Genomic DNA, 114,052 nt, shown 5'->3' on the forward strand with positions numbered 1-114,052 from the left:
AGTTATTTTGCCATCACCGTTAATGTCACGGTATTTGATATCACCGCCCATTGTTTTCAATGCTCCACCAAAATTTTGCAATGGCGAATTATCGGCTTCAATATCATCTACAAATAAGCGTTCGGCGATCAAACCATATTGTTGTTTAATCGGATAACCTAAATGTGTCAGGTAAGATAAATTTGCCGGATAGTTTGGCTCTTCGTTGGTCAACAAGCGATTGGTCGCATAGGTCATATTACCGCGCAACTGCGTCCACCAGGTATTTGCAAAGGATTTGTTGTAATCCAGCGCCAGGTCAAATCCCTTGCTTTCCGCTTTGCCCATATTGGATTGAATATCGGCCTGAAAACCTGCAGTCGTCGGAATCGTTGAGCGTACCATTAAGATATCACTTCGCTTGGAGTTGTAGTAGTCAAAGACAACACCCAATCCATTTTTAAGATTCAGATCAAAACCTGCATCAAATGTTTTGGCACGCTCCCAGGTAATATTGGGATTGGCGTAACGCGAGATGGAATAACCCGGTCGGGTATAATCCCAAAGATTTCCCCAGGAAAAGCCTTTTCCATTATCATTTGGATTAACCTGCGATAAATAGAAAAAGCGGTCGCGGTCGTTACCGATCTGGTCGTTACCCACCAAACCGTAGGTTGCCCGTAGTTTTAAACGAGATACCACCGGTGTCATAAATTCAAACATCGGCTCTTCCTGGAGGTTCCAGCCTACCCCAAAAGAGGGGAAAAAGCCAAATCGTTTATCTTTAGAAAAGCGCTCGGAACCGTTGTAACCAAAGTTTGCTTCGAAAAGGTATTTATTTTTATAAGCATACGTTGCGCGTCCAGACACACCAATGTTACGTGCTGGCAGAGAAGCCTGTAAATTGCCCCCGTTTGCTGTCTGATAATTGCGCATGATACCGATGAGCATACCCGTGATGTCGTGATCCTTTCCAATGGTTCGGTTATAATTGACCGCAAATTCGCCATAGGTCGTTGTATTCTGTATCCTATCGCCTTGACTGTAGTCCAGGTATTCCGTTCCCTGGTTTTCATTCAGCAAGCTCAATACCGTATTGTTTGTACCCGGTATTTTCAGCAGATTATAGTAGAAGGGCTCAAAGCTTCTGCGTACTGAAAAATACGAGTACCGTTGTGTATAAGCCATCAAACGGGCCGACAAGCCTTTTGTGATAAAATCAAAGTTCTGTTTCAGCTCCAATTGTACATTGACGGTTGAACTATTGTATTCCTGAAAACCGTTGACCATCTTGGCATAAGGATTATTGTACAAAGTCTTTGTCGTCGGTATAAAGCTATTTCCGAAGAGCGGATGGGTTGTAAACGGTGCGTAAGAAGCTGGATAGACTGCCGGGAACATCACCGGATTGGACCAGATGGCCTCTTTGAATACCCGTTGCCCCCCATTGATCAAATTACCCCAATCATCATAACCACCGATGGGTCCCTTATAATCGTCAAACTGTGCCGATGTACGGATAATTCCTATGGTCGTCGGGGTTACATTTAAAGTGATATTGGAACGTATCGAATAATTTTTGAGGTTAATGTTATTGTCAAAATTATTGCCGCTTTCTGATTTCAAAATTCCCCTGTCATTGTTGAAAGTACCCGCGACATAATATTGCGCCAGGTTTCCCCCGCCAGTTACGTTGAAATTGAAACGCTGGTTGTTTGTATAATCTTTAATCAATTGATCGATCCAGTTATTATTTGGATAAAGTAGCGGATCGTCGCCCCTTGCGGTATGATCGATTTTATTTTGGTCATAAGGCAAAGCCCCTTTGGGATTACGCGTCAATACCGCTTCATTTGCCAGGTTCATGTAGGTAATGTTATCGGCAAATTGGAAATTTCGTGTATTGGTAGAAATTGAGTTTTCGAAACGCGCATTAAATTTTGCTTTTCCCACGATACCACTTTTGGTATTCACCAGAACCACACCATTTGCACCTCTGGCACCATACAATGCAGAGGCGGCCGCATCTTTCAGTACCGAAAAACCAGCAATATCATCGGGCTGTAGCCGCGCTAAAGCTGTTGTATTCGATTCCATCCCATCGATCAGAATCAAGGGATCTTTTTTTCCGGCACCAAAGGTCCCGACACCACGAATAAAGAACGAGGCATTATCATTTCCGGGTTCACCACTGCGCTGATACGCAATTAAACCCGCTACCCGACCTGCCAGCATGGTGGTCAGATTGGAGGTAGGGCCTTTAATTTCTTTTGGATTGATCGAGGTGATCGAAGCGACCATACTCGTTTTCTTTTGTGTGCCATAAGCGACGACAGTCACTTCATCCAGGTTTGAACTTGATGAAGACAGAAAGATGGTCATCCGGTTGGTACTGGTGACCTGAACAGTTTTTCGGTCGAATCCGACTGAAGTCAGGACAAGCTGATCATTGAGGTGTACATCTTTGATCAGGAACTGCCCCTGTGCATCCGTTGATACAGCAGCGCTTTTTCCCACAAAAGCGATTGTAACATTGGAAATGGGTAAATGTCCGACACTATCTAATACAACTCCTCTTAATTCAAATGATTTGGACTGTGCGTTTACAAAGCCCGTTAGCAGAAGAAAAAGGAAGACAAGACTACATCGCTGCCATTTACAGATTCGGTAATACATGTGGTAGATCATAAATTGGTCTTCTTATAGATTGGTTATTAGTTTATAGTATAGCGGCCAGTAATCTATACTATTCTATACTACTTTACAATAGTAAAAACATTTTCTGACATGGGCAAATATTTTTTTCAATAATAGGTTCAGGCTGTGTGTCATAACTAGGCTAGCGAGCCACTATTTACCACGAGGAAATAAGGGAAAAATAAAGCGGGATGTACAATCATGGCTGATTATACATCCCGCTTAGTAAATAATTTAAAAAATTTTGATCACAAAAAAAGGTAGGCCTAGCCTACCCTTTTGTCAATGAGTGATGATATTTTAACGTATGATTGAGTGAATGTGCGGTCTGCCGGGCATCGTCCTGATAGGACGATAAATCTTGGCAGGCTCGGATATCTGCTACATCCACCTTGTTTCTTACTTTGCTGATGACCTGATTTAATTCCGATTTCCAGTTGCCTGGATCGCCAAAATCGTCCACCCAATTTTTGTTGATAAACCTTTTATAGTTCAAAAGCAAAATATACAATTCCTCACCACTACCGGCGCGATTGATTGACGTGCGCCAGTTCTCTAATTTTTCTTTAAAACTCATAACCAGCAATATACAAAAAAAATATTACTTTTTCAAATTAAGGAGCTTATACAGCCTTTCATTGACCTGGATATGACATGACTCGTGTTTTTTTGACCGGTAGCCCTTGCATTTCACGGATAGGACCTCAATTCCCTGTCAAGTAATATTCAGAAAAACTATTATATTTACTGAGCGAGGGTTTAGCACCTATGCGTTTCCTACAGGGGTAAAGACATTATTATGCGTTATTTTGATTTTGACGACAGCAAATACGGCTTCCCTTAGCGATGGATGCCCATCGGTTCGAGGATAATACCGATCTGATTTTTGAGGCCGGTCCGCACACCATCAACTTTTTTGAGATCATGTTTTTTGAACAGGGAAGCGGTGTGGCCTATACCAATGAAAAACGCATCGAATTATGCCCAGGTACGATCTTATTCACTTCGCCCAATCAGATTAAGCAATGTGACTTTGATAAAAACGGTGTCAAAGGATTTCATTTAATCTTTAAGCCCGAGTTTTTGGAATCTTTTTTTCAGGATAAAACACTGGTATACAAACTCCCCTATTTTTACAACTATTCGTTTGCACCTTATATTGTCGCGATGGGCGTCGATTTTGAGTTGTTCAAATCCATGCTCTCCGAAATTGTTTTTGAAATCGGCGCGTTCCGATCTGACAGTCCCAATATGATTCGCGCATTACTTGCCGGTATTTTACTTCGACTGGACCGGCTATTTCGTGCATTTCACTATATAGCCAACGAAAGCGCGAACAACAATTTGCTCACTCGATTTAAAATGCTCCTGGAAGAGCATGTCAATTCCAACCTGAACTGCAACCAATATGCTAGTTTACTAAAAATACACCGCAATGAGCTGAATCACAAAATCAAAGCCTACACTGGACATAGTCCGATCACCCTCCTCCAACACCGAAAAATACAAGAAATCAAACAGCGGCTTGTATTGGACGAACAGTCTATCGCCCAAATTGCCTTTGAACTTCATTTCAGCGATCCTAATAATCTTTCCAGATTTTTCAAAAAACTGACGGGTTTATCTCCTTCCGCATACAAGCAGAAAATGCAAAATGATAGTTTTTCATAAACTTGTGATATTTATTCAATGACGCAGCAGGCTACCTTTGCATAGATCGTCATTCCAATTGCGAGGTGAGGATCTCCGTTTTAAGATTCATCAGCTGGATACCTGTATATTATCGAGCTACACAATGGAAAAATATGCTGAAACTACTGCTACTCTCTTGTTCACTGTATGGGCTATTTACTACTCCACCTTACCGTATTACCGGCCGGTTGGTTGACCATCAGTATAACCCCGTTGGGTATTTTATTATTGAAACCTATGCGTCCAATAAGGAAAGGGAACCCTTGGCTTTATTAGGTCGGGATACCGTTAGAAATAGCAATGGCGAATTTAAAATACAGGTGATAAAAAAGGGCAGCTATCTCCTGAGAATAGCCGTTCCCGATTACACCGATTATTCCCTGTTTACCACGATCCAGGATTCCAGTTACTCCTTTCCCGAAATACACTTACAGCCGACCAAATAAGTGCCATCTATGCAACCTTGTGTTCAGCCTTTCGCTGTTAGGCAGGTTAACTTACCAATCGCCCCTGTTTTTGCGATCGCATTAGCCTTCTCTAGGGTGATTGGTCGTAATCGCGTAAGGTATGGCTAGGGGCTTACTAGCCCCCTTGCTTGCTTATTCTTTGCCTATTCTTTGCCGATTGGTTGCTATTTAATTACCATTTTAGCAGAGAAACAGCGAAGAAACACCAAAGAAACGGCAAACGAATAGCAAACCATTCTCGAAGCAGATACGAAGAAGACCCGAAGAATAAGCAAAGAAACGGCAAACAAACAGCAGAGAAACAGCAAAGCATCGGCAAATAAATAGCAAACAGATCTCGGAAAAAGTGCAAGATAGCGTACAAAAAAATTTAATTAATGACTAAACTTTACTAGTATTACCGGGTCTCATTAACAAGAGTACACCATGATTATTTGCTTTCAAATTTAACCCGATGCCCTATATGATGACAAAAGTCCCATTTAAAACCATGCTCGTTCTTCTTTTGTTGACTACTGCCACACAGGCTATTTGTGCAAATATTGCGCAATATAACCGTACTGCCCTTTTCCTTCAGGACCATCTGGGCGATGGTTACAGCAAAATCGGATCACGCGTTTATTATCGCGGTAAAGAAATTCCGAACGCCAATGCCGGTTCATTTCAATTTTTAGGTTCGGGTTATGCAAAAGATACCTGGAAGGTTTATTTTCGAGGAGCAATAATAACTGATGCAAGCCCGTCTACTTTTCAATTCCTGGGAGACGGTTATGCCAGCGATGCCTGGAAGGTTTATTTTTATGGTAAACCATTATCAAATGCAACAGCGTCTTCCTTCAAGATACTGGGAAATGGTTACAGCAAAGACCCCTGGAAAGCTTATTATTTAGGCAAGGAAATTAATGGAGCCAATGCTTCAAGCTTTGAAAATCTCGGCCGGGGTTATGCAAAAGATAATTGGTCGAGCTATTATAGGGGCGAAAAGAATGATAAATTTGCTGGTCCTAACACACAGCCCCTTGGCGGTCAATACACCAAGGACAATTGGTCTGTTTTTTATAAAAATCAGAAAGTGGAAGAGGCTTCTGCTTCAACCTTTGAATACCTTGATGATGGCTATGCCAAAGATGCGTGGAATCTTTTTTATCGCGGAGTCAAAGTCGAGGGTGGCAGCCCCAACTCGTTCAAATTAATCGGAAACGGCTATGCAGCAGATCCCTGGGTAGTTTATTATCAGGGGGTAAAAGTTAAGGGTGCCTCGCCATCTACATTTAAAGCGCTTGGAGGAGGTTATGCAAAAGACTCCTGGGCAGTTTTCTATCGCGGCCAGGAGTTAAAGGGAGCTGGTGCTAGCACTTTTGAGTACTTAGACAACGGCTATGCACAGGATACATATACGAAGTTTTATCGCGGCGAAAAATTGGATTAATTCATTCTATAATAATGTTAATACCGACCATTTTGGCCTTGTATTTAATCTTTTCGATAAGGCCATAGTAGCTCCAGTTACGCAACAGGAATTCATTGAACAATAGCCAATCCACGGAAAGATAGCATAGCTGCAGCAAACGAAGATCAGAGGGTGACCAAGTTCGGTCTTTTTACAGTGCTTGTTCAGTGCTCGTTCAGTGCTTGTTCAGTGCTTGCTCAGTGATGACTGAATAAACACTGACTGATTACTGTCTAAATACTGATTGAAAATTGTTTTTAGGTATAACTTGGTAGCAGTATGTTTCCGTTGATCTCAAAATTATATGCGGTAAATAGAAGCATTGTTTACCGAAAAAAAGCGGGGAACAAATCGTTTATTCCCCGCATAAAATAATGTTTAGTGTCTTTTAAGGATTAATGACCAAACTATTTCCCAGGCCGGTCATAAATACAGGACCTATATTTTGGGCTTTCAGCAGATCGCGGTGTTTTGTATCCAGTTTAGGCGCCCCTGCATCTGCTGCTGTAGCAAAAGGATAATTTCCCACAAAGGCACCCAATACCGGGCTACTACTCGTAGGCTCATAGATGCCATCTGTTGTTAGCGTATACTGTGGATTAACTCGGGTAAATCCAGCCGGCAGCTGTTGACTTGTCGGTACATCGAAAACAATGTTTCCCTGATACACAAAATTGACCGGTTGATCGGTAAAGGTCAACATGGTAGATTGGGCAGATTGAGAAACCACGTTATTTGCGATATTCCCATCCGTTGGCGGCAATGTCCGGCTATTGCCACCTTTACCTGAACCTATATCAAATGACTGCTTACACTTGATCATTGTATTGGCAACAACTTTCACGCGTTTTACCTGAAAGTAACCGCTTAAAGGTGAATTTGGTACACCGTCCATAATGGCCAACGCAGCTTTTTGTCCCGTGCCGGCCATATTTTGGAAGTAATTGTTGTAGACAAGATGATCTTCACCTATGATACGAATACCGCCAGCGGCGCTATTGCCATTACCTACAAAATAGTTGCCATAAACGGCTGATCCATTGCCATGCCGCAGACATAAAGTTCCTTGGCTTTCATAGAAATAGTTGTTGCGGATCGTATCGGCCCCCATCTTATTGGATATAATTTCCGTTTCACCGTTACAGCGCTGAAAAATATTATCTTCAATGGTTGTCAGTGCATTTGTCATCGACCAGTCGCTGGTTCCGACACGGATGGTTTCCCCACCATTATCCGGTACCGCAGCACGCTCGCCAAAGAAGTTGTGATCAATTCGGTGTTTCATTGGTTTACTGGTCCCCCATACGACCATGGTCGGTCCCTGATGGGTCTTTCCTTTTAAATAGCAGTGGTCAATGCGATGATAGGAACCGTTAATGGAAACCCAACGATAATCTGTCGTTGCTGCCGGCGGATTATAGTCCACAATTGACGTATTGGTAAGGCGACAGTTTGAAGAGGAAGAAGTGAAATCCACCACATTTTTGCCTGTCGTATACCCTTCCTGGAATACAAGTCCATCCACAACTAACCATTGTCCCGTGATACTAACAGAAGAAGTACCTTTCATGATAACTGCCCCCCGCTGCTCTGCTATCAATACAATAGGCTGCTGTTTTGTCCCCTGAGCACTGAAGGTTAGTTCCTGATTGGTCCATTGGCCGGACTTCATAATGACCGTGTCTCCGGGCTGTAAGCTCAGTGCCTGAAGATCCGCTGCCGACTGAATGCTGTGGCATTGCACACAAGCAATACTGTTTAAAGTGAGTTTTTCGGCTGGCGATTTCTCACAGCTAGTTCCTACCGCCAATAGCAGCAGAAGTGAAGCAATAACTGAATTCTTTTTGATCATATTTAAATTTGTTTAAAAGGTTCTTTCGTTAAAGTGCTCCCGAAAAAGGATAAACTGTTGTATTGCCCTTGCTTCCAAAGACATGAACCACGCCATTGGTCACAATATACCCCCCGGATCGATTGGTTGTTTTATTGTTAATCTGAATCGGCGCCAAATCACTGTTATTGACCAGACGTAACACCATCAGCCCTTCCTGATCAAAACCTTTGCCTTCATTCATGTATCCCAATAAAGAACTTTTGCTGGCAACAGTGTTCGCTGGAAGCATCGTTTTGGCTTTTATATTTTCAATGGTCAGCTTATCGAAGTTGTAATTCCCTTGCAGCATAAGATAAAGGAAATAGTTACGGACATCATCTTTATTGTATTCTTCCCATTTTGTTGCCGGTCTCGTAATCGGTTTGCCTGTTCCGTCCACTCCGGTCACAATTGGAAAGTCAAAAAACAGACCTGCTGTCACCTTCTTCGTTTTAGTATCCCAGGTCTTTATGGCTTCATTATGTAAGAAAATAAAGGTTCGATCGGCTTTTTCAAATTCTTCCAATGGAATTCCTGCATATTCTAAGCCCTTCCGCATCCATTTGAAAACTGTATCCGTTGGATTTTCTACCGTCTCATACGATCGGTTCTCCAAAAATTTCCGTGCGCTTATCCCGATATTGGGATCTAAAGTTTTATGTTCGTAGTCGTAATCTTTTTGCAGTTCCAAATCGAAAAGTGAACAACTTGTCATTAATAGACTTGCTACGATGATAGCGCTATATGTCCATTTGGTCTTAAACATTCTTTTCATGACTCTCTGATTTAAATTCTTCTATTAATCTGTATATCCGGGATTTTGAACCAATGATTTATTGGAGTTTAAAACATTCCGATGAATAGGCCAATACACTCTGTTTGTTGGATCTAGGAATCCAGGTTTATCTAAATTACCCGCTTCTTCCTGTCTACGTTTCAAGATTGGGTCCATCACGTCCTTCACACGTCCAGTGCGCACCAGATCAAACCACCTTTTACCTTCACCAAAAAGTTCCAGACGACGTTCATCCAAAATCGCCGTTTCCAATTGGTAGCTTGTAGCAATAGATGCATCATTCGCATCATATTGTGGCAGGCGTGCACGCTTGCGGACAAAGTTTAAATATTTGAGGGCATTGGTTCGGTCACCGAGGCCATTCAACGCTTCGGCGTATAAGAGATACATGTCACTCAGTCGGTACATGGTCAAATAAACCGGGAGGGCCTGATTTGTCACCGGCCATGGATCCGCTTTGGTTGGATTTGCATCGGTTGGATACCACTTGATAAAGCGATCTCTCTTGTTGCTTGGCAATCCAAAATAGACATCCAATGTTTGTTGTGGTCTAATATCAGGACTTGGCGAGGTTGTCGTTTGTGGCTGAAACCAGGTTGCCCACACTCCTTCATCGACTATGATCTGCTTATTATTCGGAGACCACGACGTTTGCATACAGGCACAGCCATTTTTTATGTAGTCCCAGTGGATACTCCAAATCGTTTCTTTACTCGAAGTTGGATTGACAAAAATAGTCTTCCAGCTTGCGCCATCCTGCAAATTGGTTTCATTGGTTCCGGCATAGCTCACTCCTGTAGGAGACTTTGTCAAAAACAGGCGTGTGATCCATTTTGTTGCATTTTGATAGTCCTTTTTCCACATATACACATCGGACATGATCGCACATATTCCTGCCCCGCCGATTGTCCATAGGGCGTTTTTCGCATCTTTATCGACCAGAGAATAGGCTTTTTCCAGATCTGGAATAATGACCTCGTTCAATATCTTATCTTTCGGTTCACGTGCGCTGGCAGCGGGCTGCTGTACATCCTCATAAGGTTCAAGCCATATCGGAGCATCACCCCATACACGGACGAGATAGAAATAACACATCGCTCGAAGCGCATAACACTGCGCGAGATAATCCTTAAGCATCTCCGGGGTAATACGGCTATCCAACTCGGCTGCCTTTGGAATATACTTGATATTGTTATTGATACGCCCAATGGCGGTATAGAGCCCGCTCCAGTCTGAAAACTGGTTGGTTGGCGTAAGGCTATTTAATACGATCTCGTCCACATAGTCTTTGGTGTAACTAATTGCACGGTCAAAATTATCGGCACGATACTCGCCCCAATACAGGTATTTTTCGAGATAATTGTCTTTGTTGTCCTGATAATTTCCCTTACCTACCATTTCGAGCTGAAAGGCGCTATACATTCCGGCTATTGCGGCCTGCACATCGTATAAGTTTTTATAATGCTGGTCTAGCGCAACTTCGGCCAGCGGTTTCTCTTCCAAGAATTTGTTACAGCCTCCCAATGTAGCTGACAGCAGTAACAGTGCTAAGATCTTTGTTTTCATGTCAAAAATATTTTATCTGTCCCATCCTTCAGACGGAACTTACCCTAATCGATAAATGCTAAAAATTGATATTTACGCCAAATCCAAACTCCCGTCTCCTCGGATAACGGCCATCATCCTCTCCCGGTGTCAGCGGATTGTTTGTACTGAATTCGGGATCGTAGCCCCTATAATTGGTCCATGTCAACAGGTTGCTTCCATAAACAAAGGCTGTAAGCCCTTTCATTTTTAATCTGTTGATCAACTGCGGATCGAAGGTATAGGCCAACCGTGCACTTGACAAACGAACAAATGTTGCATCTTCGATATAAAGGCTATTCTGGTTAGTTTTTAGGTTTCCACGGTTGTTTCTCTCCACATAATTTGGATATTTGGCCACATCGCCGGGTTTGCGCCATACATTATAGACCATATCCGGAGAGCCTGCTCCTGTGTTGGTCGGATAATTTTGACGTTGCAGCAGCGCATTGTAAACTTCACCACCAAATGAACCATTAAAGAGTACATTTAGGGTAAATCGTTTGTATCTAAAGGTCTGCATAAAACCAAAGTAGAAATTTGGTGTCGCATTGCCGAGGATCATACGGTCTTCGTCATTGATCAAACTATCTTTCTTATTGTTAAGCCATTCAGCATCTCCACCTTTCAGTTTACCATCGGGCGCATATAGCTGATGTACTGTACCCTGGTAATCGCTACCATTGAAGGTATAGACTGCTTTTCCATCACGATACATTGGTTTGCCCTGATCGTCAAGTACGAGTGTCAATTTCTCCCAATTATCATTGTAGGCATTGGACTCGTCCCAGGCATACACCCCTAAATTGCGCCAGCCGTAGAAATTTCCGATACGGCCGCCTTCTTCCGCGTACCATTTATTGCCCGGGAAAAATGGAATTCCATCGGCCAGCTTCACAATCTTACCGCGTTCAAAAGAAATATTACCATTCACTTCCCAGCTGAAATCACGTGTTATGATTGGTTTTCCACTAATTACAAACTCCATTCCGCGGTTGCGAATTGTTCCCAGGTTGACATTCACTTTTGCATAACCGGTTTCCTTGGCAAGCTCCCGTGGATACAGTAGATCTGTGGTGGTCTTGACATAGTAATCTGCCGTAAATCCTAATCGGCCATTTAAGAAAGTCAGGTCTAAGCCCACATTGTTCTGGGTGGTTGTTTCCCACTTGATCCGATTATTTCCAAATGTACTTGTCAATGCAGCTCCGCCGACACCATTATAAGACCCGCCGAAAGCTACTTTTGTATACGATTCATAATCGCCTACTTTATCGTTTCCAAGCTGTCCAATGCTGTATCTTAATTTAGCATCTACCAATGCCGGTTTCGCCCATTTCATGAAATTCTCGTCCGAAAAACGCCAGGCAGCAGATGCTGAGAGAAAGTTTCCCCATTTATTTGCCGCGCCGAACCGCGATGAACCATCCCTTCTGTAGGATCCCTGAACAAGATAACGTCCTTTGTAATTGTAGCCAATCCGGCTAAAAACAGAGGCAGATGCGTTGGCCGTTGCTGTGGTATAGGTTTTTGACGGCGTGAGGTAATCTGGAAAAGTCACCAGAACTTCCTCATTGACGCTATTCATATATTCAGAATGAAAACGGTCATAGCGTCTGCGATCCGAACTGAATCCCAATAAGGCCGTGACGTTATGGTCCTGTGCAAAAGTCTTGTTATAATTTAGATAGGATTGAAACTCCCAGGTGAACGTTTTATTAAACTCGTTTGTTCCGCTATTCTGATCCTTGTTTGCCGATAAAAAACGTGGTGAGAATTGGGTATTCTGTAAATTGTCCAACCGCACATTAAACAAGGTCGTAAATTTCAGGTCGTCCCGAATTTGATAATCCAACTGATTGTTCAATTGCCCGGAATAGGTTTCATCGATATTTTTTTCAAACAAGGCGTTGGCGACTGGATTTCGCTTCGAACCGATGTAGCTTGTTAAAGATCCATCAGGATAGTAAATCAAGGAATAAGCCGGACGGTCCATCACGACGCGGATCGTATTGCCGATTGGAATGGTATTGCCTTTTTGCCATGAAAAAGAAATATTGTTGGAATACCTCAATTTGGATGAAAACTGATATTCAACATTGATACGTGACTGTAAACGCTTGGCGTAACTATTCAAAATAATCGATTTATCATCCAGGTAATTCAAACTGCTGTAGTAACGGAGATTTTTCTGACCGCCTGATACACTCATTTTGATTTCCTTCTTTTGAGCAAGATTTCCCAATAAGAGTCTTTGTAAATCGTTATCCGAATTGAAACTTGGGTTGATGGAATCCGTATTGGTATTGAGGCCTTGAATATATCGGAAAGCCCTTACTTCAGCAGAATTACTCACAGGGATATAATGAGCTAGACGGCCGAAAAGATGATTGTAATTGACATTAACCATGGGTCTTCCCTCTGATCCACGCTTGGTTGTGATGAGGATTACGCCATTGGCTGCACGCGATCCATAAATAGATGCAGAAGCAGCATCTTTGAGGACCTCGATATTCTCGATATCTGTTGGATTTATGGTGGCACCATCGGGGTTAATTACTCCATCGACCAAGTATAAAGGACCATTTCCCCCATTCAATGTGGAGGTACCACGCACCTGAATAGATCCTGTCGCCCCAGGTGCCCCACCACCGTCATTGACAATAAGAACTCCGGCAGCCTGCCCCTGTAAGGCATCAAAAAGGTTAATGGGCTGACGCTCTTCGATTTTCTTTGCATTGACGGAAGATATAGCGCCCGTAAGGTCACGTTTCTTTGCAACACCACCATAACCCGTAACAACAATCTCATCCAGCGCATTGTCACTATCTTCCAAGGTGACATCAAGTTGCCGCTGGCTACCGACAGTACGCTCCTGCTCTTTCATGCCTACTTGACTAAAGACAACGGTACTGGATGATGCAACCTCCAGCTGATACTTCCCCGTGGCATCTGTACTTGTCCCCTGACTTTTCCCTTTGATACGAACAGTGACTCCCTGCAATGCCTCTCCTTTTTTGTTGGTCACCTTTCCTGAAAGCCGAATGTTTTGTTGGGCAAAGACCGGTAAGGCTATACTCCCCAAGGCTAGAAATAGGAAGAGTACAAAGCACCCCATTTTTGTGATACTTTTTATCATAATAAATCAGTTTTTATGGCGATTGTCTATCATGAGAAGATGATCGATAACCCGGCCATGCATTTAATAAATTGGTTATTTTTTATAATCAGTTACCTCAAATATCAGTCAATCCGCGAGGTTAAACAGTGTATTTTTTGGTCTTTTTAGCAGTAAAAAATGGTTTTTAGGCGCTTAAAACATAGATTATTGTTCAAAACAATATCATTGCCCCATAAATTCAAACTTTACTGTACCTATCGTATTCGGTTTATTTTTGTCTGGTGCCGAGATATCGCCTTCCAGTTTCCCGGACGCATTTCTTTTCAGGACTATCCTACGCCAAGAATAGGCCCCTTTTTCATAATCGAAACTCAGACCATCATCGTCATACAGGTTATACATCCCCTCCTTCTCCCCATAATGTCGGATAATCAGGTTCACTTTTTCTCCTGCTGCAGGCGCATGAAGCCGTGCTGTCGTCATTGGAATAATGCCACCATCTTTTACATAGACGGGTATCCGATCGTCTTCGGGTTTGGCAACGATTTCCTCGCCATTACCGACATAACGGCCCGAATAGAAATCATACCAGTTACCCTTAGGCAAAAGCACCTTTCTAGTCGACTCGCCTGTAAATAAAGGCGCCACCAACAGATATTCGCCACACATGTACTGATCTTTTACCTCCTTGTTTACCGCTTCCAGATAAGGATTTGTTTCCAGATCCTGATTGCTCAGGCTTGCGTTTGTTTGCCCCTGAAATCCCTCTTCCAGCACCATGGCCCGAAAGGGAGGAGTTCCTTCAAAATGATATTTTGCAAATTCAGAATAGAGATAAGGCATCAATTCCATCCGCAATTGCGCATAGTACTTCACTTTTTCGGCCACTTCAGGAAAAGACCAGGGTTTTGTTCCACTCGACCAAGCATTGATCATGGCCATTGGTGAGAATACAACAGTCTGGAAACGGCGCAACCATTCCTCGCCTGTCTTGGAGCCCCTCACCTCTGGTGTCCACAGTACGCCGCAAAACCCGCTATTGACCAGTGCAGTGATGAAGTCCTGATGGCTATAATAGTCGTTATAGATCACATAGGGCATGTTGTTGGCTCCGGCGTTGGATGCACGCACCAGTCCAAACGTCCGTTTGTTGTGCTGGCGGTATAGACTGTCGGTCAATTTTTGTGCAAGTACACCATAGGTTTGCCGCATTTGTATCCCACTGATACCCGAGGGAAATTTAGCCATATCGGGCCAAAGGTAATAGTCGTAACCATCGACTTCATCAATCTTATATCCGCTGATGCCAATATCGATCTGCGAACGGCTCAGTTGGCCTGCAAGGATGCGTTTTGCGTCTGGATGATTCAGATCAGGGACAGTCCCATTCCACACCGTATGCGAGCCGGTAAAAGGTTCAATCGCTTTACTGACAGGAGATTCTGGAGAGACATAAGGGTTTGTCCATAGGTTCAGACGCACACCTTTATCGGCCAGTTTCTTTACCAAGGCTGCCGGGTTTGGAAAACGTCCCTTATCCCACTCAAAAGAACAAGGGTAAGCCTTGGACTGCCAGCCGGGTTCGAGCCCAATAAAATCAAGCGGGAAGCCATGTTCCTCAAATTCCGCCACCTCCTTGATCACCTCATCTGCCGTATAAAGCTTTTGTACACGTTGTGTAAAACCAAGCCCCCATTTCGGCGGCAGGGCACCACCGCCACAAAAGAGGTTATAGCGTTTTATGGCATCGAGCGGATTGATGCCTGCAAATACATAAACTTCCGCCCCTTCTGTAGGGACGTATACTTCCACCGCATCGGAGTAAGGCCGGGAGTTCCAACTTTTATCGGTATTGCGATCTTTTACTTCTGCAGGAACTTTAGCATCTTTCCGTACGCCTGTTCCCACATAATACGTTAAATATTGTGCTGAGTTGACCAATACACCATATCCTCTGGAAGAGACGTAGAACGGAACAGGTGCATGGGTGCGCCCATTATCTTTGCCACCGTAATGGTCGACATGCAGATTAAGAATCTTCCCCCGCTGATGTACCGTCTGAAAATTAAGTCCCAATCCGTAGATCTGTTCATTTTTTTGCAGCGGGAACCGCAGGTATGTTTTACCATCGATCAGTTCGGCATGCACCTCCATCTTGGGTAATGGAAAATCGACAGACTGCAACCGTTCGAGGGTCGCAGCCTGAGGTGTCGTACCTGCCGCAGACAGCAGCATATAATTATCGGGTTTGCCAAATGTTCCTTTCCATACACCGGGGTATTGTTCCTGCCAACGAATATGTTGTGCCGATGCTGCTGTCGCAAACAAAAGCAGCAAAATTGTCCATAATCTCATCATAGCTGGTTATTTTTTTAATAAAGCATACACACACCAAAGTATGGGCGCCTGGCCGTGCATATCCCCTGTTTTCTGTTTTCGATCGAGATAGTACTGGTAATCATTTTTTCGGTTGGTACCCTCGCAGACGTTGCTGATATCACCATCTTTGTTGATGTAGCCCGTCAGAGCAATCCATGCCTTGCGTGCGATCGGCGTATATTCCTCCGCATCGAGCCATCCCTGTCTTATGCCCATAATAATGGCATAAGTGAACATGGCAGAACCCGAAGTTTCTACCCAGGATTCAGGTTTATCAATCAATTGCCCCCAAAGGCCGTCCGGACGCTGATACTTCTTTAGGCTTGTGATCATTTTGCGGTAAGCAGCCAATATTTTGGGTCTATTGGGGTTATCCTTCTTTAATGAAGAGAGCAATTCGCTCATTCCCGCGGCCATCCAGCCATTCCCGCGGCCCCAAAAGAAAGGTGCATCCGGTGCGTGATAAAAAAGACCATTTTCCTTTTGAATAGTATCGAGGTAGACAACCATTTCATGGGCTGCGCGATCAATATAGTGCTGATCTCCCGTTACCTGAAAGGCTTTTGATTGAATCATGGTAATCATATACATATCGTCAATCCAGTAGCGGGTCTGCCAGGTAAGTCCTTTATCGAGAAATTTCTGATAACCGTCTTTTACAACCTGAGGGGAGTCAATCGGAATGGACCATTGTGCATTTGCAAAACGCATTCCCATGGTATAGCATTTCTTGTTTTTTGTTTGCAGATAGATTTCCAGCGGAACCGTTCCAAAGACGGAAAAGTCCACATGCCAAGGTCGCGGAACAAGGTGCTTTTCCATGTCAAACAAAGGCATAAAGCGTTGTGTCAATTGCGTCAATAAGGTCTTATTGTTGCTCACTTCGGCATACTTCAATGCCCCATACCAGGCACATACTTCGGGATAAGTAATGTTTTTTGGTGGAGCTGGCGGTTTAAAACTGTTATGCGGACTTGCCACAAAACGTTGAGCCACGAGCTCACCTATTAATCTGGGGTCAGCCTGCGCCGGCCAATTAACCAGGCCTGTGCTTTGTGGAAATGCACAAAGAGACATGCAGACGCCAATACCCAGGAGTATGGACATACAGAACTGCTTCATCATCAGTTGGGTTTATAATTAAGTTATAAGCCAAATATCAGCAAGCCAGTCTGTATTAAGGGGGTAGTTTTTGTTCGTTTAGGTGGAAAGATTGATTATTATAATAGAAAAGATCAAGATATAATCTTGACCTTTTCTATTATCTCTTATACTATCTTGATATATACTACCTCATTAAATAAAGGTCATAACTTGGATAAACTATTACTTGATGTTCATCCTGAGATACAGTCGTTCCCCATTCTAATACAGATGAATTAGTATATGTTCCCAAATCATAGGATTGAACTCCTGTGGGAATGTTTATATTTAATTGCTGAACAAACGAATTATTGTGAAAAAGTGCTCCACGAAGAACAAATGGAGAAGTAGGGTAATATGGAGTTGTACCAGCCTGATCTTTATAGAATTTTGCTTCATATTTAACATCATAATCATTATAATCACAACAAGAACTATAAGATGATCTATCCTCTAGAATAATAGTGCTCAAAGCAACATAAAAAGACGGGGCTTTTAACGGATAAAGTGTTTTGAGAGCCAAAATATCATTTTGAGTAAACGGCCTATCTACGCCATCAGTACAAGCTAACATAAAGGAATTATACTCGGGAATCGTAGGAGTTCCTGGTATATGTACAGCTCCATCAGTTCCAGATCCTTCATTTGGATTTACATCAGTTTCAGCGCCACAACTAAACACACGATTCATATAATCGGTATGTCTTAAGCCTATACAATGACCAATTTCATGCGCCAATGTTGAAGCAATATCATACCTTATTGTATTATTATTATAGTAGTTGGTATTGACTAAAATACTATTATACGGGGCTCCTGATGATTGTGGAAATCCAGCTTTCATAAGGTACTTTTTCGGTGTGCTATTGTCCGCCGGGGTAATTCTTATTGAGGCAACATTTGCATTTTGAACCCGAATAAATTTTAGCGCAATGTCTAGATTGTTATAACGAGTGATAGCCTGATCTAATCCATTTCCAAGAACGTTATTTAATGAGGGATCTAAATAGAGAGAAATTGTTTTTGTGTAAGAACTGTGATCAATGAAACTAACAATATTTGTAGTACGATATTGTGATTTTTTACCTCCACCTGCTTTTGCAGAATTCAGTGAAGCATAAGTACTCAAATCATGTAACTTCACGACTTCAAGTAATTTTCTATTTGAATGATAATCGATATCCTCTTTAGAGAGAAAAATATCATTTTCAACTATAAAACCACCATCATCCTCATAAAAACCCTGCGATAAATCGAAACCCAGTGCTTTAAGTTTTTCAATATAAACATCATTTTGTGATATTTCAATCGAAGTAACATCAGCCTTATTACATGAATGTAATAGCAGAAAGATCCATACTAATGGAATGCATAAAATTCTTTTCATAAAATATAGTCAATTAATTATACACTAATATAATAAAACCAAGAAAACCATCAGTAAACAAATCGTTAATTAATCAAAAACACCTTTCTATTTATGAAAAAAAAAGAAAAAAACTAAACTTAGGTATAACTGAATGGTCTACGGAATTTTTTATTCAAGTAAAATGGATTGCGATACTCTCTAAAATACTGTCTATTATTAAATAAAAAAGCCGATCAAATCGATCGGCTTTTCGAGTTTTTAATGTAGTTAGCCTATCATTAATTAAAGATATAGTGAATACCTAACTGCATTGAGTATCTGGAATCAATACCTGTATTATTTCTGAAAGTCTGCTCTTTAAGATTTTGGTTAATAGTATAAGTAGGCTTATTGTTAGCCACACCCTGATATTGCATTAGGTTGGTAATATTAGGTATTTTCGTACCCCCTATTTGCTATTCAACACGTTACCAGCATTGATAATATCTAGAGAAACTTGTAACCTGTGATTATCTTTTATTTTTATCAAGCGAATTATTCGAGATACTTAATACCTATTTTGATTTTGCGTAATCAATTTACAATTAGAAGATAAAATATAAATTCAAAAGAGAAGAGAACTAAATGGATATAAAAAAAGAGGTCGCCATATTAGTTACAGCGACCTCTTTCTCTTAAATGGGTTATTCAGACTAGTTGAAGATATAACGAATTCCCACTTGTGCAGACCATCTTGAATATATGTCTTGCACATAATAAGGTACATTATTATTTATATTAGACAACCTGTAAGTAGGTTTCTTTGTAGTTCCTTCATATCCCGCAAATGTAACAGGTATAAAACTATTGTCCCAGAAACTTCCTGCCCCAGTATATTGTTTACCCCAATTGCCATTTAACAAGTTACCAACGTTCATGATATCAACCGAAAGCTGAAGTTTGTTTTTAGTGTTTCCGATGTTGGTAAACAAATCTTGCACAATTTTCAAATCAAACTTATGAGAAAATGGTGATCTAGCGCCATTTCTTTCTGCATATTGACCTCTTCTGGATTTTAAATAATCATTTGATTCGATAAATCCATTCAAAGCTTCCCATTGTTGCTGTGGAGTCTGATCTCCATTTTGAACAAAAGTAATTTCAGACTGATCCCTAGGAATGTACATTAAGTTGTACTGATTGCTAGATGAAGTTGCATAGCCAGTTAAGTTACCTCCAGCTAAATAAGAAAATCTTGCACCAGATTGGCCTGTATAAACAAGAGATATTGATGTACCTAAATGTTTAAGGTATTCTTTCGAGAAAGATAAAAATCCGATAACTCGACTTCCTGTACTAAATGGGTTATTCGCAAGGGTTACGTTGTTTGAACCATTTACAGAAGCTACTCTATACCAATTTGACTGATTTTGGGACGATGTACCAGAGATTAAATCTTTTGCAGCAGTATAAGTATATGCTACTGATGCATCCAAGCCAAATAAGAAACTTTTTGCCAAAGAAGCCGTTGTGGACCATGAATAACCTTTATTTACATTATTTACATAAATAACTTCCGTATAATTATCCAATACACGGCGGTTATTATTATTCGCATCATAAACTAAACGATTATCAGCTCCTTCTAAGGTTCCGATCGGACGTTCTAAGTTTAAATCTCTAAAGTTAAATGCACTCAAATTTTTCGAGTAAATGAACTCTAAAGTACCCTTAATTCCATACGGTAATACTTGATCAACTCCTCCTGAGAAACGCGCGATTTGAGGCAATTTCAAATTCTTATCAAGTACTGTAATATTTCCGGATGGTGTTACAGCTCCACTATATTTAGGCAACTTGTTAACGTCACTGATAAATGGAACATTTGCATCTGTACCATTACCGAGACTATTACCACCCAATAATGCACCACTTTGGGTAAATGCACCTGCCGCCCAAACAAAAGGAACCCTAGAAGTAAATATTCCCATTCCCCCACGTACAATGGTTGAACGATCTCTATTCACATCCCAGTTGAATCCAATTCGAGGTGAGAACATCAACGCTGGGCTTGGCATACGATTGGTTTGTACATTATACTGCTTTGCCAAAATCGAATTGTTAAAGTCAGTATTTTCCATTGGTTTATCCAAATATATTGGAATATCCACACGAACCCCTGCAGTAATTTTCAAATTATCCTGCATTTGAAATTCATCTTGAGCATAAAAACCTAACTGTACAGCATTAAACTTGGCGCCTTGACGTGGATCATCCGTGTTGCTATAACCATATTGCATACTATTAGCCATTCCACGCTCAAAGTTTTCGATCGCTGTATATGCTTTTCCGGTAGCCGGATTTATATCAGCTGCTTTGGAATCACTAAATACAAATGCGCCATTTGAATTCCCTGTATATGCATTGTACATTTTATAGAACTCATTGTGCGTACCGAAGGTTAATGTATGTAATCCCTTATACCAAGTTAAGTTATTGGACAAAGTATAAACATCTTGATCCAATTGATTAATATTAGTGAATGGGTCAACACCTAAGTAGTAGGTTCCCGTCACAGTCGTTAATTTTCCATTGACCTCCACTTGTCTAGGAACATTTATACGAACATTTGGAAATAACTGACCTTTATAGTTTCGTGCATCTCTTACGCGACTATATCCTGCAATAAAGCTATTAGCCAATGAATTATTTATACGGCTGCTTAATTCTAAAGTAAGAGTATTTGACTTAAAATCCTTTAATATAGCACCATTACCAAAAGTCAAAGAAGATTGTGTTCTAGTATTGCTTACATCAACGCCATCCACATAATTGTATCTCAAAGAAAGTTTATTTTTTTCATTGATATTCCAATCCAAACGCGTCATTACTTTATTAGATGTATTTTCATCTGCTAAGTCTGTATATGAACCAGCATCGTAATTATATTTACTTAATGCAATATCATAAATACGTTTAGCATCAGCATCTAATAGATTAGAACTTGAGGATCCTACAGGATAATTTTCTGGCGTATTATTTTTCGTATGTTCGTAATTTACAAAGAAAAATAACTTATCCTTAACAATAGGTCCTCCTAAACGCACACCGTATGTTTTTTCAGAAAAGTTTGCCAATTTAGTTCTCTCTTCACCATCTTTAACCAAAGATTTTGGGGTTTTTCCAGTAAAATCTTGATTTCTGAAATAATGATAAACCGAGCCCTGAAATTGATTTGTACCTGATTTTGTTACTGCGGAAATACCACCTCCAGCAAATCCACTAGAGCGAACATCGAACGGTGCAACTTGAACGGACATCTGTTCGATAGCATCTAACGATATTGGATTTGTACCACTACCACCACCGTTCAAACCATTTGCGTTAAGACCAAACACATCATTAGTAACAGCTCCATCAATAGTGAACTGATTGAATCTATTATTCATACCGCCAATTGAAACAGACTGTCCTTTCACATCTGCTTGCGGAGTCAATCTAGTAAAATCTTCAATTGAACGAGAAACAGTTGGTAAATTTTCCATCTGTTTTCTTGAAATAGAGGTTTCAGCACCAGTCTTCAAGTTTTTAGAACCGCCTGTTCTAGTTACTGTGACCTCATCTAAAACTGTCTCATTACTTCCAAAAGTACTATTTAAGACATAAGGCTGACCTAATTGTATATAAACATCATTATAAACAATAGGATTTTGTCCAACATAGGTTACTTCAATTTTGTAAGGTCCACCGACACGCATCGCTGGTAGGTTAAAACGACCTGCAGCATTCGAGGATCCAGAATAAACCGTTCCTGATGGCACATGCGTTGCCTTAATTGTTGCTCCCGAAGTTACACTGCCGTTTGCTTCTTTTACAATACCTGTAACGCTACTTGTCGTAACCTGAGCTTGTACAGCACCATAGCTGGCCATAACAAGAGCGAAAAAGAGTAAAGATCTTTTCATATAATGTGATTTGTTAAAAAATGTTAAGCAAAATTACTAAGAGATTTCAAATTACAAAGGACTTAATATAAACTTAACACACTAAACCACACATACTTCATGAAATACAGGCGATAATTACTATATTAACATACAATTTATCAGCAAAAAAAACGTTGTAACATGTTTTAAACCAGCATTCCCCTCCGCACAAACTGATCGAAAATAATTTTCCACATCAAATCCTCAAAAATCTTTTGTAACAACATTCTTCCAATCGGAATTTAACTTTTTAAAAATTTTTAACTAATTTCCTTTCAATCGAGACTTTTATTAAACAACTCAGTTTCTTGTCGAATTTGAGCCACTGTAACCTATTCTGATCGAAAAAATCAAAACGATTGTATAGACGTGATGGTTTATATAAAAACTTGTTTCAAAAGCCGAGAACTTTTCAGAAATTCGCGCACCTAATAATTTATGCTTCATGGAAGACGGTATTCAAAATTCTTCTTTTCAAGAACCTGCAGACATTAAATTGTCTCCGGCAGGACTCTCCTTCTTGGCTTCAGCGGCCAAATGGGCCAATTTTTTGGCCATTGTCTGTTTTATTTTCATCGGCATTTCTGCCATAACCATGGTCAGTCTAATCTTCGGAGCCAGTGCATTATCACTTGGGGCCGACGAATATGTAACAGCAGGGGCTTTATCCACATTCGGTGTACTTTACCTCCTGTTTCTTGCTTTCTTCTGCCTTCCCATCTATTACCTTTATAATTTTGGATCTAAAGCAAAAAAAGCAATAGAAAATCGCGACAGCATTCAACTCGAATTATGCTTAGATGCCCTCAAAAAGCATTACAAATTTATTGGCATTATGGTTATCATCACCATCGCCTTTAATTTTATGGGGCTAGTCGTTGGTGTTGTACTCGGCATTAGTGATGCTTTTGCGGGCGTATAATACTTTCATAAATAAGGCTTATAAAAAAAGCGGAGTATGCTAGGTGCATACTCCGCTTTTTCAATTGTATTGACTCTTTATTTTTTATAATATTTCATTGCATTTGGAATCAATCTCTGAATATCAGCTATACGTCGCTCATCACTCGGGTGCGTACTCAAAAACTCAGGCTGCCCTTTTTGACTACCCGATGCCATACGTTTCCAGAAGTCTACAGCCTCATTTGGATTATAACCTGCCAAAGCCATAATAATCAAACCTGCTGCATCCGCATCAGATTCATCACTTCTCGAAAATTTTAATTGCGCCAGGTTGCCACCTAAACCATACAGATTGTTAAAAACACCAAGCGTACTGTTTCCAGATACCCCTGCAGCTGAACCTAAAATCTGTCCTCCCAGCTGTAAAGCGATCTGATTCGAAGCCTGAGCTACAGAATGCTCCTCAATAGCATGTGCGATCTCATGTCCCATAACTGTTGCTAAACCCGCTTCTGTACGTGTTACCGGCAATATTCCGGTATATACCGCAACTTTACCTCCAGGCATACACCATGCATTCACATCATCGCTCTTCACCAAATTAAACTCCCAGTTGAAGTTAAATTGATTTGCGCGGCCTGTACTTTGCAAATACTGGTTAACCGCCGTTGCAAGCTTGTTACCAACGCGTTTCACCATAGCTGCATCTGCAGTTCCGGTTACTACTTTAGCGTTATTTTTCGATAAGAAATCTTTATAAGCCAATGCAGCTTGTTGGTTCACTTGATCTGCGCTGACCAATTTCAAATATTTTTTACCCGTAACAGCTGAAGTTGCGCAACCTGACAACCCCGATGCCAGTGTTACACACGCTAATACCATAGCCGAATACTTAAACACTCCGTTCATATGTATATATTTTCTTTCAATGGCCATATGGAATATCCGAGCGATGGTGATCGGCTTTCAGCTTTTCCAACATGGATATTTCACAATCAATTATTAAATACGTTTTAGAGGATGCAATTATTGTGCCTATTCTTTTTCCTTCGGCTTTTTCTTAAAGAGGTAAATTTTGGATTCATGTCCCTTTAACAGACGCTCTATATTCTTTTGATGGGTAATTAACAACAAGATACAAATGGCTATCCCATAAAGCAGCACAGAAGGTATGGTTGTTTTAAAAATAAAGGCCAAACTAAAAGGAAATGCAAAACCTGCTGAAATGGAACCCAGCGAAACATAATGGGTTGTCAGCAGAATGATGATAAACACTGAAACACAGACCAAAGCGGCAGGTGTATGTATAGCGAGGATCATACCACACAGTGTGGCCACCCCTTTTCCACCTCTAAATCCCGCAAATACAGGAAACAAGTGCCCTAATACCGCAATAACGCCAAGTGCCAACTGAAAGTTAACAAATTGGACATCGCTCGTATTTTGCCCCAGTTCTATTAAATAAGCCAGGTTTGTTGCTGTCCAGCCTTTAAATATATCTACAAACATCACGATCGACCCCGCTTTAGGGCCCAAGACGCGAAAGGTGTTAGTCGCCCCAGCATTACCGCTACCATACTCACGAACATCTACCCCATAAAATGCCTGTCCCAACCAAACTGCTGTAGGTATGGATCCAAACAAATAAGCTAGTAATACTGCAGTTACTAAATAAATTGATATCATTAATTAAATCAGTTCTTATATTAATTTGGCCTTCAGACTAAGATCCAGGCTCCTTACACTGTGTGTCAAAGCACCTACTGAAATATAATCTACCCCGGCCTCCGCATACGATCGAATCGTGTCGAAAGTTATTCCCCCAGAGGCCTCTGTCTTGAATCGATGGTCAATAATCTGAACAGCTTTGGCTACATCCTGCGGCGAAAAATTATCTAACATGATTCGGTCCACTTCGCCAAAGTTAAGAACTTCATCAAGCTCCGCAAAATTTCGGACTTCAATTTCTATTTCTATTGGTTTATTTAGGTTCTTTCTGTAATCATTTGCGCGCTTTAGAGCCGGTACAATACCGCCACTATAGTCCACATGATTGTCCTTAATTAAAATCATATCAAAAAGACCAAAACGATGATTGGTCCCACCTCCTATACGAACGGCCTCTTTCTCCAATACACGCAATAAGGGTGTGGTTTTCCGTGTATCCAAAACTTTCGTATCTGTACCTTTGAGAAGGTCGACATATTTTCGGGTAGTTGTCGCAATGCCACTCATACGCTGCATGACATTCAGCACCAAACGCTCTGCCAGCAAAATACTTTGGATATTTCCCCTCACATAAAAAGCAATGTCACCTACTTTAACCTGACTTCCATCCTGGATAAACACCTCACAGGTCAAACTATCGTCAATATAAGCAATAATCGCCTGCGCTACTTCAACCCCTGCTAAAATACCATTATCCTTAACAATCAATTTTGCTTCACCTTGTGCCCCAGTCTCAATCGTAGAAAGTGAGGTATGATCTCCATCGCCCAAATCCTCCGCGACAGCCTGTTTTACAAAATGGGCCAGATAGTCCTTGATTTCCTTCTCCATAAATACTATTTATTGGGCTAAGATGTGGAATAATTTTTTAATCGAAAAATAGATTTATAAAAAAAGCATCGCTAGCTTTAATTTTTGTCGATTCTTAGCTCTTCAATAGATTGGTTATTATTTCCTACGCCGATCTTAATAAAGACACGATAGTTTGTTTGTTCTGTAGCTAATGTAAATGTAAAATATTGATAGCCATTGTTCGCATTGCTGGCTTGCGTCAATTTAACAGTCTTGGGTTTATGCTGATTAAAAAATGCCGCCAACATGATTTCTGACTGATACTTTGTGTAGACGCCATTCTCCCCCAAAATAGATAAGGTTAAGTTTGAACCGAAATACTTGGCCATATTTTTTGCATTACCTTCTTTCAAATACGATTTCAGTTCTTCTGAAATACTTCCTAAAGAATCATCATCACCTGGCAAAGCTACCTTTACCGCTGTATTCACTTCTCTTAAATAATGCCCGAAGGCCGCAGTGTGTACAAAAAGACTATTAATAAGTATAAATGCGCAATAGCTTAAAAATTTCATATAGCTCAACATATTATAGAACAGCTTCTATCATCAATATCAATCATTAGGTAGTTCCGCTTTTTAACCAAACATAAACTATGCCACAAACCTATAAAATTATTAGGGATTAACAAGGGAACTTTTTAAGATGCGTTGATAGATTCTAAAATTAAGATTATCTTTGTTATACGATGAATAAGAAAAAAGTTGCACTCATGATCCTAGACGGACTAGGATATGGAAAACATGATAAATCAAATGCAGTTGAAGCTGCAAACACCCCATTTTTAGATCATTTATTAGAAGCTTATCCAAACTCGAGCTTAGAGGCCTCTGGTGAAGCTGTAGGCCTACCTGCTGGACAAATGGGTAACTCGGAGGTTGGTCACATGAATCTTGGCGCCGGAAGAATCGTCTACCAAGAATTGGGTCGTATTCACAAAGCTGTCAATGACGGTGTATTCAATTCGGATCCTATTATTCAAGACGCATTTAAATATGCATTAGAAAATAACAAAAAGGTACATTTAATCGGATTACTTTCCGATGGTGGTGTACACGCACATACAAAGCACTTAAAAGGCTTATGTGATGCTGCAAAACAGGCCGGCTTGACAAGCGACCAAGTTTTTATACATGCATTTTTAGATGGCCGTGATACGGATCCAAACTCCGGCATTGGTTATGTTAGGGACTTACAAGACTATTTAAAGACAACAACAGGTACTTTTGCCTCTGCAATAGGCCGATATTATGCGATGGACCGCGACAACAGATGGGAACGTGTAAAATTAGCATACGATCTTTTAGTAAAAGCAGAAGGTGAAAAATCCAATGACCTTGTTGCATCGATCCAAAAATCATACGACGAAGGTGTAACCGATGAATTTGTGAAACCAATTGCATTGGTAGATGCAAACGGTGCGCCAGTGGCAACAATCCAAGAAGGTGATGTAGTATTCTGTTACAACTTCAGAACGGATCGTGGCCGCGAGATTACAATTGCGTTGACACAAAAGGCATTTCCAGAATATGATCTACAACCATTAGATCTATATTATGTGACAATGACCTCTTATGATGAAACATTTCAAAATGTCAGAGTTGTTTTCCAAAAAGACAACTTGTCCAATACCTTAGGTGAAGTGTTGGAAGCAAACCATAAAACACAAACGCGTATTGCCGAAACAGAGAAATATCCGCACGTGACATTTTTCTTTTCAGGAGGTCGTGAACAACAGTTTGAAGGTGAAAACCGCTTGTTGGTTCCCTCCCCAAAAGTAGCGACTTACGATCTTCAACCGGAGATGTCTGCCAAAGGAATTACAGAAGCTATCGTCAACGATATGGAGACCCTTCAACCAGATTTTATCTGTCTGAATTTTGCAAACCCAGACATGGTAGGTCACACAGGTGTTTTTGACGCTGTCATAAAAGCGGTAGAAACTGTTGATCAATGTACAAAAACGGTTGTTGAAACAGGCCTTAAAAATGGTTACTCCTTTATTATTTTGGCCGATCATGGTAACTCCGAGTTTATGGTCAATGAAGATGGATCGCCAAATACGGCACACACCACCAATTTGGTTCCGTGTATCTTAATTGACGATCAGTATAAGAAAATAGCAGATGGTAAATTAGGTGATATTGCCCCAACCGTCTTACAACTTTTAGGCGTCAATATCCCCGTTGAAATGACAGGAAATGTATTGGTATCAGAATAATAATTTACTTAAAAATAGCAGCAGAGCACTTTCCCTTCTTATGGGCAGTGCTCTGCTTTTTTGGAGCTGTGGATCTCCATCCGCAACAAAAAAAACACAAAAATCTACAGCTATATTTTCTGTCGATTCGTTTTTTAATGCCGAAGTCAATCGCTTGCAGCAGCTCAATCCGGCAGTTCTGAAATCTGTCAGCAAAGACGGTGAGAAAGAACAACGCGAACTAAAAATTGGCAACTGGAAAAATGAACTCTCCGCTTTTCAAGCTGCCGATATCAGCAAAAACTTCGATCCATCACTGTATGAAGTCAAAGCTGTAGACTGTGTAACAGAATTTACAGCTAAAAAGAAAGAACTACAGATACAGAAACTACGCATCGAGTTTGACAAAAACGAAAAGGTAAAACACATCCATATCGATAAAACGATAACAAATACCTTATACGATAGTCAAGAAAAATTAGACTATTACAGCGACTCGCTGTATCGAATTGTCAAACTGCAGGATGTCCAAGGCTTGGATGCCAATCAATATGAAATTGAAGGCAAGTTTATTCCTTCCAAAAAATAGACCACCTGATCAGTACCATACACAGCGCCCTCAAGAATAGCATCCATTTTTGAGGGCTTTTTTGTAAATTCAATTTATCTTTTAAGCGAACATCTATAAAATGTCACAACAATAATAAATGCAACACAATTGCTTTATATTTTATTTTCCTTATCTTTGACCAGATTAACAAAATAACTCAACAGATAAATGGGTTTAAACGTAGTGATTTCAGCGTGAAAAATATCTCAGTGAACAAATTCGCAGCATTAATGCTCTTAATGACCTTCTTAATTGGTCAGTTCATTGTGTATACCCATGCGCATCCACAAACTGCGCTCAGTATTGTTGATAGCCCTGCAAAAAAAAATCATGCAGACCATCCGAAGTGTTCCATCTGTGACCAAAATTCACATCCACAAATTGTTTTTCATTTTACGCTACGCGAATTAATACTCCCGACACAGCAAGTTGAATTTGGCCTGTTTATCACGGGAGATCAAATTATTCGATCACTGCTTTCTGGCAATCGTGGTCCCCCCATCGCTTAATTTTTACATAAGTCCAATAATGTCACTCCTATATTCTTCTCATTATTGCGACAAACGACTTCATAAAAGTTTTTAGAACTCGACAATCTCAAGAATTCATACGATGAATTATTGGGTTGCTATTATCCTTGATGTTATATATACGTAAAAATTATTCGTACAGATGAAACTTAAAATTATAGGCTGCATTTTTATGCTTGTCTCCTATTTCTCCATATTTCCAGCTCTCGCCGCAACAATCAGCGGTAAAGTAACGGACGCCAAAACAAATCTTCCTATTGCCGGTGCTACGATATCATTGCAACAGCTTCGTTCGAGCACCGCATCAGACCAACAGGGTCAGTATAGCTTTAAATCACTTCCTTCAAGTGGACGCTACCTGGTTGAGGTCCGTTTCTTGGGCTATCAGTCCGTTGTCAAGACCGTCGATCTAACTTCGGAAAATCTTTCCCTTGATTTCGCCCTAACCGAAAGTATTATTGAAACCAATGAAGTCGTCGTTACAGGTACATTGGTCACTTCACAGAGCCGGCGCAACAGTACCTCGGTTGCTGTAATCTCCAAAGATGAACTGCAGGGAAATGCAACGAATCTTATTGATGCGCTTGCCCGACAAGTTCCCGGACTAAGCCAGATCACAACGGGACAAGGCATTTCAAAACCTGTTATACGGGGACTCGGTTATAATCGTGTCGTTACGGTGAGCGATGGTGTCAAACAGATGGGACAGCAATGGGGCGACGAACATGGTATTGAAATCGACCAAAATCAACCGGATCGTGTGGAGGTCCTGCGTGGTGCAGCCTCTTTGATGTACGGATCTGATGCTATTGGCGGTGTAATCAATGTGCTTGAACCAAATGTTCCTACAGCTGGGCAAATTAAAGGTGAAGTATTGAGCAGCTACTCCACCAACAATGGACTAACCAATAGTTCGGTTATGCTTACCGGTAATGAAGATGGCTTCGTATGGCGTGGGCGTGGTTCTTATCAAAACGCCTATTCTTATAATACGCCCGCAGGACGATATGGCAATAGTGGTTTTAACAACAGTAATTTCAGCGGTATGCTCGGGCTAAACAAGCAATGGGGCTACTCTCATCTGAATTTTTCATACCTGAAAAATAATATCGGCTTTTACGACGCCGAACCTGGTGACCCGCTTTACATAAACTCAAAAAGCCGTACTTTGGATTTCCCCAAGCAGGACATCCGCCATTACAAACTGGCCCTTAACAATAACTTTATCATCGGTTCAGGTAGTTTAAAACTTGATCTGGGCTATCAAAAAAATCAACGTCGGGAGCTTGAAGAAGCAACGCCTTCTTTATTCTTTGACCTGAATACGTATTCACTTGACGCAAAATATTCGTTAAGTGAAAAAAATGGCTGGCAACATGTATTTGGCATTAGTGCTAGCCAGGAACACAGTTTAAATAAAGGTGTTGAATTCTTAATTCCGGCCTATGATCAGTTGGAATTGGGCGCTTTTGGCTATGCGAAGAAAACCTGGGGCGAAAATACCTTTAACGTTGGATTACGCTATGACTACGTCAATAACAAAGGCAAGCAACTCTTTATTGAAGACGAAGAGCAGTTCGCTGGTTTTAAAAATAGTTTCAGCAATGTTAGCGGAGCGCTTGGATATACACATATTTTCAGCGAAGACCTCAATTTTAAAGCGAATGCCGGTTCGGCTTTTAGAGCGCCTAATCCGGCAGAATTAGGTTCCAACGGGGTACACGAAGGAACGTACCGCTATGAAGTGGGTAATGAAAACCTAAAACCTGAAAGAAGTTACCAAGCGGATGCAACCCTCGAGTTTGGACATAGCATCGTTACAGGAAGTATTGGAATCTATGAAAACTATATCCACAACTTTATCTATGCCTCAACAACAAAAGGCGACACGAAAACCGTTGTGGGTGAAGATGGCGATTCGCATACCTACGACGTATATCGCTATGGCCAGGTAAACGCCAATCTTTACGGTGTAGAAGGAAGCCTGAATTTTCATTTGTTAAACTGGATACACCTGGATAATACATTTAGCTATACCCATGCACAGAACAATACCTTTAACAGACCCTTGGCATTGATTCCAGCTGGTGTTGTACACAATACATTGCGTCTTGAGCCCAAGATTAGCGGTTTGAATGCTTTCTACGTTTCTGTGGGGCTAGACAATTATTTCAAACAGAACCGCATTGATGAGACCTTCGAAACGCCAGCAAATTCGTATACTTTATTGAACGCAGGAATCGGTACGACATTACATCTCGGATCGCAGCAACTGAAAGTATTTGCAGCAGCTTCAAACTTGACCAACAAACGTTATTACGATGCGTTGAGCAGATTGCGCCCAGGACGTCTTTCACAGGAAGACACGAGCTTTGGTGTCTACAATATGGGTAGAAATATCACCTTCGGTGTGTATCTGCCATTGAGCATCAAGTAAATTAAGCGTGGTAATAAAACGATCGTGAAGCCGATTAAGAGTAGTACACCGTAAAATAGAAAAGCGGGATCTTGAAGATCCCGCTTTTCTATTTTATACTTATTTGGGGTCATCTGCTGTTGCTTCCCTTGCCAAGGCCACTTCATCGGGCATGGATTCCAAGGAAGAATCCAACGCAAACAAGGATTCATCTGAAGCGCGGTCACCACCAGCGATTTTCAACTTATCAATCAATTCCAATGCTAACTTCTCTTCCTCGATCTGTTCCTTAACAAACCACTGTGCAAAGTTCCATGTTGCCCAGTCCTTCTCAGCCAACGCTAAATTGACAATGTTATAGATCGCTTCGGTATTATCGACTTCGTGCTTAAAAACGCGATTAAAGCATTCGGTCAGCGATTGCGGGTCCGCGGGCGGCGCTGCAATAGCCTGTATTCTGGGGCGGCCACCTCTTTCCAGAATATAACCCATAATTTTAGTCATGTGATTTCGCTCTTCCTGGGCATGTCTATACAGAAAATTGGCGATTCCGCCATACCCCTGATCATCTGCCCATACCCCCAACGCCAAATAAATCTGTGCAGCCTCAGCCTCTTTTGTCATCTGACTGATTAAAATTTGCTGCATTTCCTTTGACAATCGATTCGTTTCCATAATATTCATTTTGATTTAGGAAAAGAACAGTTTCAACGCTTATTTCGTTTGAAATTTATCGAGGAAAAACTGCCGAAAATTCGCCCCTTTAAATGAAACTGGATCTTATTTGTGACAGGCATATTCCTACTAGTACATTTCAACAGACACAAATCAACAAGCACAAATCAACAAGCATAGAAAAAGGGAATACCATTGGCATTCCCTTTTTCTATGCTTTTATAGCGATACTATTTCAAGTTATCTCTATATACTTTCGCTTTTTTGATTTCTGTTTGGATATCTTTTTTCGATGCATCAAAGCTCAACACTTTTTCGTAATCCTTGATTGCATTGTTATAAGCGTCAGTTGCCATTGCCTTATTGTAGTTAGGCGTACCCTCAGTTCCGATCAAGATACCTAAATCGCGATTAGCGATCGCTCTATTTTGATAGAATTTCGAATCAGTCGGCGTAATAGCAATTGCTTTTGAATAATCCTCAATAGCAACTTTCAACAACTGCTCTTTGTTAGCAACAGATGTCTTATTTGTGGATTGAGTAGCAAGATTGTTTGTTGCTTTCGCTTTGAAGTATAAAGCATTTGCATTTTTACCGTTCAATGCAACTACTTTTCCAAAAGTTTCAGCTGATTTTTTATAGTCACCATTTTGAAATTGAGAATATCCCAACATATATAATACGTCCGGATCTTTCCCTTCCTGAGGGAGGGCTTTAGTCAAGTATGACTCTGCATTCTTGAAATCACCATCCAAAAGAGCTTTCTGCCCCATTCTCACATTAGCGTTGCTATGCTCAGCCTGTTTAGGTTGTTGTGCATTCGCGCTAAAAGCAACTAAAGCAAAAACCCCAGTAAACAAACCCAATTTAAATGATTTTAAATTCATATCTAAATAGTTACGTTTTTATATTCACTCTTTAATGATCACTTGTGATCGTTTCTACATCTGTAAAAAAGCATCCGATTGATTTCTTTAAACTTAAAAACTGCCATCGGCGCCCTTTCACATTCCAATATTACAATTATTATGCCTATTTCTCCAACAAATGGCAGATAAATTTTATTTAACCTGCCTTTTTTTCCTATTCTAGAAAATAGATTTGTAATTTTGCTCACTTTTAGCAATTGGCACTTCCCTTGCAATATAGGGGAAACAATAATAGAAGCTTAAAATTTGAAAGTCAGCCGTCAACATGTCAGCGACTGCCAAATACACAAAATAAATACTATGAGCAAATTCGAAACTTTTGATTTCAGTCAAGCAATTCCAATCGTTGCAGAGGATACCGAATTCTTCCCCCTACTTACACAAGAGGATGAAGATAATATGGCGAATGCTGAAATTCCAGAAGCATTGTCTATTTTGCCTTTACGTAATACCGTATTATTCCCCGGTGTTGTCATTCCGATTACCGTAGGTAGAGATAAATCCATCAAACTGGTCAAAGAAGCCTATAAAGGCAGCAAGACCATTGGTGTTGTTTCTCAAAAGGACATGACTGTAGAGGACCCAGGATTTGAAGAACTAAATAAAGTGGGCACCGTAGCTCATATCATTAAAGTACTCCAAATGCCTGATGGTAATACCACCGTCATCATCCAGGGAAAACAACGGTTCAACTTGTTGGAAATTGTCGATACTGAGCCTTATTTAAAGGCACGTGTGGAGAAATTCAATGAAGCGAAGCCGAAGATGACCAAGCACTTTAAAGCGACAATTTCTACCTTAAAAGAAATGGCGCTGCAGATCATCCAGCTTTCGCCAAACTTACCTAGTGAAGCTGGTATCGCGATTAAAAATATTGAAAGCCCTTCGTTTCTGATCAACTTCATTTCGTCGAATATCAATGTCGAAATGGTCAGAAAACAGGAACTACTTCAAATACCTAAAGTAGAGAATCGTGCCAAACTTTTATTGGAGCTCCTGACGACAGAAATCCAGATGCTGGAACTAAAACACCAGATCCAGAATAAAGTACGTGTCGACCTTGACAAGCAACAACGTGATTATTTCTTGAACCAACAGCTCAAAACAATCCAGGAAGAGCTGGGTGGAAACACCCCCGATCTTGAGCTGGAAGAGCTTAAAAAACGGGGTAAGAAAAAGAAATGGAATGTTGATGTCGAAAAACATTTCACAAAAGAACTCGAAAAGCTATCGCGTATCAATCCTGCGGCTGCAGATTATTCGGTACAGCTCAATTACCTTGAGCTACTACTTGATCTACCCTGGAATGAAACAACAAAAGACAATTTTGATTTAAACAAAGCACAAAAAGTGCTCGATAAAGATCATTATGGGCTTGAGAAAGTAAAAAAACGTATCATTGAATACCTTGCGGTATTGAAATTAAAAAATGATATGAAAGCACCTATTCTTTGTTTAGTAGGCCCTCCTGGAGTCGGTAAAACCTCTTTGGGAAGATCTATTGCCAAAGCATTGGGGCGTAAATATACCCGTATGGCCTTGGGTGGTGTACGCGATGAAGCAGAAATCAGAGGACACCGCAAAACTTATATCGGCGCAATGCCGGGCCGTATCATCCAGTCCCTGAAAAAAGCAGGAGCAGCAAATCCGGTTTTTATTTTGGACGAAATCGATAAAATGAGCGCGGACTTCAAAGGAGATCCTTCGTCGGCCTTATTGGAAGTATTAGATCCGGAACAAAACACACATTTCTATGATCATTATGTCGAAATGGAGTTTGACCTTTCCAAAGTGATGTTTATTGCGACAGCCAATTCCTTGAGTTCTATTCAACCTGCGTTATTGGATCGGATGGAAATTATCGAAGTGAATGGTTATACCATCGAGGAGAAAATCGAAATCGCGAAAAAGCACCTTTTGCCAAAACAACGCGAAATGCATGGAATGGCATCCAAAGATGTCTCGTTAAAAGCTAAGATCATCGAACAGATTATCGAGGATTACACACGCGAATCTGGTGTCCGCGGATTAGAAAAAAAGATCGGCTCTGTCGTACGTGGTATCGCAACACGCATTGTCATGGAAAAGGATTACAGTCCGAGTATTAACGAACAAGATCTGCTCGATATCCTAGGTGCTCCAATATTTGATAAGGACATCTACGAAAATAACAATGTTGCCGGTGTCGTAACGGGCTTAGCCTGGACTTCCGTAGGTGGCGATATCTTATTTATAGAATCTTCGCTTAGCCCTGGAAAAGGACGTTTGAGCCTGACAGGTAATTTGGGTGATGTCATGAAAGAATCTGCGTCTATTGCACTAGCCTACCTGAAAGCCCACGCTTCGGATTTCGGCATTAACTACCGCGTTTTCGACCATTGGGATATCCATATTCACGTTCCTGCGGGTGCCATTCCAAAAGATGGTCCCTCAGCTGGTATAACAATGCTCACAGCACTGACATCGCTATTCACCCAACGTAAAGTGAAGGAGAAATTAGCTATGACAGGTGAAATTACCTTACGTGGAAAAGTATTGCCTGTTGGCGGTATTAAGGAGAAAATCCTTGCCGCAAAACGTGCGAACATCAAAGATATTATCCTTTGTAAATCCAATGAAAAAGACATCTTGGAAATCAAGGAAGATTATATCAAAGACATGCAGTTCCACTATGTGACTGAAATGTCGCAGGTGATTAAACTCGCGTTATTGGAAGAAAAAGTAATTGGCGCCATCGATCTGACACAAGATTTAGAAAATACCAAAAAAGAGAATTAATAGATCCCCGAAAGGTCTTGAATAGAAATGGGCTATCCAAAATTGGATAGCCCATTTGTTGTATAATGAATACGTATTCCCCTCACAGATTATACGTATTCCCTCATTATATGCATTCCTCTTACTAAATCTTATCAGCTATTCTTAAACGGTTTGAGCTGACTTTTCAAACATTTTCTTTGTTAAAGCAAGGCTTCTTTTATTATGAACTTTTGCTTGCGGATATCATCGCTTAGAACCTAACTTTTCATGTAGAAGCTCCTCGTCCAGACTATCTTCATATTTTGAAATAACCAGCGTTGCCGCTGAATTTCCGATCAAATTGGTTATCGCCCTTGCTTCACTCATAAAACGGTCCACGCCAAAGATCAAAGCGACAGATTCTACCGGTACATGGCCAACAACAGGCAAGGTCGCAGCAAGGGTAACGAAACCACTTCCTGTTACGCCTGCAGCTCCTTTGGAGGTCAATAGCAATACCAACAATAAGGTAATTTCCTGCTCCAGGCTGAGATGCATATTGAGGGCCTGCGAAATAAAGACCGCTGCCATAGTCAAATAGATACTTGTCCCATCCAGATTGAAAGAATAACCCGTGGGGATAACTAAGCCCACAACAGGTTTGGCACAACCCGCATCTTCCATCTTCTGCATGATACCTGGTAACGCCGACTCGGAAGAGGAAGTCCCCAAAACGATTAAAATCTCTTCTTTGATATATTTTAGAAACTTAAAAACATTCACCTTGAGATAAAAATACAATACGGCCCCAATCACGATGATCACGAAGATAAAACAGGTCAGGTAGAAGCTCAACATCAGCATACCGAGTTTAGATAAGGCCTGGATTCCAAACTTACCGATCGTAAAACCCATTGCTCCCATTGCCCCGATTGGAGCCAGGTACATGATCATTTTGATAATGGAGAAGAGAACCTTCAGAAAAGATTGCAATACATTGAGCACAGGCTCGGAAGCTTTCTGCCCTATTTTTGTCATACCAATCCCAAATAGCACTGCAAAAACGAGTACCTGCAACATGTTGTCCGAAGCTACCGCAGCAATCACATTATCTGGAATGATCCCGATGATAAAATCCATAAAACTATGTGGCTCTTTGGATTCTGAAATATAATGGGATACCGAAGACACATCAAGACTAGCGGGATCGGCGTTCATCCCGGTACCCGGCTGTATCCAATTAACAAAGACCAAACCGATAATCAGGGCAATCGTTGTCATGATCTCGAAATAGATAATGGAAGTTAAACCGATTTTCCCCACTTTTTTCGTATCCTGCATTCCCGCTATACCGATTACAATTGAGCTAAAAATCAATGGTGCAATAACCATCTTGATCAGTTTAATAAAAGCATCTCCTAATGGTTTTAGCTTAACAGCAAAATCGGGGTAATAGATACCACAGATGATCCCTACAAGTATACCCACGATGACTTGAAAATAGAGGCTCTTAAAAATGTGCTTCATGATAGATTTATTTACGGACAGTAATTCCCTTTGCTTTAATCGGTTTTTTAATTTAGGATATTGAAATTAATTGGTACGAATATAAAAAAAAAGGGATGCATAAATGCATCCCTTCCTATTATAATTTTGAACTTAGCTGCTGAAATATGCTCTTACATTCTTTCCTTCAATCCAGTTCATATACGCTTTATTGACAACCTTGTTTCCACCAGGTGTTGGGTAATCACCGGAGAAATACCAATCACCCTTATGGTCTGGACAAGCTTTGTGTAAATTATCCAAAGTTTGGTAAATTACTTCGAGCTCTGCTTTCAGGTGGTGAGGTCTTACGATACGAGCGATTTCTTCCGAAATCTCTTCATCAGTAAAAGGTGCATAGATCGCTTTGACATAATTATCGATATCATTAACGTCCTGAGTCATTGATACAACACATTTTTGATAAACTTCATCGATAATATGTGCCATACCACGTTGTTTTAGGAGATTAATTGCGGCTTCGAATGCAACAAACTCACCCATACGTGACATATCAATACCATAACAATCTGGGTAACGAATCTGAGGAGCAGATGATACAATCACGATTTTTTTCGGATTCAAACGATCCAAGATCGTTAAAATACTTTGTTTCAATGTTGTTCCCCGAACAATCGAGTCATCAATGGCAACGATCGTATCTTCGTGATCTTTTACAATACCGTAAGTTGTATCATATACGTGCTGTACCATGTCTGTACGGTCCGCATCTTGCGTAATGAACGTACGCAGTTTAGCGTCCTTCACGTTGAGTTTTTCAAAACGAGGTTTAATACTCAAGATCTCATCTAACTCTTCATCAGAAATTTTTTCTGAGCGATTCAATAAAGTATCTTTTTGAAAATCCCGAACGTAAGCATTGATACCATCCATTAGGCCATAGTACGATACTTCAGCTGTATTTGGAATAAACGAGAATACGGTATTTTTGATGTTATTTTTGACAGATTCCAATACCTGAGGTACCAGTAATCTTCCTAATTCTTTACGTTCTTGATAGATATCAGCATCTGATCCACGTGAGAAGTAAATCCGTTCGAAAGAACAAGAACGTTGTTCTACGGGCTGTCTAAACATCTCTTGGGATACTGTACCATCTTTTTTAGCGATCAGGGCATGGCCTGGTTTAATTTCCTTCACAGCACCAATAGGAATATTGAATGCAGTTTGGATGACCGGTCTTTCCGATGCTACAACCAGGATCTCCTCATCCTGATAATAAAACGCCGGACGGATACCAGCTGGGTCGCGCATAACAAAAGCATCACCATGACCAAAGATACCTGCGATGGTGTAACCGCCATCCCAAGTTTTGGCCGAACGCTTCAATATTTTGGTAACATCAATATTTTTAGCAATCAGCGAGCTGATCTCAATATTAGAATGACCTTCTTTTTTGAATTGATCGAAAAGATCTTGGTTCTCATCATCTAAGAAATGGCCAATTTTTTCCAAAACGGTTACGGTATCCGCTTTTTCCTTTGGATGTTGTCCCAACTCATATAATTGTTGCAACAATTCATCCACATTGGTCATGTTGAAGTTACCCGCTACCACCAAATTACGAGACATCCAATTGTTTTGTCTTAAAAATGGGTGACAGCTTTCGATACTGTTCTTTCCATGCGTTCCATAGCGCAAATGTCCTAAAAGTACTTCTCCCGTAAAACTTACGTTATCTTTTAACCATTGCGTATCTTTTGACTCCTCCGGAAATGCTTTCTGAACAGAAGCAAATTTTTTCTGTACATATTCGAATATGTCTGCCACAGCAGTTGAGCCCATTGCTCTGTAACGCGAAATGTAACGATTTCCAGGTTTAACATCAAATTTAATGGTTGCAATTCCAGCCCCGTCTTGTCCACGGTTGTGCTGTTTTTCCATTAATAGGTACAATTTATTAATGCCATAAAATGGCGTACCATATTTTTCCTGATAATAAGATAAGGGTTTTAACAGGCGAATTAGTGCGATTCCGCACTCGTGTTTAATAGCGTCGCTCATATCTTGATTTGATGTCGCAAAAGTACGAATTATTTAGCACTTACCGACCCCTCCCTTCACTTTTTCAGCAATAAAATTACAGTGAATAGACAGAGGCTCTTTGGATAGCTCCTTAAGACCTATTGTGCGATAAAAACAGGGACTTTCACCGCATGCCGCAGCTTGTTAACTGTCTCACCAAAAACAAAATCCTTCACACCACTGTGCCCATGGCTTCCAACGACCAATAGATCGGCACCGTATTTTTCACATACTTCTGCAATACTCTTGATCCGGTTATTGTATCCCAGTTCATATTCAGTTTGATGTCCTTGCGACAATAGAAAATCAGCATACAATTTCAGCCGTTCCAAATCCTGACGCGATTCATAATCATCCGTCGAATCCCCGGTATATTTCACCGACGCACTCTCCACAATATGTACAACGACAAAGGTCGTGTCATCATGCGACAGCTGTAAAGCATATTGAATTACTTTCTGATCTGAATTTGAGAAATCCAACGCGATCACAACTTTCTTAAAAGAGCCCTTATGTTCAAAATGCAATGCCTCGAATGGTGGGTGAACTTCCAGCTCCGTTGGTTTCGATTTGAGTAAAATGGGGTATAATACCGTCATCATTAATAAGGCAAACAAACCCACAGCGCCCAAGATCAATAATACGGTTACCACAATATTATTGGCTTCACCAATCCAGCCGACCACTTCGTCGTAGACCAATTTAAAATTCAGAACAGCGATAATGGCCGCGATCAACCAGGCCGCAATTTTTGTTAGCGGTTTAATGGCAAAAACACCCATCTTGACTTTATCGCTCACAAAATGGATCAACGGGATGACTGCAAAAGCGAGCTGCATACTCAAGATCACCTGACTAAAGATCAGCAGCTGTCCAACGCGACCCTCACCCGAAATAAGAATCACCAATACAGCCGGGATAATCGCCAAAAGTCGGGTTATAATCCTTCGCAAAGTCGGACTAATCCGCAATCGAAGGTATCCCTCCATCACAATCTGACCGGCTAGGGTTCCCGTCACCGTTGAGCTCTGTCCGGCAAGAATCAAGGCAACAGCAAATAATTTTGAGGCCCATTCCGTTCCAAGAAGGTTACCCAATAAGTGATAAGCATCTTCAAGTTCGGCAACGTCATGCATACCGTTTTTGTGAAAAACAGAGGCTGCAAGAATCAATATCGCGGCATTTACCAAAAATGCTAGGTTCAAGGCAATGGCACTATCCCAGAAGTTATACTTGAGCGATTTTCGGATCGAAACCTCATTCCGGTCAATCTTCCGTGTCTGTACAAGAGCCGAGTGCAAATATAGATTATGTGGCATGACGGTTGCACCTATAATGCCTATAGCAATATATAGTGCGGCACTATTCGGGATACTGGGTATAAATCCAGTGGCTACCTCTGCAAAATCCGGTTTCGCCAAAAACATTTCTACCATGAAACACATGCCGATAAGCGCGATCAGTCCAATGATAAAAAGTTCCATTTTCCGCATCCCCAGCTTCTGAAGATAGAGCAATAAGAAGGTATCTGCAAAACTGATCATTACTCCCCAGAGCAGATCAATACCGAAAAGGAGGTTAAGACCGATTGCCATCCCCAAAACCTCCGCCAGGTCACAGGCTGCTATTGCAATTTCAGCAAGCACATAGAGCACAAAATTCATCCGTTTAGGATAGGTCTCCCTGTTACACTGCGCAAGGTCTTTACCGCGTACAATACCTAAACGAGCACATAGATTCTGTAGCACAAGTGCCATGATATTACTCATCAACAGCACCCAAATCAGGGTATACCCAAATTGGCTTCCTCCAGCAAGATCGGTAGCCCAGTTACCTGGATCCATATAACCCACACTAATGAGATAAGCTGGACCAAAGAAACTAAGTATCTTCTTAAATTTGGATTTCCCTTGATTGACATCTACACTTTCATGGATATCAGATAGAGATTTATGATGAGATTCGTCGTAATGCATAAAGTACTGTAAGTGCAATATCGTCTATTGTCAGCCTTAAAGATAAAAAGCTTTACATTATTAGGCAATTAAACCGCGATATTATTAGAATTTAAATGCCAGCTGGCCAGAATTTTCCTTCGATTGGTTGCCAAATTGGATAAAATCGATGATCTCATACTGACCTAAATCAGGTTTAAACTGCCGCACATGAACGCCCTTGCACATAAAGCTCAGGTCGACAGACCGCAACTGTTCTTTTGCAATTTCAAGCTGTTCTGGCTCCAGGCGTCGCCCAATCGAAATATGGGGTTCGTCGCTAATCTCGATCAAATCAAATTCCGATAAAGTTTGAACAACCTTCCGCGCCCGGTCCTTGAGATAACTGCGGGCATGTACTGTCGGTGCAATATAGAAAGCACCACCGGCAAATGATGAAAAATGATCAAAATAAACATACTGACTCCGCTCATAGACCATAGTCTCCTGCAAAGCCTCAATAGCCATTGTCAGTTTACTCCCATCTGCTTCAAAAGCACATATCGTTACATGGGCTTTGGAATTGCAACTGGGATACCAGCCTTTGTTTTTGTCGGGAAACAGTTCGGCTAACGATGCACGTAATCGTCGCTTCAAGCCATCTACCAAGACAATACCAGCTTCATCAGGCTGAAAAACAAACGAATATTTATTGACACTACCCTCCATAACAAAAATCAGTTTCCGATCAGTAGGTAAGATAACAAATACCGCGGAGATAACAAAACCAAAACCTAGCAGCAGGCAAATGACAAACTACCACCCGATGCCATAGTCCTCCCCGTTGTTGCTACTGCCGCCCCAAAGTGTATGGTGCTGCTGGTCGAAATAAATAGCATTTATAGGTCCACTGGTACGATCACCGAGCTGTATGCTATACCCCATTTTCTTTAATTGTTCACTAATTGCTGGTGCTGTATTTTTATCCAATAAAAGGCTACCTGAGCGCGGTTTTCGATCGTCGGTCTTCGTTCCTCCCAGCGATAACCAAAGCTGGTTACTGTTGATATTGGCCGCTTCGCTGGCTTGTTGTGGCGTCATACCAAACTCGACCATATTCAAGAAAAACTGCAATAGGTTTTGATCCTGTGTATCTCCTCCCTGTACAGCAAAAGAAAGGTAAGGTTTTCCGTTTTTCAACGCCATCGAAGGCGTAAGCGTTACACGCGGTCTTTTGCCCGGCTCGACCACATTGAACGGGTTAATCAACGAATCTAAGACAAAACTCTGCAAACGTTGGCTCATGCCCACCCCGGTATTCCCTGCAATACAGGCAGGGAGCCAACCACCGCTCGGTGTGATCGAAACAACCCAACCTTCTTCATCCGCAGCTTCAACGCTTGTGGTTCCCCGCAATAAACGGTCGACATAAGCACTATCCACCGTTAAAGATGCCAAAAGAGCTGTTTTTGGCAATTCCGTTAACGACGAACTTGAGCGTGCGTCATGTTTAGGGACAAAATCATTTTTCAGCTCCGTATGTGGCGTAAACTCTTTCTTACGCCGCTCCAGTAACGAAAGATACGGATTCTGCTTACCTTCGTAGGGATAAGGGTCTCCGGGAAGTACATTCGGGTTATTTTGCTTAAGATCAATGGTTGCAGCCCTCGCCTTGGCATAGGACTCATGCAAAAGACCTTGAATAGGTGTCTTAGGTTTACCATAGGGATCACCATAATAAAAATCCCGATCGGCAAAGGCTAAGTTCATAACCTGATAGAGTATATGAATATAAGAAGCAGAATTATAACCCATTGCCTTTAGATCAAAGTTTTTCAGTAACTGCAAACTCTGTAGCATGGCTGGTCCCTGTGTCCATTCTTGTAATTTATACACGTCAACGCCCTTATAATTGACATGCAATGGTTCCTCCTCAATAGGTTTCCAATTGGCTAAGTCTGCTTTCGTGATTAAGCCACCTTGCTCCTTACTACCTCGGACAAATTCATCTGCAATATCGCCGGTATAAAACCGGTCATAAGCGGCCATGATTGCAGCTTTGCGGTCTTTTCCTGCTGCAAGAGCCTTCTTTTCCGCTTCTACCAATTTGGATAGGGTATTATGAAGATCCTGCTGTACAAAAACCTCTCCGGCCTCGGGAGCTTCCCAGGATTTACCATCATGTACTAAAAATACCTTTTTACTGTACGGCCATTCTTTAATGCGCTCTTTGCCACGTTCAATACTCGTTGCAGTTTGCGCGTCAATCGGGTACCCTGCAGCCATTTCGAGAGCAGGAGCTAATACTTCTGCTAGACTTTTCGTCCCATAATGAGCCAACATATAGCACAAACCGCCGGGTGTACCCGGCGTGACAGCAGCAAGGGGACCGTATTCTGGTGGAAATTCGTAGCCCTTTGATCTAAAAAAATCGACTGTCGCTCCACTGGGTGCTACCCCCAAGGCATTTATCGCAATGACCTTCTTTAGTTTCGGATGATAAATTAAGGCCTGCGTCTCTCCGCCCCAACTCAGTACATCCCACATCGTACAGGTTGCTGCGAGCATTGCACAAGCAGCGTCCACCGCATTTCCGCCTTGTTGGAATAGCTGGGCACCGGCTGTTGCCGCCAAGGGTTTGCCCGTAATAGCCATCCAATGTTTTCCATGTAAAGGTGGTTTCTGTGTGCGCTGAGCAGAGCTCAGCATTGGCACACCGGTAATAAGCAATCCAAACAGCGTCATCAGTAGCAAGGGGGATCTTCTTTTCATAGCAGCAATCTTTCGTTAAGTAATCTTTCGTTAAGCAAAGGTTTTAGTAAAACCAAGATAGGTATTTTTAAAACAAACAAAAAACTCCCATCAACCTCGGTTGATGGGAGTTTTTAAAATCTTATTTGCTATTGAATTACCAATAAATAGAATATAATGCCGTAACCAATAGCGCTACGATCAATGCAATGACCAAAAACGCCCGGTGTGGTTTAAACATCGTTGTATCAACTTCCAATCCTGCTGGCACAACACCACGCTTATTGTCAATGATACTAATGAGAATCATACCGATAATACAGATCACGAATACAAATCCCATTCTATCCAAAAATGGAATTTCGTAGACTCCTGTTGTTGGATTTGGAACGGAGAAACCTGTCGATGACAAGAATGACAAATCGACCCAATCCGGCAATTTCTTGAAGATGATGGAGAAAATAAAACCACCAATCGTTGCAAACAAAGCCGCATTTGAAGTTGCTTTCTTCCAGAAGAATCCTAAAATGAACATCGCAAAAATACCTGGAGATACAAAACCCGTATATTCTTGAATATATTGGAATCCACCTTTTTTATCAATACCCAAATGTGGAGCAATCAGCACACCCAAAATCATGGCAACCACAACAGTTAACTTGCCGATATTGACCAATTTCTTGTCCGATGCTTCTGTATTGAATACTTTTTTATAGATATCCAAGGAGAAGATTGTTGCGATACTGTTTGCTTTACCTGCCAAAGAAGCCACCACTGCAGCTGTCAATGCTGCAAACGACAAGCCTTTTAAACCTGCTGGCAATAAATTCAACAAAACTGGATAAGCGTGGTCTGGGTTTACCTCACCATGTTGCATCATTTCATTTTGGAACAAGCCATCTTTCCACATGACATAGGCTGCAATACCCGGCAACACAACAATGATAGGCATTAATAACTTCAGAAATGCGGCAAACAAGATACCGTTTCTCGCGGTTTTCAAATCTGCTCCAAGCGCGCGTTGCGTGATGTATTGATTACATCCCCAGTAATTCAAATTAACGATCCACATACCGCCAATCAATACGGTTAGCCCCGGTAAATCGAGATAGTTCTCATTTTTACGATCCAGAATCATATGAAAGTGGTCGGAAGCTTTTTCGGTCATCAAGTGATAGCCTTCCAATACTCCTGATCCACCATAGTGCTCTGAAACGAGGTTCAAGGCTAGGTAAGTGGTCGCCAAACCACCCAATACCAAAAAGAAAACCTGAATAATATCTGTATAACCGATTACTTTCATTCCCCCCAATGTAATGATCACAGCAAAAATCGCAATGGCATACATACAGGCATCCAGACTGATACCGGAAATACTACTTACCGCAATGGCTCCCAAATAGAGGATGGATGTCAAATTAACGACAACATACAACAGTAACCAGAAAACGGCCATGATCATCGCAACAGTCCCATTATATCGTTTATGGAGAAACTGTGGCATCGTAAAGATCTTGTTCTTTAAGTATACCGGGATAAAAAATACCGCAACGACAATCAGTGTAATGGCAGCCATCCACTCGTAAGTCGCAATAGCCAATCCCATCTTAAATCCGGAACCGCTCATACCGATAAATTGCTCGGCCGAAATATTGGACGCAATAAGTGAAGCTCCGATAGCCCACCAAGTCAATGACCCCTCAGCCAAAAAATAGTCTTTGGAGCCTACAGATTCAGATTTCTTGCGATAATACACCCATAATCCATAACCTGCTACAATAACAAAGTATATCAGGAAAACGATGTAATCTTTTGTGCTTAAATAATTATTCATGTATTGGTAATTGGTTTAATTTGATCGCCTAATATAGAAATATTTTTAGAACTATATATATCTATTAACCAAATTTTCTAAATACTCCTGTTTACCACTAATCGTTTTCGGCTCACCTAATTCCACTGCTAAATCCCTTAAGTTCTCCAGGGTCAATGTCCGTTCTTCAAATGATGCACCATGGCCTGTATCAAAAGAAGCATAACGATCGGCCCGTATTTTTTTGTAATCCGAGTCTTGAAGGATGCGATCTGCCGTAATAAGCGCGCGTGCAAAAAGATCCATACCACCGATATGTGCATAAAACAAATCTTCAGGATCTGTCGAGTTGCGACGGATTTTGGCATCAAAATTCACACCTCCACCTTGGAATCCACCACCTTCCAAGATAATCAACATGGCTTCGGTCAATTCATTGATATCATTCGGAAATTGATCTGTATCCCATCCATTTTGATAATCACCGCGGTTAGCATCAATGGAGCCCAATTTACCTGCATCTACAGCAACCTGTAGCTCATGCTGGAACGTATGCCCGGCCAATGTCGCATGATTTACCTCTAAATTTAATTTAAAATCTTCCAAAAGATTATACTGACGCAGGAAGCCCAGCACGGTAGCCGCATCATAATCGTATTGATGTTTTGTAGGCTCACATGGTTTCGGCTCGATAAAGAAAGTTCCTTTAAAACCATTTTTGCGGGCATAATCCTTGGCCATATGTAAAAACTGTGCAAGATGTTCCTGCTCACGCTTCATATTGGTATTTAAAAGGCTCATATACCCCTCTCTTCCACCCCAGAACACATAATTTTCACCACCAAGAGCAATCGTTGCGTCCAAGGCTGCTTTGACCTGTGCGCCACCATGTGCAAGAACATGAAAATCTGGGTTAGTTGCTGCTCCATTCATGTAGCGTTTATGGCTAAAAAGGTTGGCTGTTCCCCAAAGCAATTTTATACCGCTTTCCTGTTGTTTCTCCTTCGCATAATCAACGATAGTTGACAGACGCTTTTCATTTTCAACAACATTATCCGAATAATCTACTAAGTCCACATCATGGAAGCAATAATAGGGTATATTTATTTTACTGATAAATTCGAATGCTGCATCCATTTTATCTTTTGCCCTAGTGATTACATCGTTGCTTTCATCCCATGGAAATTGATGTGTCGGTCCGCCAAATGGATCAGACCCGTTACCATTGAAAGAATGCCAGTACGAACAGGCAAACTTAAAATACTCTTCCATCGTCTTGCCACCAACAATTTGTTTTGGATTATAATAACGGAAAGCCAATGGATTTGTACTGTCCTTTCCTTCGAATTGAATTTGGCCAACGCCTTTGAAAAATTCTTTTTTCCCTTTGATAATATTCATCTTATTTGCTATTTATTTGTTTGTTTAATAATTCCTTCCATTGCTGATAATGCTCCTCATATTGCGCTACAAATTGAGGTTCCACTGTATACACAGGTTTCAAAGAACGAAAAGCTTCTGTAGAATCTGCATAATACCCACTTCCTATACCTGCTCCGAGAGCGGCTCCAATACTGCCATCATGATTAAAGATTTCAACTGGAACGTCAGTGGCTCCCACAAATGACTCCCTGAAAACAGCGCTCAAGAATAAATTCGCATAACCTGCACGAATCATATTTGGATACAGATTGTTTTCGCGCATGATATCCAAGCCATAGCGAAAAGCATATGCAATCCCTTCCTGTATAGCGCGCAGCATATCACTTGTCTCATGCCTATTCAAATCTATCGCTGAAATTGAAGCTCCAACCGTTTGGTTGTTGAGCATCCGTTCGGCACCGTTGCCAAATGGGATAACCTGCAATCCTTTGCTACCGATAGGAGATGCACCAGCCATGGCATTAATCTGTTCGTAAGACAAATCGCGTCCCAACAATCGTCTACCCCAGCTATTCATAATGCCTGTTCCATTGATACAGAGCAATACCCCTGTCCGGATATTATCCTCTTGATAATTCACATGGGCAAATGTATTTACGCGCGATTCGCGGTCGGCGATCAGCTTGTCGCTGACGCCATAGATCACCCCTGAAGTACCTGCGGTCGCAGCGACTTCGCCAGGTTGAAGGACATTCAGCGAAAGTGCATTGTTGGGCTGGTCGCCGGCTTTATAATTGATGGTCACTGTATTAGATAGCCCAAGTTCTTCAGCAACAGCGGATTTAATTTGACCATGCGTTGAAAACACAGGTAAGATCTCAGGAATAAGATGATCATCAAAGCCATAATAATCCATAATCGTACGCGACAATACATTGTCCTTGAAATCCCAGAATATCCCCTCAGATAAGGCCGAGATGGAAGTCGTCACCTGCCCCGAAAGTTTCATGGCTATAAAATCCCCTGGCAACATGATCTTATCTATTTTTTCATAAATTTCCGGCTCGTTTGCTTTTACCCAGGCCAACTTTGACGCTGTAAAATTACCCGGTGAATTCAGATGATGACTCAGATTAAAAGACCTTCCGATTTCTTCAAAAGCGATATTTCCCAATTCAACAGCCCTGCTGTCGCACCAGATAATGGCATTTCGCAGCACATGCTGATCTTTATCGACCACGACTAAGCCGTGCATCTGGTATGCAATGCCAATGGCCGAAATTGCTTTGGGGTCATACAGGCCCAGCCTGTTTGCCTTCAACAGAGCCTGTTTAAAGTAGTCCCACCAATCGAGCGGGTTCTGTTCAGCCCAATTGGGCTCCAAAGTAATTATGGGAGCTTCTACGTCCGGATATTGCACCGAGCAAACCTTACGTTGTGAAGATGCCTCAACAATCGAAACTTTTACAGAAGAAGTACCTACGTCTATACCTAATAAATACATGGTAATCAATTCTAATTGGTTATAAAAAACAACATCGGCCTCACACTGCAACCGGTTGCATAAAAGTAGGGTATGTTTCTGAATTATCAAAATATTAAATAAAATTATTTACTTTGGAGCGTGAATAAAAAAACGACAATTTATGATATAGCCCGTGCGCTTGGAGTGACAGTCTCTACCGTATCGCGCGCATTGAATAATGTGCCTACGATCAGCGAGGCGACACGAAAACTGGTGCTCGACAAAGCAAAGGAATTGAATTACAGTGTCAATAAGTTGGCCTCTTCTCTTTCCTCGGGCAAGTCCAATACCATCGGTGTCATTGTTCCTACCATGCAAATTCATTTTTTTGCGGAAGCCGTGCATAGCATTGAAAAAGAGTTAAAAAAACACAACTACAGCCTATTGCTTTATCAATCGAATGAATCTTTTGAAGATGAAGTCAATGGCGTGAAGACTTTACTTGAAGCTCAGGTAGACGGCATCATTGCTTCGTTGTCGCTGGAGACGCAAGAAACCCAGCATTTTCAGGAAGTGATCAATCAGCGCAAATGCCTGGTTATTTTTGACCGTACCCATAAAGATATTCCTGCTCCTGTGGTCAAACTTGACGATTTTAAAGCAGGCTACCTTGCAACACAACACCTGCTCGAACAGGGTTACAAAAACATTGCCTTTATCACAACGGACAAAGAAATCGCTATTTTCCAGGATCGTTTCCATGGTTTCGAAGCGGCCTTAAAAGATGCGCAGATTTCCGCACGGGAAGACTTTATCATTCGCGGCGACTTATCCATTGAAGCCGGCATCAAAGGAACCGAACAGATTCTAAAATCTGCAATCCAACCGGACGCCTTTATTGGTGGTGATGACTTTACAGCTGTCGGGATTATACAGGCCTTAAAAACTGCAAATATTGCCATTCCAGCCACAGGAGTGATCGGTTTTGCAAACCAGACCTTTTCTTCCTTTATCAGCCCTACGCTATCAAGTATTGATCAACAGGCCAACAAAATGGGGGAAGAATGTGCAAAACTCTTTCTGAAAATGGTTAAACAAAAAAGTCCGTACGAAGCAATCGAACAGATTGTTCTTGATCCCATATTGATAAAAAGAAAATCTACCAATAGAATAGACAAATAATCAGTACCTTTGCCTAAATTTGTTTAAATGCAAGCCCGGCAGAAATTTAGGATAATAAGCATCTGCTTATTATTTGTCATTCAGGCCCTTTTTTTAGTGGCCATCTTTGTAGAAAATACACATTCTTATATTGTATTGGCTTTTATCGGCCTATTGTCCTTACTGATTTTATACAGTTACCTCAGGTCGCCCATTCATCATCACAGGCATGAATATGAATCGATCAAAATTGCCCTTTGGGTACCTGTAGGAGCGATTGCATCCTACTATTTCAATCAGATCTTCGGCTTGGGCCCTGTATTGGGCGCTGCGCTGACAGGTACCATAGCCTCTTTCATTCCCAATATCAACAAAAATTCAACTTATCTGCCCCACCTCCCTGCAGCAATTTATTGCGGTGCATTTGTAGGAATGTCCAATGCGCAGGTGGCTCATGGATTCTCTTTTGTTTTAGCCGCCAGTATTTTTACAGCGATCTTTCTGATTGTATCGAAAAGTCTATTGAATGGTGTCGGCGGTAAACTAGGCACATTGGCCTTTCTTGGTGTTTCATTGACATACCTGCTATTATATATTTTTAAGTAATATGGAAACATTCATTTTATACCTAGTTGGCATCATCGGGAGCACGGCGACATACTATGTCAACACCAAATTTCACCAAGGGGCAGTGCGCTCATCCGCAATGCTGACCTTACTTGTCGCAGGTTTCCTTCACTTCTTCCCACAAAGTGTTTCTCCTTATCTCGCACAGTACATCCCCCCTATTTTTATAGGCGCGTCATTTATAGGCATGGTCTCAAAAAACCAGTTATCAACCTATTTCGGTTTGGCTCTAGCTGGTGTTATTTTTACGACAATCCTGCTCAATACCAGTAAATTTTTTACTGGTTATGGCGGAGCCCTCGGCACTTCCGCCTGCATCGCTTTGTTGGTGGTACTAAGCATTCCTTATTTTAAATCACCACGGAAAATGACTGTTGGATTTCTTCAGCTCCGTAAAACAATCTTAAAAAAACAAGGAAAAGATTCAAAAAGACGAGTAGATTTGTTTAAATAAAAAGTATAACCACATGAAACCTTTATTTCTGATTTTTATTACCCATATCTTGTTCCTGAGCCATCTGAACGCTCAACAAGCAAAAATTAACATCGTAAATCAAGAACGCAACAGCAGCTACAGAGGCCTAAGCGTGGTCGATGATACAACTGTATGGGTAAGCGGAAGCAATGGTACCGTCGGGCTCAGCACCGATGCCGGAAAAAACTGGCAGTGGGTCAATCCAATTGGCTACGAAAAAACAGATTTTAGGGATATCGAAGCATTTGATGAGAATGAAGCCTTAATTATTTCGGCAGGTTCCCCTGCCATCATCTTAAGTACCCATGACGGCGGTCGAAGCTGGAAAGAAGTATTCATAGATAAGCGACCCGAAATATTTTATGACGGTTTTGCTTTTACACCAAAAGGGGTCGGCATTGCCTTTGGCGACGCCATTCAGGGGAAAATGCCACTATTAAAAAGCATCGATTTCGGAAGGTCCTGGAAAGATATATCCGCGAATATGAAATTTACAATTACCGAAGGAGAGGCTGGTTTTGCGGCCAGTGGAACATCCATATACTGCGATAATAAAGGGACATACTGGATTGCCACCGGTGGAACAATCGCCAATATCTACAGCAGCAAAGATCAGGGGGACACATGGCAACGTTACAGCTGCCCCATCATTCAGGGAAAAAATAGCACCGGCCCATTCTCCGTAGCATTTTACTCGTCGAAAACGGGCATTGTAGTCGGTGGCGATTACAAAGAGGATAAAAACAAAGAAAAAAATAGCCTACTAACCAACGATGGCGGTAAAACATGGTTTGCACCAGAAACAGCTCCCGCTGGCTTTAAGTCGGCCGTTATTTATCTTTCCAAAAAACAGCTGATCAGCACGGGTACCTCGGGTACAGACCTCTCGAATGACGGCGGAAAAAACTGGACGTCTATCGGAAAGGAAAGCTTCAATGCCGTACAAAAGCCAAAAAAAGGCCGAGCGATATTTTTAGTGGGTGATAAAGGAAAAATAGCGAATTTAGCATTATAAGCTAAATTCGCTATTTTTTGCACCTCTGCACGCTATTTCTTACAACACTGGCGCACTATTTTTTACAACACTGGAGTTAGGTTTCGACGAGCAAAAAACCGAGACATAATCGTTTATAAACAACTACTTGCGCGACAAACGTGATTCTTCCAAATCCAGGGAATACTCCATCTCTTTAATAACATCACTGTCAAAAGCCTTACTTTCTTTGATCTTGTAAAGACCGTCACGACGTAGCGCCAAAAGTTCCAACATAATTTTATTATAGAGCCCCCTTACTGCCGAAAGCTGCGCACGTGTATCCTCCTCTTTCGCTCGTTCGGATGCATTTACACTGCGGATGATCTGCTCTTTAACACGGGCAATTGTCTCATGCTCCAGCATTTCCTTTGCGTAATGTTTATCCAGATACGCAATAGATTCTTTGCCAAGACGTACCCGAATCTCATCGATTTGCTCTTCCATTGAAGCTTGCTCATCGACCTCCTCAATTTTTATCAATTTAATCAACAAAGGCAATGTAAGCCCCTGAAAAACAAGCGTCACTAAAATAACCACAAACGTAATGAACAAAATCAGATTTCGGTGTGGGAAGGCCGTTCCATCATATAAAGTCAATGGTATTGCCAATGCTGACGCCAAAGAAACCACTCCCCGCATACCGGCCCAGCCAACGACCAGGGGCAATTTCCACCCTGGACTCTTTTCCTTGATGCGGACCCGTTTGAATAATATCCTGGGAACAAACGCCGAAAGATAAACGGCGATTAATCGCAAAACAATAACAATTACACAGATCGCCAATGCATAATCAATAGCTTCCTCCATGGAGTATTCCCCCAAACCATTGATGATCACCGGAAGTTCAAGTCCAATTAAAATAAAGACAAATCCATTTAAGAGAAAACCCACTGTCGCCCAAACCTCTTTCGTTTGGATACGCGTATGATAGTTGAGGTAATCCCCTGCCCGGAAAGAAAGAAACAATCCGCCACTAACCACAGCCAAGACCCCCGACCACTCAAAATGCTCCGCAACAATATACATCAGGTAAGGCGCAATGAGCGTTATGGGTGTTGAAATGCTCGAAGACTTAGCAACATAACGTAAGAATATATAGAGGATGTGACCGATGACCAAGCCAACGACAACACCCATGACCGATAACATCAGAAACTGCGTCGTCGCAGTGCTCATCACAAACTGGCCGGTAAGTATGGCAATGGATGCAAATCTAAATACCGTCAATGAGGCCGCATCATTCACCAGGCTTTCCCCTTCCAATATCGCAATTCCACGTTTAGGAATACTTACCCCTTTCAGGACAGAACTAGCAGCCACGGCATCTGGGGGAGAGATAATCCCACCCAGTAAAAAGCCCAGCGCCAAGGTAAATCCCGGAATAATACTGACCGAAAAGTAGGCAATCGCCAGCGATGTGAAGAAGACTAAACCAAAGCCCATGATAAAAATAGACCGTCGCCACTTCAGAAAGTTCCCCCAATTGGTATACCAGGCTGCTTCAAAAAGCAAGGGTGGCAAAAATACCATAAACACGATATCGGGATCAACACTTATGACAGGTGCCCCGGGGATCAACGAGATCACCAGTCCGCCAATAACCAACAGAATGGGGTAAGAGATCTTGAGGCGTTGACTCAGCACAAATAACATGGCCATAAAGAAAAACAGCACCATAACCAATAATAGGTTACTGTGAATTTTCTGACCTGCCTTTCCACCTACGGCCGCTTTCACATCCGCATAAGGTGCCGACATGGACATGCTGTATTGACGAAGCTTCCATTCATTGTCCACCTTACTTAATACGCCCACGCCACGAAAGGACTTGGTATTGATCTTAAACGTTTCATCAAACCAGGCCGTCGTACTATCGGCATTAAAGCTGATATGCCGCTTGTCATAGGTGTAAGTCCAGGCATTTTTGGGATTGAAATATTGATCGCTGAACTTCTCCGCATGGGCTTTATCCCACCTTTCATCATGATCAGTACCCAAAATAACTCCATCCGAAGCAATAACATTCAAAAATGGGCCATATTTTACCTCACCCGAAGTTTTGTGCCAACGATCCAGTAGCCCATTGATTTCGTCCATAGGCTGCTGGGCACTTGTCGGAAAGACAAATAAGATTAAACTAAGAAAACAATACGTACCTAAAATGATCTTTCTAATCATACATTATAAAACTTCGTAATAGCTAAGACAATCCTCTTCCGATGAGATCAGTCTTAAAACAAAAAGCTGCATATGCAGCTTTTTGTCTTTATTTAATTATTTCTTCAATTTCGCGGATAATCTTCTGCGCGATCTGCTCAGCAGCTTCAGGCGTAGGTCCCTCCGAGTAAATCCGAATAATCGGTTCGGTATTCGATTTACGCAAATGCACCCATTCATTTTCAAAGTCTATTTTCAAGCCATCGATTGTTGAATGATCTTCATTTTTATATTTTTCCTCCATTTTGGCCAATAGGTTATCAATGTCCAATTCCGGAGTCAGCGTAATTTTGTTTTTTGACATAAAGTACTGCGGTAAAGACGCGCGGTATTCGGAAGCTTTTTTACCAAGTTTAGCCAAATGTGTCAAGAAGATAGCCACGCCTACTAGCGCATCACGGCCATAATGAGATGCCGGATAAATAACACCGCCATTTCCTTCTCCGCCAATTACCGCATCGACTTCCTTCATCTTTGTAACAACGTTGACTTCACCAACAGCAGCGGCATAATATTCGCCACCATGTGCTTTAGTCACATCACGCAGTGCGCGTGTGGAAGATAAATTAGAAACTGTATTTCCTTTTTTATGCTGCAATAAGTAGTCCGCTACTGCCACTAAGGTATATTCTTCACCAAATAACTCACCATCTTCCATCATAAAGACCAATCGATCTACATCTGGATCTACAGCAATCCCCAAATCCGCTTTGTTTTCAATAACCGCAGCCGATAGATCCGTCAAGTTCTCTTTTAATGGTTCGGGATTATGCGGAAACTGACCATTCGGCTCACAATGGATTTTATAGATTGTCTGCACACCAAGCGCATCCAATAAGGCAGGTATAAATGTACCACCTGTACTGTTTACGGCATCCAAAGCAACTTTAAAATTAGCGGCTTTAATAGCTTCCTTATCAACATATTCCAACGCCAATACAGCGTCTACATGTTTCTGTAAATATGAATAGTCTTTATGAACCTGTCCTAATGCTTCAACTTCGGAAAAATCAAAGTCTAGGGATTCACCAAGGGCCAATACCTCTTGCCCTTCGGCATCTGAAATAAATTCGCCCTTTGCATTCAATAACTTTAGCGCGTTCCATTGACCTGGATTGTGTGAAGCAGTCAAAATGATACCACCAGCAGCTTTTTCCATAGGTACGGCAATCTCTACCGTTGGTGTCGTTGAAAGGCCTAGATCAACCACATCAACACCGATGCTTTGCAGGGTTCCAATCACCAAATTACTTACCATCTCACCAGAAACACGCGCATCTCTTCCAACAACAATTTTTTTTATACCACTCTGCTTAACAATTATTTTGCCGTAAGCAGCTGTAAACTTAACGATATCTATCGGGGTAAGTGCCTCTCCAGCACGCCCGCCTATCGTACCTCGTATTCCTGATATTGATTTAATTAAAGTCATTTCTTTTGAATTGATTAACGTGTAAATTTAGCACAATGGCAATAAAATATCGAATTAAAATTATAATTAATGAATATTTAACGTATATTTGTTGCAACAAAGTTGTTTTTAAAAGAAACAACCGTTTGCAATGAAATTATTTTTACTTTTGAAAAGTGAGTTTTTAAAGTTTGGGAATTTCATTGTCATCAGCAACATTTATGATTCAACAATTAGTACACATCGATCAAGAGATTTTTCTGGCCATTAATCAGGGCTTGAGTAACCCCGTGTTTGATTGGTTATTGCCTATATTACGCAATCCATACACTTGGGCACCCTTGTATTTATTTCTGATCATATTTTTCATAAAGACCTATGGAAAAACAGGAATTCTAATTGTTGCCGTGACCTTGGTTACCTTCGGAGTTTCCGATGGTATATCATCTCATTTGATCAAAAAGACTGTAAAAAGAATTAGACCATGTAACGACGTGGAGTTTAAAGAAAATGTCAACATCCGGGTGCGATGTGGCTCTGGCTTTAGCTTTACCTCCTCTCATGCGGCCAATCATTTTTCCCTTGCTTTTTTCTGGATTGTACTTTTCCGGAGAAGATGGAAACATGCACTTTGGCTTTGTATTACCTGGGCAACCTTAATTTCAGTCTCTCAAATTTATGTTGGTGTCCATTACCCGTTTGATGTCCTCTGTGGTTCAGCCTTAGGTATACTAGTTGGTTTGGCGACAGGCTATCTATTCAAACGGTTTGTACCTAGCTTTTTTAAAACTGAACACGTATAATGAATTCAATTTTATTGATTTTAATTTTATTCATACCTGCATTTGCAAGTGGAATTTCCGTATTTTTTGTACAAAAGAAAGGAACCAGTTTTCTCAAACTCATCCTTTCTTTCAGTGGAGCCTATTTGTTCTCCATTACCGTGCTTCATCTCATTCCGCATGTCTATCAGTCCACCAATACTTCACCTGAGGTATTGGGTATTTATGTGCTTGCTGGATTTCTTTTCCAGCTCTTTCTTGAACAGTTCTCCCAAGGGATCGAGCATGGCCATATCCATACCGACAATGATCACGACCACCACAGCCATCGTTTTCCAATCGGTATTATGTTCAGTCTATGTCTTCATGCTTTCCTTGAGGGCATGCCACTTGCAGCAACACATCAGACTGAACTTGCCCTAGGCATATCCATCCACCACATTCCGGCGGCATTTGCATTGGGGAGTATTCTAATAAGCACGCATTTAAAGAAAAACACCATTCTCATTACACTAGCTTTATTTGCGGCAATGACCCCTTTTGGCTTTTTACTGAGCAAAGCCATCAGTGCAGGTGAAGTAGGCAATATCCAGCAATATTTTGATAAAATCATGGCCGTGGTTATTGGTATCTTCTTGCACATATCTACAACGATACTTTTTGAATCGGGCTCAATTGACCATCATAAATTCAATAAAAAGAAAATGATTGCTGTGATAGCTGGCGTTGCTATTGCACTCGGAAGTTTCTTATTTGTCGGAGAACATGATCATGGGCACGATCAACACCAACAATCGCATGATCATGAACATCATGACCATGCGCATTAATTTCTTTAGCCGCGAAGTTTATCCAACAGTGCACTTAAAGTCATTGCCTCTTTTTCGCTAATTCGATCGGGTAAAAGATCCTTCATCAGCATTTCCTCATCTAAACTCTTAAGAATCTCGAGCCCCTTCTCAGTGATAACCAAATCCACTGCCCTTTTATCACCCCCCGATTGACAACGTGAAACCAATTCTTTGGAAACCATGCGATCAATCATACGCGAAATATCCGGTGTAGTGCTCAACATTCTTGATTTAATCAGATTATTGGTTGCAGGCTTGGGATACTGCCCTCTCAATATGCGCAAGACATTAAACTGTTTCAAAGTGATTCCTTCTTTGGCAGCACGCTGTTCAAGCTCATTGTTAATCCAATTGTACGTGTATAGAATATTTACCGTACAACGATGCCATTCATTGCTGAATTTACTTACTTTGATTTCGTCCTCAATCTTCATTCTGGTTGATAATTAATCGTTCTGAATAGTAAAGATAGCTGTTTTTTACTAAATACATAACTATGACATTAGAATCATTCTAAATGGTAGAAATTCTGTATATTTGAAGAATTCAAAAAAACAGGCAGATGCGTAATAGAACTAGCTTAGATAAGCTAAAAAAAGGGGAAAAAGCGGTAATTATAGATTTTGATTCACACGAAATTCCAGCTAAATTTTTCGAATTGGGGTTTATTCCCGGTACTGAAGTAGAGGTGAAACATATCGCACCTTTGGACGGTCCTATATGTCTAAATATTAGTGCTAATAACGCCTTAATTGCTATCCGCAAATCAGAAGCCAAAGTCATCCTTATTGATCAGAAATAATGAATAACCCGATTATTGCACTTTTGGGTAATCCAAATGTGGGTAAAACATCTCTATTTAACCGGATTACAAAATTAAATCAGAAAGTAGGAAATTATCCCGGTATTACGGTCGAAAAACGTGAGGGGCAAGTTAAAGCCAACAACAAAGTTTATCGCATTATTGACTTACCGGGCACATATACCCTGTTCCCAAGTTCACTGGACGAAGAAGTTGTTTTCAACACTTTAGTCAATAAAGAAAGTAGTTTCAGACCGAACCTCGTCGTTGTCGTCGCTGAACCTACGAACCTAAAACGGTCTATTATTCTTTATCAACAAGCCCGGGAACTCGGTCTGCCGGCCATCTTTGTCATCAATATGATCGATGAAGCCAAAGAAAAAGGAATTACAATCGATATTCAGAAACTTGAACACCTATTAAATACAAAAGTATACGAAACCAATGCGCGTACGGGGCAAGGTATCGATCAGCTGATCAAAAACTTTGATGCTGTTCCGCCCATGTATATCAGCAAATTCAGTCTACCAACGGAAGCTGATGCGGCGTTAGAGGAAACCAAACGTCTCTTTCCATTAGATACGGAATACCACACCTGGCAATACCTGGCCAAAGGCGAAGTATCCTTTTTATCGAAGGAAAAAAATCAGGCTATTCAGCAAATCCGTGAAAAATATCAATTGCGGGCCGAAAAGCTGCAAAAAGACGAAGCTATATTGCGCAGTAAATCCCTAGATAGCAGCCTTACTGAAATCTATGTAAAGGATGAATCCTCAAATAAAAACAAAACCAATACAATTGATAGCATCCTGCTTCACCCAATCTTTGGTTACGTCATCTTCTTTGGCATCCTCTTTTTAATCTTCCAGGCAATTTATACTTGGTCTGGACCAGCCATGGATTTTATCGACGGTCTATTTGGTGATCTTGCAGCCTATACACAAACAGCACTTCCTGCTGGACCTCTGACCGATTTGCTTAGCAATGGTATTATCAAAGGTATTGGCGGAATTGTAATCTTCATTCCACAGATTGTTATTTTATACATCTTTATCTCGATCATGGAAGAAACGGGCTATATGAGCCGTGTTGTTTTCCTGATGGACCGCTGGCTTCGTCCCTTTGGTCTGAATGGAAAATCAGTGATTCCATTGATTTCGGGCGTGGCCTGTGCTGTTCCTGCGGTCATGTCTGCGCGTAACATCGAAAATAGCAAAGAAAGACTGGTCACTATTCTGGTAACACCTTTTATGACCTGCTCAGCACGTCTCCCTATTTATATCGTTCTGATCGGACTGGTGATACCGGACACGAAATTAGGAGGATTTCAAATACAAGGTATTGTATTGTTTGTGATGTACCTGCTTGGCATATTCGCAGCTTTGCTATCCGCGATTATCCTGACCAAAGTCATCAAATCAAAACACAAATCATTTCTCATCTTTGAACTCCCCACCTATAAGACTCCGGATTGGAAAAATGTAGCCTTAAATGTTTGGGAAAAAGCATCAAGCTTTGTCTTCGGCGCAGGTAAAATTATTTTAGCCATTTCCGTTATACTCTGGGCATTAGGTAGTTTTGGTCCAAACGATAAATTTAGCCAAGCAGAAGAATATGTAACAAAAAATAACCCCAACCTGTCCGAAGCAGATTTGGAGCATGAAGTTTCATCTTATCGTCTGGAACACTCCTTCCTTGGCTATCTTGGCATGGCTATTGAACCTGTTGTTGAACCATTGGGCTATGACTGGAAGATGGGTATAGGTCTCATTTCTTCTTTTGCTGCCCGTGAAGTGTTTGTGGGCACAATGGCAACAGTATATAGCCTTGGTGACGAAGTGGATATCGAAGATGAAGCATCTAAAACAACGGTATTAGGCAAAATGAAAAGCGAAATTAACCGGAATACCGGTTTACCGGCTTACAATTTGGCTTCCGGTGTATCCTTATTACTGTTCTATGCTTTTGCTATGCAATGTATGAGTACAATTGCGGCAGTAAAAAGGGAAACAGGCTCATGGAAATGGACTTTAATACAACTTGGTTTTATGACAGGTTTGGCCTATTTCAGTGCCTTAATTGCTTATCAACTTTTAAAATAAAAAGCTATGGATAATTTAACAGTACAATATCTCATCGTAGGAATTCTCGTTTTGGCGGCTGTATGGTATGTCGTTAAAAATGTCCGAAAATCATTAAAGGGCAAGTCGAGCTGCTCGAAAGGCTGTGGATGCGACTGCAGCGTAGAAAAAACACAAAAAGCAAATTAATTTATCTTTTTGAGTAGCATTTGCAAATAAGATTTCGTTATTAGCTAGAGTGGCCAAAAATCACACTAGCTACTAATTCATAAAGCGCCGTATTTCTAAATTACGGCGCTTTCTATTTCTTAACCAAACATGGCTCCCGCGATTGTTTATAAAAAAACCACGAAATACATTAAAACCACAACAGAATGTGCACAAATACCTAAGTGTTTTATTAACTTTATGCGCTTAGGGCAAAAGATGCACTGGGAGCCACGTTATTCGTCGGCACATCATACAGCAGCAGCAATTTTGACCAATTCGATTCTGGTACGGAGTAAATGTCTTCACAGGTTTCCCCTGCCAAGGATCGGTCAAAACAAACTAGTAACCGTATTAACCATACACATGGAGAAACAGAACAATAAGGAAGAATTAAAAAGAGGACTTCAAAATAGACATATTCAATTAATTGCCCTGGGTGGTGCAATTGGTACGGGTTTATTTCTAGGTATCGGAAAGGCTGCCACACTTGCTGGGCCGGCAGTTATACTCGGCTATGCTTTCGCTGGAATTATTGCTTTTTTTATTATGCGCCAATTGGGCGAGATGGTTGTTGAGGAACCTGTTTCAGGAAGTTTTAGCTACTTCGCCAATAAATATTGGGGTTCTTTTGCAGGTTATGCTTCGGGCTGGAACTATTGGGTCCTTTATATCTTGGTGAGCATGGCCGAACTCACAGCAATAGGTGTTTATGTGCAGTTCTGGTGGCCAGAAATACCCCTATGGGCATCAAGTTTATTTTTCTTCTTTGCAATCAACGCCCTTAATCTTGCCTCTGTCAAAATTTATGGCGAGACGGAATTTTGGTTTTCCATTATTAAAGTTGTTGCGATCATCGCAATGATCGTTTTTGGTGTATACTTACTGGTAAGCGGTACTGGAGGTGAGCAGGCAAGTCTCAGCAACCTGACTTCACATGGTGGTTTTTTCCCAAAAGGCTGGTTTAACGAAACATCGGATGGCAACTTTGAAGGTCTCCTTTCTGCCATGGCATTGATTATGTTTTCTTTCGGTGGCCTAGAGTTGGTTGGCATTACTGCTGCAGAAGCCGAACATCCCGAAAAGAACATCCCCAAAGCGACCAACCAGGTAATCTATCGGATCTTAATCTTTTATGTAGGCGCACTCATTATTCTTTTCTCTTTGACACCGTGGACAAATATCACAGCCGATACAAGTCCCTTTGTACTGGTGTTTGACAAACTTAATGGATTTGAATTTACCCTCTTTGGAAAGACTTTTTATTTTACAAAAATTATCGCAAATGCGCTAAATCTCATTGTCCTTACCGCCGCATTATCGGTATATAATAGTAGCGTCTACAGCAACAGCAGAATGTTATATGGACTGGCAGAACAGGGGAATGCCCCTCGTTTTCTTTCGAAACTCAACAAGAATCATGCGCCTATTAACGCAATTTTAGTCTCGGCACTGTTCGCTGCGATCTGTGTATTTATCAACTATGTTGCGCCGAAAAATGCCTTAGAGATCTTAATGTCACTGGTGGTATCTTCACTGATTATAAACTGGGTGATGATTTCCATTACACACTTGTATTTCAGAAAGAATAAACTCGATGCCCACTTGCGGACCAAGTTCCCATCCTTTCTATATCCCCTAAGTAACTATATCTGTCTGATCTTTTTGATCGCTGTACTTGGCATCATGTGGATAACAGGAATGAAACTTCCTGTAGAATTGATCCCTGCTTGGCTTATATTACTCTATGTGAGTTATGTTTTGATCAAAAGAAAGAAATCTTAGTTCACTGAACCTCGTTCTTATCTATAAAAAAAGCCTGATTCATACAATGAATCAGGCTTTTTTGCTAAAATTTAAAGCGGGTATTCCTCATCGAGAACAGCAAATTCATAGTTGTCGCTCCAACCATCTTTTAACGGCAAAATTTTCCGTCTGCGAGCCTCTTTGACCATGCCGACTTTCTCCATTACTTCAGCGGAAGCGATATTTTCAACAGCACAACCGCCCTCAATTCTATGAAAATTAAGTTCCTTGAAACCAAATGTCAGGATTCGGTTCAATGCCTCTGTAGCATAGCCCTTATTCCACATTTTCGGAACAAGCTTAAACCATACTTCTGCATTTCGATAGCGTAGCTTGACAACGCTGATATTAATTAGACCAATAAACTCCTTTCCTTCTAGAGTTTCTATGTAAAAGGTATAATCCTTTCGGACATCGGATTCATTGATTTGCGCTGACCAAGCTTCCACCATTTGCGCCGTATGGGCTATTCCATCCGGAAATCCACTCGGATTAAATAATGCAGATTCAGGGTACATTAATAGGGAATGGATATTTTCCAAATCTATTTTCTCTACGGATCTGAGTTTGAGCCGTTCTGTTCTAATTTCCATTTTTAAAATTACACAAATGGCTTAATTTTCTGCTGCCATTTGACAATAATAACTAAAACAAGCCCAGCTGCGTGCCTGCATCGGGTAAGCGGAAAAGATCCCTTCTCAAGGATGGAAGCGTCCCATTATTCATATATTTCTTGACGGAAAGCTTGAATAAATGCTGTAAGCTCTCGGCCATATGGCCATCCCCTTTTATCCTCCGTCCAAAATCGGTATCGTTAATTTTTCCACCATGGCAGGCTTCAATCCCATGTAATACCTTTTCAGCACGGTCAGGATAATTCTGATAGAGCCAATCCTTAAAGATACCACCGATCTGTCCATTGAGCCGTACGATGGTATAAGAGGCTGTAATTGCTCCCGCATCTGCTCCCGAACGGATCAAATCTGAAATCTCATCACTATTGATCCCCGGAACGATGGGCGCCATCATCAGCATGACGGGTACACCTATCCCTCTCAACCCTTCTATCAGTTTCAACCGGGCCGATGCCGTTGCAGTACGTGGTTCCATTTTCTGACGTACCTCCTCGCGCAACGAATTGATGGTTACTGCAACGGAAACCAGATTGTGTGCTGCAAGCTCACGCAAAAGATCAAAATCCCGCCGCATCAGTACATTTTTGCTGATGATAGAGACCGGATGCTGGTATTTGAGCATCAATTCTAAAAGCGAGCGTGTGATACCCAGCTTCCGTTCAATAGGTTGATAACAGTCTGTATTGCCTGAAAGCATAATCAAATCGGGCTGATAGCTCGATTTTCTAAACTCCTGTTCGAGAAGCTGAGCGGCATTATGTTTTACCAAGATTTTACGCTCAAAATCCAATCCTGCACTAAAACCCCAATACTCATGCGAATTGCGTGCATAACAATAAATACAACCATGTTCACAGCCCTGATAGGGATTAATGGATCTTTCAAAACGGAGATCCGGGCTATTTGATTTGGATATAATGGATTTTGGATGAGTCGGAATAAATTGTGTTTTTTCGGTCCCCAAAAACTCCTCATCCAGCCCTTCAACATGCTCCTGCACGTATTGGTTAGAAAAAAATTTGTTATTGGGATTGATCTGTGCCCCTCTACCCTTAAAATATTCTGACGAATTCATAAGTTAAAATTACTAAAATTATTAGTAAAAACAAATTAAGATTTCTCAATTTTCATAAAGGCGGAAAGCGAATATCTTCTAGTTTGAAGCTCAAATAAATCGCATTTTAAACCAAATAAAAATCCCTATACTTTTGTTACAGTATAGGGATTAAAATTCTTATGCTAGATCTCAGTCCAGCTTCTTCTTATTTCATTAAGAAACCACCACCGAGTAGATCATTGCCTTCATAAAAAACGGCCGATTGTCCAGGAGCAATACCTTTCACATTGTGTACAAAATCAATGCGGACTTTATCACCTTCTTGGGAGATGGTCGACAAAGCACCAGAATCTTTATAACGTACCTTTGAAATTGCTTCCATCGGTTGATCCAGTCCTGCATATTTCACAAAGTTCACATTGCGAACATAGGCATGTGACTTTTCAAGTTCGTGTTCTTCACCCAATACCACCGTATTACTTTCTGGAAGGATTTCGATCACAAACATCGGTTTACCCAAGGCAATACCTAAGCCTTTACGTTGACCGATGGTGAAATAAGGGTAGCCAATATGTTTACCGACGACGGTACCATCGGAAAGGATAAAATTACCCGGACCAATTTGTTGATCCAATGTTGGCACCTTATGTCTCAAAAACGCACGGTAGTCGTTGTCAGGAACGAAACAGATTTCATAACTTTCAGACTTATTGGCCAATTCTTTTTGTCCCATATCCAAAGCCATCTGACGAATTTCCTTTTTCGTGAAAGATCCTAAAGGAAACTGGGTCCGAGCAAGGTTTTCTTGTGACACGCCCCATAGAACGTAAGATTGATCTTTGTTTTCATCCTTACCTTTTGATATCACATAGCGACCATTGTCGTGCATACGGATATTGGCATAGTGCCCGGTAGCGATAAATTCACAGTCCAATTTGTCAGCACGTTTCATTAAAGCCTCCCACTTGATGTGGGTATTACACAAAACGCAGGGGTTAGGCGTGCGCCCAGCAATATATTCTTCTACAAAATTATCAATCACAAAATCTCCAAACTCATCACGTATATCTAATATATAATGAGGGAAACCATAGTTTACGGCTAATGTACGAGCGTCATTGATACTATCAAGGCTACAACATCCGGTCTCTTTCGACGAACCACCTGCGGATGCATAATCCCATGTCTTCATCGTGATACCGATAACTTCATATCCTTGTTCGTGGAGCATGACAGAAGCAACGGAGCTATCTACCCCTCCACTCATTGCAACTAAAACTCTTCCTCTTTTACTCATCTCTAATTATTGAAATGCAAAGATACAGCTTATTCCTTTTTCTCTATGTTAGTTTCTTGTAATTTTATCTCGATCAAAATCAACACGTTCGAAAAAAGTATAAAAATAATCTCCATAAAAGTTTTAGAATTCAAATTATCGGACTATATTTGCATCGCAATAGGGGAACAAACCCATAGCAAAAAAGCGGTGCCATAGCTCAGCTGGTAGAGCAAAGGACTGAAAATCCTTGTGTCCCTGGTTCGAACCCAGGTGGCACCACGCTTCAATCTGATGATCACAGATTTAAATAAAAGGTCAACTGGTGCCATAGCTCAGCTGGTAGAGCAAAGGACTGAAAATCCTTGTGTCCCTGGTTCGAACCCAGGTGGCACCACAAAAAAAGCTTGTTCATTGAACAGGCTTTTTTTGTTTTATCCCCATATTATATAGCAACTTTCTCGTTCTATACAGCCTATCGTGTTTATAGTCACAGCTGCCGCGCTATCCAAACTCCAATGTTTACCTTTAATCAGCTCGTCGGAAAGTGTCAAAAAAACGATTATGGATTTTGGAAATGAACCGGAGTTGTCACTTTAAAAACCACACAAGTTTAATTTCCAAAATCCAATCGCTGTTCTGCTACGATTCAGCAATAATAGAGCGATCCAGATGCACATAGCCACCGTCCACATGAATCAACTGACCTGTCGTATGGCTTGATTTGCTCGATAAAAGAAATACAGTTGTATCGGCGATTTCTTCTGCTGTCGTCATGCGATGCTCCAATGGAATGCGGTCCGTAATTTTCTTCAAGGTCTCCTCCGGATTTGATAAGGTTTGAATCCAGGTATCGTATTGCGGAGTGGCACATTCTGCCACGATAATGGCATTTACACGAATCGAGTAAGGTAACAATTCTACAGCCCACTCGCGTGTAAGCGCATTACGTCCGCCATTGGATGCAGCATAAGCCGAGGTATTCCCCTGTCCTGTTTCGCCAGTTTTGGACGAAATATTCACAATACTACCTTTAGAAGCTTTCAATGCATCCAAGGCATGATGTGCCATCAGATAGTAGTGAATTAAGTTCTTGTGCAGAGAAGCAACAAATTTTTCATAATTACCTGATGCTAATCCGACACCATCATTTTGCCCAGCATTATTCACCAAACCATCGATACGGCCATATACTTCCAATGTCTTTTGGACTGCTCGTTCACAATCTTCGGGTTTAGATAGCTCTGCTTCAATACAGAGTGCATCCACACCAAATTGCTTGATTTCTTCCTTGACTTTTTCATTATCCGCCTGTTTACGACCAACAATGACCGGAATAGCCTGTTCTTTAGCTAACGCATGAACTACGGCCCGCCCGATTCCTTTTGCTCCGCCGGTAACAATAACAACTTTATCTCTTAAATGAAGATCCATAATACTTTTATTGAATGGTTTGTTTCATTGATTGTGCTTAACATTAGCAACAATGAACTCTTTCTCTGGTTATTGATTAATTTATATTGACGTTATTAAGCCGATTATCCTGCTTCATGGCCAATAAAAAACTTCAGCATGTTATTTTTCCATTTCATAACATGCTGAAGTTTTTCCTCTTAAAGATTATACACGCGTATAGCGTTCTCTGCCCAAAATGCGTTCTTCTCTGCAGCTGTAAATTGCCCCAATTTATCTTCAACTATGGCAATACTTTCTTCGTAAGATGCCGCCAATAGACATACCGGCCAATCTGACCCATACATAATGCGCTCCTTTCCAAAACGTGCAAAGATATGCTCCAGATATTGTTTAAAATCATCAAGCTTCCATCCTTCCCAATCGGCCTCCGTTGCAAGTCCAGAAACTTTACAGACAACATTCGGAAAAGCCGATAGCGCATCGATAAACGCTGCCCACTCATCAAATGCTTTCGACTTGATTGGCGGTTTGGCAATATGATCCAACACAAATTGTAGATTTGGATTTTGCTGCACACAATCCAGCGTTGCTGCATAATGACGTGGACGGATGAGCAGATCATAAGTATAACCATAATCTGCCAATGCCTTCAGTCCATTTAGTACGGCAGGGCGGATAAGAAAATCAGGATCCGCTTCTCCTTCAACAATGTGACGAAATCCTTTGATGACCGTATCTGATTGATAGCCATCCAGCTGTTGTCGAATATCTGCTGCTTGAAGATCAATCCAGCCCACAACGCCTTTAATAAAAGGATAATCATTAGCCAGCTGAACCAAATAAGCAGTCTCTTCTTTGGATTGATCTGCCTGAACAGCAACACTCCCTCCGAATCCATTTCGTTCAAGCACAAACTGAATATCCAAAGGGCTGAAATCACGTCTTATGACTTGCATTTCTTCGGTAATCCAACTATCTCTAATTGGATCGAATTTCCAGAAATGCTGATGGGTATCTATACGCATAATGAAAAGAAAACCTGATGAGCAATTAATTTTTTGAATACGTTACAACAGTCTGACGGGACTCCCCAAGACCATCTGCTCCTAACTCGATAACATCGCCAGGTTTCAAGTAAATCGGTGGTTTAAATCCTAACCCAACACCTGCAGGTGTACCTGTTGAAATAACGTCGCCAGGCAACAAGGTCATAAATTTAGATACATACGATACCACATGTGCCACCGAAAAGATCAAATCCTTGGTATTGCCATCCTGATAGGTTTTTCCGTTTACCTTTAACCATAGGCGCACATTGTTGATATCTTTGATTTCTTCTTTTGTAGCCATGAAAGGTCCCATTGGCGCAAAAGTATCACATCCTTTTCCTTTATCCCAAGTACCGCCACGTTCCAACTGATACTCACGTTCGGAAACATCATTGTGCAACACATAACCAACCACATAATCTAAGGCCTCATGCTCTTCTACATAAGAGGCTTTTTTACCGATCACGATACAGAACTCCACTTCCCAATCTGTTTTTACAGAATCTTTAGGAATCATCACATTATCGTATGGACCTACCAACGAAGTGGTCGATTTCATAAAGATGATCGGTTCAGCAGGAATAGGTGCATTGGTTTCCTTTGCATGGTCTAAATAGTTCAATCCAATACAAACAATTTTGGATGGACGGGCAAAAGGTGCTCCGATACGCTCGTCTTGAGGAACTTCAATCAACTTACCTTCATTTGCCTTGACAAATTCTTCTAAACGAGCTACACCATCCTCAGCAAAGAATTGCTCATTGTAATCACCACCAAATGCGCTTACATCGTAATTTACGCCATCGATCTGAACACCGATTTTCTCTTTGCCTTGAGCTCCAAAACGTATTAATTTCATTTTTATAGTATTGAGATAATAGATATTTTATTTTTAGCTTTTTAATTGTTCAATTTAATAAAACCACCATCAATTGGATAGTCATTTCCAGTAATAAATCCCGCGTCGTCACTACACAGGAAAAGTGCTAATTTGGCAATTTCCTCCGGTTGTGCCATGCGGCCTATTGGCTGACTTGCTGATAATTTTTCAAACATTTCTTCCTCTTTTCCAGGATAGTTTTTTGCGATAAATCCATCCACAAATGGCGTATGTACACGTGCAGGCGAAATGCTATTGCAACGAATACCGTATGCCATGTAATCCCTTGCAACAGACATTGACATCGCGTAAATAGCACCTTTGCTCATCGAATAAGCAAAACGATCCGTGATACCAACCCATGCAGCGATGGATGCTAGATTAAGGATTGCTCCAGAACCCTGCGCTTTCATCATCGGCACGATCGCATGCAATGCATTATAAGCTCCCTTAACATTCACATTAAAAACACGCTCAAAATCTTCTGATTGACAATTTTCCAAATTACCAACATGAGCAATACCTGCATTATTTACTAAAATATCAATTTTTCCGATATTTTGTGCTATAGCAGTAATTTCTTGCTGGTCAGTTACATTACAACGATTAAACACAGCCTGACCACCCAAAGCCAAGATTTCATCAACCACCGCATTACCACCGTCTTCATTCAAATCCAGAATATGAACTTTTGCTCCTTCTGCAGCAAATTGCAGACTGATCGCACGGCCTATCCCACTACCACCACCGGTAATTACAGCTACTTTTTGTTCTAATTTTCCCATTGTTATTTAATTGTTAATGTCAATACCAAATCTGCTTCATCTGTCGATGTTGGCAAATCCACGCGTAGACTATTGTTCTTATGACTAAACTTAATCTCTTTCTTTCCGATAAATGTGCTTACTTTTTTCACTTGATAAGGCAGGTTATTGATCAACAATTCCTTTTTATCGGTTTTAAACACATGTAGATACACCTGATTTCCTTTTTTTGTCAACGCATAATCGTCTGTTGGCGACACCGCTCCCCCCTCTGTTCCATAGATTGTTTCACCATACACCGATAGCCATTTTCCAAGTTCTTTCAAACGCTCCTGTTGATAGTCCTGAATCTCACCGTTCGGCATCGGACCTACATTGAGCAATAAATTGGAACCATGACCAGCTGCTTTGACCAGGTATTTCAGTACTTCCTGAAATGATTTACGTGTCCGATCTTTCAGCTCAAATCCCCACGATCCAGCAATTGTTCCACATACTTCCTTCGGTAATTTCCCGACATCATGTGCATTCGTACCGAACCCAGTGGTATTCTCCCCAGGTAAATCACGTTCGAACATCTGAAAATCTTCACCTTCAAATGGTGCCAAATGGTGATTATTACCGACCAAACATTGCGGCTGTAACTTATGAATCAATTCATAGATTTCTTTGAAATGCCAATCTTCATTGGGCTTGTCCCAATGACCATCAAACCAAATCCCATCGATCTTACCATAATTGCTCAAAAGTTCGGTCAATTGGCTTTTCATAAACTGAACATAATGATTCCAATCCCCTTTTGTTGAATCACGGCCCGCAATGCCGCCGCCCGTTTTACCAACGGGTAGATAATCATCCCGGTGCCAATCTAAAAGTGAATAGTAGAACATCACTTTTATCCCTTCAGCATGGCAAGCTTCCACCAACTCTTTCACAATATCGCGTTTGAAGGGCGATTTCTTCACCACGTTATAGTCCGAAATCTGGCTATCCCACATCGAAAATCCATCATGATGTCTGGTGGTAAAGGTGATATACTTTGCTCCCGCCTGTTTAAATAACTTCGCCCATTCTTTCGCATTGAAGGAAATTGGATTGAAAAATTTAGGCAGCAATGCATATTCATCCAAACTGATATTTTGGTTGTTCATGACCCATTCACCATCTCCCAGCACACTATATACCCCCCAATGGATAAAAACTCCAAACCGAGATTGTTCAAACCATTCCCTATTTTTTAAATTTTCGGGACTCGGTTGATAATGTTGCTGGCTATAGCTCGCGGATACAGATCCCATCAGCAAGGCCAAACCACAGATTACATGTTTAAGTTTCATATGTAAATAATTAGTTGTCATGGATTTTCAATAAACTCATTATACTCAACTACAATGAAACACCTCTACGCCATGGAATGAAATCGTCTTGCCCCAACAACACCGCTTTTGGTTTCACTTCACCAGAAGCAACTTCTATCACATAATCCAAAATACGATGTGCAGCCTCCTCAATAGTCTCTGTACCTTCGATAATGGTACCACAGTTCAGATCCAGGATATCGGGCATTTTCTCAAAAGTTTTGGTATTTGTTGAAAGTTTCACAACCGGTGTAATCGGGTTACCCGTGGGTGTACCTAGGCCAGTCGTAAACAAGACGATATTGGCACCTGCGGCCACCTCTGCAGTGGTACTTTCCACATCATTACCTGGAGTACATAATAAGTTTAACCCCGGACCGTTGGCCAATTCAGGATAATCAATCACTGCTGCAACAGGTGAGGTTCCTCCTTTTTTGGCTGCTCCTGCAGACTTAATCGCGTCAGTAATTAAGCCATCACGAATATTTCCCGGAGAAGGATTCATATAGAAACCCGAGCCATCAGCCTCGGCTTTTGCATTATAAGTACGCATCAGCGACATAAAACGCTCCGCAGTTGATTCATCAATACAACGATCACTCAACTCCTGTTCAACGCCACATAATTCAGGGAACTCCGCCAAAATCACCGATCCGCCTAAAGTCACCAAAATATCCGACACAAAACCGAGTGCTGGATTGGCAGAGATACCCGAGAATCCGTCCGAGCCACCACATTCCAGTCCAATACACAATTTGTCCAATGTGGCTGGTTTGCGCTCATTTTTATCAGCTTGCATCATCCCCGCAAAAGTTGCCTTAATAGCCTTTTGCATAAGTTCCTTTTCAGTTCCTTCTTTCTGCTGTTCGAAAATATACAGCGGGCGATCAAAACCCGGGCTTCGCTTTTCAATTTCCGCCTTCAGAATAGAAGCCTGCGCATGCTGGCATCCTAAACTCAACACCGTTGCCCCCGCAACATTCGGATGGGTAATATAGCCAGCCAAAAGACCACATAAAGCATCCGAATCCATACGTGTTCCACCGCATCCCATCTCATGATTCAAAAACTTGATTCCATCGACATTTTTGAATAGGCGTTCCTGCTCACTGGAAGTCGAATTAGCAAGTAGATCCTGACTAAGGATCGCATTTACATCAGCACCGGACTTATATAAGCCAATGAGATCGTCAACTTCAGAGATGTAATTATTCGCTTTTACTTTATAGCCGAGCTTTTCCTCAAAAGCAGCCTTCAAGGTCAATACATTTCTGTTTTCGCAAAAAACCAATGGAATAACCAACCAGTAATTGGCCGTTCCAACAGTCCCATTTGAACGGTGGAATCCATTGAACGTTTTATCTCTAAATGCAGCAACATCAGGTTTTGTCCAAGCTGTCTTACGGTTGCCCATTCTAAAATCTTCCGACGCATGGCGCAAGTTTTCGGTGGTAATGAGTTCCCCTTCAGCTAAGGGAATATTCAATTTCCCAACCAGAACACCATACATCAATATCTCCGCATCTTGTTCCATTGGCTGGATCGTGAATTTATGTTTGGCAGCAACAGCTTGCTTTAATGTAAATTCCTTACCTTCAAAAACAATCGTTGTTCCCTCAGCCAAGTCCTGTAATGCAACAAGGACATTATCCATTGGATGGATCTGTAAATAGCGCTGTATAGCCATAATTATACTAATTCAAATATTTTTGTCATCATTACCCATTTCTCTCCTGGATTTGCCCCCGGAATAGCCGCCTGATATTTCCACATCAGCTGTTCCCATTCCTGAACTTTTTCATTGGCAGCATCCATAGCTGATTTTTTCTCAAATGAAAAATCCTCACCTACCTCCATGTTCATAAACAATCTATTTTCAAAACGATAGATCTCCATCTGCAGAATACCTGCATCCAGAATCGAGCGTTTTATTTCCGGCCACACTTCACGGTGGTAATCCTCATATTCCTTGATCAATTGTGGATCGTCCACAAGATCCAAGGCCATGACATATCTTTTCATTACTAACTAATTAATGTGATTTAAGATTTTCCGTTTCCGCAATACTGACATTTCTATTTTGGAAAGCAAACAACAAGACAACAATAAAACAAACCAATGGTACAAAATAGCCATATTGGAAATGTCCCGTTTTATCGGAGATAAAACCCAATATTGGAGGCAATAAAGCACCACCAACAATAGACATGACGATCAAACTAGAAGCAGATTTGGTATCGGCACCGATACCTTGTACACCAAATGCGAATATCGTCGGAAACATAATGGACATAAAAAATGCAATGCCAATCAGCGCATATAGGGTCTGAATACCTGATCCGAAGATGACAAATAGGGATAGAAAGATCGCTATAGCGGAATAGATGATCAGGAGCTTGGATGCTGACACAAAACGCATAAAAAATGTACCGATAAACCGGCCCAACATAAAAGCCAATCCAGCGAACCCAGCATAATCGGCACCATCCTTACCTGATATACCGGCAGCTTCTGTTGCATATAATACGAGGAAGCTTAAAATACAAACTTGCGCTCCCACATAGAAAAATTGAGCCACCACTGCCCAACGCACATTTTTATGACGCAATGCATGGAAAAAACCGGCTCTACCTTCTTCCTCAGCATCTTTGATATCAGGTAATCTAGTAAAGAAAAACAAAGCAGCAATCAATAAAATCAATATCCCTAGTACCACATAAGGCAATTTCACAGCAGCTGTTTCCGACTGAATATATGCCATTTTTGCCTGTTCAGCCATTTGCGCCAGTTCCTCCTGTGTTTTAGGTTCATGTGATAAAATAAATTTCCCCCCAAAAATTGGAGCAACAAAGGCAGCAAGCCCATTAAAAGACTGCGCAAAATTTAGTCTTTGCGCCGACGAAGCTGGATCTCCCAAAATAGCGACATACGGATTTGCTGCAGTTTCCAGAATGGTAAGACCACAGGCAACAACGAACAAGGCCCCTAAAAAGAAAACATAACTTATCGTATTGGCCGCAGGTACAAAAAGAAAACAGCCAATGGCAAAAAAGATCAATCCGATCAGAATACCTGCTTTATAGCCGTATCTTTTCATGATAATTCCAGCAGGAATCGCCATCACAAAATAAGCGATAAATACAGCCGAATCGACTAAGGAAGCCTGGAAATGTGTTAAACTAAACGCATTCCTCAAATGCGGAATTAATATTGGATCAAGGTTATGAATAAATCCCCAAAAAAAGAACAAGGATGTCACCAAAATCAAGGCAAATGCGTAACTCTTTTTATTCGTCATATTTTTCAAATGGTTATAAGTAGTTATTTAATGTAAAATAAGCTTAAAAATGCTAGACAATATTCAAGTATATTATCAAATTATTAAGCTATATTACCATAGCTAAACTGAATTATGTAACTTTACTGCATATATTTCATAATTATGAAAGCACAGCTGCTTCATTTAAATAGCAATCTTGAGCATTCGTTCAACGCGAGAAGAGACGATACGCCCCAGTACCATAATCTTTGGCATTACCATGAAGAACTGGAATTAATTTATTTTGCCAAAGGCTCAGGCACCCAATTTATTGGCGATAGCGTCCGGCGCTTTGAATCAGGCGATATTACCCTTGTTGGTTCAAACCTGCCTCACTATTGGTTATTTGACGAAATTTATCTTCAAGAGGAAGAAGCAGAAAGTGCAGATATTCGTGTTCTTCATTTTAAGGAAAACTTTTGGGGAAATGATTTCATTAATTTACCTGAAAATAAATCCATCAAAGACCTTATACGTGTATCCAAAAGAGGCATTTCATTATTGGAGAGCAGCCGACTAAAAACTGTGCAATTAATTGACGCTATCTTGGCAGCAACAGGTACCACACGTATTATTCATTTATTAGAAATCTTACAATTTATTTCGGCCGAAGAACAACATGATCTATTAACGAGCCCCACTTTTACCATCCAGCTGCAAGATCAGGACGCCAACCGAATGCAGATTGCCATGCAATATATCGGTGAAAATTATCGCGACCAGATACGACTGCAGGAACTTGCTTCCCTAACGGGAATGACCCCCAATTCGTTCTGCCGTTATTTCAAATCACAAATCGGAAAAACACTCTTTCAGTTTCTGATCGAAATGCGCGTGAAGACAGCCTGCAATTTATTAATAGAAAACAAACAGACGGTGAAGCAGATCTGCTTTGAGTCAGGTTTTCAAAACTTTTCGAGCTTCCATAAATACTTCAAAAATGTAACTGGCACTACACCGCTCAGCTTTCAGCGATCAAAAACTTAAAACGATTTTACCCAATAAGCTTGAATCTTCCATCAATCGATGGGCTTCAGCAGCTTCCGCAAAAGGAAGCACACGGTATAAAGTAGGCTTGAAATCGCCAGCGCTAAGCTTCGGCCATACTTGAGACCAGATATCATCCCGTAGCACTTGCTTAAATTCACGGTCTCTCGCCCGCAGTGTACTTCCCGTTAAAACAATCCGTTTCTGCATTAATTTGAGCAAGTTTAACTCGACTCTTGCGCTTTCCATCGCATTAATGTAAACCAACCGGCCATCAGGGTTCAATAGGTTTATATTTTTCTCAAAATATGATCCGCCAATACTGTCTAAAATAACATCAACTCCCAAAGGCTTCAGCGCCTCCAGAAAATCCTCCGTTTTATAATTTATTGTTTTGACAGCTCCCAATGATTTACAAAAGCTAGCCTTTTCAGCTGAGCTGACTGTCGTATAGACTACCGCACCAAACAAGGTCGCTAACTGAATGGCCGTACTGCCAATCCCTCCAGCACCACCGTGCACCAAAAAAAGATCGTCGGCCTGCAACCTTCCCCGTCGAAAGACATTGTCCCAGACCGTAAAAACGGTCTCGGGCAGCGAGGCTGCCTCCGCAAAGTTTAAATGGTCGGGAATAGGTAAACAATGTCCCTGATAGACTTTTGCGTAGGAAGCATAGCCTCCACCAGCAACAAGCGCACATACACGATCACCAATAGCCCAATCGACCACATCCTTCCCTTTAGCGACTACAATCCCTGCTATTTCCAATCCCGGTATTCGCGCATCCACACCGGCTGGTGCCGGATAGTTGCCTTTACGCTGAAAGACATCAGGTCTATTCACTCCTGCAGCCTTTACTTCCACCAAAACTTCAAGTTCACCGATCTGCGGCATCTCCACATCGCGGACTTCCAAAACTTCCGGTCCACCCGGTTCAGTAATAATAACGGCCTTCATCATGATTTTTTTGGGTATTTCTGTAATCTTATATTGAGCGAAAGCATAAAATAACGAGCCAAACGATTGTTCCGAACATCTAAAATATCATTTCCCACCACGGCACGTGAAATACCAGTATTCTGATTCATCAGATCGAATCCCTGAAATCTCAACATACCCAAGTTATTCCTTCCAAAAGTATATTCCATATAGGCATTGATTATCGTCGGATTAATATTGTTCCATGAGCTCGAATAACCTGCATTAAATTTTTGAGAAAGCTCAAGTCCCATGGTAAAATGTTTCCCTAAATACGCTTTAGATCCCAACCCAACAATCCCGGAATGTGCCGTGATATTATCTTGTACAGGCCAGTCAAATGTCGCCCTGTTTAAAGAATAGTTTCCATTTAATTCGGCTTCAAAGATATCACTCCAGGTATAGCGGAATTGAAGAGCCTGTGTAAACAAAAAGTGCCCACCAAAGCTCTTTTTATCATTGACATAGGAAATATTGTTGTAATAATCTGCATTACCATTCAAGCTCATCTGCAAATTATCCGACAATAAAGAAGCTGTAAACAAATAATAGCTCTTAATATCATAATAACCTTCTGTATTGCGATAAGTCGTTTTCTGTATCGTTGAATTGGGTTCAATTGTCCGGTTTGCTACAATCTTGTCATTTACCAAGTTAAAAGCCAGACTGGCCTCTAAATATTGCCCCCTTCGTGTAATGGATTTCCGATACTTTGAAACAATACTATGTGCAAATTCGGATTTCAGATCCTTATTTCCGATCACAATATTTTGTGTGTTGGTATTATCCACTACAGGCTGTATCTGATAGAAGCTAGGCTGGTTATTACGTCCATAATAGTCCATGGAAAGATCCTCTTCTTTGGTAAACTTCCATTTCAATCCAGCAGAAGGCACGAGGTTAACATTTGAATAGGAGGTTTTTATCAGTTTGTCCGTTGAACTTCCCGTTAATTCGGAAGGCTGAACAGCAAAACCGAAGTTCACTTTCACTTTCTCGCTTAAATCTTGCCGATAAATCATGCCGACTTTATTGCTAGCAAAGGAATAGTCGTACTTCAAACTAAGGGAGTCTACCAGTATGGGGCCGTTGTTAAAATTATTGTTATTATCAAAAGTAGAGCGGCGAGCATCAATCTTAGTATAGTCGAAATCGTAATTGATCTCCAAGGTACCCCCTAAATCAACGGGCTCCACCAACGACAACCGACTTTGGATATTTTTATTCTCATTGCTGGAACGGACCATTTGATTGAGATAAGTCTCCGTTATTTTTGGCACGTTCGTGCTGCTGTCGATCGCTCTATTAAAATCGCGCACTTCCTCATCTTTATCCAGGGAATTAAAATCCGTATGCAATGTATAAAGTACTTTCCGCCCCGGTTTAGTAAAACTTCGCACGTAAAAAAGATCTAAAGCTGCTGCAGGACTTTCTGTACTATTGGCCGCGCCATAGTTTCCCGTACTACTCAACCGATTATTTTGGATCCTTCTATCTTTTAACGTATTGCTGGTCGAATTGGTCCAAGATAGTTTGGGCGATATTTTAAGCTGATCTTTGGGCGACAGCTTCATATCAAAATCCCAGTCCATTTTATGTATACGATCGATTGATTTTATCTTGTAGTCTTCATAATTACTAATCAAATTATTCGCTGCTTTGCCGTATCCATATATTGATTGTAATAAGGAATTTCCCTGGATATAATTATTCCGCTGCGTAAAGGAATACTTACCGCTTGCTGTTACCGTTTTAGAAAGTGGACTAGAGAAACTCCCCCCGACAGATCCGATTTTATTGACCCCATCCGTTGGATCCGCAAAGTCGGCTAGCTCGCCCATTTCCCGTTCCCGCTCCCCTCCATTGGGAGAGCCGAAGGAAAAGAGATTGGTATTCGTATTATTCACCGATGCGATAACAGAGTACTCTTTACCGTCATTGAAACGATTCAGTCCAGCACTCCCCAAATAACGATCTACCGAACCACCGCCAAGCGTGGCTTGACCAAAAGTAATTTTCTTCTTATCATCTTTGAGCACGATATTCAGGACTTTTTCGGATTCAGTACTTTTAATTCCTTTTGCCGTCGCCTCATCACCATAAAAATCAATAACCTGTACACTTTTCACAAAATCTGCAGGAAGGTTACGTGTAGCGGTGAGCACATCGCCACCAAAAAATTTTTTTCCATCCACCTTAACAGAGGATATGGGCTTACCGAAGGCATAGACAGAACCATCGCGGGACACCTGTATATTGGGCAATGCTTTAAGCGCCTCTTCTAAGAGTGCCCGACGATCAAATTGAAAAGCATCCAGGTTAAATTGAACAGTATCCTGCTTATATACTATGGGTTTATATTTTAGTACAACAACTTCTTTTAAAAGAGATACATGGGGAAACATGGTCAATTTTCCAACATCCAATTTAGCTGTCGTGCTATTGTACAAGGGATAACTGCGCTCCAATATACTTAAGCCCAGCTGGCTACAGCTAATACGAATATCATTACCGAGTACACGACTAAAATGAAAATAACCTGTTGCGGAAGTGGATGAGAACAAGGTATCGCGAGAACTCGTCAGATGAACACTGACGCCATTTAAGGGCCTTCCTGCAGTATCTACAACAATTCCATAAACTTCTTTTTTTGACACCTGCCCTAAAGCGCTTTTGGGTAAAAAAAACAAGTTCGTTATAGCTAAAAAAAGTACTAACCGGATAATATTCCCGCCCCTTAGTTCCATCAAATAGACTTTGCAATAATACAATTCAATATAAGAATTCTTAAGCTATTAACGTAAAAAGTTGTGATTTTGTATATAAAAAAACGAGCTGTTTTCTCAACAGCTCGTTTTTTACACTATTTTTTACAATTTATTATTCACCCGCAAAGGCAACCTTAACGAGGTGTTTGTCAATTTCCCAACGACCAGTACCGTCTTCACCAATCACATCGAACAACTCAAGGATACGTCTTGCAACAAACTCCTCTTCTACTTGCTCTTCCAAGAACCATTGTACAAAATTAAAAGTAACATAATCCTTCGCTTTAGCACATTTATCAGCGATGTTGTTGAACTGTTCAGTAACAAACATCTCTTGTTCCAATGTTTGTTCGAAAACGCCACGGAACGATTCAAAATCTTGCGGGATACCTGTAACTTCCGGAGAAATTGCACGACCACCGCGGTTGTTGATATAATTGAAAAGCTTCAACATGTGCTCGCGCTCTTCGTTGGATTGTTTCGCAAAAAATTCTGAAGCATTTTCCAAACCTTGATCATCACACCATGAAGACATTGCCAAATATAACGCTGAAGAATGAGCTTCAACTTTAATCTGTGCATTCAATATATTTTCGATCTCTTCTTTCAAAGAAGATTTTAATTTCAATAAATCTTTCATATTTACCTTAAGTTTAATTTCTAAAACATCAACAGGTGAAACACATTATCACCTGATTACATTACAAAGATACAGTAGATCTTCAAAATCTGTATCAAGAATATGCAATACAAATTCAGTCTAAATTAGACATGAAAACCGCAACTTGTTTAGAATCAATACAATTACAAATACGTAATATTGATACTTTCAATAAGCGATAAATTAAAACAATAAGTGGCTTAAAGGCCTAAAAATCATTGAATGTCAATAAAACCAGAGGACGACCTCATTGACACTTATTTAAATTAAAATTAAATAAGGTCTTTCCAAACAAAAAGCGGTGTACATCACAGACGTACACCGCTTTTTTCAATTCTTTTATATGTATAGCCTTATGCAAAAACTGCAAATGGCGAAACCTGCAAACAAGTTCTGACGACGCTATTCAATTCCATCATAAATTTAGCGCCATCTAACAATTCGCGCAATTGAAGGACATCCTCTACAGCTAAGATGAAACATCTTTCCGTACGGAAAGGCATAATGATTTCAAAATCCGATGAACGTGTTGTGTCGTGAAGCATGTGCTCAACATCAATCGCATCGATACGTTTCCTAAACTTCAAAAAATCCGATACCGAGAAAGAAGTTGTTTCATTATTATATTCCAACCAGAAACAATTTTTGCGGCTACATTGATAAACTGTACCTGCTGTGGTTGAAAAAACTTCCTCAACATTTGCTAACGGACAAACCAATTTTGACATTTCTATTTCCCTTATCATTTAAATCGATCAAAAATAAATATTATTTATAATCAATCCAAGTAAAACAGAAGATTATTTTGATTTAATATAAATAAGCCTTTCAACAAGTCGTGCGAAATGAATTTATCATGATTGGCAGACACCATTAGCGCTGAAAACTCACCGAAGTTTCCTTTTGGTCAATAACAAGAGCCAGTTACAAAAAAAAAGAGGCCAGTTGTTATAACTGACCTCCTATATTTACATCTATATTTTAATAGTTATTAATCGTATTCTTCTTCCTCTTCTTCTTCCTCTACGGCAAGAACTTCATTACGTCCATTGACAACTGTATTTTTCGTCTTTGTTTTATGTTTGTTAATCTGCCTACGCAAGGATTCTACAGCAATATCTGTCGCCTCCTCAAAGCTTTTCGCTTGCCCTTTCGCAAAAAGCTGGCTTCCGGGGATATTCAATTTAATTTCTGAAATTTTATTTGCCTCATCATCGACATTTTCCAATCGCAGGTAGCATTCGCCACCAATGATGGAATCCAAAAACTGCTCCAATTTTCCTGTTTTCTTTTTGATAAACTCGATTAGCTTTTGATCAGCAGTAAATCGAATGGATTGCACAGTAATGTTCATTTTTCCTCCTTTTTTTAAGCTTTTGGATGAGCTTGTTTATAAATTGACTTCAATCGTTCTGCTGAGTTATGCGTGTACACTTGTGTTGCCGCAAGCCCTGCATGCCCCAGCAGCTCTTTAATTGCATTTAAATCCGCCCCATTGTCCAACAGGGCCGTTGCGAAAGTATGTCTCAAAATATGAGGACTTCTCTTACCCTGAGTAGAAATCAGCGTCAATTGCCGATGTACAATATCATAGATCAGCTTGGCATATGCCGGCTTTCCTTCTTTCGTAACGATTAGTAAGCTGTTATTAGTATCAACAAATTGCGTCGCCTTTTGTTGCAAATAGTTTTTCAATTCTTTCAATAAAAGATTATTGATCGGAACCAAGCGTTCTTTGTTCCTTTTACCTAATATAAGAATATTTTTATTAAAAAAATCGATATCCCTCTCCTTAATTTTCAACAATTCGGCCAAGCGAATCCCGGTACCGAACAACAATTCCATAACCATATAATCGCGACAGGATTCAAATCCATCCTGCTCCTGTCCCATCTGATCCAATAAACGCACCAGCTTTTCCTTTTCAACGACTACAGGTAATTTTTTAGCAGTTTTTAACGCTTTAATGAGCGTCATGGGATTTTTCGCGATACACTCTTCTCTTTGCAAAAATTTAAAATAAGTCCGCATTGAAGACATACTCCGGTTAACTGAACTTGCATTTTTTCCAGACTCTACCATTTGTGCGAAATAATGGCGTAAATCACGGTATACAATATCCGGCACAGTCAGTCCCTCACGACCCAAAAAAGACTGGAACATCTCCAGCTCATGCTTATAGGCAATAACCGTATGTTCTGAATACCTTTTTTCAATCTGCAAAAACCGAATAAACTCCTTTTCCAACATATTTTCCCTCGCTATATAGCTTAAATTACAAACTTAAAAGCACAAAAAAAAGGGAAAAGCAATGCTTTTCCCTTTATATTTTAAAATTATCAGCGAATCAATTAGTTAGCTACATCTTGATTCAAAGATTGTTTGTAAATCGCTTTTTTCACTTGAATGCGACGAGTTACAGATCTCTTTTCGTAAGCTTGACGTGAACGTAACTCTCTTAAAACTCCAGTTTTCTCGAATTTCTTTTTGAAACGTTTCAATGCTCTATCTAAAGATTCTCCTTCTTTTACATTTACGATAATCATGCGTTATATATACCTCCTTTCGCCGCTTTTAAATTTAAAGTGGGACAAAGGTAAGCTATTTATTTTTAAAAAGGAAAACAAAATTATTTTTTATAACAATTCGAATTCTTCCAATAAAGCTCGCAACGGTTTCTCCTTGGTACACAACGCCGTATGCCAGCCCAATTGTTTTGCTGTCGCCAGATGTTGAGGACTATCATCAATAAATAAAGTCTCCGCGGGATCCAATTGTTGTTCTTGCATGACCAATTCAAAAATCTCCGCATCTGGTTTGCGCATCCCTACTAAATGGGAGTAATAGGTTTTTTCAAAAAAACCTTCATTGTCGGCAACACCATACTTCTCATGAATATCATTCATACAATAGGCATAATGAATTGCATTGTTGTTACTTAACAAAAAGGTACGGTATTGATCTTTCAACTGGACTAAAATCTCATGATTACCCTGTGGTACACCGATCAGTAAACTGTTCCAGGCCGTATCAATCTGGGCGTCCGTCAGTGCTGGATTTTGGGTTAATTCTCTTATCCCCTCACGAAATTGCGTCGAATCAATTTTTCCTTTATCAAAATTATCAAAAAGTGAACTTTGACCATGATGTCCAAATACGGCATCAACATTTTCTATACCTAACTGAGTAAAAGCATCTTTCAATTTTACAAAGTCGATCATAAAGATCACATTCCCATAATCAAGAACAATATTTTTAATTTTTTCCATCGAATTATTTTGAAATATCGATACAAATATCGATAATTGCATCGTCAAAACGGCACAACGGCTGTTTAAATTGACAAAACAAAAGACCTGCTCCTATAGCTCAGTCGGTTAGAGTAGAAGACTCATAATCTTTTGGTCCCTGGTTCGAGCCCAGGTGGGAGCACAGAACAAAAAAGTCGCTTTTCTATATAGAAAAGCGACTTTTTTGTTTAATCCCCTAATGCACCCGTCCGCGCTCCTCTTCGTTGCCAGACGTTCTGGAACTGCTATTCTCCTTTCCCTTGCCGAAACGGTATCCAATACTCAATTGCCAATATCGGATAATCTGAAAGTTTGTAAAAGTCTGTTTAATATCATTTACGGTATAAGCATACGCCATTGCACTACTTCTAAAAGCATCATTGAGATTTAATGCCATATCCCACTTTTTATTGGCCGTAGTAGCCTTTATACCCAAATCCAATTTATAATAACGCATTGTTTTTCCGATATGGTCAATTTCCGGAAACTGATACCAAAAATTGATGGCCGCACCAACCGTCTTACTTCGATTCAAGTATATGGTATTGGTATTAGATACATAGGCGCCAAGAGCGCTCACATTTTTTATATAAGCTAAAGACGAGTTAGCTGTTGTGTGATATATACTCATTAACAAATTTGTCTCCCAATAAGCAGTCGGTCTGAATGATATTGCTTCGGTAATCCCCAATCGCGTGCTTGTCAGAAAATTAATCGGTTTCGTGTAAACCAAATTCGTATCAGGATGAACGACTGTGACATTCATAAATCCATTTTCAGTTCGATTGGCAAAAAAACTGGTTCGGAAAATCGATTTATAGGCATGCGTTAATTCCCCATTAAACGTGTATTCAGGTTGTAAGTAAGGATTTCCTTCACCGTAGCTATATGCCGTATACAAGGATTTAAATGGATTCAAATTCCAAAATGAAGGTCTATTAATACGTCTACCGACAGTAAAAGAAAAGCTGTTTTCTGGATTTGCAGTATAAGTGACCAATACTGTCGGGAAAAGCTTAACATAATTTTTATCAGTCTGCCTATCCAAGGTATAGGAATACCCTTTTGTTTGTGTAAGTTCGGCTCTTAAGCCCAATTGCACTTTCCATTTGTCCATGTTTTTGCTCATAAGACCATAAAAGGCCTGCGTATTCTCCCGATAGTCAAATTCATTGCTGAGATCGGTATTATAAACCAGTCCATTGTCCGTTTTATTGTAATAGAAAGCATTACTGTACTCCTTAATAAAACTCAACTTGCTCCCAAAACTGAGCGTTGCAAACGGCGTAGGCCAGTCTACGTTGGCTCTGAATGTGTAGATTTTAATATTCTGTTTATTTTGATCAAAATAAGCAACCTTACTTGCAGGTTTATAATTTCCATTACCATCGAAAGCATTACTTTCAAAATCAGACACATCATTCCGATAGTAGTTCAAAAAATCAGCATTCAATAAAAGCTGTCGCCCCATGGTATCCAATTTAATATCTGCATACGTATTGAGCGAAGCTGGTAACGCCACAGGATGATAATGTGCTTTTGTTGTTAACAGAGAATCAAGAGCCCCGCTTTTGTTATAGATTGGATTACGCACATTATCTCCGCCGTCATACCGGTCGCGTCCACCCGAATAAGATGCTCCAACCGTAACGGAAGAGTTAACCTTATAGTCAATTCCAAGCAGTGCGGTGGTGGCATTGTGGTTATAGGCACCGGTATCGAGCTGTTGCCAATGTTGTCGCGGATAATAGATATCAAATTGAAATCCTTCCAAAACGCGTCCCCGGGTATGGTTAACGCTTCCGTAAAAGGACCATTTCTTCCAGTTGTAAGCTAAATTGGCGCTTGCACTAACATCTCCAAAAGTCTTCATCCCAGAAATAGTAGACTCCCCGGGAACGTAATATTTTGAAGCAAGCTGAATATTTCCTGAATAACCTTCCGTTTTATGCTGCTTGGTAATAATATTGATCAACCCTGCGTTGCCGTCTACTTCATACTGAGCAGATGGTTGAGCAATATACTCGATCTTTGAAATCTGATTTGCCGCATATGTTTTCAAATAGTTTATAAGCTCCTCCCCCTGCAATTGGACAAGACGATTATTGATCATGATCCTTGTCATTCCTTTTCCTACAACGGTTATTTCATTATTAATAACTCTTACGCCCGATAATTGAGAAACAGCGTGTAAAGCATCACCCCCCGTTGCCGTAATACTACTTCCTATATTATAGACTACCTTTTCTGTCGATCGCTCAACCAACGCTTCGCTTCCTGTCACGTTGGCCTCTGCCAGACGTCTTTCATCGGCTTTGAGACGAACGACAATAGCTGTATCACCATGAATGGCATACTGTGCATAGTAGGGCTCATACCCCACTCCCGTAACGGTCACCGTATATTGTCCTTTTCCCAAATGCGCAAATTGAAATGTTCCATTGCTGTCAGACTGCATCGCGACCTTTAATTCCCCCTCGAGTCTTTTTAAAATCACAGTTGCGGACGGCACGACATTCTGTGAAGTATTTTCAACTCTCCCGGAAATCTTGGACTGTGCAGACGCTGTCCCGGTAGACAACAATAGAATAGCAAAAACAAATCGTATGACAAGCATGGTTTATTTGGTAAAGGTTTTATTTAATGAAATATTTCAATTGTATATACAAACCAACAAATGTATTATTTTTCGGCAAATTCAAGGTCTTATTTTATCAATGAAAATCATAATCCTGCCACTTCAAAACGCAAGACTTCTGTTCAACTCCTACTATTTTATGCTCGCACAAGAGCGGAATCAATAAAAAAAATCCCCATCGCATGATGGGGATTTTTTTTACCGGGCTCTCCTTATATTTCCTTTCGATTATCGTCCGATTCAATATCGATCAATTTATTGTAAGGATCTATACCTACCTGTTCGGGTTTTTGATCAACAACTAACGTCATCGTATTGTTGATTCGATCGATTTTATGCTTTTTTAGATAAAGCTCCTGACGTTTATTACCGTCTTTGCTTTTCTTATCCGAGAAAACACCTACCTCGATATAGTCTGCCAATGGCAATGACTTCAGGGTCACACGATCTGATTTCTTAAAGGACAGCGGCTGTCCACCTTCGTCATTGTAACTCTTTTTCCCATTGCCATCTACGCGGTACTTGGACACTTCAAATTGGATATCAACCTGGTATTTACCATTCTTAAGTTTCTTAGAACTTACTTTTTCTATTTTATTGTTATACAGGGTGATCGTTTCAAACATATCTTTAATCAGGTAACGTAATGAGTCCGGAGTCGCCTGTCTAAAACTATCCACAAACTCAGATGAAGTTGTATACGGTGGGTTTTGAAACGCTTTACGTTGTAAATAAGACTGGGCTGTCCTGTTAAAAAGATCCTCCCCCAGATAATCGCTCAAGGCATAAAGTACCAGGGATCCCTTTTGGTAATGGATATACATTTGATTTTCATTATACATCAACGGCTTTTCACCTAGCTTTTCGGCACTTCGTCCCTGTAAATAGCCATCGAGCGCATCTTTGAGGAACTTACGCATCTGCCCTTTGCCATATCTTTTTTCCAAAACCTTGAGCGATGAATATTCAGACATACTTTCGGACATCAATGTAGCCCCCTGCACATTGGCTCCTACCACTTGATGTGCCCACCACTGATGTGCAATCTCATGGGCTGTTACCGCGTAGGGATAATCGACCGCATCTTCCTTCTTCTCATTGACATCAGCAATAAAACCGATCGCTTCGGAAAAAGGAATTGTATTTGCAAAGGACTGCGCGAAAGTTCCCGCTGTGCGCGGAAATTCAATAATACGCAATTGTCGATGCGGGTAAGCACTGTATTCTTTCGTATAGTAAGCCAAAGAAGCCTTACTGGAAGCCATCATCCGATCGAGGTTATAGGTATGCCCCTTATGGTAATAAATCTCCAAATTAACCCCGTTCCACTTATCTTTTTTGACTTCATATTCGGCCGAATTAAAAGCAAAAAAGTTCAGGATTTCCGAATCCATTTTATATTGATAGTACTTACGACCATCTTTTTCCCATTGTTTTGTGAGATAGCCAGGAGCAATAGCCAACTGATTCTTGGCCGTACTTACTGTAGCTTCAAAACGGATCCAATCGGCATCGTTGGATATATAGTTATTCTGCAGAGCCCTTTTGTCAGTCTGCGGAGCCATTCTATCGCGATACGGAAGTCCATACTTTTTGCGGACATCATTATCTACCAACTCGCCCCGGTCAAGATAGCCTATATTCGGAAAAAGCATATTGTTGATAAATGTACCATTGCCCTTCACAGGCGATTTTTCATTTATCCAGGTATTGGCAGGACTAACAGTACTAAATTTCAACACAATAGAATCGCCCGGAGCCATCGGCTTCTCGAGTTTATAAATGTTGAAATTATATTTATCGTCGGCAGAGATCAGCTTATTCGGCACACTTAAAGAAAATGTATAATCGTAATTATTGTAATTGACAAAAATAGAATCAATAGGCGTATTGGTCTTATTTTTCAATACATAGTCCGCATGCGCTTTAAAACTTCGCGTATCGGGAAAAATATCCAGATTAAACTTAATATCCACAACACGGGGCTGCGGCCTGTACTGGTATTTCTTATATTTTTTTTCCCATTCTACAGCCTGTTTTTCATGATCCAAACTGGTATAATATGGATTTTTAATGTGGTTTTCGTAATATATTGCAGCACCGATGCCAATAAAGCCCACAATGGCAAAAATGAGCATTGCCGTTGTTACCGGCCCTAAATTCGCCTTAAAAATACTCCATCGCTCCCGAACTCCCGAAAAACCGCCTCTTCGCCATAACAGCAGGGCGATAACGGCAAAAAACACCGCAAAAAGCAGCCAATAGACCCGATACGTTAAAAATGGAAGAACATAGCCGAATCCATCCATATCCGAGTAATCCAGATCTGGCCCCTGGTTAAACTGATAGATCTCCTGTTCTACACCGACCATGGATAAAAATGGTAATCCAATAAAGAGGGTCAATAACACAAAAAATCCAGCCAGGTAATTTTTGAAAAGCGTATGTACAAAAAGTGAAATAAACAGCCAAACCAAATTTGACAGCATACTATACACCATCAGATGCATCACATATTGTCCAATTTCAAAATTATAATAGTGATGGTACACCTGGAAGCCCATGCAGGTCGCAATCACAACGGCTAGCAAAGTCAATTGCATCAAAAGAATTGCGATAATCTTCGATCCCATAAAAGCCCAGTTGGGCGTCGCTGTTGTATCTAACAATCCCCCCATCCGCGTAATGCTTCCACGGTGAACAAGAAGTCCTGTAAAAAGAAACGTCAGGATCAGCAGGAAAAACTTAAATGTAGTCCCCGGGATCATCAGCATTTTCCAGGTCACCGGATAAGTCGACGTTCCGAATATCGAGCCAATGGTGCTTGCCATCAAGATAATAAACAATACCCCTACTAAAGTCAATATTAAAAACACCGGATTTTTGACGATATAGCGATAGTCGTATCGCGCCATTGTCCATGTTGTTTTCAAATAATGAAAGGTCGAAAAATCATAGTTTACTTTAGGTAGATTGATTTTAAAGATACTATCAAAGTTATTTTTGGTTAAACGGACTCCTTTTTTCGATGATTTAAAGGAAATCGAATGTTGTGAAAAAGAAAACAACATATAAAACCCGCCAATGAATAAGGCTGCGACAGCGAGCCATATTAACCGGTTATAAATAACAGCTCCGGTAAAGGGAAGATTGTTGACATTCTTCTCATCTGGAGACCAGTATTGGGTATAGTATGAGATGGCACTATCACCAAAAGGATCTATCAATGCCCCCACAAAACGATTGTCCATGTTGTTCGCCAAATTCTGAACCAGCACCTGAAGAATAATAAGGATCAACACCGCGACAAAACCAACGTATACGTTTCGTGTCAATGTTACCAGCACAAAGATAATTGCACTAAAAATAATGAGATTCGGGATAACCTGTACAAGATAGGTCTGTAAATACGCCCAAACATGAATCGGCCCCAATAAGGATTGATTGATGCCCGGCACAAATTGTGCGACGATAATCCCCAAGGTTGAAGCAAATACAATAACCAATACAACAGCTACTGATCCAAAGAATTTACCGAGTAGATAGTCCGTTTTTGAGAAAGGGTAACTGAAAAGTATCGTATGCACCTGGTATTGAAAATCCCGGTAGACGCAGGCTCCAACGATGGACGGTATCAAAAAATAGATAATAGTCGACATGCCATTAACCATGCCATTAATCGCCCAAGGAGAATTCATAATGGTATTGGACGAAGTCGTTGCCGTTATACCATCAAAAATACCGAGCGAAGACAGCATAATGAACAACGAAAGCGCAAAGAAGAGTGCCATATAGATGTAGACGGCAGAACTTTTAAACCAACGCGCAAACTCAAAATGGAAGATGGCTTTAAACATGGCGTTGATCATTTTTTAGCGCTACAAAATAGACATCCTCCAATTGGCCTTGAGCGTTCACAAATGATTCATCAGGACGCGCATCGCTGTACACCCGAATATTGAGTGTGTTGTCCTGATTGTAATTGGTTGAAATAACGTTGTATTTTTGTGTATACTCATCCAGTTGATCCCGACTGATGATACGTACCCAGATCTTACCATCCAATTGATCGATGGATTCTTTAGGAGTGCCTCTCAAAAGAATCTTTCCCCCATTCAGAATGGCCAACTCATGACACAGTTCACGCACATCATCCACAATATGTGTAGAAAAAATGACGGTATGATCTGTACCTATCTCCCGTAGAACGTTCAAAAAACGATGTCTTTCCGCGGGGTCAAGCCCTGCAGTCGGTTCATCTACAATGATTAACTTGGGATCATTCAGCAACAATTGCGCAATACCAAAACGTTGCTTCATCCCGCCCGAGTAACCACTTACGCTTTTATTGCGCACGTCCCAAAGATTGGTTACCTCAAGAACACGATTGATAATGGCATCCCGATCGGCTTTCGATTTAATTCCTTTAAGCTTTGCAAAATATTGCAGCAGATCTGATGCAGAGAGATTGGGATAAACACCAAATTCCTGTGGCAAATAACCCAAAACTTTCCGCAAATCGAGCTGATTTTTGAGTACATCAATATCACCAAAAGTAATACGGCCACTGTCGGGTTTCTGAAGTGTCGCAATTGTCCGCATTAAAGAAGACTTACCTGCTCCATTGGGTCCCAACAAGCCAAACATCCCAGGCTTAATTTCTAAGTTTACACTGTCTAAAGCTTTCACCCCATTAGAATAGGTCTTACTAAGGGTTTCTATGGATAAATTCATAATTTATTTTAACTGTTAATAATATGTTAGTATACCAAAACAATGATATGTTACATCAAGATAGTAAAAGTTAAAAACAAACGAAAATGAAAGGCTTCCAATAGACACATCTGCAGGCAAAAAAACTGTTTTTGCTTTTGGACAAATACCCTAAAAAGATGAGTCTCCAAGCGGCTCAGATAGCATTAAAAGATCTACTAAAAACTTCGCAATAATGGCTGTGTACTACATCGAAAGGATCCGCCAAAACTACGGCTGATCTGGAAATCAACGTATTCAACATGGACACCACAAGCGGAGAGCTTATCTCCAATATAGCCAAACACAGGATCTGTCACATAGACTGTCGGATTAATAGGTAGACCATTCGTTGCTAGCAAGCTCGCCTCATTCAAATTGACCACAATTTTGTCCCATGTTTTCAGTTTTTGGGGTATCCCATAGGGTAGCGCTTCCTCACAAACGATCATCAATCCTTCGCGGATCAGTCCTAGTGCACAGTCCAAATGAAGTATATTAGGATGAAGTTTCACTTCTTCAACCTGATAACCATAAGGCTGTAATAGTTTAGAGAGCCACTTAATCCCAAGGCTGTTTGAAGAAAGCCCAGAGTTGCCGACAAAAATATGTTTACCGTATACCAGGATGTCGCCTCCTTCTAGAAAAGGGCCATGCCATAAGGCCAATTCCTCCTGCTCCGCCATGGCGGGTCTTGGCGCTGCCACATAAAGGCAGTCACTTTGATAAACTTCACGTTCCAACAGATCGCGAATGGGCCATATTTCATTGCGCCGCTGCATAAAACGGATTGACCCCTCAATAACGGCATTTCCGATGGTGAAAAATGGGTCACGGACAAAGAAATTAGAATAACCGTGTTCTCCTCCGGATACTTTTTCAAGTGTTGTTAGGTTACGCGGCCGCAACACTTCAACGCCATATTTCTCCAACAGCAAAGCAAAATTATGGCGCTCTTGTTCCCATGCCTTTTGCAATTCGGGATACACTTCTCCAAAATCTTTTCCTGCATTGGCATCGTCACCCTCCAGCGCAGTGGAAGATAAAAACCGAAGATCTTCAACCTTCATCATTTCTGGAAAGCCAAATTCAGAAACCGTAAGAATAACTTTCTTTAAAGGGGCAAACTCATTTTCTACAAAGATCATAGCACTGATTTTAAGTCCAATTTGCTTTTTTTATCAAAAAAAGCAAATGTATAGGAAAGCGGAATCTAAATTCCTAGAACCCAGCGCACATTGAACAAATCAGTTACTTCAATAAATTTCTGCTGCTTATCAAAATCTATTCTTCTTTTTTGTTGGGATGTAAGTCTTTCAATCAATTCCCCACGCTCGGAAATATCCCGACAGGGCAAAAACACAGCGACGTAGTTTCCCACTCTCCGCCCCTCGTTGTGCACCAAATCAGAGCCGTAAATTGCGATACGCCCGGAAATAAGAGTGGCACTCACTACAGGTATTTCAGCATAGCCCTGCAAGGGTTCGTCGAACATATCAAAATGTAACGTTCCCCCAAAACAGGTCTGATAAAATGTAAGTGCCGCTCTACAATTTCCTGAGAATGTAATGAAAATTCCGCTTTGCAAGCGTTCCATTTGTTGAACTAACATCATATCGATTGGCTATGCATCCGGTATTTCAGGCTCTACAAGTTTTCTCATTTTTTCCAACGATTCTTGCCACCCAAGGTAGCACATCTCGGCAGGAATAACCTCAGGAATTCCAGTCTGTTCAATCTTAAGTTCTGTGCCACAGATCACTTTACGCAAGGAAACAGTCGTAGTCATTTCACCCGGTAAATTGGGATCATCGAATCGATCCACGTACTTGATAAAGGTATCTTGTTCAATCTCAAGGTACTCACCACCAAAAGAATGGCTATGCCCGGTACTAAAATTAATGAAAGTCATTTTGAAACTTCCGCCTACTTTAAAATCCATTTGCTGTACTGTACAGACAAAACCATAAGGAGGTAGCCAGCTGGCATGTGCTATCGGATCTGCGAAAGCACGGAATACCTTTTCAGGACTTGCCTGAATAATTCGATGTAATGAAACATGATTCGTTTTCATATCTATATTGTTTATAAGTGAATAACCATTGCTTATTTTTTGTTTTACTCGCTATCAGTACATTCTTTCAGTACATTCTTTCAGTCCAATACAATCCGGTAAACTTGCTACACTACTGAAGTCTGATGATATGCTCCTGTACCAGCTGTCTCTTTGTTGCTTAAACGAGTAATCTTGGCCTGATAGAAATAAGAAACAGCAAGTATCCCCAATACTAAAATGGGCATCACCATAAATGCTGCATTTTTGTCAACACATGCGTGACTAATAAAAGCAAATATTAAATTGAATGTCAATCCAGCATAGGCCCATTCTTTTAATTTGGTCGGAACCTGCGGTACTGCAATTGCGATAACGCCCAACAGCTTACAGATAATTAAAGCATAGGCAAAATAGTCGGGATATCCCAATGGTTTTGTGCCCGCATTAATATATTGCGGCGCAAATAACAGTGTTCCAAGTGGCATCAGTCCTTCCCAGAGAACTATAAATACCGTTGCTATCCAAAAAGCAATCTTGTTCTTTTTCATTGTATAAATCGTTTGTGTAAGTGTATAATTTCACTGATGATCCACCTTGAATCCAAGAATTACTAATTCGCAGATTCTACATAGTTTACGAAGTTATTTAGAATAGCCTGCCAGCCCGATTTTTGGAATTCAGGATCATTTTCCTGTTCCGCATCAAAAACTGTAATCACACTGGTTTTTCCTTCCACTTCTGAAAAAAGCGTATTTACAGTTCTTCCATCAGCCATGGTATACGCAATTTCCCGGTATAAATTTACCGTATGGTAGGTTCCTTCGAAGTCAAATCCGAAGCTTCCATCTTTTGCCTCCATTCTATTTTTAAAAGTACCATCCACGCGAAGATCATTTTCACTGCTTGGGCAGTGCCAGCTCGGGTCTGCCGAGTTCCATCGCATAATATCCGTTGGACTGTTCCATAATTTCCATACTTTTTCTACAGGAGCATTAATCGTTGCTTCAACTGTAATTTTTGTCTGTCTTTCCATTGTTTTTCTATTGTTTATATTGATATAACAAAGATGCAAAGGATCACAACATTGCAGCTGTTGCAAAGACGACAACTTTAGGGGTAGATTACGACAAAAACTATTTGTACCTTTATATCATAAACCAAAAATGATATGCAAATCTCTGTTTTTGTTCCCGAATACGGCACTATCGAAGGTATTACCCCTGCGTTCAGAACCTTTCATACGGCCAATGAATTTCTAACGGCCTTTGGAAAACAGCCTATTTTTGAAGTCGAATATGTAGGTTTAACGACTTACGTTCCGGCCAATAGTGGGGAGTATACCATCAAGACAAACCGGCTACTACAGGACGTTCAGAAAACAGATCTGCTTATCATACCGCCTATTTTTGGCAACATAGAAAAAGGAATACGTGATAATGCCGAAGCGATCCCTTATTTCACAAAACTGTACCACAAAGGGGCTAGTCTTGCCAGTCTATGCGTGGGTGCTTTCCTGCTCGCTGAGACAGGTCTTTTAGATGGAAAAAAATGTTCGACACACTGGGCACATATTGAAGAGTTCAAGGAAAAATACCCTCACATTGAAATTGAGGATGGCGCTGTGATCACTGAACATGAAAATATCTACAGCAGTGGTGGCGCGAGCAGCTTATGGAATCTGATCCTCTATTTAGTGGAAAAGTATTCCGACAGGGAAACAGCCGTACTCATAGCCAAATATTTTGCACTGGATATCAGCCGGGATAATCAATCGCAATTCGCCATATTCAGAGGTCAACGTAATCATGCTGATCTGGATATCCAACAAGCTCAAGACTATATCGAGAAGAAGTACGAGGAGAAAATTACAGTCGAAGAACTGGCCAATCATGTCAATATTGGGCGGCGAACATTTGAACGGAGATTCAAAGAAGCAACCAACAACACGCCTGTCGAATACCTCCAACGCGTACGCATCGAAGCTGCAAAAAAATTCTTCGAAGCATCACGAAAAAACGTTTCTGAGGTGATGTTTGATGTAGGCTATACCGATACAAAAGCCTTTCGGGATATTTTTCGAAAAATTACAGGCCTTACACCAATAGATTATCGAAACAAATTTGCCAAGGTAACTGCTGATGTCGCCATTGAGCAATAAACTATGATAAACAATAAAGCCACTCCTCTGAGTGGCTTTATCATTGCTCGAATTCCTTATAATTATTTTAACATCATTTCCCGAATATACTTCACGGGTGAATTACCAAAACTTAGGAATTTTTCATTGAACGCCTTCAAATTAAACTGTTTCCCTTCTTTTTGTTTAACAGCTTCCCTAAGGTCATAAATTTCTTTATATCCCGTAAAGTAAGACGTCAGCTGCACACTGCTCACAGACACACGTTTCCATTTACCGGCTGCTTCGGCCTGTTGTTGAAACGCCTCATCAACCAACAAATGCATAGCGTCTTTTTCACTCATATTTTTCACATGGACGCTATAATCGAGTATAGCATTGCAAACGGTACGCAGATGCCATTTGTACCACATCAACCACATTTCAGGAGCATTGTCACCGTAACCGTTTTCGAGCATCATTTGTTCGGTATAAACAGCCCAGCCCTCAATCATTGCACCATTACCTAAAATACTCTTGATGAGACTCGGCGATTGGTTTGCATACACCAATTGGGTATAATGGCCCGGAATAGCTTCGTGGATATTGAGTATTTGCAAGATATAATGGTTATACTCCCGGAGGTAACTCTCCGTTGCCTCTTTGGTCCAGCCTGTCAGACTGCCCACATTGTAATAGGTATTCCCACCTTTATCGTATGGACCAGGTGCACTGATTGAAGCTCCCGCAACACCAGCCATATAAGCAGGCTCTTTGCGCACCACAAGCGGCTTGCTATCATCAATGTACAATAAATCCTTTTGTTTGACAAACGCAACCAGCTTCGGTATCTGTGCTTCGATAGCAGATTGAAACTCTTCTGCTTTAACATGTTTGACAGACAGGGTGTCGATCATCTTTCGAATGACAAGCAAACTATCTGACGGCAAGGATGATTTTCCAAAATATTTAGGCCACAGCTCTTTGCTGATTTTATACATCTCACCATGTAAATAGCTTTTTCTTGCTAGAGCAGCCTGATAAATCTGTTCGGCCGTTGAACCCGATTGGATATCGAAATCAAATTTCTTGTCGTAAAGTTCTTTTCCTAATCTAAAACTTCGCGGAGAAGGATTAGGTGTCACTTTTAAAAATTGAACATATCCGTTGATCGCCGCAATAGCTTGTTGCGAAGCCTTCTGGATGGCATCCTTTTCTGAAGCCGGCAGATCGGACTTTTTCAGTGAATCCCGCAAATCGCTTTCAAAAACAGATAAACCGCCCAAATTCTGTTGAATTGCCAAATCGGTCAATACCAAGGCCGGATTTTTAAGCTGTCCTTTCGCGGCCTCATAGTAGGCCGGAATCTTCATCAAACGTTGATAAATAGCTTTAAGTCGGGTCGATAATGGTGCATAATTCTCGGCTAGCATAAAAGCGATCGTCCCCCCAACATTGTACGAAGAAGGATTCCACTCATACGCGCGCTCTTTCTCAATAGACCAAACATTGGATTCAAGATAGTTTTGAATCAGATGATAATCTGTTTGCTGAGAAAGATTCAAGGTGCTCAGATCAAAACTTTTGAGGCTGTCCAAATGTCTTTTCGAAAACTCCAGACGTAGTTTTCGCGTATTGGCATCCGGAATTGTCAACAAGGAATCATACTGATGGACCCCTACTTGGGTAGCCCATTCCGGATTTTCTTTCCAAAGCTGCTGAATAAAACGGTCTTCATACGATTTAAATTTTTCATTCACAGCAGTATCAGCAGCAGATTGTCTGTTATGAGTTCCCGATCCACAGGAAGCCATCAGGCCCAATCCAGCGATAGCAAGGGTATATGTTATAAGTTTCATTGGAGTAATTTGTCTAAAATTAACATTATTGTTGATGAATTTCAGCATTTTACTCCAATAATTTAAAACTATAACCAGGTATGAAATTTCTGGATAAACCAATTCTTGACCCACTGTGTAAGTAAACAATAGCAGACCAAAATGCCGATAAGCCATGGAAAATAAGTCAGAGGCAGTGCTTCCATTTTTAAGGCAGCGGCAAATGGCGTAAACGGCAAAACGACACCAATAATCATAATTAAACTCGTCAAGGCAACAACCGGTGCAGCAGCCCAGCTTTGAATAAAGGGTATTTTTTTGGTCCTTATCATATGGATAATTAATGTTTGTGAAAGCAATCCCTCTACAAACCAACCAGTCTGAAAGAGTGTTTGATCCGATACCGTATTGGCCTTGAACACGAAAAACAATACTGCAAAAGTGGCGAAATCAAACAATGAACTTATAGGGCCAATAAATAACATAAACTTGGAGACACTACCAGCGTCCCATTTCTTTGGCTCGACGATAAATTCCTCATCCATACTGTCCCAAGGAATAGATACCTGCGATATATCGTAGAGTAGATTTTGAATAAGCAGATGCACGGGTAACATCGGTAGAAAGGGAAGAAAAGCACTGGCCCCAAGCATACTGAACATATTGCCGAAATTGCTGCTTGCCGTCATCTTGATATATTTAATGATATTGCCAAAAGTTCGACGTCCATAAATAACCCCTTTGCGCAGCACCATGAGATCTTTTTCCAGCAGAATGATATCGGCACTTTCTTTGGTAATGTCAACAGCCGTATCCACACTGATACCCACATCCGCTTCCTTAAGTGCCGCTGCATCATTGATACCATCGCCCATAAATCCAACCGTATGTCCTTTATCCCGCAATGCTTTTACAACACGAACTTTTTGGAGAGGGCTCAACTTTGCAAATACCGATACCTCATCAACACATTGATTTAGCTCGGTATCCGGAATGCGATCTAACTCATTTCCATTGACAATCCGATCCACCGGAATGCCGACATCCATACAAATTTTGCGTGTGATAATCTCATTATCTCCAGTCAACACTTTGATCCCGATTCCCAATTTTTGTAAGGCTTCAATGGCCGGCTGTGAAGATGGTTTGGCCGGATCCAAAAAGCCGATGAAACCGGTTAAAGTTAACTTCTCTTCATCTGCAACAGCATAGGTCAAGGGGTGAGCACCGTCAAATTCGCGGATCGCAACCAATAAAACACGCAGCCCTTCCTCATTCATCTTTCTGGATGTTTTCAATACAATTTTACGCATCGTATCGTCCATCGGTACAGTACGGTCATTTTCGACATGCAGGCTACGGTCATCTCCCGGATCAAAAGCATGTGTACAAAGCTCAAGCATTTCCTCTACGGCCCCTTTACAGATCAACAGATGTTTACCATTATGCTGTTTGAGGACCACAGACATTCGTCGTCGCTGAAAATCAAATGGAATCTCGTCAATTTTCAGATATTGATCTTCCACTTTCAAGTAATCGTGCAATTCGGCATGTTCCAGCACAGCCTTATCCATCAAATTCTTGAGACCAGTCTGATGAAAACTATTGAGATAGGCCCATTTGAGCACCTCATCATCTTCGACCCCATACACATTAAGATGTTTTTCCATGACGATCTTGTCCAATGTCAATGTCCCTGTTTTGTCGGTGCACAGAATATCCATGGCACCTATATTCTGGATAGAATTTAACCGCTTGACGATGACTTTACGCTTGCTCATATTGACAGCACCCTTTGCCAGGTTAGCGGTTACAATCATGGGCAGCATTTCGGGGGTTAAACCTACAGCGACAGCAATGGCAAAAAGTAGCGCTTCCGTCCAGTTCCCTTTCATCAATCCATTGATCAAGAAAATCAGCGGAACCATGACCAGCATAAAACGGATCAATAAAAAACTCACCTTATTTATACCCTTATCAAAACTTGTTTCGGGACGTTCGCCGGTAATCGATTTGCTGATACTCCCAAAATAGGTGTAACTTCCTGTCGTTACAATCACGGCTGTCGCCGATCCACTAACAACATTGGTTCCCATAAAACAAATATTACAAAGTTCAATAGGTGATTTGTCCGCCGCATTCCGGATGGGCAAATAATTCTTCTCTACAGGAAGCGCCTCACCTGTCAACATGCTTTCGCTCACAAAAAGGTCTTTACTTTGAACGATACGGCAATCTGCAGGTATCATATCCCCGGCAGAAAGGTATACAATATCTCCCGGCACCAGTTCAACGATAGGAATCTCTCTTTTCCCTTTAAATTTCCGCAATACCGTCGCCGTAGTTTTGACCATACTTTTTAATTTTTCTGCAGCGGCATTACTTCGATACTCCTGTACAAAACGAAGCAGCGCACTGACCAAAATCATAATGGACACCACAACAACTGTTTTATAATCTCGTTCGCCAACCTCTGGAAGCCCTACATCGATGATAAAGGAAACAGTGGCAATCAATAACAGAATATATATAAAGGGGTTAGCAAAAGATTTCAATAGCTGCACATACCACTTTGGGGCCTTTTGATGTTTCACTTCATTTAATCCAAATTTCTGTTGACGTTCCTTAGCCATTTCGTCTGTAATCCCCTCTCTGCTCGTTTCTAACATCGCGCAGGCAAGTTTTTCATCCTGACTGGCCACCCCCTGCAACTTGGTCACGGTCCCCACATTCATTCCATTAGAACTGATCATATTGTGCAATTGATTCTTTGCTGTTTTATTGTTCATTTTAATCATAGCCCTATAGCCCCTTTCATGTTAATTTCCGTAAATCCCGTTCTTATTACAGATCCGATTCTTATTACAGATCCGACTCTGTACCTATAATTTCCCAGCTTATTTTTGTTACTCTTTCTTCGATGGTCAATCGGCTAGCCATCCGTTCGATAAGACTGTCTTGCTGACCGATAGCTCTAACGATGGCACTAATGACAACGCCATTTGTAGCGAGGGTATCGTCACTCGAAAGCGAAGTCAACAACAGTTTTTCGTTACTACTCAGCATCTGCATCAATAAAACACGAATATGATTTTCGATGTCTATCCCACAGCCTATGGTCAGTAGATATTCGGTCTGTGATGCTGCTGATTTATTAAAAGTCAAGAAGGCCATTTTCTGTCCGATTGGACGAAAGATCAGGTGTGTAAAAATAATAGCCAGCGCAACGACAAATGCTTGGGCATGCAAACCTAGACCGGAGAGCGCGCCTACTGCAGCCGAACACCAAATCGTCGCCGCCGTGTTTAGACCATGCACATTCAAACCGTCCTTCATAATCACACCAGCGCCAAGAAAACCAATTCCGCTGACCACATAAGAAGCAATCCGTCCGGTAGCATCACCGCCAATTTCTATGGAAAGCAGCACAAAAGCTGCTGCTCCCAACGAAACTAAGGTATTTGTCCGAAGCCCCGCATTTTTCTGGCGCCATTGGCGCTCTACTCCCACAGCAGCCCCCAAAAGTAATGCTACAAATAATCGTATGGCAAATTCAAAAACACTCATCTCTTTTTCCTCCTTTGCCTGCAAAGGTCCACATTCCTGCTCCTAGAATCCGTTAGAGATCTTTTAGAAAATTATTAGAATTTCATTAGAGAAATAATTAAATTAAACAATTGAAAAACAATGCTTTACAACTTAATTTAAAAATACACAGATCAACATGTCCAATTTCTTTAACTTCAAGCATTGTTGTGGTGTAAATCAGTTACACTAAAAACAATAAAAAAATGGAACAACGCATCAATTTTTTCGCAAAAGGGCAAAACGCCATGAAATCAATGTATGGAATAGGTACATATCTGAGCAAGTGTTCGATAGAACAAGAGCTTTTGCATCTTATTTATTTCCGTGTATCACAAATCAATGGCTGTGCGTATTGTCTGGATATGCATTCAAAAGATCTACTGGCGACGGGAGATCAACCACAACGATTGTTCTTATTGGATGCCTGGCGGGAAGCCCCCCTGTATAGCGAACGTGAACGTACTGCGCTGGAATGGGCCGAAGCCGTGACGAAAATTACGCATGGCGATGTGTCGGACGAGGTTTATACGAAAGCAACTGCTGTATTTTCGGAAGAAGAACTTATCGACCTGACCTTGGCCATTACAGCGATCAATTCGTATAACAGGATCAATATTTCCTTCCGCACACAAGCAGGAAGCTACAAAGTTGGGCAGCACAAAGTACAGCCAACCTCATAAACACGAGGTCGAAATTTATACGATAAATTAAACCATAAAAATGAAAGATTTCATCTTATTATTTCGTCAGGGGGCCAATGAACCAAGTCAGCTGACAGAGGAAGAAGCAAAAGCTGTAAACAAAAGATGGTACGACTGGATCAGTGACATCGATGCGCAAGGTAAACTGAAGGATCATGGCTCCCGTCTTGAGCCAGCCGGAAAGGTATTAAAGCCAGGCGGTATCGTTACGGATGGACCTTTTGTGGAGATTAGGGAAAGACTCGGCGGTTTTATTGTCGTCGCAGCAGACGATCTTGACGAAGCCACAACCTTGGCCCATGGCTGTCCTATCCTCGAATTTAACGGCAGTGTAGAGATACGTGCACTGCTCAACTAATCATATACGGGGCAGCTGTACACACGCACAGCCGCCCTTATTTTAGACTTATGGATCCGGATTTTCTAAAACAGCTTTTCCAGCAAGAATTTACCAAAATAGTCGCTGTCATCAGTAAGGGTTTTGGTCTCCAATACATCGAAATCGCCGAAGATATCGTCAGCGAAACTTTCTTATTGGCCACAGAATCTTGGCAGACCAAAGGCGTTCCTGCAAATCCTACGGCTTGGCTGTACACGGCTGCAAAACAAAAGACATTGGCCCAGTTTCGAAGAAATAAAATATTTACAGATAAAATCATCCCTGAAGTGCGGCAGAGAGAGCCGGAAGCGGAAAGCTTCGACGACTTTAATTTCTCGCAGGAAAATATCAAAGACAGCCAATTAAAAATGCTGTTTGCAATCTGCACGCCTGCAATTGCCAGTGAGGCTCAAATAGGTCTTGCCCTTAGAATCCTCTGTGGTTTTGGTATAGAAGAAATTGCCGAAGCATTTCTTTCCAACAAAGAAACCATCAATAAGCGCCTATTCCGAGCGAAGGAAAAACTACGTTCAGAAAAGATCGAACTCGAACTGCCCCCTGAAACAGAAATTATTAAACGCCTCGATAACGTACTCCATATTATTTACCTCTTATTTAATGAAGGGTATTATTCTAAAACCCAAAATCAAATTTTAAGAAAGGAGCTCTGTATTGAAGCTTTACGCCTTGCGTTAATGCTTTCGACTTATGAAAAAACAAATACACCTAAGACCAATGCGCTTATTGCGCTGATTTGTTTTCATTCCTCCCGTTTCGAGGCAAGGCTGACCAATGAAGGTGATTTCATTTTGTATGAGCAACAGGATGAGGAGCGCTGGAATCAAGAACTTATACATCAAGGGCTTCATTTTCTCAAGAACGCTGCATCGGGAGACGAACTCACATCCTACCATCTGGAGGCAAAGATTGCGCAATGCCATTGTATAAAGGAAGACAGTCCAGAAAAATGGGCCGAAATCCTGCAATGGTATGACCGTTTATTAGTCGTCAATTATTCCCCAGCAGCTGCATTGAATAGAATATTTGCACTGTATAAAGTAAAAGGTGTTAAAGCCGCATTAATCGAAGTAAAAACCTTACAACTAGAAGACAATCACTTTTATCTTGTGCTCCTTGGTGAACTCTATAAGGAACTGGACAAAAACAAAGCCATCGCAAACTTTAACAAAGCAAAAATCCTGGCTAAAACAACATTGGAAAAAGAGATCATCCAACAGAAGATTGATGCTATAAAGTCTGCAATGGCCTAATTTGTTTACTACTTATCGATTACTTTTGCCCCTTTCCAATAGGATACAAAAAGTTGGTATAGCTCCGAGGGATCCAAATCAATAGTTGAGGACGAATACATGATAGACAATTCTTGAGTGGATTCTTGATAAGCCATTTTCCATAACAGCGACGAAAGCTGCTCTTTATATTTAGGGGGATTACCCAATGTAACAATGACCATCGTATCACCACCGACTTTTTGTAAGTCGATGCTTTTGACATCCTGCCAGTCGCCTTGGCCAAAAGCTTTCGATACTGGTGTTGTCTTTCCAAGAAAATAGCGGTCGTTCAAAACAATTTGCGCTGTTTTATCCCGAAGGCTCAGTAGGCTGGAAAACAATAAAATTAAGAGTACCAGCAATGCTCCTGCAGAGAAAACTGTCGGTTTGGCTTTAAATACACCATCAAATAAACCGATACTGTACAATAAAATGACCAGAAGCAACAAACATAGGCCTCCCGAAATTGACAATAGCTGACTTGTTTTCTTTTTATTTCTGTATAAACTTGTTTCCTTCATCTGCTTAATTTCCCCAGTTAACATTCAGGTTATGTTTTTCAGCATAAGCTTTTCCTAAAGTATATACGTTGTCAAACACCTCGTTAATGGAAGGCATATCGTTTTTTTCGATCTTTTGGAGTAATGCCTGCTTTTCTTCAGCCGAACCTTTGCCATCACATAACTTTGCATAAGCGGTATATTCATTTTTATAGACAGGCAACACTTTTTCAAATAATGCAATAGACTGCTCTTTCAGTGCTTTTGCATCGGCATCGGAAACATTCAGTTCCTTAATATCCTTTAAGGCCTTTTCGACAATCTGAATTTTGATCCCGACAGATTTTTGAGCTTCATCGCCTACTTTCTTACTGGAGGGCATATCCGCAAATTCTACGGTCTCCTGCTCGAGCTGTTTGCCATAGCGTTCAGGGGCAAAATCTGCTACAAGATTTGTGTTTAAAACAACTTTTCCGAAAAAAGTCTCTGGACTTGGGGATTGACAAGCCGTAAAAAATAAGCTCATCGACATGAAAATAATAAATAGTAAGTGCTTCATATATAAATACTGTTTGTGACCAAAGTAATTAATTATCATGAAAAAGGCAAACATGTTGCCGCCGCCCTCCTGCTCTATAAATTGTCATAAACCCTTCCTTTTAGGCGGAAAAAGCACGATATCGGAGCGATTTATATTGCACAAAATGTTAATTTTTAATATATTAGCAATTACAACATAAGAGATTAAAAACAGTCATTATGGGCTATGATATTAGTTACCACCCCATCTCAGAACAGCAGATAGAAACTTGGTATTTTGACTTGCTCAAAAATCCTGAAAAGATTGAGGAAGTTTCTGCAACTCACCAACTAGAAGACTTCTATAAAACCAAATACCAAGACACCTTAAATGCGGGCCGGGAAACCGACAAAAATGATTATTTTGACAAAACCCATGGTTTTTTCATTGCTGTTGTCCAAGGTTTTTTCGAAAAATACTTTTATGTTCGAGGTGGAGCCCTGTCCTTCTCCAAAAATGACCATTTATCCAGCTATTACAAACAGTGGGAACAATTTGTCCAACAAGAATTTCTAACCAATAATATCGAAAATAGGCTTGTAGAAAATTATTGTTCGGGTGTGTTTATCCCGGCAGAAAAAGTCGCGCAATTGTTGATAGATTACCAAAGTGACCCGACGATCAAGGCTGAATTAGATACGCTATTTTCTGATAACCGTATTTCTATTTTCCTCAATGCACTGCAATATGCCAAAGATCGTAACCTTGGTCTCTTGGAAGCAACAGAAGTTGTAGAACCACAACCTTTTGATCTGAATGAATCAAAAAGTTACTCCAACCTTTTTAACTGCGACAAAGACGGACCGCTTTTATATCAGACAACAGCATTAAAACAGATCCAGGAAATAGAACAACGCAATGGACTTCCAGAAAATGAGATTTTGCCAAATGTCAAAACAGAGACAATCCATGCGGACCCTAAACATTTTGAAACCACAGACAGTTCTCAAAGCAGCAAAAAAAAGAATTTTTGGAGCAGATTATTCGGTAAAAATTAGTCGCTGGTCTTTGCTGAACATTGGCACTATAGATACTTTTGATAGCATCTACACGGTTGAAGAAATCCTGAATTCCGAGCCATTAAACACTTCAATAATATTGATTTCAATCCGTTATACGGTATATTCCAAAAACAATTGATTGCCTTGTATCTGAATTAAACAAATGATTTGACGATATTCGTCTTAGAATTATAACTGCTCACCCCATTATGATCTTCATTCTTCTCCTTATTATTCTTACGCTGTTCGGGATTTTATATCTGCTTCGTTCGGCTGTCAAAAAACAACAGCGGAAAATAACAATTGTTGAGTATGCCATTATTATCGGCTACCTGATTTCATTAATGATAAGCGGGGTAGGGCTATTATTCCACTCGAGTCAATATAATCAAGCCGTAGATCCCGTAGATGGTGATTGTTATATTCCCTTCGGCGGAAAACACCTTGTATCGCTATCATTTTATTTTATTGCATTTAATATTTCAGCAATAGCGATTTGGCTCAAGGGACGAAAAATCCCCCCTATTCCTCTTGTTCTGATGCTGATTATGTTAATGATAGGTAGTATTATCAGTCTGTTTGTGCTCGTTCAGGTCAGTCACCACGATACGTCCACATTGGATATGTATGTTGGCAACGATGGAACTTTATTCTTTATTTTCACGCCAATATGCTGCTTGATTATGGGCATTGGGCTAATCCGTAAAATCATCGTTGAAGAGCGGGGTTACGCTATGAACAGAAGCTATGCCAACAGCACGCTCAATAAAATCAATAACCTGCTTTCCTCAAAACTGAATTATCCGGCATGGGCTCTTATTTTACTTGTTCCGGTCTTTCTCCTACTAACTATCATCCTCATCCTATTGGGGCAGGATCGGGACTCCATGGTGAAAGTTTTCACAGAAACAACTACTTGGGCTTTTTCACAAAAAATGCACCCTCCTATCCTCGATCATCAGGGCCACTACCTCTGTACAGTTGCGGCAAAAGGAGATCCCGCTCTTGTTAAACCCTTACGGCTAGGCACAAGACATGGCAACACGATCATTGTCAATAGACAGCTTCAGGTGGCCAACGCATTCGAAGAAATATTAAGCGATTTATCACCAGCACTACATCGCTATGTCAGATATTGCTACGATAAATATGGTTTTAATATCTCCGTAAAAATTAATTCCAGCAGTGCCTCAAATGTGACTTATATTTTGATGAAACCACTAGAATATATATTTTTATTTTTCTTATATACATTCTACGTCGAACCCGAAAAGAAAATCGCAAAACAATACAGCTAATTTTTAAAATAGTAGCCAACAATCAGTCATTACCCCAATTTTCTCCATTTCGGGAAGCACTTCATTTTAATCATTATGGATCAAACACATTATTTTATCGTTCTGACGGGAGGACCTGGAGTCGGTAAAACAACCTTATTAAATGAATTACATAAGCAGGGATTCAGCATTGTGGAAGAAGATGCACGGCGCATCATCCGAGAACAATTGGAAGCCGATGCTGATGGTCTGCCCTGGAAAAATAAAATTCACTATGCCAAACTCATGTTGGCAGATTCATCAGCCAGCTATTTGATGCAGGTAAGGCAAGATCACCAACACTACGTCTTTTTTGATCGTGGAATTCCAGATACTTTGGCATATATTGCAATGGAAGGTCTTGCAATCGAAGAAGAACTGCTTCACGAAGCAAAAGGTCGACGTTATCATAAAAAAGTATTTATCTTACCGCCTTGGGCAGAGATCTATGCGAATGACAACGAGCGGAAACAAACTTGGCGGGAGGCCGAAAACACTTTCAAGATAATGAGAGAGACCTATACAAAACTCGGTTATGAAACCATTGAGGTTCCAAAAACAACAGTAAACGATCGCGTTCAGTTCATCCTGAAAGCCTTGGAGCAGCAAAACTATTGATTCCGCATTTCTTTCTCGATACGGCGGTCAGGTATAAGCCACATAATAGCGACTGTTCCATACATGAGCAAACTGATATAGGGATTAATAAAAGACAGTCCTATCCCCAAAAAATACAGCGCTGTAGAAATATTTTCCTTAGCTTTCGATTTAACCGCTTTTTTCAGTGCAGATTCTTCCCCTTCGATTTGAATCACAAAATATTCAACGATATTATATGATATGGAACACATGATCAGGACAAAGCCATAAGCGATAATAGGATCCCTTTCAAAATGTGACTCACCGATCCAATTCGTTGTAACCGGCATTAATGATAGCCAAAACAATAAATTCAAATTGCTCCAAAGAACTTTTCCGTTTACTTTTCGAACAATTTGAAAGAGATGATGGTGATTATTCCAGTACAGTCCAACGTAAACAAAACTAACGATATAGGAGATAATTTTAGGATATAATGGTTTAAGGCTCGCAAAAGTAAATCCTTCAGGTACTTTTAATTCAAGTACCATAATCGTTATAATGATGGCCAAAACGCCATCACTGAATGCTTCTAACCTGCCTTTAGTCATTTTTGAAGATAGGAGTTAATAGCTGATACTGCAGACCCAAGCGGAATACATTTAATCGTGCCACACCGGGATCGCCGCCCACCATTCCACTACGGTAGTCCTTTAGGCCCCATGAATAACCGGCAAACACGGTATAACGGTCATAATTTACATTAAACTGTAAACGAGGGCGTAGATCCAAATCAATAACCTTGCCTCTATCACGATCAAAACTTGTTTTATTCCCCTGTTTATCTTCAATGCTACCACTTTCTTTGATGCTCAGCGTTTTGGCAATATCCATACCCAACTGAATATCCATTGTCATCGGTTCAAAAAAGACACGATAGCCAACAAAAGGATTAAAATTGATAAATTGTTGATTTAGACGGGTCTGACCACGGCTTCCATTCATAAACTCATTGCCTTCCAAATCAATCTTTGTCTGCAATCGTTCATATGCACCCTCTAAACCTAATATTAGGTTGTTGGCAAAAACATAACGGTAGTTTAAAGCGCCACCAATATTGATTCCATATTTTTTTCCATAAGGATTATTGGTATAATAGTCCTGCTGCGTAGATCCATTCAACGTACTCTTTGCTTCGGTTCCCGATCCCGTAAAATTGGACACACCGGAGGTAACACCCACACGTAGTTCATGAGATTGCGAGAAAGCCATAAAATGGGTTATACCAGCAAAAAGTCCGACAAGTAAAAATCTCTTCATCATAACCGAAATATTAAATTGAAATCCTTTAAAAAATTGAGTGAATTTGATTGTTAAAAGTAAGAAAATTTATGTGATTCAACTTACTCCAATCTTTATTTTTTCTGTGGCGATAAGGTGTATTCATCAGCGGAAATCCATCAATCTTATCAGCCAATAAAAAACATCAGGAGACAATATGACTATATTTATTGAACTACATCAATGGAAATGAATCAATTCAGGCTTATTTTTGTTGTATTACAAACAAAAGAATAATCCGTATGAAATATATATTGGAAAACCCTATCCTTGGCCATATTACTGAGCAGAAATATAAGACCACAATACAATGGAGAAATGGAGAATTCATTACGGATGAACCTGAAAAACTTGGTGGCAAAGATCTTGGTCCTGACCCCTACACCCTTCTTATCTCATCGCTTGTATCTTGTACCCTAGCTACTTTACGCATGTACATCGATAAAAAAGGGCTTGATATTCCAGAAATTTCAGTCAGTTCAAATATGTACCTCAAAATTGAAAAAGGACAGGTGGTTACATATTTTGATCGCGAGATAGCTTTTGGACAAATCTTAGCAGAAGATACCCGTGAACGCCTTCAACAAATTGCAGAAGAATGTCCCATTTCAAAAATTTTAAAGGGTAATGCCATTATCAATACGCTCATCAGGACAAATCCTTAAACAAGAACATCATGAAAATCTTAACCTTTCTCATATTTGGTAAAAATGAAGAAATTCTCCTCACGCTCAAGAGAATCATTGAAAACACGCCCAACTGGAATGCAACGATACAATACGATTTGGATGCCTGTAAAAAACAGCTTATTGACGTCCCTGTAGATGTTTTGTTATTGAGTTCGGGACTCTCTCCTCAGGAAGAGCGTGAAATAACAGATCACCTTACGCGGCTCACTTATCCGATTGGTCTGATCAAACATTATGGCGGTGGAAGTGGACTTCTAAAAAATGAAGTCTATAGTCTTTTTCCAGACTTACTCTCCGTTTAATAAAGCACAGGCGATAGCTTCCTAGAGAAACAGCCGAAAACCGTTAAAACTCTTTCTTTATTGAACTAGATCAATAGAAATCGGCGGCTAATAGGCTAATTTTGGATACTAAATAATAAGATCATGAACAGACAGAACTTTATAAAAAAGGGACTTTTAGGTTCCGGAATATTTGCATCAACAGTGTCTTCAGCTGATATCTTGAAGAATGATATTGACGAGATAGAACCGCTTGAAACGCTGGATGCCGAAGCTGTAAACTATAATTCAGACAGATTGGAAAACCATAGTGTCCTCCACAAAGCGGCTACACGCGGTCATGCAAATCATGGCTGGTTAGATAGCAATCATACGTTTAGCTTCGCCAATTATCACAACCCCGAACGTATGCACTTTGGCGTGTTACGGGTACTAAATGATGATATGGTGGCTGAAGGAAGAGGTTTTGGCAAACACCCTCACGACAATATGGAAATCATCAGTATCCCTTTGGAAGGTGATTTGCAACATGAAGACAGCATGGGTAACAAAGCCATTATCCGGAAGGGAGATATTCAGGTCATGAGCGCCGGAACGGGCATCATACACAGTGAATATAATAAAAACACCGATCAGGTAGTCAAGTTTCTTCAAATTTGGGTGTACCCTAATCAACGGAATGTGAGCCCCCGATACGATCAAATTACATTGGATATAACACAAAGACAGAATAAATTCCAGCAAATTCTTTCTCCAAATCCAGAAGACGAGGGTGTATGGATCCATCAGGATGCCTGGTTTTCCATGGGGCATTTTGACAAGGACGTCCAAACAAAATACCAGATCAAAAAGGCAGGAAATGGTGTATATGTTTTTGTAATAAAAGGTAGTGTTACTGTCGAAGGACAGGAATTAGAAAGCAGAGATGGCTTTGGAATATGGGATGTCGCTGAAATTAACCTGAAAGTGACCTCAGCAGATACTGAAATCCTGCTGATGGATCTCAGTATGATATTGGACTAATTAGCTGCACTATTTAGACATTAATTAACAAAAAAAGGGGAGCCTATGAGGCTCCCCTTTTTGTTAAGGCTATTTATTTAGAAAGTAACGGAATTCAGCTTTTTATCAACCAAAATACCATCTATCGCTTTCAGATTGAAATTGACATTACGCTTTGCTTTCAATTTGATCTTAAATAAAACTTCAGATCCATTCAAAGTCTCCTTGTTGCCCAGATTAACAAAAGTAGCATACAGAGCCTTACTTCCATTAGTGTGAAGACGATCGTTGCTATAATTGTTCATCTCTTTTAAATGTAAGGACTCAATACCGACATATTCAAAATCACCCTGATTGTAAGGAAGAGCAAAACTAAGTGCATTGACAGCTTTAAGATTCTCGCCACTAACACTGATCTCCACAATATCTCCCGATTTTAAGGTCGTTTTTGAAGGAATCAATTTTAATTTACCACTGACCTTTTCTTCTTTATTTGGTTTTGCACCACCTTCAATGACAACAGCAACATTGGAAATATCATAAGCGTCAATCAGATTATTTTTATTGACATCACCATTGCTGACATAACCTTCGAAATCTCCATCTCCCAGTCGCAATCCCGTGTAGTTAATATAGGAAGTCAAGTCATTATGATCGATCAATCGGTCATTATTAATATCGCCCGGTAAGTAGCTTGACGATCCTGGTACTTTAAACACATATAATTCTCTTCCTGAACCGAAACCACCAACAGCTTCAGAAACTGAAATTTTGATAAATCGAGCCACCGGATGGGTTCCAAAATCAAAACGTTTCATTTCGCCATCACGTTTCCAATCAAAACTACCAGCTTCTGTCCAGGTGTCCTTATCGTTGCTATAGAATACTTTTCCTTTTAAAATGATGCCATTTCCGCCATCGGTTCTTGGAAGATACTCAAACTTATCCAATTGATTAACGGATTTTAGATCTAAGGTCATATCAAACGGAACCGCAGTCTGTCCCCATTTTGTATGCCACATATCCCCCTCATCATAATTGAACAATTTATTGATACCATTTCCGCCTTGGTTATCCGCAGAAGTCTCCGCTTTGATTCCTTCGATGGCAAATTCCAATGGGTTTGCCTTTGTCTTTGCGGCAAATGTACTCCAATCTGAAACACCAGATTTATTGACAGCTCTAATTTTAAACTGGTAATCCGTTTCCGCGGCCAATCCTTCGAATAGCAATTGACTGTCTTTGATGGTCGAATAGATCAGATTATTAAATTCAATTTCATAATAATCAGCATTTGCAACCTTTTCCCAGGTTGGCGTTAAGGTATATGCTTGTGTATTTTGATCTGTGATAACAGCTTTGGGTGAGGTCAAAGCACCAGTCTGCGTTAGATAGTTGTCAACAGGAGCATATTCGAAACCGTCCAATTGTACTTCTATTGCGGTCGATGAGACATCCTGTTTGGCTAGTCGCACCAGCAACATCGGATTTTTCACCAAAGGTACTTTTTCAAATTCAGATCCCTTGGTTGCAAACTGATTCAGGTTTGGTTGTGCGTCATAGAAATATACGTTTTCAGAAGTATTAAATGCATCTATGCTATTCACTTCTTTAAGTTTGCTATTTTTCCCATTGACCTTTACTGTCAATTTCTTCGGTGCTTTGCTAACGTTGAAACGAATTTCCGTAGACTTCATTTTCTCAAAACCGTCAAATTCGCCTTGCGTTGGAGCTATCGCAAAAACAACTCTATTGTTGTTTAACTGTGAAGTTATGGATGTATTTGCCCCCTTACCATAACGATAAGCCTCTGTCTTTCCATCATCATCATATTCCACGAAATTGGAGTTCCCATAAGGATACACCTCATAAATACGTTGATCTTTTTTGATTTCCAGCACATTATTATTTGGGTTGGTCACCGGAATAATGGCTCCATTTTTCACGAAAACAGGCAGCTTCCAAATAGGCACATTAAAGTTATTGATAATACGCCCTCCCTGGTATTTTTCACCCGTAAAATAATCAATCCATTCACCATCCGGCAGGTAGATACCATTGCGCATATCATTTCCTTTCTCATCCACACGTGTTTCCTGGTAAATCGGTGCTACAAGGAAATTTGGACCATAGAGGTACTGGTATTGCGTTGCCTTTCCAAGCGTATAACTATTTGCTTGCTCTAAAAACATAGCACGAATGATAGGCAGTCCATCTACAGCTTGTTTCGCAACACTATAACTATAGGGAACCAGTTGAGATTTCAATTTCAGATACAGACGATTGATAGAAGTAGCCGGCTCACCCAAAGCATGCGGGTACTTCTCGTTCGATCCCCAGCCATCCATATTGAGTTCCATTGGTGTCCAGGTCTTCCATTGAAAATCACGAATATTGACCTTAAAGTTTTTACCACCAAAGATCCCGTCCATATCGGATGTAATATTGGGTTGACCTGAAAGTCCCGAGCCGATATACGTTGGTATATGGAATCGAATGTACTCCCATACGCCTCCAGTCTGGTCGCCCGACCAGATACCGGCATAGCGCTGTGTGCCCGCCCAACCATCCAATGAAATAATAAATGGACGAGCGTTGTTACCATAGTAAGGCATGGTATGTCCCACATCAGCGACCCCATTGAGACCAAAGGAGTATCCTGGACCAACCCAGGCCACATCCGTTTTTAGGACTCTTACACCCGCATCCCGAACCTCTTTTACAATATCACGTTGCAGTAATGCACTTATACTATCTTTTGGATGGAGATCGGACTGTGTCCATAAACCGATTTCTACACCATTCTTACGTGCATAATCACCAAACTCTTTCAAATTTCGGATATTCCCATCTAAAGATTCCGTTTGGCCATAGCCAGCACCATAGCCATCATTTGGAAGAATCCAGCCCAAAGGCATATCATGTGCTTTATACCGGTCTATTACAGCGCGGGCCGAAAATTGATAATTGTTTTTCTCACCGTTCAGCGATTCTTTGATTCCGCCATTGTCCTTTTGACTTTCTTTATAGCGTTTGCCGTCTTCAAATAGAATTCCCTTTTCATCTTCTTTCCAAAAATCGCGGTTATAGGCATTAAGATGCCCCTCATACAAACCAAATTTCGGCAGAAGAATTGGGTTGCCCGTCAATTGATAGAAATCGTTGAGCAAAGGTACTATCCCGTCATTAATCATAAAAAAGACATCCAGATAATCTGTATCATGTGCCAATTTTACTGTCCCAGGGGTTTTGGCTCCAAAGGCATAACTTCCCTTTTTAAAGGTATGCCACATAAAACCATACCCTTTGGTTGACCAGTAATAAGGGGTTGGAGAGGCAACACCACCATCGGTCCAGCTGTTCTGATTTTCGATCGCAACCACTTTTCCCTTATGTGAAAAACGCCCATTTTGAACGCCGCCACCAAAAAAGTATTCATCCGCATTTTCCTTCAATTCAACGCTAACTTGTTTCTCTTCGAAAACAATCGGCTTTAAGCTTTCAACTACAATTTTATTGCTTTTCCGATTGAGGATACTAAACTGTGAAGTCTGTTTATCCATTGAAAAAAGAATATCGTTAGTGGAGATGCTGACCTTATTACCTTCATCCTTTACCTCAAGCCCAGTGACCGTTTTCCGAGGTTGCTCTACCAATATTTTTGCTTCGGGTTTTGCTTCGGGATCACGGATAATACCGCCATGAACATTCTGGAACATCCTAAAAATATGATTACCGTAGAAATCTAAAGTCAGACGCTGACCATTATCGTATACAATCTCGACTGTTGTCGGATTAATTTTCTGAATCGTGATAATACGGTTGCCTTGATCGCGACCTATTGTATTATAATATTTGATCGTACTTACTTTAGCGTCAACTCGAGTGGGTTGAAAAATAAAAGGAGAAGCCAATCCCATCAATAAACAGACTTGTGCTTTTGCGCTCCAAAAAGATATCTTCATGCGTATGATTTATAATGCATTAAATTAACTTAACAATAATACAATAGTAAATCGAAGTAAAAAAGGGATTATGGAATGCAAACGATTGTCCAATAATAATGTTGCAGGTTAGCCAACCTATTGTAAGCCTTTCATCGAAAAAGGAACGTTTACTTCCATTTCGCTTATGAAATGAGCGGGATGATGAATGCAGTGTAAAACCTGAGGGACTGTTACAGCGTAGTTGCAGGACAATGAGAGTTGCGCAACAACTGCCGACGGTCCTATGCTGCGATAACCAATATGCGGAGGATATGCAGTGATGGTCAGTGGCGGAAGTGTAATGGTCATGGAAGTATTTAAACGAAAGAAGCCCTTGACTGTTTCCAGCAAGGGCTTCCGTGTAAAAAAAGGCACCGACCTACTCTCCCACCTGTTACGGCAATACCATCGGCTCTGGCGGGCTTGACTGCTCTGTTCGGAATGGGAAGAGGTAGACACCGCCGATATAGGCACCTAAAAATCTTTATT

Annotated in this window: 92 protein-coding genes, 3 tRNA genes and 1 rRNA gene (1 of these 96 running past the window's edge); 33 read left to right on the forward strand and 63 right to left on the reverse strand. The window is 40.7% G+C overall.

Annotated features, from left to right (window positions below; all coding sequences use genetic code 11):
- Together M2419_RS05795 and M2419_RS05800 are read right to left on the reverse strand one after the other, a co-directional pair.
- Positions 1-2,667, reverse strand: partial view of a TonB-dependent receptor gene (locus M2419_RS05795; protein ID WP_200845693.1) — the 5' portion only. 525 nt of this gene lie to the left of the window's left edge; 2,667 of the gene's 3,192 nt are visible here — the first part of the coding sequence; it begins with the start codon at positions 2,665-2,667; its stop codon lies beyond the left edge, outside the window.
- Positions 2,668-2,947: 280 nt separating this feature from the next.
- On the reverse strand, positions 2,948-3,253 hold the full coding sequence (locus tag M2419_RS05800) for a hypothetical protein (RefSeq protein ID WP_075993880.1): 306 nt from the start codon (positions 3,251-3,253) through the stop codon (positions 2,948-2,950).
- 269 nt (positions 3,254-3,522) lie between these two features.
- Here M2419_RS05800 and M2419_RS05805 point away from each other — a divergent pair, with 269 nt between their 5' ends.
- The 3 genes from M2419_RS05805 (at position 3,523) to M2419_RS05815 (ending at position 6,264) form a co-directional block, all read left to right on the forward strand.
- The gene (locus M2419_RS05805) at positions 3,523-4,347 is read left to right on the forward strand and encodes an AraC family transcriptional regulator (protein ID WP_259254496.1); all 825 of its coding nucleotides are present in this window, start codon (positions 3,523-3,525) and stop codon (positions 4,345-4,347) included.
- A 134-nt stretch (positions 4,348-4,481) separates the two neighbouring features.
- Positions 4,482-4,814 carry a hypothetical protein gene (locus tag M2419_RS05810; RefSeq protein ID WP_153845189.1) on the forward strand — a complete coding sequence of 111 codons (333 nt, stop codon included), beginning with the start codon at positions 4,482-4,484 and terminating at the stop codon, positions 4,812-4,814.
- 484 nt (positions 4,815-5,298) lie between these two features.
- Positions 5,299-6,264: a DKNYY domain-containing protein gene (locus M2419_RS05815; RefSeq protein ID WP_182330862.1), complete on the forward strand. Its 966-nt coding sequence runs from the start codon at positions 5,299-5,301 to the stop codon at positions 6,262-6,264.
- 409 nt (positions 6,265-6,673) lie between these two features.
- Here M2419_RS05815 and M2419_RS05820 read toward each other — a convergent pair whose 3' ends face one another.
- The 8 genes from M2419_RS05820 to M2419_RS05855 all read right to left on the reverse strand — a co-directional run bounded on the left by M2419_RS05820 (position 6,674) and on the right by M2419_RS05855 (position 22,494).
- Positions 6,674-8,137 (reverse strand): polysaccharide lyase 6 family protein, encoded by a 1,464-nt coding sequence (locus tag M2419_RS05820; protein ID WP_182330861.1) that lies wholly within the window; start codon positions 8,135-8,137, stop codon positions 6,674-6,676.
- A 28-nt stretch (positions 8,138-8,165) separates the two neighbouring features.
- Positions 8,166-8,933: a hypothetical protein gene (locus tag M2419_RS05825; protein WP_182330860.1), complete on the reverse strand. Its 768-nt coding sequence runs from the start codon at positions 8,931-8,933 to the stop codon at positions 8,166-8,168.
- 24 nt (positions 8,934-8,957) lie between these two features.
- Entirely contained in the window at positions 8,958-10,520 is a 1,563-nt protein-coding gene (locus M2419_RS05830) for a RagB/SusD family nutrient uptake outer membrane protein (protein WP_182330859.1), read from the reverse strand.
- 58 nt (positions 10,521-10,578) lie between these two features.
- A complete protein-coding gene (locus M2419_RS05835) occupies positions 10,579-13,677 on the reverse strand; it encodes a TonB-dependent receptor (RefSeq protein WP_259254497.1) in 3,099 nt (1,032 codons plus the stop codon).
- Positions 13,678-13,881: 204 nt separating this feature from the next.
- Complete coding sequence (locus M2419_RS05840) at positions 13,882-16,017, reverse strand: TIM-barrel domain-containing protein (protein ID WP_259254498.1); 2,136 nt, start codon at positions 16,015-16,017, stop codon at positions 13,882-13,884.
- Between the two features lie 6 nt (positions 16,018-16,023).
- On the reverse strand, positions 16,024-17,163 hold the full coding sequence (locus M2419_RS05845; RefSeq protein WP_259254499.1) for a glycoside hydrolase family 105 protein: 1,140 nt from the start codon (positions 17,161-17,163) through the stop codon (positions 16,024-16,026).
- Positions 17,164-17,326: 163 nt separating this feature from the next.
- The gene (locus M2419_RS05850; protein WP_153845182.1) at positions 17,327-18,568 is read right to left on the reverse strand and encodes a M57 family metalloprotease; all 1,242 of its coding nucleotides are present in this window, start codon (positions 18,566-18,568) and stop codon (positions 17,327-17,329) included.
- Between the two features lie 674 nt (positions 18,569-19,242).
- The gene (locus tag M2419_RS05855) at positions 19,243-22,494 is read right to left on the reverse strand and encodes a carboxypeptidase regulatory-like domain-containing protein (protein WP_159731679.1); all 3,252 of its coding nucleotides are present in this window, start codon (positions 22,492-22,494) and stop codon (positions 19,243-19,245) included.
- Positions 22,495-22,960: 466 nt separating this feature from the next.
- Between M2419_RS05855 and M2419_RS05860 the strand changes: the two genes are divergently transcribed.
- Complete coding sequence (locus tag M2419_RS05860; protein WP_159731681.1) at positions 22,961-23,437, forward strand: hypothetical protein; 477 nt, start codon at positions 22,961-22,963, stop codon at positions 23,435-23,437.
- A gap of 77 nt (positions 23,438-23,514) precedes the next feature.
- On the opposite strand, the gene M2419_RS05865 is transcribed toward M2419_RS05860, so the two are convergent.
- The 4 genes from M2419_RS05865 to M2419_RS05880 form a co-directional block, all read right to left on the reverse strand.
- Positions 23,515-24,327: a M48 family metallopeptidase gene (locus tag M2419_RS05865; RefSeq protein WP_153845179.1), complete on the reverse strand. Its 813-nt coding sequence runs from the start codon at positions 24,325-24,327 to the stop codon at positions 23,515-23,517.
- A 126-nt stretch (positions 24,328-24,453) separates the two neighbouring features.
- Positions 24,454-25,104 (reverse strand): glycerol-3-phosphate 1-O-acyltransferase PlsY, encoded by a 651-nt coding sequence (gene plsY / locus M2419_RS05870; protein WP_075993893.1) that lies wholly within the window; start codon positions 25,102-25,104, stop codon positions 24,454-24,456.
- A 15-nt stretch (positions 25,105-25,119) separates the two neighbouring features.
- Positions 25,120-25,977, reverse strand: coding sequence for a carboxylating nicotinate-nucleotide diphosphorylase (nadC, locus tag M2419_RS05875; RefSeq protein WP_259254502.1), 858 nt, complete (start codon positions 25,975-25,977; stop codon positions 25,120-25,122).
- Positions 25,978-26,054: 77 nt separating this feature from the next.
- Complete coding sequence (locus M2419_RS05880) at positions 26,055-26,513, reverse strand: DUF4783 domain-containing protein (RefSeq protein WP_159731685.1); 459 nt, start codon at positions 26,511-26,513, stop codon at positions 26,055-26,057.
- Between the two features lie 173 nt (positions 26,514-26,686).
- Between M2419_RS05880 and gpmI the strand changes: the two genes are divergently transcribed.
- From gpmI to M2419_RS05900, 4 genes are all read left to right on the forward strand, one after another.
- Positions 26,687-28,219 (forward strand): 2,3-bisphosphoglycerate-independent phosphoglycerate mutase, encoded by a 1,533-nt coding sequence (gpmI, locus tag M2419_RS05885; protein WP_182330854.1) that lies wholly within the window; start codon positions 26,687-26,689, stop codon positions 28,217-28,219.
- Positions 28,200-28,787 carry a hypothetical protein gene (locus M2419_RS05890; RefSeq protein ID WP_201669461.1) on the forward strand — a complete coding sequence of 196 codons (588 nt, stop codon included), beginning with the start codon at positions 28,200-28,202 and terminating at the stop codon, positions 28,785-28,787. Before gpmI ends, M2419_RS05890 begins: the two co-directional genes overlap by 20 nt.
- A gap of 230 nt (positions 28,788-29,017) precedes the next feature.
- Positions 29,018-29,317: a hypothetical protein gene (locus tag M2419_RS05895; RefSeq protein WP_259254503.1), complete on the forward strand. Its 300-nt coding sequence runs from the start codon at positions 29,018-29,020 to the stop codon at positions 29,315-29,317.
- A gap of 163 nt (positions 29,318-29,480) precedes the next feature.
- Positions 29,481-31,775, forward strand: coding sequence for a TonB-dependent receptor (locus M2419_RS05900; RefSeq protein ID WP_259254504.1), 2,295 nt, complete (start codon positions 29,481-29,483; stop codon positions 31,773-31,775).
- A 99-nt stretch (positions 31,776-31,874) separates the two neighbouring features.
- Here M2419_RS05900 and M2419_RS05905 read toward each other — a convergent pair whose 3' ends face one another.
- Positions 31,875-32,429 (reverse strand): ferritin, encoded by a 555-nt coding sequence (locus tag M2419_RS05905; RefSeq protein ID WP_259254505.1) that lies wholly within the window; start codon positions 32,427-32,429, stop codon positions 31,875-31,877.
- Positions 32,430-32,659: 230 nt separating this feature from the next.
- Positions 32,660-33,316, reverse strand: coding sequence for a tetratricopeptide repeat protein (locus M2419_RS05910; protein ID WP_075993900.1), 657 nt, complete (start codon positions 33,314-33,316; stop codon positions 32,660-32,662).
- 342 nt (positions 33,317-33,658) lie between these two features.
- On the opposite strand from M2419_RS05910, the gene lon reads away from it, so the two are divergent.
- Positions 33,659-36,136: an endopeptidase La gene (gene lon, locus M2419_RS05915; RefSeq protein ID WP_153845173.1), complete on the forward strand. Its 2,478-nt coding sequence runs from the start codon at positions 33,659-33,661 to the stop codon at positions 36,134-36,136.
- A gap of 225 nt (positions 36,137-36,361) precedes the next feature.
- On the opposite strand, the gene dctA is transcribed toward lon, so the two are convergent.
- From dctA to M2419_RS05955, 8 genes are all read right to left on the reverse strand, one after another.
- A complete protein-coding gene (gene dctA, locus M2419_RS05920; protein ID WP_220801672.1) occupies positions 36,362-37,624 on the reverse strand; it encodes a C4-dicarboxylate transporter DctA in 1,263 nt (420 codons plus the stop codon).
- A 132-nt stretch (positions 37,625-37,756) separates the two neighbouring features.
- Entirely contained in the window at positions 37,757-39,667 is a 1,911-nt protein-coding gene (locus M2419_RS05925) for a class II glutamine amidotransferase (protein WP_153845171.1), read from the reverse strand.
- Between the two features lie 119 nt (positions 39,668-39,786).
- Entirely contained in the window at positions 39,787-41,664 is a 1,878-nt protein-coding gene (locus M2419_RS05930; RefSeq protein WP_153845170.1) for an Nramp family divalent metal transporter, read from the reverse strand.
- 84 nt (positions 41,665-41,748) lie between these two features.
- On the reverse strand, positions 41,749-42,351 hold the full coding sequence (locus tag M2419_RS05935; protein ID WP_159731700.1) for a 2'-5' RNA ligase family protein: 603 nt from the start codon (positions 42,349-42,351) through the stop codon (positions 41,749-41,751).
- An 87-nt stretch (positions 42,352-42,438) separates the two neighbouring features.
- The gene (locus tag M2419_RS05940) at positions 42,439-44,394 is read right to left on the reverse strand and encodes a gamma-glutamyltransferase family protein (protein WP_259254507.1); all 1,956 of its coding nucleotides are present in this window, start codon (positions 44,392-44,394) and stop codon (positions 42,439-42,441) included.
- 136 nt (positions 44,395-44,530) lie between these two features.
- Positions 44,531-46,207 (reverse strand): sodium/sugar symporter, encoded by a 1,677-nt coding sequence (locus tag M2419_RS05945; protein WP_153845168.1) that lies wholly within the window; start codon positions 46,205-46,207, stop codon positions 44,531-44,533.
- Positions 46,208-46,258: 51 nt separating this feature from the next.
- On the reverse strand, positions 46,259-47,587 hold the full coding sequence (xylA, locus tag M2419_RS05950; RefSeq protein ID WP_075993907.1) for a xylose isomerase: 1,329 nt from the start codon (positions 47,585-47,587) through the stop codon (positions 46,259-46,261).
- Between the two features lies 1 nt (position 47,588).
- On the reverse strand, positions 47,589-49,073 hold the full coding sequence (locus M2419_RS05955) for a xylulokinase (RefSeq protein ID WP_259254509.1): 1,485 nt from the start codon (positions 49,071-49,073) through the stop codon (positions 47,589-47,591).
- A 120-nt stretch (positions 49,074-49,193) separates the two neighbouring features.
- Here M2419_RS05955 and M2419_RS05960 point away from each other — a divergent pair, with 120 nt between their 5' ends.
- The 4 genes from M2419_RS05960 to M2419_RS05975 all read left to right on the forward strand — a co-directional run bounded on the left by M2419_RS05960 (position 49,194) and on the right by M2419_RS05975 (position 52,312).
- Positions 49,194-50,216, forward strand: coding sequence for a LacI family DNA-binding transcriptional regulator (locus M2419_RS05960; protein ID WP_182330845.1), 1,023 nt, complete (start codon positions 49,194-49,196; stop codon positions 50,214-50,216).
- Positions 50,217-50,312: 96 nt separating this feature from the next.
- Complete coding sequence (locus M2419_RS05965; RefSeq protein WP_235032985.1) at positions 50,313-50,801, forward strand: hypothetical protein; 489 nt, start codon at positions 50,313-50,315, stop codon at positions 50,799-50,801.
- 1 nt (position 50,802) lies between these two features.
- A complete protein-coding gene (locus M2419_RS05970; protein ID WP_182330844.1) occupies positions 50,803-51,276 on the forward strand; it encodes a hypothetical protein in 474 nt (157 codons plus the stop codon).
- Between the two features lie 13 nt (positions 51,277-51,289).
- The gene (locus M2419_RS05975; RefSeq protein ID WP_182330843.1) at positions 51,290-52,312 is read left to right on the forward strand and encodes an oxidoreductase; all 1,023 of its coding nucleotides are present in this window, start codon (positions 51,290-51,292) and stop codon (positions 52,310-52,312) included.
- 123 nt (positions 52,313-52,435) lie between these two features.
- Here the strand turns inward: M2419_RS05975 and M2419_RS05980 are convergent, their stop codons facing one another.
- Together M2419_RS05980 and glmM are read right to left on the reverse strand one after the other, a co-directional pair.
- Entirely contained in the window at positions 52,436-54,511 is a 2,076-nt protein-coding gene (locus M2419_RS05980) for a Na+/H+ antiporter (protein ID WP_159731710.1), read from the reverse strand.
- Between the two features lie 88 nt (positions 54,512-54,599).
- On the reverse strand, positions 54,600-55,982 hold the full coding sequence (gene glmM, locus M2419_RS05985; protein WP_120336231.1) for a phosphoglucosamine mutase: 1,383 nt from the start codon (positions 55,980-55,982) through the stop codon (positions 54,600-54,602).
- Positions 55,983-56,182: 200 nt separating this feature from the next.
- Here glmM and M2419_RS05990 point away from each other — a divergent pair, with 200 nt between their 5' ends.
- Both M2419_RS05990 and M2419_RS05995 read left to right on the forward strand, forming a co-directional pair.
- Entirely contained in the window at positions 56,183-56,764 is a 582-nt protein-coding gene (locus M2419_RS05990; protein ID WP_259254510.1) for a phosphatase PAP2 family protein, read from the forward strand.
- Entirely contained in the window at positions 56,764-57,573 is an 810-nt protein-coding gene (locus tag M2419_RS05995; RefSeq protein WP_259254511.1) for a ZIP family metal transporter, read from the forward strand. Before M2419_RS05990 ends, M2419_RS05995 begins: the two co-directional genes overlap by 1 nt.
- Before the next feature lie 5 nt (positions 57,574-57,578).
- Here M2419_RS05995 and M2419_RS06000 read toward each other — a convergent pair whose 3' ends face one another.
- Entirely contained in the window at positions 57,579-58,028 is a 450-nt protein-coding gene (locus M2419_RS06000; protein ID WP_153845158.1) for a MarR family winged helix-turn-helix transcriptional regulator, read from the reverse strand.
- Positions 58,029-58,156: 128 nt separating this feature from the next.
- Here M2419_RS06000 and M2419_RS06005 point away from each other — a divergent pair, with 128 nt between their 5' ends.
- The 4 genes from M2419_RS06005 to M2419_RS06020 all read left to right on the forward strand — a co-directional run bounded on the left by M2419_RS06005 (position 58,157) and on the right by M2419_RS06020 (position 62,469).
- On the forward strand, positions 58,157-58,396 hold the full coding sequence (locus M2419_RS06005) for a FeoA family protein (RefSeq protein WP_046672175.1): 240 nt from the start codon (positions 58,157-58,159) through the stop codon (positions 58,394-58,396).
- The gene (gene feoB / locus M2419_RS06010) at positions 58,396-60,498 is read left to right on the forward strand and encodes a ferrous iron transport protein B (RefSeq protein WP_259254514.1); all 2,103 of its coding nucleotides are present in this window, start codon (positions 58,396-58,398) and stop codon (positions 60,496-60,498) included. The genes M2419_RS06005 and feoB overlap by 1 nt, the downstream gene beginning before the upstream one ends.
- Positions 60,499-60,504: 6 nt before the next feature.
- Positions 60,505-60,666, forward strand: coding sequence for a FeoB-associated Cys-rich membrane protein (locus M2419_RS06015; RefSeq protein ID WP_075993917.1), 162 nt, complete (start codon positions 60,505-60,507; stop codon positions 60,664-60,666).
- Positions 60,667-60,885: 219 nt separating this feature from the next.
- Positions 60,886-62,469: an amino acid permease gene (locus tag M2419_RS06020; protein WP_259254515.1), complete on the forward strand. Its 1,584-nt coding sequence runs from the start codon at positions 60,886-60,888 to the stop codon at positions 62,467-62,469.
- A gap of 71 nt (positions 62,470-62,540) precedes the next feature.
- Here the strand turns inward: M2419_RS06020 and M2419_RS06025 are convergent, their stop codons facing one another.
- The 3 genes from M2419_RS06025 to mnmA form a co-directional block, all read right to left on the reverse strand.
- On the reverse strand, positions 62,541-63,083 hold the full coding sequence (locus tag M2419_RS06025; protein WP_259254516.1) for a GNAT family N-acetyltransferase: 543 nt from the start codon (positions 63,081-63,083) through the stop codon (positions 62,541-62,543).
- Between the two features lie 52 nt (positions 63,084-63,135).
- The gene (locus tag M2419_RS06030) at positions 63,136-64,200 is read right to left on the reverse strand and encodes a PA0069 family radical SAM protein (RefSeq protein ID WP_259254517.1); all 1,065 of its coding nucleotides are present in this window, start codon (positions 64,198-64,200) and stop codon (positions 63,136-63,138) included.
- Positions 64,201-64,387: 187 nt separating this feature from the next.
- Complete coding sequence (mnmA, locus tag M2419_RS06035) at positions 64,388-65,479, reverse strand: tRNA 2-thiouridine(34) synthase MnmA (RefSeq protein ID WP_046672147.1); 1,092 nt, start codon at positions 65,477-65,479, stop codon at positions 64,388-64,390.
- 188 nt (positions 65,480-65,667) lie between these two features.
- Between mnmA and M2419_RS06040 the strand changes: the two genes are divergently transcribed.
- Positions 65,668-65,740 (forward strand) — tRNA-Phe (locus M2419_RS06040).
- Between the two features lie 42 nt (positions 65,741-65,782).
- A tRNA-Phe gene (locus tag M2419_RS06045) sits at positions 65,783-65,855 on the forward strand.
- Positions 65,856-66,100: 245 nt separating this feature from the next.
- On the opposite strand, the gene M2419_RS06050 is transcribed toward M2419_RS06045, so the two are convergent.
- The 8 genes from M2419_RS06050 to fucP all read right to left on the reverse strand — a co-directional run bounded on the left by M2419_RS06050 (position 66,101) and on the right by fucP (position 74,223).
- A complete protein-coding gene (locus tag M2419_RS06050; protein ID WP_159731720.1) occupies positions 66,101-66,892 on the reverse strand; it encodes an SDR family oxidoreductase in 792 nt (263 codons plus the stop codon).
- Between the two features lie 179 nt (positions 66,893-67,071).
- Positions 67,072-67,899: an amidohydrolase gene (locus M2419_RS06055; protein ID WP_259254518.1), complete on the reverse strand. Its 828-nt coding sequence runs from the start codon at positions 67,897-67,899 to the stop codon at positions 67,072-67,074.
- A gap of 25 nt (positions 67,900-67,924) precedes the next feature.
- On the reverse strand, positions 67,925-68,782 hold the full coding sequence (locus M2419_RS06060; protein ID WP_259254519.1) for a fumarylacetoacetate hydrolase family protein: 858 nt from the start codon (positions 68,780-68,782) through the stop codon (positions 67,925-67,927).
- 41 nt (positions 68,783-68,823) lie between these two features.
- The gene (locus M2419_RS06065; protein ID WP_075993924.1) at positions 68,824-69,588 is read right to left on the reverse strand and encodes an SDR family NAD(P)-dependent oxidoreductase; all 765 of its coding nucleotides are present in this window, start codon (positions 69,586-69,588) and stop codon (positions 68,824-68,826) included.
- 2 nt (positions 69,589-69,590) lie between these two features.
- Entirely contained in the window at positions 69,591-70,904 is a 1,314-nt protein-coding gene (locus M2419_RS06070; RefSeq protein ID WP_259254521.1) for an alpha-L-fucosidase, read from the reverse strand.
- A gap of 49 nt (positions 70,905-70,953) precedes the next feature.
- Complete coding sequence (locus M2419_RS06075) at positions 70,954-72,612, reverse strand: UxaA family hydrolase (RefSeq protein WP_159731729.1); 1,659 nt, start codon at positions 72,610-72,612, stop codon at positions 70,954-70,956.
- Positions 72,613-72,614: 2 nt separating this feature from the next.
- The gene (locus tag M2419_RS06080) at positions 72,615-72,947 is read right to left on the reverse strand and encodes an L-rhamnose mutarotase (RefSeq protein ID WP_182330832.1); all 333 of its coding nucleotides are present in this window, start codon (positions 72,945-72,947) and stop codon (positions 72,615-72,617) included.
- 10 nt (positions 72,948-72,957) lie between these two features.
- Positions 72,958-74,223: an L-fucose:H+ symporter permease gene (fucP, locus tag M2419_RS06085; protein ID WP_159731733.1), complete on the reverse strand. Its 1,266-nt coding sequence runs from the start codon at positions 74,221-74,223 to the stop codon at positions 72,958-72,960.
- A gap of 144 nt (positions 74,224-74,367) precedes the next feature.
- On the opposite strand from fucP, the gene M2419_RS06090 reads away from it, so the two are divergent.
- Positions 74,368-75,231 carry an AraC family transcriptional regulator gene (locus M2419_RS06090; RefSeq protein ID WP_259254523.1) on the forward strand — a complete coding sequence of 288 codons (864 nt, stop codon included), beginning with the start codon at positions 74,368-74,370 and terminating at the stop codon, positions 75,229-75,231.
- Here M2419_RS06090 and M2419_RS06095 read toward each other — a convergent pair.
- The 8 genes from M2419_RS06095 to M2419_RS06130 form a co-directional block, all read right to left on the reverse strand.
- Positions 75,220-76,191 carry an NAD(P)H-quinone oxidoreductase gene (locus tag M2419_RS06095; RefSeq protein WP_310441177.1) on the reverse strand — a complete coding sequence of 324 codons (972 nt, stop codon included), beginning with the start codon at positions 76,189-76,191 and terminating at the stop codon, positions 75,220-75,222. The two genes, M2419_RS06090 and M2419_RS06095, sit on opposite strands and share 12 nt — an antisense overlap.
- Positions 76,188-78,866 (reverse strand): TonB-dependent receptor, encoded by a 2,679-nt coding sequence (locus M2419_RS06100; protein WP_227550117.1) that lies wholly within the window; start codon positions 78,864-78,866, stop codon positions 76,188-76,190. Before M2419_RS06100 ends, M2419_RS06095 begins: the two co-directional genes overlap by 4 nt.
- 223 nt (positions 78,867-79,089) lie before the next feature.
- Positions 79,090-79,617, reverse strand: a complete 528-nt coding sequence (locus M2419_RS06105) for a ferritin (RefSeq protein ID WP_075993930.1) — start codon at positions 79,615-79,617, stop codon at positions 79,090-79,092.
- A 374-nt stretch (positions 79,618-79,991) separates the two neighbouring features.
- Positions 79,992-80,366, reverse strand: coding sequence for a DUF6686 family protein (locus tag M2419_RS06110; RefSeq protein ID WP_259254524.1), 375 nt, complete (start codon positions 80,364-80,366; stop codon positions 79,992-79,994).
- A 263-nt stretch (positions 80,367-80,629) separates the two neighbouring features.
- Positions 80,630-80,992: a ribosome hibernation-promoting factor, HPF/YfiA family gene (gene hpf, locus M2419_RS06115; protein WP_153845144.1), complete on the reverse strand. Its 363-nt coding sequence runs from the start codon at positions 80,990-80,992 to the stop codon at positions 80,630-80,632.
- Positions 80,993-81,006: 14 nt separating this feature from the next.
- Positions 81,007-81,888, reverse strand: coding sequence for a tyrosine-type recombinase/integrase (locus tag M2419_RS06120; RefSeq protein ID WP_153845143.1), 882 nt, complete (start codon positions 81,886-81,888; stop codon positions 81,007-81,009).
- A 101-nt stretch (positions 81,889-81,989) separates the two neighbouring features.
- The gene (gene rpsU / locus M2419_RS06125) at positions 81,990-82,184 is read right to left on the reverse strand and encodes a 30S ribosomal protein S21 (RefSeq protein ID WP_046672133.1); all 195 of its coding nucleotides are present in this window, start codon (positions 82,182-82,184) and stop codon (positions 81,990-81,992) included.
- Between the two features lie 90 nt (positions 82,185-82,274).
- Positions 82,275-82,907, reverse strand: coding sequence for an HAD family phosphatase (locus tag M2419_RS06130; protein WP_194932844.1), 633 nt, complete (start codon positions 82,905-82,907; stop codon positions 82,275-82,277).
- Positions 82,908-82,996: 89 nt separating this feature from the next.
- Here M2419_RS06130 and M2419_RS06135 point away from each other — a divergent pair.
- A tRNA-Ile gene (locus tag M2419_RS06135) sits at positions 82,997-83,070 on the forward strand.
- Between the two features lie 54 nt (positions 83,071-83,124).
- On the opposite strand, the gene M2419_RS06140 is transcribed toward M2419_RS06135, so the two are convergent.
- The 8 genes from M2419_RS06140 to M2419_RS06175 form a co-directional block, all read right to left on the reverse strand.
- Positions 83,125-85,545, reverse strand: a complete 2,421-nt coding sequence (locus M2419_RS06140) for a TonB dependent receptor (protein WP_259254526.1) — start codon at positions 85,543-85,545, stop codon at positions 83,125-83,127.
- A gap of 233 nt (positions 85,546-85,778) precedes the next feature.
- A complete protein-coding gene (locus tag M2419_RS06145) occupies positions 85,779-89,423 on the reverse strand; it encodes a M1 family aminopeptidase (protein WP_259254527.1) in 3,645 nt (1,214 codons plus the stop codon).
- Positions 89,416-90,300, reverse strand: coding sequence for an ABC transporter ATP-binding protein (locus M2419_RS06150; RefSeq protein WP_159731739.1), 885 nt, complete (start codon positions 90,298-90,300; stop codon positions 89,416-89,418). Before M2419_RS06150 ends, M2419_RS06145 begins: the two co-directional genes overlap by 8 nt.
- A 197-nt stretch (positions 90,301-90,497) precedes the next feature.
- Positions 90,498-91,466, reverse strand: coding sequence for a dimethylarginine dimethylaminohydrolase family protein (locus M2419_RS06155; protein ID WP_159731741.1), 969 nt, complete (start codon positions 91,464-91,466; stop codon positions 90,498-90,500).
- 65 nt (positions 91,467-91,531) lie between these two features.
- On the reverse strand, positions 91,532-91,915 hold the full coding sequence (locus M2419_RS06160; protein ID WP_259254528.1) for a glyoxalase/bleomycin resistance/extradiol dioxygenase family protein: 384 nt from the start codon (positions 91,913-91,915) through the stop codon (positions 91,532-91,534).
- Positions 91,916-91,942: 27 nt separating this feature from the next.
- Complete coding sequence (locus tag M2419_RS06165; protein WP_153845137.1) at positions 91,943-92,392, reverse strand: SRPBCC family protein; 450 nt, start codon at positions 92,390-92,392, stop codon at positions 91,943-91,945.
- Between the two features lie 107 nt (positions 92,393-92,499).
- Complete coding sequence (locus M2419_RS06170; protein WP_145330114.1) at positions 92,500-92,922, reverse strand: DoxX family protein; 423 nt, start codon at positions 92,920-92,922, stop codon at positions 92,500-92,502.
- A 62-nt stretch (positions 92,923-92,984) separates the two neighbouring features.
- The gene (locus M2419_RS06175) at positions 92,985-93,407 is read right to left on the reverse strand and encodes an SRPBCC family protein (RefSeq protein WP_120336209.1); all 423 of its coding nucleotides are present in this window, start codon (positions 93,405-93,407) and stop codon (positions 92,985-92,987) included.
- 135 nt (positions 93,408-93,542) lie between these two features.
- Here M2419_RS06175 and M2419_RS06180 point away from each other — a divergent pair, with 135 nt between their 5' ends.
- Positions 93,543-94,532, forward strand: a complete 990-nt coding sequence (locus M2419_RS06180; protein WP_088162733.1) for a GlxA family transcriptional regulator — start codon at positions 93,543-93,545, stop codon at positions 94,530-94,532.
- Positions 94,533-94,594: 62 nt separating this feature from the next.
- On the opposite strand, the gene M2419_RS06185 is transcribed toward M2419_RS06180, so the two are convergent.
- The 3 genes from M2419_RS06185 to M2419_RS06195 all read right to left on the reverse strand — a co-directional run bounded on the left by M2419_RS06185 (position 94,595) and on the right by M2419_RS06195 (position 99,895).
- Entirely contained in the window at positions 94,595-96,349 is a 1,755-nt protein-coding gene (locus M2419_RS06185) for a DUF885 domain-containing protein (RefSeq protein WP_259254530.1), read from the reverse strand.
- 68 nt (positions 96,350-96,417) lie between these two features.
- Positions 96,418-99,117: a magnesium-translocating P-type ATPase gene (gene mgtA, locus M2419_RS06190; RefSeq protein WP_159731747.1), complete on the reverse strand. Its 2,700-nt coding sequence runs from the start codon at positions 99,115-99,117 to the stop codon at positions 96,418-96,420.
- Between the two features lie 73 nt (positions 99,118-99,190).
- Positions 99,191-99,895 (reverse strand): MgtC/SapB family protein, encoded by a 705-nt coding sequence (locus M2419_RS06195; RefSeq protein WP_153845134.1) that lies wholly within the window; start codon positions 99,893-99,895, stop codon positions 99,191-99,193.
- A 224-nt stretch (positions 99,896-100,119) separates the two neighbouring features.
- On the opposite strand from M2419_RS06195, the gene M2419_RS06200 reads away from it, so the two are divergent.
- The 3 genes from M2419_RS06200 to M2419_RS06210 are packed head-to-tail and all read left to right on the forward strand — an operon-like array spanning position 100,120 to position 102,267.
- A complete protein-coding gene (locus tag M2419_RS06200; RefSeq protein ID WP_153845133.1) occupies positions 100,120-100,596 on the forward strand; it encodes a carboxymuconolactone decarboxylase family protein in 477 nt (158 codons plus the stop codon).
- 40 nt (positions 100,597-100,636) lie between these two features.
- Positions 100,637-100,975, forward strand: a complete 339-nt coding sequence (locus tag M2419_RS06205; RefSeq protein ID WP_075993946.1) for a YciI family protein — start codon at positions 100,637-100,639, stop codon at positions 100,973-100,975.
- Between the two features lie 50 nt (positions 100,976-101,025).
- A complete protein-coding gene (locus tag M2419_RS06210; protein WP_182330817.1) occupies positions 101,026-102,267 on the forward strand; it encodes an RNA polymerase sigma factor in 1,242 nt (413 codons plus the stop codon).
- A gap of 8 nt (positions 102,268-102,275) precedes the next feature.
- Here M2419_RS06210 and M2419_RS06215 read toward each other — a convergent pair whose 3' ends face one another.
- Complete coding sequence (locus M2419_RS06215; RefSeq protein ID WP_182330816.1) at positions 102,276-102,833, reverse strand: STM3941 family protein; 558 nt, start codon at positions 102,831-102,833, stop codon at positions 102,276-102,278.
- A complete protein-coding gene (locus M2419_RS06220) occupies positions 102,814-103,347 on the reverse strand; it encodes a hypothetical protein (protein ID WP_259254531.1) in 534 nt (177 codons plus the stop codon). Before M2419_RS06220 ends, M2419_RS06215 begins: the two co-directional genes overlap by 20 nt.
- 200 nt (positions 103,348-103,547) lie before the next feature.
- Between M2419_RS06220 and M2419_RS06225 the strand changes: the two genes are divergently transcribed.
- The 3 genes from M2419_RS06225 to M2419_RS06235 all read left to right on the forward strand — a co-directional run bounded on the left by M2419_RS06225 (position 103,548) and on the right by M2419_RS06235 (position 106,303).
- Positions 103,548-104,366, forward strand: coding sequence for a hypothetical protein (locus M2419_RS06225; protein ID WP_182330814.1), 819 nt, complete (start codon positions 103,548-103,550; stop codon positions 104,364-104,366).
- 212 nt (positions 104,367-104,578) lie between these two features.
- Positions 104,579-105,667, forward strand: a complete 1,089-nt coding sequence (locus tag M2419_RS06230; RefSeq protein WP_182330813.1) for a DUF6688 family protein — start codon at positions 104,579-104,581, stop codon at positions 105,665-105,667.
- Between the two features lie 75 nt (positions 105,668-105,742).
- The gene (locus tag M2419_RS06235) at positions 105,743-106,303 is read left to right on the forward strand and encodes an AAA family ATPase (protein WP_153845126.1); all 561 of its coding nucleotides are present in this window, start codon (positions 105,743-105,745) and stop codon (positions 106,301-106,303) included.
- Here M2419_RS06235 and M2419_RS06240 read toward each other — a convergent pair.
- Together M2419_RS06240 and M2419_RS06245 are read right to left on the reverse strand one after the other, a co-directional pair.
- Positions 106,297-106,875, reverse strand: a complete 579-nt coding sequence (locus M2419_RS06240) for a TMEM175 family protein (RefSeq protein ID WP_153845125.1) — start codon at positions 106,873-106,875, stop codon at positions 106,297-106,299. The genes M2419_RS06235 and M2419_RS06240 overlap by 7 nt on opposite strands.
- Complete coding sequence (locus M2419_RS06245) at positions 106,868-107,587, reverse strand: outer membrane beta-barrel protein (protein WP_153845124.1); 720 nt, start codon at positions 107,585-107,587, stop codon at positions 106,868-106,870. The genes M2419_RS06240 and M2419_RS06245 overlap by 8 nt, the downstream gene beginning before the upstream one ends.
- 260 nt (positions 107,588-107,847) lie before the next feature.
- Here M2419_RS06245 and M2419_RS06250 point away from each other — a divergent pair, with 260 nt between their 5' ends.
- The 3 genes from M2419_RS06250 (at position 107,848) to M2419_RS06260 (ending at position 109,598) form a co-directional block, all read left to right on the forward strand.
- Entirely contained in the window at positions 107,848-108,270 is a 423-nt protein-coding gene (locus M2419_RS06250; protein ID WP_153845123.1) for an OsmC family protein, read from the forward strand.
- 11 nt (positions 108,271-108,281) lie between these two features.
- On the forward strand, positions 108,282-108,596 hold the full coding sequence (locus tag M2419_RS06255; RefSeq protein ID WP_153845122.1) for a hypothetical protein: 315 nt from the start codon (positions 108,282-108,284) through the stop codon (positions 108,594-108,596).
- Between the two features lie 123 nt (positions 108,597-108,719).
- A complete protein-coding gene (locus M2419_RS06260; protein WP_153845121.1) occupies positions 108,720-109,598 on the forward strand; it encodes a pirin family protein in 879 nt (292 codons plus the stop codon).
- Positions 109,599-109,675: 77 nt separating this feature from the next.
- Here M2419_RS06260 and M2419_RS06265 read toward each other — a convergent pair whose 3' ends face one another.
- Positions 109,676-113,542 (reverse strand): TIM-barrel domain-containing protein, encoded by a 3,867-nt coding sequence (locus M2419_RS06265; protein ID WP_202883717.1) that lies wholly within the window; start codon positions 113,540-113,542, stop codon positions 109,676-109,678.
- A gap of 387 nt (positions 113,543-113,929) precedes the next feature.
- A 5S ribosomal RNA gene (gene rrf / locus M2419_RS06270) occupies positions 113,930-114,041 on the reverse strand.
- Positions 114,042-114,052: the final 11 nt, after the last annotated feature.

The sequence above is a fragment of the Sphingobacterium sp. BIGb0116 genome (assembly GCF_024808035.1).
Taxonomy (GTDB): domain Bacteria; phylum Bacteroidota; class Bacteroidia; order Sphingobacteriales; family Sphingobacteriaceae; genus Sphingobacterium; species Sphingobacterium paramultivorum.

Bases quoted from the DNA above. Each gene is read 5' to 3' on its own strand.
- M2419_RS05800 (WP_075993880.1), bottom strand. From the start codon at position 3,253: ATGAGTTTTAAAGAAAAATTAGAGAACTGGCGCACGTCAATCAATCGC.
- M2419_RS05805 (WP_259254496.1), top strand. From the start codon at position 3,523: ATGGATGCCCATCGGTTCGAGGATAATACCGATCTGATTTTTGAGGCC.
- M2419_RS05810 (WP_153845189.1), top strand. From the start codon at position 4,482: ATGCTGAAACTACTGCTACTCTCTTGTTCACTGTATGGGCTATTTACT.
- M2419_RS05815 (WP_182330862.1), top strand. From the start codon at position 5,299: ATGATGACAAAAGTCCCATTTAAAACCATGCTCGTTCTTCTTTTGTTG.
- M2419_RS05820 (WP_182330861.1), bottom strand. From the start codon at position 8,137: ATGATCAAAAAGAATTCAGTTATTGCTTCACTTCTGCTGCTATTGGCG.
- M2419_RS05825 (WP_182330860.1), bottom strand. From the start codon at position 8,933: ATGAAAAGAATGTTTAAGACCAAATGGACATATAGCGCTATCATCGTA.
- M2419_RS05830 (WP_182330859.1), bottom strand. From the start codon at position 10,520: ATGAAAACAAAGATCTTAGCACTGTTACTGCTGTCAGCTACATTGGGA.
- M2419_RS05835 (WP_259254497.1), bottom strand. From the start codon at position 13,677: ATGATAAAAAGTATCACAAAAATGGGGTGCTTTGTACTCTTCCTATTT.
- M2419_RS05840 (WP_259254498.1), bottom strand. From the start codon at position 16,017: ATGATGAGATTATGGACAATTTTGCTGCTTTTGTTTGCGACAGCAGCA.
- M2419_RS05845 (WP_259254499.1), bottom strand. From the start codon at position 17,163: ATGATGAAGCAGTTCTGTATGTCCATACTCCTGGGTATTGGCGTCTGC.
- M2419_RS05850 (WP_153845182.1), bottom strand. From the start codon at position 18,568: ATGAAAAGAATTTTATGCATTCCATTAGTATGGATCTTTCTGCTATTA.
- M2419_RS05855 (WP_159731679.1), bottom strand. From the start codon at position 22,494: ATGAAAAGATCTTTACTCTTTTTCGCTCTTGTTATGGCCAGCTATGGT.
- M2419_RS05860 (WP_159731681.1), top strand. From the start codon at position 22,961: ATGGAAGACGGTATTCAAAATTCTTCTTTTCAAGAACCTGCAGACATT.
- M2419_RS05865 (WP_153845179.1), bottom strand. From the start codon at position 24,327: ATGAACGGAGTGTTTAAGTATTCGGCTATGGTATTAGCGTGTGTAACA.
- plsY (WP_075993893.1), bottom strand. From the start codon at position 25,104: ATGATATCAATTTATTTAGTAACTGCAGTATTACTAGCTTATTTGTTT.
- nadC (WP_259254502.1), bottom strand. From the start codon at position 25,977: ATGGAGAAGGAAATCAAGGACTATCTGGCCCATTTTGTAAAACAGGCT.
- M2419_RS05880 (WP_159731685.1), bottom strand. From the start codon at position 26,513: ATGAAATTTTTAAGCTATTGCGCATTTATACTTATTAATAGTCTTTTT.
- gpmI (WP_182330854.1), top strand. From the start codon at position 26,687: ATGAATAAGAAAAAAGTTGCACTCATGATCCTAGACGGACTAGGATAT.
- M2419_RS05890 (WP_201669461.1), top strand. From the start codon at position 28,200: ATGTATTGGTATCAGAATAATAATTTACTTAAAAATAGCAGCAGAGCA.
- M2419_RS05900 (WP_259254504.1), top strand. From the start codon at position 29,481: ATGAAACTTAAAATTATAGGCTGCATTTTTATGCTTGTCTCCTATTTC.
- M2419_RS05905 (WP_259254505.1), bottom strand. From the start codon at position 32,429: ATGGAAACGAATCGATTGTCAAAGGAAATGCAGCAAATTTTAATCAGT.
- M2419_RS05910 (WP_075993900.1), bottom strand. From the start codon at position 33,316: ATGAATTTAAAATCATTTAAATTGGGTTTGTTTACTGGGGTTTTTGCT.
- lon (WP_153845173.1), top strand. From the start codon at position 33,659: ATGAGCAAATTCGAAACTTTTGATTTCAGTCAAGCAATTCCAATCGTT.
- dctA (WP_220801672.1), bottom strand. From the start codon at position 37,624: ATGAAGCACATTTTTAAGAGCCTCTATTTTCAAGTCATCGTGGGTATA.
- M2419_RS05925 (WP_153845171.1), bottom strand. From the start codon at position 39,667: ATGAGCGACGCTATTAAACACGAGTGCGGAATCGCACTAATTCGCCTG.
- M2419_RS05930 (WP_153845170.1), bottom strand. From the start codon at position 41,664: ATGCATTACGACGAATCTCATCATAAATCTCTATCTGATATCCATGAA.
- M2419_RS05935 (WP_159731700.1), bottom strand. From the start codon at position 42,351: ATGGAGGGTAGTGTCAATAAATATTCGTTTGTTTTTCAGCCTGATGAA.
- M2419_RS05940 (WP_259254507.1), bottom strand. From the start codon at position 44,394: ATGAAAAGAAGATCCCCCTTGCTACTGATGACGCTGTTTGGATTGCTT.
- M2419_RS05945 (WP_153845168.1), bottom strand. From the start codon at position 46,207: ATGAATAATTATTTAAGCACAAAAGATTACATCGTTTTCCTGATATAC.
- xylA (WP_075993907.1), bottom strand. From the start codon at position 47,587: ATGAATATTATCAAAGGGAAAAAAGAATTTTTCAAAGGCGTTGGCCAA.
- M2419_RS05955 (WP_259254509.1), bottom strand. From the start codon at position 49,073: ATGTATTTATTAGGTATAGACGTAGGTACTTCTTCTGTAAAAGTTTCG.
- M2419_RS05970 (WP_182330844.1), top strand. From the start codon at position 50,803: ATGGAAACATTCATTTTATACCTAGTTGGCATCATCGGGAGCACGGCG.
- M2419_RS05975 (WP_182330843.1), top strand. From the start codon at position 51,290: ATGAAACCTTTATTTCTGATTTTTATTACCCATATCTTGTTCCTGAGC.
- M2419_RS05980 (WP_159731710.1), bottom strand. From the start codon at position 54,511: ATGATTAGAAAGATCATTTTAGGTACGTATTGTTTTCTTAGTTTAATC.
- glmM (WP_120336231.1), bottom strand. From the start codon at position 55,982: ATGACTTTAATTAAATCAATATCAGGAATACGAGGTACGATAGGCGGG.
- M2419_RS05990 (WP_259254510.1), top strand. From the start codon at position 56,183: ATGATTCAACAATTAGTACACATCGATCAAGAGATTTTTCTGGCCATT.
- M2419_RS05995 (WP_259254511.1), top strand. From the start codon at position 56,764: ATGAATTCAATTTTATTGATTTTAATTTTATTCATACCTGCATTTGCA.
- M2419_RS06000 (WP_153845158.1), bottom strand. From the start codon at position 58,028: ATGAAGATTGAGGACGAAATCAAAGTAAGTAAATTCAGCAATGAATGG.
- M2419_RS06005 (WP_046672175.1), top strand. From the start codon at position 58,157: ATGCGTAATAGAACTAGCTTAGATAAGCTAAAAAAAGGGGAAAAAGCG.
- feoB (WP_259254514.1), top strand. From the start codon at position 58,396: ATGAATAACCCGATTATTGCACTTTTGGGTAATCCAAATGTGGGTAAA.
- M2419_RS06015 (WP_075993917.1), top strand. From the start codon at position 60,505: ATGGATAATTTAACAGTACAATATCTCATCGTAGGAATTCTCGTTTTG.
- M2419_RS06020 (WP_259254515.1), top strand. From the start codon at position 60,886: ATGCGCTTAGGGCAAAAGATGCACTGGGAGCCACGTTATTCGTCGGCA.
- M2419_RS06025 (WP_259254516.1), bottom strand. From the start codon at position 63,083: ATGGAAATTAGAACAGAACGGCTCAAACTCAGATCCGTAGAGAAAATA.
- M2419_RS06030 (WP_259254517.1), bottom strand. From the start codon at position 64,200: ATGAATTCGTCAGAATATTTTAAGGGTAGAGGGGCACAGATCAATCCC.
- mnmA (WP_046672147.1), bottom strand. From the start codon at position 65,479: ATGAGTAAAAGAGGAAGAGTTTTAGTTGCAATGAGTGGAGGGGTAGAT.
- M2419_RS06050 (WP_159731720.1), bottom strand. From the start codon at position 66,892: ATGGATCTTCATTTAAGAGATAAAGTTGTTATTGTTACCGGCGGAGCA.
- M2419_RS06055 (WP_259254518.1), bottom strand. From the start codon at position 67,899: ATGCGTATAGATACCCATCAGCATTTCTGGAAATTCGATCCAATTAGA.
- M2419_RS06060 (WP_259254519.1), bottom strand. From the start codon at position 68,782: ATGAAATTAATACGTTTTGGAGCTCAAGGCAAAGAGAAAATCGGTGTT.
- M2419_RS06065 (WP_075993924.1), bottom strand. From the start codon at position 69,588: ATGGGAAAATTAGAACAAAAAGTAGCTGTAATTACCGGTGGTGGTAGT.
- M2419_RS06070 (WP_259254521.1), bottom strand. From the start codon at position 70,904: ATGAAACTTAAACATGTAATCTGTGGTTTGGCCTTGCTGATGGGATCT.
- M2419_RS06075 (WP_159731729.1), bottom strand. From the start codon at position 72,612: ATGGCTATACAGCGCTATTTACAGATCCATCCAATGGATAATGTCCTT.
- M2419_RS06080 (WP_182330832.1), bottom strand. From the start codon at position 72,947: ATGAAAAGATATGTCATGGCCTTGGATCTTGTGGACGATCCACAATTG.
- fucP (WP_159731733.1), bottom strand. From the start codon at position 74,223: ATGACGAATAAAAAGAGTTACGCATTTGCCTTGATTTTGGTGACATCC.
- M2419_RS06090 (WP_259254523.1), top strand. From the start codon at position 74,368: ATGAAAGCACAGCTGCTTCATTTAAATAGCAATCTTGAGCATTCGTTC.
- M2419_RS06095 (WP_310441177.1), bottom strand. From the start codon at position 76,191: ATGATGAAGGCCGTTATTATTACTGAACCGGGTGGACCGGAAGTTTTG.
- M2419_RS06105 (WP_075993930.1), bottom strand. From the start codon at position 79,617: ATGAAAGATTTATTGAAATTAAAATCTTCTTTGAAAGAAGAGATCGAA.
- M2419_RS06110 (WP_259254524.1), bottom strand. From the start codon at position 80,366: ATGTCAAAATTGGTTTGTCCGTTAGCAAATGTTGAGGAAGTTTTTTCA.
- hpf (WP_153845144.1), bottom strand. From the start codon at position 80,992: ATGAACATTACTGTGCAATCCATTCGATTTACTGCTGATCAAAAGCTA.
- M2419_RS06120 (WP_153845143.1), bottom strand. From the start codon at position 81,888: ATGTTGGAAAAGGAGTTTATTCGGTTTTTGCAGATTGAAAAAAGGTAT.
- rpsU (WP_046672133.1), bottom strand. From the start codon at position 82,184: ATGATTATCGTAAATGTAAAAGAAGGAGAATCTTTAGATAGAGCATTG.
- M2419_RS06130 (WP_194932844.1), bottom strand. From the start codon at position 82,907: ATGGAAAAAATTAAAAATATTGTTCTTGATTATGGGAATGTGATCTTT.
- M2419_RS06140 (WP_259254526.1), bottom strand. From the start codon at position 85,545: ATGCTTGTCATACGATTTGTTTTTGCTATTCTATTGTTGTCTACCGGG.
- M2419_RS06145 (WP_259254527.1), bottom strand. From the start codon at position 89,423: ATGTTTAAAGCCATCTTCCATTTTGAGTTTGCGCGTTGGTTTAAAAGT.
- M2419_RS06150 (WP_159731739.1), bottom strand. From the start codon at position 90,300: ATGAATTTATCCATAGAAACCCTTAGTAAGACCTATTCTAATGGGGTG.
- M2419_RS06155 (WP_159731741.1), bottom strand. From the start codon at position 91,466: ATGATCTTTGTAGAAAATGAGTTTGCCCCTTTAAAGAAAGTTATTCTT.
- M2419_RS06160 (WP_259254528.1), bottom strand. From the start codon at position 91,915: ATGGAACGCTTGCAAAGCGGAATTTTCATTACATTCTCAGGAAATTGT.
- M2419_RS06165 (WP_153845137.1), bottom strand. From the start codon at position 92,392: ATGAAAACGAATCATGTTTCATTACATCGAATTATTCAGGCAAGTCCT.
- M2419_RS06170 (WP_145330114.1), bottom strand. From the start codon at position 92,922: ATGAAAAAGAACAAGATTGCTTTTTGGATAGCAACGGTATTTATAGTT.
- M2419_RS06175 (WP_120336209.1), bottom strand. From the start codon at position 93,407: ATGGAAAGACAGACAAAAATTACAGTTGAAGCAACGATTAATGCTCCT.
- M2419_RS06180 (WP_088162733.1), top strand. From the start codon at position 93,543: ATGCAAATCTCTGTTTTTGTTCCCGAATACGGCACTATCGAAGGTATT.
- M2419_RS06185 (WP_259254530.1), bottom strand. From the start codon at position 96,349: ATGAAACTTATAACATATACCCTTGCTATCGCTGGATTGGGCCTGATG.
- mgtA (WP_159731747.1), bottom strand. From the start codon at position 99,117: ATGAACAATAAAACAGCAAAGAATCAATTGCACAATATGATCAGTTCT.
- M2419_RS06195 (WP_153845134.1), bottom strand. From the start codon at position 99,895: ATGAGTGTTTTTGAATTTGCCATACGATTATTTGTAGCATTACTTTTG.
- M2419_RS06200 (WP_153845133.1), top strand. From the start codon at position 100,120: ATGGAACAACGCATCAATTTTTTCGCAAAAGGGCAAAACGCCATGAAA.
- M2419_RS06205 (WP_075993946.1), top strand. From the start codon at position 100,637: ATGAAAGATTTCATCTTATTATTTCGTCAGGGGGCCAATGAACCAAGT.
- M2419_RS06210 (WP_182330817.1), top strand. From the start codon at position 101,026: ATGGATCCGGATTTTCTAAAACAGCTTTTCCAGCAAGAATTTACCAAA.
- M2419_RS06215 (WP_182330816.1), bottom strand. From the start codon at position 102,833: ATGTTAACTGGGGAAATTAAGCAGATGAAGGAAACAAGTTTATACAGA.
- M2419_RS06220 (WP_259254531.1), bottom strand. From the start codon at position 103,347: ATGAAGCACTTACTATTTATTATTTTCATGTCGATGAGCTTATTTTTT.
- M2419_RS06225 (WP_182330814.1), top strand. From the start codon at position 103,548: ATGGGCTATGATATTAGTTACCACCCCATCTCAGAACAGCAGATAGAA.
- M2419_RS06230 (WP_182330813.1), top strand. From the start codon at position 104,579: ATGATCTTCATTCTTCTCCTTATTATTCTTACGCTGTTCGGGATTTTA.
- M2419_RS06235 (WP_153845126.1), top strand. From the start codon at position 105,743: ATGGATCAAACACATTATTTTATCGTTCTGACGGGAGGACCTGGAGTC.
- M2419_RS06240 (WP_153845125.1), bottom strand. From the start codon at position 106,875: ATGACTAAAGGCAGGTTAGAAGCATTCAGTGATGGCGTTTTGGCCATC.
- M2419_RS06245 (WP_153845124.1), bottom strand. From the start codon at position 107,587: ATGATGAAGAGATTTTTACTTGTCGGACTTTTTGCTGGTATAACCCAT.
- M2419_RS06250 (WP_153845123.1), top strand. From the start codon at position 107,848: ATGAAATATATATTGGAAAACCCTATCCTTGGCCATATTACTGAGCAG.
- M2419_RS06255 (WP_153845122.1), top strand. From the start codon at position 108,282: ATGAAAATCTTAACCTTTCTCATATTTGGTAAAAATGAAGAAATTCTC.
- M2419_RS06260 (WP_153845121.1), top strand. From the start codon at position 108,720: ATGAACAGACAGAACTTTATAAAAAAGGGACTTTTAGGTTCCGGAATA.
- M2419_RS06265 (WP_202883717.1), bottom strand. From the start codon at position 113,542: ATGAAGATATCTTTTTGGAGCGCAAAAGCACAAGTCTGTTTATTGATG.